This is a genomic window from Methanobacterium alkalithermotolerans (assembly GCF_018141185.1).
Classification (GTDB): Archaea; Methanobacteriota; Methanobacteria; order Methanobacteriales; family Methanobacteriaceae; genus Methanobacterium_F; species Methanobacterium_F alkalithermotolerans.
The window spans coordinates 1,712,672-1,810,000 of record NZ_CP058560.1; the positions used below are offsets into that span (position 1 = coordinate 1,712,672).

107 protein-coding genes (2 of these 107 only partly in view) are annotated in these 97,329 nt (G+C 36.1%); 64 read left to right on the plus strand and 43 right to left on the minus strand.

The genetic code is table 11. The features are described 5' to 3' along the window. Positions 1–336 carry the 3' portion of a PRC-barrel domain-containing protein gene (locus HYG87_RS08415; RefSeq protein ID WP_211532734.1) on the plus strand. 168 nt of this gene lie to the left of the window's left edge, so 336 of the gene's 504 nt are visible here — the last part of the coding sequence; the start codon falls outside the window, past its left edge; it ends in the stop codon at positions 334–336. Between the two features lie 72 nt (positions 337–408). Here HYG87_RS08415 and HYG87_RS08420 read toward each other — a convergent pair whose 3' ends face one another. The 3 genes from HYG87_RS08420 to HYG87_RS08430 all read right to left on the minus strand — a co-directional run bounded on the left by HYG87_RS08420 (position 409) and on the right by HYG87_RS08430 (position 2,603). Then, complete coding sequence (locus tag HYG87_RS08420) at positions 409–1,326, minus strand: SPFH domain-containing protein (protein ID WP_211532735.1); 918 nt, start codon at positions 1,324–1,326, stop codon at positions 409–411. 13 nt (positions 1,327–1,339) lie between these two features. After that, entirely contained in the window at positions 1,340–1,780 is a 441-nt protein-coding gene (locus HYG87_RS08425) for an NfeD family protein (protein WP_211532736.1), read from the minus strand. Between the two features lie 115 nt (positions 1,781–1,895). Then, positions 1,896–2,603, minus strand: a complete 708-nt coding sequence (locus tag HYG87_RS08430) for a DUF169 domain-containing protein (RefSeq protein ID WP_211532737.1) — start codon at positions 2,601–2,603, stop codon at positions 1,896–1,898. Positions 2,604–2,753: 150 nt separating this feature from the next. On the opposite strand from HYG87_RS08430, the gene HYG87_RS08435 reads away from it, so the two are divergent. Both HYG87_RS08435 and tsaA read left to right on the plus strand, forming a co-directional pair. After that, positions 2,754–3,434 carry a cyclase family protein gene (locus HYG87_RS08435; RefSeq protein ID WP_211532738.1) on the plus strand — a complete coding sequence of 227 codons (681 nt, stop codon included), beginning with the start codon at positions 2,754–2,756 and terminating at the stop codon, positions 3,432–3,434. A gap of 13 nt (positions 3,435–3,447) precedes the next feature. Next, positions 3,448–3,846 (plus strand): tRNA (N6-threonylcarbamoyladenosine(37)-N6)-methyltransferase TrmO, encoded by a 399-nt coding sequence (tsaA, locus tag HYG87_RS08440; protein ID WP_211532739.1) that lies wholly within the window; start codon positions 3,448–3,450, stop codon positions 3,844–3,846. 3 nt (positions 3,847–3,849) lie between these two features. Here the strand turns inward: tsaA and HYG87_RS08445 are convergent, their stop codons facing one another. Further along, the gene (locus HYG87_RS08445) at positions 3,850–4,323 is read right to left on the minus strand and encodes a flavodoxin family protein (protein WP_211532740.1); all 474 of its coding nucleotides are present in this window, start codon (positions 4,321–4,323) and stop codon (positions 3,850–3,852) included. Positions 4,324–4,374: 51 nt separating this feature from the next. Between HYG87_RS08445 and HYG87_RS08450 the strand changes: the two genes are divergently transcribed. Continuing rightward, the gene (locus HYG87_RS08450; RefSeq protein WP_211532741.1) at positions 4,375–5,241 is read left to right on the plus strand and encodes an alpha/beta fold hydrolase; all 867 of its coding nucleotides are present in this window, start codon (positions 4,375–4,377) and stop codon (positions 5,239–5,241) included. A gap of 3 nt (positions 5,242–5,244) precedes the next feature. Here the strand turns inward: HYG87_RS08450 and HYG87_RS08455 are convergent, their stop codons facing one another. Then, positions 5,245–6,591, minus strand: a complete 1,347-nt coding sequence (locus HYG87_RS08455; protein WP_211532742.1) for a glutamine synthetase family protein — start codon at positions 6,589–6,591, stop codon at positions 5,245–5,247. 123 nt (positions 6,592–6,714) lie between these two features. Between HYG87_RS08455 and HYG87_RS08460 the strand changes: the two genes are divergently transcribed. Further along, a complete protein-coding gene (locus HYG87_RS08460) occupies positions 6,715–7,332 on the plus strand; it encodes a tetratricopeptide repeat protein (protein WP_211532743.1) in 618 nt (205 codons plus the stop codon). Between the two features lie 36 nt (positions 7,333–7,368). Here the strand turns inward: HYG87_RS08460 and fumC are convergent, their stop codons facing one another. Continuing rightward, positions 7,369–8,775 carry a class II fumarate hydratase gene (gene fumC, locus HYG87_RS08465; RefSeq protein WP_211532744.1) on the minus strand — a complete coding sequence of 469 codons (1,407 nt, stop codon included), beginning with the start codon at positions 8,773–8,775 and terminating at the stop codon, positions 7,369–7,371. Positions 8,776–9,102: 327 nt separating this feature from the next. On the opposite strand from fumC, the gene HYG87_RS08470 reads away from it, so the two are divergent. Both HYG87_RS08470 and HYG87_RS08475 read left to right on the plus strand, forming a co-directional pair. Beyond that, positions 9,103–10,602, plus strand: a complete 1,500-nt coding sequence (locus tag HYG87_RS08470) for a glutamate synthase-related protein (RefSeq protein WP_211532745.1) — start codon at positions 9,103–9,105, stop codon at positions 10,600–10,602. 37 nt (positions 10,603–10,639) lie between these two features. Beyond that, the gene (locus HYG87_RS08475) at positions 10,640–10,951 is read left to right on the plus strand and encodes a DUF2769 domain-containing protein (RefSeq protein ID WP_249164837.1); all 312 of its coding nucleotides are present in this window, start codon (positions 10,640–10,642) and stop codon (positions 10,949–10,951) included. Positions 10,952–10,969: 18 nt separating this feature from the next. On the opposite strand, the gene HYG87_RS08480 is transcribed toward HYG87_RS08475, so the two are convergent. After that, a complete protein-coding gene (locus tag HYG87_RS08480) occupies positions 10,970–11,722 on the minus strand; it encodes a succinate dehydrogenase/fumarate reductase iron-sulfur subunit (protein WP_211532747.1) in 753 nt (250 codons plus the stop codon). Continuing rightward, positions 11,723–13,426 carry an FAD-dependent oxidoreductase gene (locus HYG87_RS08485; protein ID WP_211532748.1) on the minus strand — a complete coding sequence of 568 codons (1,704 nt, stop codon included), beginning with the start codon at positions 13,424–13,426 and terminating at the stop codon, positions 11,723–11,725. A 728-nt stretch (positions 13,427–14,154) separates the two neighbouring features. Here HYG87_RS08485 and HYG87_RS08490 point away from each other — a divergent pair. After that, a complete protein-coding gene (locus HYG87_RS08490; RefSeq protein ID WP_211532749.1) occupies positions 14,155–14,844 on the plus strand; it encodes a class I SAM-dependent methyltransferase in 690 nt (229 codons plus the stop codon). 27 nt (positions 14,845–14,871) lie between these two features. On the opposite strand, the gene HYG87_RS08495 is transcribed toward HYG87_RS08490, so the two are convergent. The 3 genes from HYG87_RS08495 to HYG87_RS08505 all read right to left on the minus strand — a co-directional run bounded on the left by HYG87_RS08495 (position 14,872) and on the right by HYG87_RS08505 (position 19,361). Then, the gene (locus HYG87_RS08495; RefSeq protein WP_211532750.1) at positions 14,872–17,451 is read right to left on the minus strand and encodes an ATP-dependent helicase; all 2,580 of its coding nucleotides are present in this window, start codon (positions 17,449–17,451) and stop codon (positions 14,872–14,874) included. A 50-nt stretch (positions 17,452–17,501) separates the two neighbouring features. Beyond that, positions 17,502–18,275: a metallophosphoesterase gene (locus HYG87_RS08500; RefSeq protein ID WP_211532751.1), complete on the minus strand. Its 774-nt coding sequence runs from the start codon at positions 18,273–18,275 to the stop codon at positions 17,502–17,504. Between the two features lie 159 nt (positions 18,276–18,434). After that, entirely contained in the window at positions 18,435–19,361 is a 927-nt protein-coding gene (locus tag HYG87_RS08505) for a prenyltransferase (protein ID WP_211532752.1), read from the minus strand. A gap of 194 nt (positions 19,362–19,555) precedes the next feature. Between HYG87_RS08505 and HYG87_RS08510 the strand changes: the two genes are divergently transcribed. From HYG87_RS08510 to HYG87_RS08525, 4 genes are all read left to right on the plus strand, one after another. Then, on the plus strand, positions 19,556–20,125 hold the full coding sequence (locus HYG87_RS08510) for a HEAT repeat domain-containing protein (RefSeq protein ID WP_211532753.1): 570 nt from the start codon (positions 19,556–19,558) through the stop codon (positions 20,123–20,125). A gap of 313 nt (positions 20,126–20,438) precedes the next feature. Beyond that, a complete protein-coding gene (locus HYG87_RS08515) occupies positions 20,439–21,926 on the plus strand; it encodes a phytoene desaturase family protein (protein WP_249164838.1) in 1,488 nt (495 codons plus the stop codon). Positions 21,927–21,991: 65 nt separating this feature from the next. Further along, positions 21,992–22,882: a phytoene/squalene synthase family protein gene (locus HYG87_RS08520; protein ID WP_211532754.1), complete on the plus strand. Its 891-nt coding sequence runs from the start codon at positions 21,992–21,994 to the stop codon at positions 22,880–22,882. Between the two features lie 25 nt (positions 22,883–22,907). Next, positions 22,908–23,756 (plus strand): prenyltransferase, encoded by an 849-nt coding sequence (locus tag HYG87_RS08525; RefSeq protein WP_249164839.1) that lies wholly within the window; start codon positions 22,908–22,910, stop codon positions 23,754–23,756. A gap of 39 nt (positions 23,757–23,795) precedes the next feature. Here the strand turns inward: HYG87_RS08525 and cruF are convergent, their stop codons facing one another. Genes cruF through HYG87_RS08540 form a run of 3 tightly spaced genes read right to left on the minus strand, consistent with a single transcriptional unit; the run spans position 23,796 to position 26,008 of the window. Next, positions 23,796–24,557, minus strand: a complete 762-nt coding sequence (gene cruF / locus HYG87_RS08530) for a bisanhydrobacterioruberin hydratase CruF (RefSeq protein WP_249164840.1) — start codon at positions 24,555–24,557, stop codon at positions 23,796–23,798. Between the two features lie 11 nt (positions 24,558–24,568). After that, positions 24,569–25,402 carry a carbon-nitrogen hydrolase family protein gene (locus tag HYG87_RS08535; protein ID WP_211532756.1) on the minus strand — a complete coding sequence of 278 codons (834 nt, stop codon included), beginning with the start codon at positions 25,400–25,402 and terminating at the stop codon, positions 24,569–24,571. A gap of 39 nt (positions 25,403–25,441) precedes the next feature. Beyond that, a complete protein-coding gene (locus tag HYG87_RS08540; protein WP_211532757.1) occupies positions 25,442–26,008 on the minus strand; it encodes a manganese efflux pump MntP in 567 nt (188 codons plus the stop codon). A gap of 283 nt (positions 26,009–26,291) precedes the next feature. Between HYG87_RS08540 and HYG87_RS08545 the strand changes: the two genes are divergently transcribed. Beyond that, complete coding sequence (locus HYG87_RS08545; RefSeq protein WP_211532758.1) at positions 26,292–27,140, plus strand: AAA family ATPase; 849 nt, start codon at positions 26,292–26,294, stop codon at positions 27,138–27,140. A gap of 27 nt (positions 27,141–27,167) precedes the next feature. Next, positions 27,168–28,352, plus strand: coding sequence for a VWA domain-containing protein (locus HYG87_RS08550; RefSeq protein ID WP_249164841.1), 1,185 nt, complete (start codon positions 27,168–27,170; stop codon positions 28,350–28,352). Between the two features lie 13 nt (positions 28,353–28,365). Here HYG87_RS08550 and nucS read toward each other — a convergent pair whose 3' ends face one another. Beyond that, the gene (nucS, locus tag HYG87_RS08555) at positions 28,366–29,115 is read right to left on the minus strand and encodes an endonuclease NucS (protein ID WP_211532759.1); all 750 of its coding nucleotides are present in this window, start codon (positions 29,113–29,115) and stop codon (positions 28,366–28,368) included. 316 nt (positions 29,116–29,431) lie between these two features. On the opposite strand from nucS, the gene HYG87_RS08560 reads away from it, so the two are divergent. Next, positions 29,432–30,856 carry a M48 family metallopeptidase gene (locus HYG87_RS08560; RefSeq protein ID WP_211532760.1) on the plus strand — a complete coding sequence of 475 codons (1,425 nt, stop codon included), beginning with the start codon at positions 29,432–29,434 and terminating at the stop codon, positions 30,854–30,856. 12 nt (positions 30,857–30,868) lie between these two features. Here the strand turns inward: HYG87_RS08560 and HYG87_RS08565 are convergent, their stop codons facing one another. Further along, the gene (locus HYG87_RS08565; RefSeq protein WP_211532761.1) at positions 30,869–31,300 is read right to left on the minus strand and encodes a nuclear transport factor 2 family protein; all 432 of its coding nucleotides are present in this window, start codon (positions 31,298–31,300) and stop codon (positions 30,869–30,871) included. Between the two features lie 103 nt (positions 31,301–31,403). After that, the gene (locus HYG87_RS08570; RefSeq protein ID WP_211532762.1) at positions 31,404–31,772 is read right to left on the minus strand and encodes a hypothetical protein; all 369 of its coding nucleotides are present in this window, start codon (positions 31,770–31,772) and stop codon (positions 31,404–31,406) included. Positions 31,773–31,938: 166 nt separating this feature from the next. On the opposite strand from HYG87_RS08570, the gene HYG87_RS08575 reads away from it, so the two are divergent. From HYG87_RS08575 to HYG87_RS08590, 4 genes are all read left to right on the plus strand, one after another. Further along, on the plus strand, positions 31,939–32,178 hold the full coding sequence (locus HYG87_RS08575) for a ferredoxin (protein ID WP_211532763.1): 240 nt from the start codon (positions 31,939–31,941) through the stop codon (positions 32,176–32,178). Between the two features lie 36 nt (positions 32,179–32,214). Beyond that, positions 32,215–33,189 (plus strand): alpha/beta fold hydrolase, encoded by a 975-nt coding sequence (locus HYG87_RS08580; RefSeq protein WP_211532764.1) that lies wholly within the window; start codon positions 32,215–32,217, stop codon positions 33,187–33,189. Positions 33,190–33,260: 71 nt separating this feature from the next. Continuing rightward, a complete protein-coding gene (locus HYG87_RS08585; protein WP_211532765.1) occupies positions 33,261–33,542 on the plus strand; it encodes a DUF5750 family protein in 282 nt (93 codons plus the stop codon). Positions 33,543–33,563: 21 nt separating this feature from the next. Beyond that, on the plus strand, positions 33,564–33,821 hold the full coding sequence (locus HYG87_RS08590; RefSeq protein ID WP_211532766.1) for a hypothetical protein: 258 nt from the start codon (positions 33,564–33,566) through the stop codon (positions 33,819–33,821). Here the strand turns inward: HYG87_RS08590 and HYG87_RS08595 are convergent. Both HYG87_RS08595 and HYG87_RS08600 read right to left on the minus strand, forming a co-directional pair. Next, entirely contained in the window at positions 33,818–35,209 is a 1,392-nt protein-coding gene (locus HYG87_RS08595) for an MFS transporter (RefSeq protein WP_211532767.1), read from the minus strand. The two genes, HYG87_RS08590 and HYG87_RS08595, sit on opposite strands and share 4 nt — an antisense overlap. Positions 35,210–35,223: 14 nt before the next feature. Further along, positions 35,224–36,009 carry an Fpg/Nei family DNA glycosylase gene (locus tag HYG87_RS08600; protein WP_211532768.1) on the minus strand — a complete coding sequence of 262 codons (786 nt, stop codon included), beginning with the start codon at positions 36,007–36,009 and terminating at the stop codon, positions 35,224–35,226. A 93-nt stretch (positions 36,010–36,102) separates the two neighbouring features. Here HYG87_RS08600 and HYG87_RS08605 point away from each other — a divergent pair, with 93 nt between their 5' ends. Continuing rightward, positions 36,103–36,558, plus strand: a complete 456-nt coding sequence (locus HYG87_RS08605) for an HIT family protein (protein WP_211532769.1) — start codon at positions 36,103–36,105, stop codon at positions 36,556–36,558. Positions 36,559–36,589: 31 nt separating this feature from the next. Here the strand turns inward: HYG87_RS08605 and HYG87_RS08610 are convergent, their stop codons facing one another. Continuing rightward, positions 36,590–38,290, minus strand: a complete 1,701-nt coding sequence (locus HYG87_RS08610) for a histidine kinase dimerization/phosphoacceptor domain -containing protein (RefSeq protein WP_211532770.1) — start codon at positions 38,288–38,290, stop codon at positions 36,590–36,592. A 165-nt stretch (positions 38,291–38,455) separates the two neighbouring features. Here HYG87_RS08610 and HYG87_RS08615 point away from each other — a divergent pair, with 165 nt between their 5' ends. Beyond that, entirely contained in the window at positions 38,456–39,343 is an 888-nt protein-coding gene (locus HYG87_RS08615) for a UbiA family prenyltransferase (protein ID WP_211532771.1), read from the plus strand. Positions 39,344–39,361: 18 nt separating this feature from the next. Here HYG87_RS08615 and HYG87_RS08620 read toward each other — a convergent pair whose 3' ends face one another. The 3 genes from HYG87_RS08620 to HYG87_RS08630 are packed head-to-tail and all read right to left on the minus strand — an operon-like array spanning position 39,362 to position 41,285. Continuing rightward, positions 39,362–39,769: a ferritin-like domain-containing protein gene (locus HYG87_RS08620; protein WP_211532772.1), complete on the minus strand. Its 408-nt coding sequence runs from the start codon at positions 39,767–39,769 to the stop codon at positions 39,362–39,364. A gap of 45 nt (positions 39,770–39,814) precedes the next feature. Further along, positions 39,815–40,486, minus strand: a complete 672-nt coding sequence (locus HYG87_RS08625) for a glycerophosphodiester phosphodiesterase (RefSeq protein WP_211532773.1) — start codon at positions 40,484–40,486, stop codon at positions 39,815–39,817. A gap of 34 nt (positions 40,487–40,520) precedes the next feature. Beyond that, positions 40,521–41,285, minus strand: a complete 765-nt coding sequence (locus HYG87_RS08630) for a hypothetical protein (protein WP_211532774.1) — start codon at positions 41,283–41,285, stop codon at positions 40,521–40,523. A gap of 139 nt (positions 41,286–41,424) precedes the next feature. Between HYG87_RS08630 and HYG87_RS08635 the strand changes: the two genes are divergently transcribed. Both HYG87_RS08635 and HYG87_RS08640 read left to right on the plus strand, forming a co-directional pair. Continuing rightward, a complete protein-coding gene (locus HYG87_RS08635; protein WP_211532775.1) occupies positions 41,425–41,982 on the plus strand; it encodes a M48 metallopeptidase family protein in 558 nt (185 codons plus the stop codon). A gap of 80 nt (positions 41,983–42,062) precedes the next feature. Beyond that, the gene (locus HYG87_RS08640) at positions 42,063–43,193 is read left to right on the plus strand and encodes a DUF362 domain-containing protein (RefSeq protein WP_211532776.1); all 1,131 of its coding nucleotides are present in this window, start codon (positions 42,063–42,065) and stop codon (positions 43,191–43,193) included. 83 nt (positions 43,194–43,276) lie between these two features. Here HYG87_RS08640 and nadA read toward each other — a convergent pair whose 3' ends face one another. The 5 genes from nadA to rnz form a co-directional block, all read right to left on the minus strand. Beyond that, positions 43,277–44,197, minus strand: a complete 921-nt coding sequence (nadA, locus tag HYG87_RS08645) for a quinolinate synthase (protein WP_211532777.1) — start codon at positions 44,195–44,197, stop codon at positions 43,277–43,279. A gap of 182 nt (positions 44,198–44,379) precedes the next feature. Further along, positions 44,380–45,681, minus strand: a complete 1,302-nt coding sequence (locus HYG87_RS08650) for a roadblock/LC7 domain-containing protein (RefSeq protein WP_211532778.1) — start codon at positions 45,679–45,681, stop codon at positions 44,380–44,382. Between the two features lie 138 nt (positions 45,682–45,819). Continuing rightward, on the minus strand, positions 45,820–46,428 hold the full coding sequence (locus HYG87_RS08655; protein ID WP_211532779.1) for a class E sortase: 609 nt from the start codon (positions 46,426–46,428) through the stop codon (positions 45,820–45,822). Then, complete coding sequence (locus HYG87_RS08660; RefSeq protein ID WP_211532780.1) at positions 46,421–47,161, minus strand: mechanosensitive ion channel family protein; 741 nt, start codon at positions 47,159–47,161, stop codon at positions 46,421–46,423. The genes HYG87_RS08655 and HYG87_RS08660 overlap by 8 nt, the downstream gene beginning before the upstream one ends. Further along, the gene (gene rnz, locus HYG87_RS08665; protein ID WP_211532781.1) at positions 47,162–48,058 is read right to left on the minus strand and encodes a ribonuclease Z; all 897 of its coding nucleotides are present in this window, start codon (positions 48,056–48,058) and stop codon (positions 47,162–47,164) included. 159 nt (positions 48,059–48,217) lie between these two features. On the opposite strand from rnz, the gene nadC reads away from it, so the two are divergent. Then, positions 48,218–49,051: a carboxylating nicotinate-nucleotide diphosphorylase gene (gene nadC, locus HYG87_RS08670; RefSeq protein ID WP_211532782.1), complete on the plus strand. Its 834-nt coding sequence runs from the start codon at positions 48,218–48,220 to the stop codon at positions 49,049–49,051. Between the two features lie 153 nt (positions 49,052–49,204). Continuing rightward, the gene (locus HYG87_RS08675; protein ID WP_394357454.1) at positions 49,205–49,705 is read left to right on the plus strand and encodes a hypothetical protein; all 501 of its coding nucleotides are present in this window, start codon (positions 49,205–49,207) and stop codon (positions 49,703–49,705) included. 41 nt (positions 49,706–49,746) lie between these two features. Here the strand turns inward: HYG87_RS08675 and HYG87_RS08680 are convergent, their stop codons facing one another. The 3 genes from HYG87_RS08680 to HYG87_RS08690 form a co-directional block, all read right to left on the minus strand. Next, positions 49,747–50,319 carry a ZPR1 zinc finger domain-containing protein gene (locus HYG87_RS08680; protein WP_211532783.1) on the minus strand — a complete coding sequence of 191 codons (573 nt, stop codon included), beginning with the start codon at positions 50,317–50,319 and terminating at the stop codon, positions 49,747–49,749. Between the two features lie 142 nt (positions 50,320–50,461). Then, positions 50,462–51,427: a 3H domain-containing protein gene (locus tag HYG87_RS08685; protein WP_211532784.1), complete on the minus strand. Its 966-nt coding sequence runs from the start codon at positions 51,425–51,427 to the stop codon at positions 50,462–50,464. A gap of 53 nt (positions 51,428–51,480) precedes the next feature. Beyond that, a complete protein-coding gene (locus tag HYG87_RS08690; RefSeq protein ID WP_211532785.1) occupies positions 51,481–51,828 on the minus strand; it encodes a roadblock/LC7 domain-containing protein in 348 nt (115 codons plus the stop codon). 124 nt (positions 51,829–51,952) lie between these two features. Between HYG87_RS08690 and HYG87_RS08695 the strand changes: the two genes are divergently transcribed. The 6 genes from HYG87_RS08695 (at position 51,953) to HYG87_RS11060 (ending at position 56,384) form a co-directional block, all read left to right on the plus strand. Next, positions 51,953–53,011, plus strand: coding sequence for a DUF1611 domain-containing protein (locus HYG87_RS08695; protein ID WP_211532786.1), 1,059 nt, complete (start codon positions 51,953–51,955; stop codon positions 53,009–53,011). Further along, a complete protein-coding gene (locus tag HYG87_RS08700) occupies positions 53,008–53,367 on the plus strand; it encodes a cell division protein SepF (RefSeq protein WP_211532787.1) in 360 nt (119 codons plus the stop codon). Before HYG87_RS08695 ends, HYG87_RS08700 begins: the two co-directional genes overlap by 4 nt. A gap of 50 nt (positions 53,368–53,417) precedes the next feature. After that, complete coding sequence (locus tag HYG87_RS08705; RefSeq protein ID WP_211532788.1) at positions 53,418–54,632, plus strand: DUF2226 domain-containing protein; 1,215 nt, start codon at positions 53,418–53,420, stop codon at positions 54,630–54,632. 77 nt (positions 54,633–54,709) lie between these two features. Continuing rightward, complete coding sequence (minD, locus tag HYG87_RS08710) at positions 54,710–55,489, plus strand: cell division ATPase MinD (RefSeq protein ID WP_211532789.1); 780 nt, start codon at positions 54,710–54,712, stop codon at positions 55,487–55,489. 53 nt (positions 55,490–55,542) lie between these two features. Continuing rightward, positions 55,543–56,079 (plus strand): PfkB family carbohydrate kinase, encoded by a 537-nt coding sequence (locus HYG87_RS11055; RefSeq protein ID WP_256438702.1) that lies wholly within the window; start codon positions 55,543–55,545, stop codon positions 56,077–56,079. 17 nt (positions 56,080–56,096) lie between these two features. Then, the gene (locus HYG87_RS11060) at positions 56,097–56,384 is read left to right on the plus strand and encodes a carbohydrate kinase family protein (protein WP_256438703.1); all 288 of its coding nucleotides are present in this window, start codon (positions 56,097–56,099) and stop codon (positions 56,382–56,384) included. Here HYG87_RS11060 and HYG87_RS08725 read toward each other — a convergent pair. Continuing rightward, positions 56,381–57,136 (minus strand): TatD family hydrolase, encoded by a 756-nt coding sequence (locus HYG87_RS08725; RefSeq protein ID WP_211532791.1) that lies wholly within the window; start codon positions 57,134–57,136, stop codon positions 56,381–56,383. The two genes, HYG87_RS11060 and HYG87_RS08725, sit on opposite strands and share 4 nt — an antisense overlap. A gap of 102 nt (positions 57,137–57,238) precedes the next feature. On the opposite strand from HYG87_RS08725, the gene HYG87_RS08730 reads away from it, so the two are divergent. Beyond that, a complete protein-coding gene (locus HYG87_RS08730; RefSeq protein ID WP_211532792.1) occupies positions 57,239–58,096 on the plus strand; it encodes a helix-turn-helix transcriptional regulator in 858 nt (285 codons plus the stop codon). A gap of 8 nt (positions 58,097–58,104) precedes the next feature. Then, complete coding sequence (locus tag HYG87_RS08735) at positions 58,105–58,932, plus strand: helix-turn-helix transcriptional regulator (RefSeq protein ID WP_211532793.1); 828 nt, start codon at positions 58,105–58,107, stop codon at positions 58,930–58,932. Here the strand turns inward: HYG87_RS08735 and glyS are convergent. From glyS to tfrB, 5 genes are all read right to left on the minus strand, one after another. Further along, positions 58,927–60,666 (minus strand): glycine--tRNA ligase, encoded by a 1,740-nt coding sequence (glyS, locus tag HYG87_RS08740; protein ID WP_211532794.1) that lies wholly within the window; start codon positions 60,664–60,666, stop codon positions 58,927–58,929. The genes HYG87_RS08735 and glyS overlap by 6 nt on opposite strands. Before the next feature lie 67 nt (positions 60,667–60,733). Next, positions 60,734–61,324 carry a dCTP deaminase gene (gene dcd, locus HYG87_RS08745; protein ID WP_211532795.1) on the minus strand — a complete coding sequence of 197 codons (591 nt, stop codon included), beginning with the start codon at positions 61,322–61,324 and terminating at the stop codon, positions 60,734–60,736. Next, positions 61,311–62,456 (minus strand): DUF1512 family protein, encoded by a 1,146-nt coding sequence (locus HYG87_RS08750; protein WP_211532796.1) that lies wholly within the window; start codon positions 62,454–62,456, stop codon positions 61,311–61,313. Before HYG87_RS08750 ends, dcd begins: the two co-directional genes overlap by 14 nt. A 1-nt stretch (position 62,457) precedes the next feature. Next, positions 62,458–63,183: a TrmJ/YjtD family RNA methyltransferase gene (locus HYG87_RS08755; RefSeq protein WP_211532797.1), complete on the minus strand. Its 726-nt coding sequence runs from the start codon at positions 63,181–63,183 to the stop codon at positions 62,458–62,460. A 37-nt stretch (positions 63,184–63,220) separates the two neighbouring features. Then, complete coding sequence (gene tfrB / locus HYG87_RS08760; protein ID WP_211532798.1) at positions 63,221–64,723, minus strand: fumarate reductase (CoM/CoB) subunit TfrB; 1,503 nt, start codon at positions 64,721–64,723, stop codon at positions 63,221–63,223. A gap of 281 nt (positions 64,724–65,004) precedes the next feature. Between tfrB and HYG87_RS08765 the strand changes: the two genes are divergently transcribed. The 3 genes from HYG87_RS08765 to HYG87_RS08775 all read left to right on the plus strand — a co-directional run bounded on the left by HYG87_RS08765 (position 65,005) and on the right by HYG87_RS08775 (position 68,552). Further along, entirely contained in the window at positions 65,005–65,739 is a 735-nt protein-coding gene (locus tag HYG87_RS08765; protein WP_211532799.1) for a hypothetical protein, read from the plus strand. 325 nt (positions 65,740–66,064) lie between these two features. Then, positions 66,065–67,936, plus strand: coding sequence for an indolepyruvate ferredoxin oxidoreductase subunit alpha (iorA, locus tag HYG87_RS08770; protein WP_211532800.1), 1,872 nt, complete (start codon positions 66,065–66,067; stop codon positions 67,934–67,936). A gap of 4 nt (positions 67,937–67,940) precedes the next feature. Beyond that, positions 67,941–68,552, plus strand: a complete 612-nt coding sequence (locus HYG87_RS08775; protein WP_211532801.1) for an indolepyruvate oxidoreductase subunit beta — start codon at positions 67,941–67,943, stop codon at positions 68,550–68,552. A gap of 87 nt (positions 68,553–68,639) precedes the next feature. Here HYG87_RS08775 and HYG87_RS08780 read toward each other — a convergent pair whose 3' ends face one another. Both HYG87_RS08780 and HYG87_RS08785 read right to left on the minus strand, forming a co-directional pair. After that, entirely contained in the window at positions 68,640–69,071 is a 432-nt protein-coding gene (locus HYG87_RS08780) for an ACT domain-containing protein (protein WP_211532802.1), read from the minus strand. Between the two features lie 25 nt (positions 69,072–69,096). Next, positions 69,097–70,398 (minus strand): phenylacetate--CoA ligase family protein, encoded by a 1,302-nt coding sequence (locus HYG87_RS08785; RefSeq protein WP_211532803.1) that lies wholly within the window; start codon positions 70,396–70,398, stop codon positions 69,097–69,099. A gap of 371 nt (positions 70,399–70,769) precedes the next feature. Here HYG87_RS08785 and HYG87_RS08790 point away from each other — a divergent pair, with 371 nt between their 5' ends. The 6 genes from HYG87_RS08790 to pyrE all read left to right on the plus strand — a co-directional run bounded on the left by HYG87_RS08790 (position 70,770) and on the right by pyrE (position 75,431). Continuing rightward, a complete protein-coding gene (locus HYG87_RS08790; protein ID WP_211532804.1) occupies positions 70,770–72,353 on the plus strand; it encodes a sodium:solute symporter family protein in 1,584 nt (527 codons plus the stop codon). Positions 72,354–72,561: 208 nt separating this feature from the next. Next, positions 72,562–72,756: a symporter small accessory protein gene (locus tag HYG87_RS08795; RefSeq protein ID WP_211532805.1), complete on the plus strand. Its 195-nt coding sequence runs from the start codon at positions 72,562–72,564 to the stop codon at positions 72,754–72,756. Positions 72,757–72,801: 45 nt separating this feature from the next. Next, a complete protein-coding gene (locus tag HYG87_RS08800; protein WP_211532806.1) occupies positions 72,802–74,385 on the plus strand; it encodes a sodium:solute symporter family protein in 1,584 nt (527 codons plus the stop codon). Positions 74,386–74,470: 85 nt separating this feature from the next. Then, on the plus strand, positions 74,471–74,704 hold the full coding sequence (locus tag HYG87_RS08805) for a PRC-barrel domain-containing protein (RefSeq protein ID WP_211532807.1): 234 nt from the start codon (positions 74,471–74,473) through the stop codon (positions 74,702–74,704). Between the two features lie 62 nt (positions 74,705–74,766). Continuing rightward, positions 74,767–74,922, plus strand: coding sequence for an orotate phosphoribosyltransferase (locus HYG87_RS08810; RefSeq protein WP_211532808.1), 156 nt, complete (start codon positions 74,767–74,769; stop codon positions 74,920–74,922). Further along, positions 74,886–75,431, plus strand: a complete 546-nt coding sequence (pyrE, locus tag HYG87_RS08815) for an orotate phosphoribosyltransferase (RefSeq protein WP_211532809.1) — start codon at positions 74,886–74,888, stop codon at positions 75,429–75,431. Before HYG87_RS08810 ends, pyrE begins: the two co-directional genes overlap by 37 nt. A gap of 53 nt (positions 75,432–75,484) precedes the next feature. Here the strand turns inward: pyrE and HYG87_RS08820 are convergent, their stop codons facing one another. Then, entirely contained in the window at positions 75,485–76,009 is a 525-nt protein-coding gene (locus HYG87_RS08820; RefSeq protein ID WP_211532810.1) for a MogA/MoaB family molybdenum cofactor biosynthesis protein, read from the minus strand. Positions 76,010–76,423: 414 nt separating this feature from the next. On the opposite strand from HYG87_RS08820, the gene HYG87_RS08825 reads away from it, so the two are divergent. The 11 genes from HYG87_RS08825 (at position 76,424) to mtnA (ending at position 85,904) form a co-directional block, all read left to right on the plus strand. Next, entirely contained in the window at positions 76,424–76,948 is a 525-nt protein-coding gene (locus HYG87_RS08825) for a PIN domain-containing protein (RefSeq protein WP_211532811.1), read from the plus strand. 113 nt (positions 76,949–77,061) lie between these two features. Next, on the plus strand, positions 77,062–78,189 hold the full coding sequence (locus HYG87_RS08830; RefSeq protein ID WP_211532812.1) for a DUF2117 domain-containing protein: 1,128 nt from the start codon (positions 77,062–77,064) through the stop codon (positions 78,187–78,189). 9 nt (positions 78,190–78,198) lie between these two features. Further along, positions 78,199–79,167: a methanogenesis marker 2 protein gene (locus tag HYG87_RS08835; protein ID WP_211532813.1), complete on the plus strand. Its 969-nt coding sequence runs from the start codon at positions 78,199–78,201 to the stop codon at positions 79,165–79,167. A gap of 29 nt (positions 79,168–79,196) precedes the next feature. Then, a complete protein-coding gene (mmp3, locus tag HYG87_RS08840) occupies positions 79,197–80,738 on the plus strand; it encodes a methyl-coenzyme M reductase-associated protein Mmp3 (RefSeq protein WP_211532814.1) in 1,542 nt (513 codons plus the stop codon). Beyond that, positions 80,713–81,204: a methanogenesis marker 6 protein gene (locus HYG87_RS08845; protein WP_249164843.1), complete on the plus strand. Its 492-nt coding sequence runs from the start codon at positions 80,713–80,715 to the stop codon at positions 81,202–81,204. Before mmp3 ends, HYG87_RS08845 begins: the two co-directional genes overlap by 26 nt. Beyond that, entirely contained in the window at positions 81,201–81,584 is a 384-nt protein-coding gene (locus HYG87_RS08850; protein ID WP_211532815.1) for a DUF2111 domain-containing protein, read from the plus strand. Before HYG87_RS08845 ends, HYG87_RS08850 begins: the two co-directional genes overlap by 4 nt. Further along, positions 81,581–82,027: a methanogenesis marker 5 protein gene (locus tag HYG87_RS08855; RefSeq protein ID WP_211532816.1), complete on the plus strand. Its 447-nt coding sequence runs from the start codon at positions 81,581–81,583 to the stop codon at positions 82,025–82,027. The genes HYG87_RS08850 and HYG87_RS08855 overlap by 4 nt, the downstream gene beginning before the upstream one ends. Further along, a complete protein-coding gene (locus HYG87_RS08860) occupies positions 82,020–83,261 on the plus strand; it encodes a methanogenesis marker 15 protein (protein ID WP_211532817.1) in 1,242 nt (413 codons plus the stop codon). The genes HYG87_RS08855 and HYG87_RS08860 overlap by 8 nt, the downstream gene beginning before the upstream one ends. A 39-nt stretch (positions 83,262–83,300) precedes the next feature. Beyond that, complete coding sequence (locus HYG87_RS08865; protein ID WP_211532818.1) at positions 83,301–83,855, plus strand: methanogenesis marker 17 protein; 555 nt, start codon at positions 83,301–83,303, stop codon at positions 83,853–83,855. A 145-nt stretch (positions 83,856–84,000) separates the two neighbouring features. Continuing rightward, positions 84,001–84,870: a radical SAM protein gene (locus HYG87_RS08870; protein WP_211532819.1), complete on the plus strand. Its 870-nt coding sequence runs from the start codon at positions 84,001–84,003 to the stop codon at positions 84,868–84,870. 104 nt (positions 84,871–84,974) lie between these two features. Continuing rightward, positions 84,975–85,904, plus strand: coding sequence for an S-methyl-5-thioribose-1-phosphate isomerase (gene mtnA / locus HYG87_RS08875; protein ID WP_211532820.1), 930 nt, complete (start codon positions 84,975–84,977; stop codon positions 85,902–85,904). A 51-nt stretch (positions 85,905–85,955) separates the two neighbouring features. On the opposite strand, the gene HYG87_RS08880 is transcribed toward mtnA, so the two are convergent. Continuing rightward, on the minus strand, positions 85,956–86,987 hold the full coding sequence (locus HYG87_RS08880) for a class I SAM-dependent methyltransferase (RefSeq protein WP_211532821.1): 1,032 nt from the start codon (positions 86,985–86,987) through the stop codon (positions 85,956–85,958). Positions 86,988–87,223: 236 nt separating this feature from the next. Here HYG87_RS08880 and dph5 point away from each other — a divergent pair, with 236 nt between their 5' ends. Further along, positions 87,224–88,012 (plus strand): diphthine synthase, encoded by a 789-nt coding sequence (gene dph5, locus HYG87_RS08885; RefSeq protein ID WP_211532822.1) that lies wholly within the window; start codon positions 87,224–87,226, stop codon positions 88,010–88,012. A 136-nt stretch (positions 88,013–88,148) separates the two neighbouring features. Here the strand turns inward: dph5 and HYG87_RS08890 are convergent, their stop codons facing one another. Further along, complete coding sequence (locus HYG87_RS08890; RefSeq protein WP_211532823.1) at positions 88,149–88,379, minus strand: hypothetical protein; 231 nt, start codon at positions 88,377–88,379, stop codon at positions 88,149–88,151. 248 nt (positions 88,380–88,627) lie between these two features. Here HYG87_RS08890 and HYG87_RS08895 point away from each other — a divergent pair, with 248 nt between their 5' ends. The 3 genes from HYG87_RS08895 to HYG87_RS08905 are packed head-to-tail and all read left to right on the plus strand — an operon-like array spanning position 88,628 to position 91,451. Continuing rightward, a complete protein-coding gene (locus HYG87_RS08895) occupies positions 88,628–89,569 on the plus strand; it encodes an ABC transporter ATP-binding protein (protein ID WP_211532824.1) in 942 nt (313 codons plus the stop codon). Beyond that, a complete protein-coding gene (locus HYG87_RS08900; RefSeq protein WP_211532825.1) occupies positions 89,569–90,846 on the plus strand; it encodes an ABC transporter permease in 1,278 nt (425 codons plus the stop codon). Before HYG87_RS08895 ends, HYG87_RS08900 begins: the two co-directional genes overlap by 1 nt. A 26-nt stretch (positions 90,847–90,872) precedes the next feature. After that, positions 90,873–91,451, plus strand: coding sequence for a class I SAM-dependent methyltransferase (locus HYG87_RS08905; protein ID WP_211532826.1), 579 nt, complete (start codon positions 90,873–90,875; stop codon positions 91,449–91,451). A 56-nt stretch (positions 91,452–91,507) separates the two neighbouring features. On the opposite strand, the gene HYG87_RS08910 is transcribed toward HYG87_RS08905, so the two are convergent. Then, positions 91,508–92,260 carry an archaeosine tRNA-ribosyltransferase gene (locus HYG87_RS08910; RefSeq protein WP_249164844.1) on the minus strand — a complete coding sequence of 251 codons (753 nt, stop codon included), beginning with the start codon at positions 92,258–92,260 and terminating at the stop codon, positions 91,508–91,510. Positions 92,261–92,501: 241 nt separating this feature from the next. Here HYG87_RS08910 and hdrC point away from each other — a divergent pair, with 241 nt between their 5' ends. The 7 genes from hdrC to HYG87_RS08945 all read left to right on the plus strand — a co-directional run. Then, complete coding sequence (gene hdrC / locus HYG87_RS11010) at positions 92,502–93,479, plus strand: CoB--CoM heterodisulfide reductase subunit C (RefSeq protein WP_249164845.1); 978 nt, start codon at positions 92,502–92,504, stop codon at positions 93,477–93,479. A gap of 22 nt (positions 93,480–93,501) precedes the next feature. Further along, positions 93,502–94,416, plus strand: coding sequence for a CoB--CoM heterodisulfide reductase subunit B (gene hdrB / locus HYG87_RS08920; protein WP_211532827.1), 915 nt, complete (start codon positions 93,502–93,504; stop codon positions 94,414–94,416). Positions 94,417–94,481: 65 nt separating this feature from the next. Further along, a complete protein-coding gene (locus HYG87_RS08925) occupies positions 94,482–94,748 on the plus strand; it encodes a DUF749 domain-containing protein (RefSeq protein ID WP_211532828.1) in 267 nt (88 codons plus the stop codon). After that, positions 94,745–95,275 carry a DUF2096 domain-containing protein gene (locus tag HYG87_RS08930; RefSeq protein WP_211532829.1) on the plus strand — a complete coding sequence of 177 codons (531 nt, stop codon included), beginning with the start codon at positions 94,745–94,747 and terminating at the stop codon, positions 95,273–95,275. The genes HYG87_RS08925 and HYG87_RS08930 overlap by 4 nt, the downstream gene beginning before the upstream one ends. A 43-nt stretch (positions 95,276–95,318) precedes the next feature. After that, positions 95,319–95,999 (plus strand): metallophosphoesterase, encoded by a 681-nt coding sequence (locus HYG87_RS08935; RefSeq protein ID WP_211532830.1) that lies wholly within the window; start codon positions 95,319–95,321, stop codon positions 95,997–95,999. 120 nt (positions 96,000–96,119) lie between these two features. Continuing rightward, entirely contained in the window at positions 96,120–97,037 is a 918-nt protein-coding gene (locus HYG87_RS08940) for a 2-phosphoglycerate kinase (RefSeq protein ID WP_211532831.1), read from the plus strand. Next, positions 97,015–97,329, plus strand: the 5' portion of a protein-coding gene (locus HYG87_RS08945; protein ID WP_211532832.1) for a CBS domain-containing protein. Its footprint extends 87 nt past the window's final position; 315 of the gene's 402 nt are visible here — the first part of the coding sequence; its start codon is at positions 97,015–97,017; its stop codon lies beyond the right edge, outside the window. The genes HYG87_RS08940 and HYG87_RS08945 overlap by 23 nt, the downstream gene beginning before the upstream one ends.

Consider the following 97,329-nt stretch of genomic DNA (forward strand, 5'->3'; position numbering starts at 1 on the left):
ATTGAAAGCACAGGGGATTATGTTTTACTTAACATGGCTTTAAAAGAGATTGAAGATAAACTGGGCTCGGAAGACCTGGAATACATTAAAAAAGTGGAAACCAACTTTGCAGAAATACAGGGCAAAGTGGTCATAACCCAAAATGGAGTGAAACTGGGTACAGTGGAAGATATGGTTATTAAACCCAGCCAGTGCCTGATAGAAAATATCATAGTTAAATCCAAGTCCGACCTGGGTAAAAAATCATTCATGGTAGGCAAGGAAGAAATAATTGATATTAAAGATTTCATGGTTTTGAATTTGGATCTGGATGATGTTGAGGGCAGGATTATTTGATTAATGGTTCTAAATCCCAAGATGTTTAATTTATTTAAAAAAAAATAGTGGGGAAGATTACTCCCCCTATGTTTATTCTTTAGGAGTGGTGTCCTTATCCTGGAATAACTCCCCAATACCGGCTATGGAACCTAAAACTCCTGATGTTTCCAGGGGCAGGAATATCTTGGTGGCCTGTCCATCAGCTACTTTTTGCAGGGCTTCCAAATATTTAACTGCTAAAAGGTCATTGGTAGGATCACCTTCATGTATGGCCTTGAAAACACTGAGTATGGCCTGTGCTTCTCCCTGGGCAATAGCTATGGTCTGGTATTTATCTGCATCAGCCACTTTTTTAATGGCTTCTGCCTTACCCTCAGCATTTAAAATAGCAGATTGCTTGTCACCTTCTGCTTTTTTAATCTGAGACTGTTTATATCCTTCCGCATCCAGTATGGCGGCCCTTTTCATTCTTTCTGCTTTCATTTGCTTGGACATGGCCTCTACAATATCCTTTGGCGGCTCAATTCGTTGAATTTCAACTCGAACTACCCGGGTACCCCATTTATCAGTGGCCTCATCCAGAACTTCCCTTAACTGGGTGTTTATCATTTCCCGTGAGGTAAGGGTTTGGTCCAATTCCAGATCCCCTATAATATTCCTCAAATTAGTCTGAGCCAGTTTGGTTATGGCCTGATAAAAGTTAACCACATTATAAACTGCATTAAAGGGGTCCACCACCTCATAGAAAATAACCCCATCCACTATTACTCCGGTGTTATCCTTGGTTATAACATCCTGGGGAGGCACATCCACTACCTGCTCTCTTAAATCAACTTTACGCATTGATTCAATAAAGGGTATTATTACTACCAGACCACTATCCACAGTTCTCTGGTATTTACCCAGTCTTTCCACCACAGCTTTTTGATAGGGCCTTACTATCTTTACTCCCTTATAGGCCAGGACAAAAAGTACAACAACTATAAAAAAAACTACAAATAAATCCATAAGCTTATCCTCCTTATTTGTTATCATCCAGGGACTTAAATGGTTCTACTATCAATTTAACTCCCCTTATTTCTTTTATAAAAACATATTCTCCTTCTTTAATAGTTTGGGATGATATTGCTCTCCAGGTGTCTCCTTCTACTTTAACTATTCCTCCCTTTTCAGGGGTTAGTTCTTCAATAACCAGACCTTTTTGACCAATCAGACGTTCTGAAGTTGCTTTTTTAGGGGAATCTTTTGTTATTCTGGCGGCAAATGGTCGAGAAAGTGCCAAAAGAATAACAGAGATTATGATAAAAGCAATAAACTGGGTTAATGGATCAAAGCCCAGGTAACTTAAAACTGCAGAAACAGAAGCACCCACTCCGAACCACAAAAGAAAGAAACTAACCGTAAGCATCTCTCCTAAAAAGCATAATGCTGCTATAAAAATCCATGCTTGTACATCAATCATTTACTAACTACCTGCCCTTAATCTGTTAATCTATACTATCCCTTTTTATGGATTAAGTTTATGTTTTAGTCTAAATTTAAGATTTTTTTTTAAAAGAGATTAATAACTCCTATTTTCATATATCATTTTTAAAATCATCCGGTACTTCCATATCTGCATTTCCTGCAGTTGAAAGGGGAATAGCCTTAAGTAAATTATCTAATCGCTCATAAGGAATGCTCACAAATAATATATCTGCACCATAGTTTTGATGCCGCCGGGCAGTCCAGTCCCCTACAGTGAGATTAGTCTCACCGGTTATCACCGGGTAAGATATGGTACTGTGACACAATGCCCCTGCCAATTCAATTTTTGGTTGAAGGCCATCCCAGTAAGTATCCAGGCTAATCAATCGGCAGGCCTGATGGGCATTACATAAAAACAATACTATATCTGGCCTTAGAGTAGCATCACTTAAAGGGCATATAACCATGTTTTCTCCTAAACCAGTGGGAGGAGGGGAAGATAGTTTTATCAACCTTTCAAAAGCAACAATAGAATGGTATAGTTTTTCACCCCGGGTTAAGAAGTTTTGCAATCTCTTTTTAGGCTCTCCTGTAGGTATCTTACTTAAACCACAGTGCCAGTTTCCACCAGGACAGGCACTACTTTCCAGATTTATTACAAAGGAATTTCCTTCTACTGCTTCTTTTAAGGCCTTACAAATGGATATTTTTCCATTATAATCACTGGAAATCGATTCATTAGTAAAAGTAATGGATAATGGTTCATTTTTAAGTTCTAAAACTTTTTTTAAAAGGGAAGCTTGCTTTTCAAATTTCATTCAAAAACACCATTACTATTCTGTAGGATAAAGAACATATAATTTGATAAACAGGTTTTATGATTAAAAGTTGTAGCTGATATTCACCCCCGGGATATAAGGACATATAATTTAATCAAAACCCTGGTTAATTAGTAGGGAGGTAGAATTTTGCCATATGAGTCATTATCTTATAATCTCCACCAGGAATCCCTGGTACATCCCGCCTTAAAAAAGCCAGAAATAAGACAAAAAAGCTATTTAAATAAAGAGGGCTATGAAACCTACCTTATTACCATTGAAAATCATAGTAGCACCCATGTAGACGCCCCGGCACATTTTTTAAAAGGAGGAAAGACCATTTCCGATTACCAGGCAGAAGATATGGTTTTCCATCATCCCGTGCTGGTAGAATCATTTAAAAAATGTGACGAAGACCTTAAAATCAGGGACTTAAAAAAAATCCCTTTAGAATCATTAGAAAAAGCAGATATATTGCTTTTTAAAACTGCTTTTCATCGTTATAGAAAAAATAACCCGGAAATATATCTAAAACACAATCCGGGTATTTCTCCTGAATTAATTGCATATCTTAGAGAAAATTACCAATCCTTGAAGGCGCTGGGAATTGATTCTGTTTCAATCTCAGGATATCAGAAACCAGAAATTGCACATAAAACACATATGGCAGCCTTCATAACAAAAGAAGAATATGGGGTGCCCTTACTCTTAATAGAAGATCTTAATTTAAAGAGACTGACTTATCAATCCATCATAAAAAGGATAATACTCTCACCCTGGCGCATTAAAGGCATAGACAGTGCTCCCTGTGATGTACTGGCGGAATTATAAAACAGGTGAATATATGGAACTAAAACCTATTGGTATTATACATTCTCCCTATACTAAGAAAGCTCAAGCTCCCCATCAGGGACGATTCAGCTCAAAAAAAAGCCATATAATAATTTTTGATGAATTCCTGGAGGGACTAGACGGAATTGATAAATATAAGCATTTGATTATTATCTACTGGCTGGATAAAGCCAGAAGGGATATTTTAAAGGTGGTGCCCCATGGGAGAACCAAAAAAAGAGGTGTTTTTTCTACCAGGGCTCCGGTTAGACCTAATCCTCTGGCTTACAGTGTGGTGGAACTGCTTGAGCATAAAAAAAATAAATTAGTAGTTAAAGGACTGGAAGCTCTGGATGGAACACCTTTAGTGGATATAAAACCCTACTGGGCAGATTTAGATAGTGTAAAATGATTATTAAAAATCAACCACATCTCTTACAAAGGGTTCCAGCTTACAGTCACAGGTTTTTTGTTTTATTTCGCTTTCTTCAATAACCATGGTTTCTACCGGGGTTTTTCCTGAAAGCTCAGCCATAGCTTGCAGGGCGGATTCAGATCCACTGGCCTTTAAGGTACAAAAGAAAGCCACATTATTCAATTCATCCCTATAGTCTCTTAAAAATGTGCTCACCGGTACTGCTGGTTTACCGGCCCATACCGGGGTCCCGATTATAACCAGATCATAACTAGCAGGATTCTTTTCCAGCTCCTTTATAATGGTATATTTACCCCTATTGGCCTGGTAACCGGATTTTAACCATCCTATGATTCCCGACCTTTTTTGGGTATCATATATCTCTTCCAGATCACAATTCAATTCCCGGGCCACATCCTGGGCCACATCTCGAGTATTACCGGTTCTCGAATAATAAACTACAAGTGCTTTCATGTATAATACTTATCTGTAAAAGCATATAAGTTGTTATACTGGTGAAAAATAATGGCAGAAAAAAATCAGTTTATCCCCCGGGAAGCCCAGGAAGAATACCTCCAGGCGTACCTTAATGTAATGAAACTGTGGAAAGTGGAATATCAGTCCCTGGAAGTTGAAACCAGCTTCGGAACCACCCATATCAATTTTTGCGGATCCAAGGATAATCCTCCCCTCCTTCTTTTACATGCCGCATCGGTAAGCTCAGCAGAATGGTATGCTAATGTAAAAGAACTTAGCAAGGATTTCTATTTAATAGCACCAGATACCATAGGGGACTGTGGCTGGAGCCGTTGCCATGCTGAAATGGAAAACAGGGACCACTACAACCAGTGGCTAATGGAGATCATGGACCATCTCCACCTGGAAAAATCCCATATTATGGGCCACTCCTATGGTGGCTGGCTGGCCCTCAACCTGGCCATTTCCCACCCGGAAAAACTGGATAAAATGGTTCTTCTAGCACCGGCAGCTTCCCTAGCACCTTTTAACTTAATTATTAAAATGGCCTTGAAGATGCCCCGCTTACCCCTAATGCCTTCAGCTGAGAAAACTTTGAAAATGATGGCGGCTAAAGACTTTGAACCTCCAATAGAATTTGTTGAACTTATGGATGTGGTTAACCGCCACTTTAAACCAAAAATGGTTTTCCCCACAGTATACAGTGACCCGGAATTACAAAACATAAAAAACCCCACCTTACTATTAATGGGGGATCAGGAGAAAATATATCCTCCCTTAAAAGCGGTTAAAAGAGCTAGAAAATTAATTCCAAATGTAAAATCAGAAATAATTATAGATGCCGGCCATATTCTTAATATGGAAAAACCAGAAGAAGTTAACTCCCGGGTTATTAAATTTTTAAAATCAGAATAATTTTTAAAACTTATCCCGCAAAATTTCAACTTCTTCCTGGTGACTTAAATCTTTAAAATATTCAAATTCAGCTTTTTTTACAGCTAAATAGGCCTGAGACAATTTACTACCCAGAGCATCCATCAAATACCGGTCTTTTTCCAGATAAGATAAGGCCTGATCTAAGTGGGTAGGCAGGGTTCTTATTCCTTTTATACTCCTTTCATCAGAGCTAAGGGTCCCCGGGTCTTGTTGTACCGGTTCGGGTAAGGTCATTTTATTTTTAATACCATCATATCCTGCAAAAATAACAGCTCCTAAAGCTAGATAAGGATTGGAAGAAGCATCCACTGTTTTTATTTCGAAATGTTTGACAAAATTATCTTTTTCAGATATTACCCTAATTGCAGCTTCCCTATTATCAATTCCCCAGCACCCGAATGCTCCTGACCAGGTATGTGGTTTTATACGGTGATAGGAATTTGTAGTGGGGGTGCTTATGCCCATTAAGGCGGGTAAATGATGCAATACACCGGCAATAAAATACTTTCCTTCAGTTGATAATCCATAAGCATCATCAGAGGACCCGGAAATATTTTTATCATTTTTCCACAGACTTAAATGTAAATGACAGCCACTCCCGGATTCCTGAGGGAATAATTTAGGCAAAAATGATGCAATCATCCCTTTCTGGAGGGCTATGGCTTTTACTGTTTCTCGGAAGGCTATTTGATTATCAGCAGCACCTAAAGCCTCCTGGAATTTAATGGTTATTTCCTGTTGTCCTGGTCCTGATTCAGAATAATACTGTTCTACCATCATGTCCTGTTTATGCAGGGCATAAACCACATCTCTAATGAATTCCTGATTTAAATCCAAAGAATAAGTGGATGCAAAAGGAGTTTTTTCCCGGGGAAGGATATCTTTAGATTCTTCAAGATCCAGAAGGTAAAATTCGTTTTCAAAAGAAGCCTTTATACTTATACCCATTTTAAATAATTTAGCAATCATTCTTTTTAAAAATCCCCGGGGGCAGTATTCCCAATTTTTTCCATTTAAATTCATATCTCCCATGGCCCGGAAATTTCCAGGAGCATAGGGTAGGGGATTCAGGGTCTGCAGGTCTGCTTCTAATTCTATTTCTCCCACCGGTGTTAATAAAGAGCTTTCTATAACCTGATCATACATCACCGGAACTCCCTGCTGGCCGGAACTTATACCAACTTTTAAAGGCATTTTCTGGCTTATATTCTCTTTATTAACATATAATGCTTTTCCCCGGATTATATTGGCGTTATCACACCATAATATGCGTATAAATTCTCCATCTTCCCCTATATTTTTCTCCAATTTGCCTTTTCCCGAATTCATAAGATTATTATTAGAAAGAGATTATTAATATTTTTACTTAAAATCTCATCCCCTCTAAAACAACTGTCTAATGGGATAAAATTAATTAAATTCTTAGGGACATAATTAGATCTGGTGTTAACCATGGTTGATTCTCCTGAGGAAAATGTTCTGGAAAAGGTCCTTTACTGGACCCGGAGGGGTAACGAGTACTTTTTAAAAGAAGAATATCATGAAGCTCTTTTTTCCTATGATCGGGCCCTGGAACTGGATGAAAATACCAGTAAAATCTGGGATAACCGGGGGGTGGTATTATCTTCACTGGGATGGCATACTCAGGCCATAGAATCCTTTGAAATTGCCCTGGAACTTGAAGCTGATAATTCCCGGGCCTGGTCTAATATGGGAGTCTCCCTGGCAGCTACACTTAGATTTGAAGAAGCACTCAATTGCTTTAATAGGGCCCTGGAACTGGATCCGGAGGATGATGAAGTCTGGAATAATAAAGGTTCTGCTCTTTTTTCCATGGCCCGCTACCCGGAGGCCCTGGAAAATTTCAAAAAAGCTCTCCACATAAATCCAGATAATCCTCAAGCCCTGGCTGGTAAAGGCTCTGCTTTAAGGTTTTTAGGAAGATACAAAGAAGCAGCAGAAGTACTAGAAAAGTTCATTGCCAGAGCCCCTCCTGAACTGGCACATATGAAAGAAGAAGCATGGGCCATGTTACTGGAGATAAGGTTAATTATGGAACGGGAAGATTAAGAATAGAATATTTTTTATTCATAATTTCAAAATTAATCATTTTTTTGGGGGAGTGGGATTAACCATAGCCTTTGGATTTACCAAATAATCAAATTCATCTTCAGGTAAATATTCAAGTTCTAAAACAGCTTCTTTTAGAGTTAAATCATTCTTTAATGCATGATGGGCTACTTTAGCTGCTTTATCATATCCTATTACCGGGCTAAGGGCAGTTACTAACATGAGGGACTGATCTAAAAATATATTTATCTGTTTAAGATCCGGCTTAGTATCTTCCAGGAGATACTTCCGGAAATTATTACAACCATCTGATAGTAAATTTATGGACTGTAAGACATTATAAATCATAACTGGCTTGTAAACATTCATCTCCAGATAACCTCCCCCTCCACCAATTGATACTGCCATATCATTAGCCATGACCTGAACAGCAATCATAGATAAAGCTTCACATTGAGAAGGGTTAATTTTCCCCGGCATGATTGAAGAACCAGGTTCATTAGCAGGTATATCCAGTTCATGTATACCGCAGCGGGGACCACAACTTAGAATACGTATATCATTGGCAATTTTATAACAAGATGTGGCCAGAGTTTTTAAAGTTCCACTAACCATCACCAGAGCATCATGTGATCCCTGGACTTTAAATTTGTTGGGAGCAGTTTTAAATGGCAATCCGGTTATTTTTGCAATCTCACTGGCTGCTTTTTTATCAAATCCATCAGGAGCATTTATGCCGGTACCAAGAGCTGTCCCGCCTAAGGCCAAATAATATAACTCATGCATATTTGTTTTTAATCGATTTAAATTATCATCTAACAATCCCGCATATCCTGAAAATTCCTGGCCCAGGGTGAGGGGTACTGCATCCTGCATATGGGTTCTTCCAATTTTAACTATGTCTTTCCATTCTTCTTTTTTTTTATTTAGTGAATCACGTAAATGGGTAATAGAGGGTAGCAGTCTATCCTGCAGGGCCTTAACTGTAGAAATATGCATGGCCGTGGGGAAAGTGTCATTGGAAGATTGGGATAAATTAACATGGTCATTGGGGTGCAGGGGCTTTTTACTTCCCAGGGGATTTCCTGTAAGCTGAGAGCATCTATTGGATATTACTTCATTCACATTCATATTGAAATGGGTCCCACTTCCAGTCATCCACACATGTAAAGGGAACTCTTCCTGGTGGTGACCAGATAGAAGTTCATCACATACTCGAACAACAAGATCCTTTTCAGGCTCATCTAAAAGCCCAAATTTAAAGTTGGTTAAGGCGCAGGATTTTTTAATAATAGCATAAGCTTCAATCATTTCCCGGGGGATTAATTGAGTACCGGTACTAAAATGCTCTAGAGATCTCTGGGTTTGAGGCCCCCATAACCTATGTGAAGGAATACTAACTTCACCTAAACTATCAAATTCCTTACGAAATTTCTCCGCCATTTTAATCCCTGGATATCATGATAAACCCGATTTTCTAAGAAATTATTTTTTTTAAATTTCAGCAACCCTTAAAACACCATAAATAATTGTTATAATATTTGTAACGGATAATTAATGGCTAAAAAAGATGAAAATATTATTAATTTCTCCATTCCTTAAATTCTCCTTTCTTAACCATTATATATTAATAATGCGGGATATAAATATTATTATTTAACCTCATTTACTCCATCTAAATAGGGCTATAATAGACCAAGGTAAAAAAAACCATCTTCCCTAAGGGGAGGCTCAAATTAAGGCTCATTTATCATAAGGAGGAAAAAAATAATGTCAGATGAACCGGGCAATATCCGAGTTAATGTTCCTGATTCTAAAGAAAACCGCCAGAAGTGTATCTGCAGATTATGTCATAGCTATCCCCATGACTGTGAAGGGGAGATATTATTTTGCAGTACTAAGGAGAGTGAATGTGATATTAAAGCTAAATCCTGCCTTTGCAATAAGTGCCCCGTATACATAGAGTATGATTTAAAAGGGTTATATTACTGTGATAAAGTAAGTGTAGGTGATAGCCGCATCCTCATGCGGAAAAAAAATACTGGTGAAGATTTATCTTTTTATCAAAAAGTAGTCAATATTAAAGAACAGAGTAAAGGGGGAAAGAGTGTAATAGGCTCTATGGGATCCTTAAAAAAGCTTCCTTTTTCTCTGGATGATCTTTATCTGGTACCAGCACAGGTAAACAAATTTCCTTTAAATCAGGAAGACCCGGTAAATACCAGCATAATTCTGGGTCCTGAATCAAAAAAACCTTTAAAGATAAGTTCCCCGGTTATGATTTCAGGAATGAGTTTTGGGGCGGTATCCAAAAAAGTTCGACTGGTAATAGCCAAAACAGCTGAAAAATTAAAAATTGCCTTTAATTCAGGTGAAGGCGGTCTCATCCCTGAAGAAAAAAATATAGGTGCAGATTATAGGATAATCCAGTACTCTACTGGTCGGTTTGGAATTGATGAAGATATGCTTAAATCTGCATCCGCCGTGGAAATAAGATTTGGACAGGGAGCCTATCCGGGTAAAGGTAGCTATTTACCAGCAGAAAAGATCACCAAAGAAATAGCAAGAGCCAGAAACTTAAAATCAGGTGAAGCATCTTACTCTCCAGCCCATCATCCCGACATAACCGATCACCAGTCCTTAAAAGAAAAAGTGGACTGGCTTCGTGAAATCACCCGGGGAGCACCTATCGGAGCAAAAATAGCTTGCGGTGATGTAAAAGAAGATGTTAAAATATTATCTCACGCGGGGGTTGATTTTATTGCTCTTGATGGGTTTGGTGGAGCTACAGGAGCCACAAATTATTATATCAGAGAAAACGTAGGCATCCCTGTATTTACGGCACTTCCTCTGGCTTATCATACTCTTAAAAAAATGGGGACTAAAGATAAAATTTCATTAATTGCTGGTGGAGGATTAAAAACCTCAGCAGAATTTACCAAATGCCTATCTTTAGGGGCGGATGCAATCTATATTGGCACTGCTGCTTTAATTGCCATTAACTGCCAGCAATATCGGGTATGTTACACTGGCCTTTGCCCTACCGGGGTTGCCACTCAGGACCCTAAACTCATGGATCAGTTAGATCTGGAGCAGGGAATTTCAAAATTAACCACTTATCTAAAATTATCCGCCGAAGAAATTGCCAATTTAAGTCGTATTGTAGGTGAAAATGATGTTAATAATCTTACCCGGAATAATTTAATATCCTCCAGCCGGGACATGTCCCGGGCTACCAGGGTAAGGTGGATTAATGGTGATTACCTGTAAATAATCTACTTAACTTAACCATAACTATAAAAGGAGTGTGAAAAGCTTGTCTAAAGTAGAATTCAATACTAAAAACCTGGAAAAATGCATCTGTAAAACCTGTCCGGTACAGGCTGAAAGTTCCTGTGTAAAAGAAAAAAATATTAAAGTCCAGGAAATGATGGAAGAGAACATGATGCCTGAACCAGAAATGGTTCCCGGCTTATACTGTGCCAGTGGAAAAGCAGCATGCAGTGACCTGGACACGGCTAAAATGTGCCAGTGCAATGAATGTCCCCTATGGGATGAATATGATTTACCAGAAGGCTTACCCATGGGTTACTACTGCCGGGATGGAGAGGCACAATAATAATCCATATTTTTTATACTATTTTTTTTCATTCAATTCTTCCCGGGCTAGATTAATGGCTTTAATAGGAGGTACTTTTTTGGGACAGACCCTTAAACAGTTCCCAATGGAATCACAGGCCCACCAACCCGGTGGTATATCTGCAATTTTCAGGCGAGAAGTATCCTCCTCCCGGGGGTCAATATGAAAGCGGTAGAGTTTAGCCAAAGCAGCCGGACCCAGATATTCTGGATTTTCTCCTTCAACTGGACAGGCCCCAAAACATGCAGCACATAGAATACAGCTGGTATATTCTTCCAGCTTTTTAACATCCTGTGGATCCATCAACCTCTCTTTTTCAGGATTAATATCTGATGGCTTAAAAACAGGCTGGATAAAGTGGTAATACTCAAAAAATTTATCCATATCAACCATAAGGTCTTTTATTACAGCCATATGAGGCAATGGTTCTATTAAAACTTCTTTTTTAGCATCCCAGGGAACAGTTTCTTCTGCCCCTGGATAAGGAAATAGGGAAACTTGCAAATCTCCCTTTAAAAGTGGTTCAATTTGAGTTCGACAGGCCAAAGCAGGAACTTTGTTGATTAACATGGCACAGGTACCGCAAACTGCACCCCGACAGGAATAGCGAAATGAAAGTGAATCATCTAATTGCTCTTGAATCTGTAATAAAGCTCCCAATACAGTTAATCCGGGTTCTCTTTCTACTTCAAAGCTATCATATTCAGGGTATTCCATTCCTTCCTGGTAGCGGTAAACTTTTAGTTTCATTTAGTACACACGCTCCTCAGGTTCAAACATTCCTAATTGCACCGGGGAGTAGGAAACAACCATATTTCCCGCCTCCCCTTTAACCAGAGTGTGCTTGAGGAAATTTTCATCATTACGTTCGGGGAAATCAGTTCGTTTATGGGATCCCCGACTTTCTCTTCTTTCAATTGCACTAATTGCAACTGATTCTGCCACATGAAGCATTCCCTGCAGCTCTAATAATCTTATAAGGGCATGGTTAAGTTCAAGTTCCTTGTTTTTAATGGAAACTGTAGAAACAATTTCCTGCATCTTGTGGATATCACCTAAACCTTTAAGCATACCATCTTCTTTTCTAAAAATTCCAAATTTGGTGCTCATGGTTTTATTAAGCATATTTTTAATATTAAACTGATTTTCTAATCCTTTACTCTGGATAATCTTTTCTAAATGATTTTTTGAAGTTTTAATACCTTTTTCGACCTGTTTTTTTGGGGGAGTTGCCAAGTCATTTATATCTTCTATTATTTTATCTGCTACCAGGCGCCCAAAAACCACGGTTTCCAGAATTGAATTTCCACCCAGGCGGTTAGCCCCGTGTACACTAATACATGCACATTCTCCGGCAGCATAGAGCCCTGGAAGAATGGTTTGTCCATTAATATCCACATCTATCCCTCCCATGGAATAGTGCTGACCGGGTTGGACTGGAATAGGGTCATTTACAGGATCAATACCTGCAAAGTCCATAGAAATTTGCCTTATCCCGGGTAAACGCTCTTTTATACGTTCTGCACCAATGTGGCGAAGATCAAGCTGCACATAATCCCCTTCAAATCCTCTTTTTTGGGCAATTTCCTCTTCTATGGATCGGGCCACCACATCCCGGGGTGCTAGATCCAGGGAACCAGGAGCATATTTTTCCATAAAACGTTCACCCCTCTTATTCAGTAGCATACCTCCCTCTCCACGGGCCCCTTCGGTGATTAAAATATTAGTACCATAAAGGGTGGTAGGATGAAACTGCACAAACTCCATATCTTTTAAGGGCACCCCGGCACGTAAAGCCAGAGCCTGACCGTCACCAGTATTAATCAGGGCATTAGTAGATTTATTAAATATTCTACCAAAGCCTCCGGTGGCCATCAGTACTGCTTTAGCTATAAATCCATGAATTTCACCCTTTAAAAATTCCAGAGCAGTACACCCGGTACACCTTTCCTGGTTCCTAATCAGGGAGGTAACAAAAAATTCCTCATAAATAGGAATTTTCCGATGATTAACCTGTTCATAAAGAGTATGAAGTGCGTTATGCCCGGTACGATCTGCGGCATAACATGTACGTGGAAACCCGGCCCCTCCAAAAGGTCGTTGTGCTATTTTTCCATTTTCCAAACGGGACCACACGGTTCCCAGGTGTTCCAATTCAATAACCGATAGTGGGGCTTCACGGCACATTATTTCCACGGCATCCTGATCTGCCAGATAATCAGATCCTTTCACCGTATCATAGGCATGGTTTTTCCAGGTATCAACACTACCTTCAGGTCCCCTCACATTGCCTAAAGAAGCATTCATTCCACCCTGAGCAGCCACGGAGTGAGATCTTAAAGGATTAACTTTACTAATAACTGCCACATCAACACCGGCATCAAAAACCTGAAGGGCCGCTCTTAGTCCGGCTAAACCACCTCCTATAATTACTACCTCGTATTCATGAATCACTACTAATATCCCCCATGTTATTCTTTGTTAAATATTATAGGGGATTTATAGGTATTATTTTTTGGCATATTTTTACCATAACGCCTGTAAAATTACTTAATAGGGGTTTTATTTCCTCGGGAGATTTAAAATTAAGAAGGAGGGAGGGCTATCTACTTTTATTAAAAAATATAAAATTAGAGTATCTACTACCTTCTGATTTTCAAAAATCTTATTTTTCATTGAAAAATCTAAATCCGGTCCTTTAACTAAAATCCAAGTCTCTTAAATTAATTAAATTTATAAATTTTTAAAAATAATATATTACTATCCCTTTTTTAAATCCATAAAAGCAAGGTCTTTTAAAAAAATCAGTAATCATATTAAAAAAATAATTAAAATTATATTAAAACCTCATTAATAAAAATAAGCTCCCAGAGAATAATTTAGGGGTTGTTAGGAGTGAAAAGGGAGGTGTGTTTCTCTGGAAGCTTATATGTTTCTAGTTTTCAACAAAATAAATAGATATTTCGCGTCGAAAACTACAATTGGGGGTGATGTGTGTATACTACACACAACATTATATGACTATATTATCCTATATAAAGTTATCGCCTCTATCATAAATATGCAAGGGGCAGGGGCTTAAAACCATGCAGAATTAATTTCAATCTATTTAATCAATGCTAATTTAAATATTGAAATTAATAAATAGTTGGGAATCTATAAAACAATAAAAGGGTCTTTAAATGGAAAAGAAAACTAAAATCACCGGGCCTATATTTATTGGGCGCAGCTGGATGGAATATATTAAAATGTTTGATCTGGACCTTAAAAATTTAAAAAATCAAAAAATTTTGGACTGTGCAGCAGGGGCCAGTTCATTTACATCATATATGCATAAACAGGACTTTGAAGTTACTGCTGTTGATTTAATTTATGATAAAAGCCCGGAATTCTTACAACTTCGCTGCCAAAAACACCTGCAAGCTCTAATTGATGCTCTGGAAAAAATGAAACAGGAATTTGTTTGGACTTTCTTCCATAATCTGGATGAACTAAAAAAACACAGAATAAAGTCCTGCCAGGATTTTTACCAGGATTACAAGAGTGGAAAGGGTAAAAGATATCTGAAAGGGGATCTAACAAACCTTCCCTTTGAGGATAACAGCTTTGATCTGCTACTCTGTGCCCATTTACTATTTATTTATGATCACCGCCTCAGTGAAGAGTTCCACCACAAAGCGGTGGAGGAAATGATGAGGGTTACTAGAAAAGAACTGAGATTATATCCTCTGGTAAAACATAAGGGATTAAAGTCAACCATGGTGGAAAAGGTAACTAATTCTCTTTCAGATAACTATGAATTTAAATTGGTGAAGGTGGATTACCAGTTCCGCCCCGGGGGAAACCAGATGCTGGTTATTTCTAAAAAATAAAAAAAGAATCATAAAATCTTACATAGTTCATCCATTAATTTCCCTTACAATGGCCTCATGCATCCTTTTTATAAACTCTATCCTTTCTTCATACTTTAAAACATCCAGATATCCCTGAGCTACTAGATTAAATGCAAAAGGAGATGGAATTTTAGTATTGAACTGTTTTATTTCCATTTGATTACTTTCTATCCATTCTAAAACTCTCTGGGCATTTTTAACATCCATGTAATCTTCAATTACTTCCCTTCGGGCTTCTTTCAGGATAGAAAAATTCTCATCAAGTTCCTGTACAAATTTAAGCAATATTTTCCCTTTAACCTGCTGGCGTCCCACTGATTTTTCCTGGCCCTTATAACGACGCAGTATCATTAAAGACCTTCCGGCGCAGTGACGAAACCGGCTGGCCAGAGTTTCTGTTTTATCTATGGCTTTAATTAGAATATCCACCAGGTTCTCAGAATTTAAATCTTTGAAAGCTTCCAAACCACCAATTTTCCCATCAGAACTTAAATAGAATCCATTATCTGATACAGAAATCATCACATCTCTTTTAAATTTTTTAGCAATAATATAGGCCAGGGCCCGGGATAGGGCATCATTAACCCTTCTTCCAAATAAGGTGTGGAAAACCACAAACTTTCTACCACCAAAACCAGTATAGTATTCTACCAGAAGACGCCGGTTACTGGGAATATGGCTAAAGAGGTACTGTTCCTGGAAATACTGGAAGATAGAGTGGGCGGCATTGTAATCCACATATAAATAATCGTGTATAAATTCCAGAATTTCTTCTTTACTCCGGCCATAACTTAGTTTACTATCCATTATATCCCTGAAACGTTGAATATCAACGGCCAGATCAAAGGATAGGGGTAACTGCTCAGAAAACCAGGAAGGAATGGTAGGGGGCCCGGAAGCATGACTTACATTTACACTCATCCCCCGGGCATAATTGAACCGGTAAATATTTCCTCCTAAAACGAAGCTATCTCCTTTACGGAGTTTTTCCATAAAATCTTCCTCTATCCGTCCCACCACTTTACCGGCACATTTTACCACGGCTCCACTGCGGTCCGGTATAGTACCAATATTGGTGGAATAAAGCATTCGGGCCAATCTTCCCCTTTTTCCAAACATGTTCTTTTTATAATCCACCCATATTTTGGCATAAACATACCTATCCTCTAAACTGGTATATTCTCCAGCCATATAACTTAAAACACTTAAATAATCTGTTTTAGAAAGTTGATGGTAGCAGAAACTCTTTTTTATAACTTCATAGGCATAATCAATATCCCATTTATTTTCTATGGCCATACCATAGATATGCTGGGATAAGACATCCAGACAATTAGTAGGTATGTTTATGGAGTCAATCTTTCCTTCCAGTGCATTTTTTAAAATCACCGAACACTCCACCAGATCATCCCGATCCACCACCAGCATCCGACCTTTAGATTTTTCATGCAACTGATGGCCACTGCGGCCAATACGTTGCAGGGCCCGGGAAACAGATTTAGGGGAACTCACCAGTATCACCAGGTCAATATATCCTATATCAATACCCAGTTCCAGTGAAGTGGAAGAAACCACCACTTTCAACTTCCCTTCTTTCAAATTATTTTCTGTTTCTAAGCGTATTTCTTTAGAAAGGGAAGAATGATGGGCCATGATGTTTTCCTGGTTATAATTCTCCTTAAAACGTTTTTTAAGATTATAAACAATACTTTCAGTCCCACTACGGGTGTTGGTGAATATTAGTGTGGTCTTATGCTGGTTAATTAAATCATCCAGCAGGTGGTACATGGCGGTATTGGTTTTGTCCGGATCAGCAGCAACAATATCATCCACCGGACAGATAACTTCCATATCCAGTTGTTTAAGATAGTTAATATCCACTATCAAACAGTCTCTTACCTGGCCGTATTCATATCCTACCAGAAACCGGGCTACTTTATCCAGGGGGTGAACGGTGGCTGATAAACCAATACGGGTGAAATTACCAATGAGATGCTGTAATCTTTCCAAACTTAAAGAAAGATGTACTCCTCTTTTATTTTCTGCAAGGGAGTGTATTTCATCCACAATTACATATTTAACATGTGATAATTTTTCTCTAAATTTAGGTGCCACCAGAAGGATGGATAGTGTTTCAGGGGTGGTTATAAGGATGTGGGGTGGTTTTTTGAGCATGGCGGCACGTTTAGATTGAGGGGTGTCCCCGGTACGAACTGCTTTTCGTATTCCCAGATCTTTTCCTGCTATTTGCTCTATTTCCCTTAAGGGTTCCTCTAAATTTTTTTCTATATCATTATCCAGGGCCTTTAAAGGTGAAATGTAAATACAGTAAACTTTATCCTCTAATTCTTCTTTTTGGGCTAAAGAGGTTAATTCACTTATAATGGATAAAAAGGCTGTTAGAGTTTTTCCTGAACCAGTGGGGGATGAAATCAGCACATTCTTGTTCTGATGAATATCCATGATGGCGTATTTCTGGGCAGGGGTAAATGTTTCAAACTTTCCTTTAAACCATTTACTAACCCAGGGATGTAAATTAGTAAAAATCTCCTTAGAAGTGTATATCCGGTCCTGTTTTTGTATCATGTTATCTCTGAAAATCATTTTTTTATTTTTACCCGGGACTTACTTTAGTATTATACAAATCGGGCACTGGCCTTTAGTATATTCTTCACCCTACCAAATGGAAATACTTCAAAGTTTTCCACACCATAAACTTCAAAATTATCCAGGGAACCCTTATTTAGAAATGGTGATAAAAGTTTTTCATGGAGAATATCTGATCCTTCGGAAATAAAATTGAAAGAAGGCATTACAATCAATTCCCTATCCTCAAACTGCCCTTTAAGGAAGCATTTTATTTTTTCTACCCTTTCTCCATTTCTAAGCCCTATGCAGGGATGTTCATGTCCAATTACCAGGGTTTTTTCTTGATACTTATGCAAGTCAGGTATTTTATGTCCATGCAGAATCAGGCAGTTATTAATGGAAATGATATCTCTCATTTCAATATCCATTTTTTTGCTGATATAGGGAGTGAAATTATCATGGTTGCCTTTAATTAGCACTATTTCACTAAAATAATCCTGTAAATATTCTAAAAAGCTTTTAACTTCCTTTTGCTCCTGCCAAGAAATTTTCCCAAATTCGTGTTTGAGATCCCCATTTATAATTATTTTATCCAGGGTGCAGCACTCTTTTATCTTTTCTAAACGTTCTAAAATTTTTTCAAATTGGAATTTAGGTATCATCAATCCTTCTTTATTCAATGACTGCTCATAACCTAAATGTAAATCAGAAAGTATTAGATAATCTCCTATCTTCAGGGATAAATCTATTATTTCTCCATTTTCTAAAATGGGAATAGCATTAAATGAATTCAAATCAACATAGTCTCCTTTTATTTTCATATTTTCCGGGTAGGAATTTTAGGCCAGGGTGCCATAATACATTTTCACTAAAATAACCGGGAATGATTATATAATTTTTTTAGATATATAATCATATTCGTTATATATTTTTTGATAGTAAAATGGTATCATTTTTTTTATTTCTAAATATGAAATTAATCATAAGAAGAAGAGTAGATAAGCAAAATAAGATGCATTGGCCAAAGCAAGGATTACCAGAGAATTTAAAATTAAAAAAGATAATCTGGTGGCTTCCGGTCTTTCTACCGGCCTTTTTATGAATCCGTATACACCGGGTACCATGAGTATCATACACAGGGCCAATATAACCCTGAAATTGATAACCTCCGGGTAGATACCACTAAAAAATAATAATCCCAGTAGTATAGAACCAGAAACTGCACAAAATCCCATTATTCTAAATCCTGTTTTTCTACCATATCTTACAATTAAATTATTTTTACCTCCCCGGATATCTGCTTCTCTATCTGGAATTTCAACACTGCAAATGAATAGTAACTGGAAAATCATAAGGGGCAGGGAAAATAATAATATTTTAAGGTCGATATATCCAGTTAAAGCCAGATAACCAAAACCTGGAATTATTAAACCGGTTAAAACAGTGGATATTTCCCCTAAACCCCTATAGGATAATTTAAGAGGAGGGGCGGAATAATAGTACCCTAAAAGGTTCCCGAATAAGGCCCATATAAAAAAGGCCAGAGAGGAATAATACCATGAAAATAACAGGGCCAGGGATAGTGAAAGGCCAATTAAAAAAAGGGAAAAATAATGGGAGAAGGGAATAAGATGAGGGTTTTCCAATAGTATACCACTGCCTCCAGTAAATCCATGGGTGGTATTGAAACTATCTGCTTCCTGATCAAAATAGTCGTTACTATAGGAAACTGATAAATGGGCGGGCATTAAAATGGCATAGCCAAATAAAAATCTAAAAACAGAAAAATCTTCCATAATTAATCCGGCTAAGAGCCCTCCCAATGAATAGAGTATAAAACCTGCAATTAAAAATTGCATCCGGCCTAATTTAATTATCTTAAGCAGATTGTTCCGGGTTATTTCCATATATCTATTTTATGAATTAAATGATATTTATAGAGATGAGAAAAATAATTACTTAATCTGTCTATAATTATTTTTAGGCATTCCGGAACTAAATCATCTCCTAATGAATTATAATAGCCATTACCACAATACTTATTTTATCTATAAATGAATTCTTTATTAAAATTAATAAATATTATAAAAGGTGAAATGTAATGACCAGTTCTCATGATAATTTAACAGAAGCAATTAATAATTTAAAAAGTGATGATCCCGAAATTAGAAAAAAAGCCGCGGATGAATTAGGTGAATTATGCAGTGATGAATCATTAAACCCCTTAATAGGTGCACTTAAAGATGAAAATCCTCAGGTTCGTTTTAAAGCTGCACAGGCTTTATCCAAATTCGGCAATTCTGCAGTTGATCCTCTGATTGAAATTTTAAATAAGGAAGAAGGGGAAACACTCCGATATGCTACTTTTGCCCTTAAAAAAATTGGAGATCCCTCCACGGTGGACTATTTTATTTCTGCATTGGATGATGAAGACTGGGGGGTTAGAAAAGTAGCAGCCCGTTCATTAGGAGAATTAGGAGATAAAAAAGCAGTAGAACCCTTGATTAAAGTCATGGAAGATGAAGACTTTGGTGTTAGGCTGGCTGCCGTGAGGTCTTTAGGTGACCTTAAAGACGAAAAAGCCATAGATCCTATTAAAAAAGCCCGCCGAAAAGGGGATAAAGAATTTAAAAAGGCAGCTAATAAATCATTAAAAAAAATAAATTCATAAAATTTCTTTAAAATATAAAAAACTTCATTTAAATCTTTTTTTTAATTAACTGACATTTTTTATTTTTCCTCCTATCCTGCTACCGGCGGATTTGTAAATTTGAATTTTTTAAAGAAATATTTATATAAAACCTGAGACAATAGTTAGTTATTATACAAATAATAACTTAACTTATTATAAATTATCATTTTTTTAGTGCTTTATTATTCTTAATAAGCAGTAATAGTCCTTTTTAAGTTGAAATGGATATAATTAAAACTTTTATATATTATGAAAGTAAATATTTAACATATAAATTTTATTAAGGGAGTAAATGAGGGATAAAATGAAGGTAGTCGTGGTAGGTTCTGGATTTGGAGGTCTCTCTGCAGCAGCATTACTAGCTAAAGAGGGGCATGATGTAACTGTTTTAGAAAAAAATGAATTTGCAGGCGGAAGGGCCAGTGTATATAGTGAAGATGGGTTCAATTTTGATATGGGACCTTCCTGGTATTTAATGCCTGATGTTTATGAAAACTTCTTTGCAGAATTTGGAAAAAAACCAGAGGATTTATTTGACTTAAAAAGACTTGATCCCTCTTATCGTATTTTCTTTGGGGATACCAAGGTAGTGGATATTGCATCTGACCTGGAAGAAAATTATAAACTCTTTGATGCGTTTGAAGAGAATGGTGGGGAAAAATTAAAGGAATATCTGGAATCTGCAGGAAAATTATATGATTCTTCTGTAAAAGAGATGCTTTATAAGGACTTCACCTCCATATTTGATTTTTTAAATGGAAAACTTCTCCTGCAGGGCATCAGACTCAATATTTTAGAAAGCCTGGACCACTTTGTAAATAAACGCTTTGAAAGTGATGAGGCCCGTAAAGTGGTGGAATATTCCATTGGATTTTTAGGAGGATCCCCGCAAAACACCCCCTCCATGTACCATATCATGTCTCACATTGACCTTAGTATGGGAGTATTTTATCCGGAAGGTGGAATGAGAAAAGTAGTCAGATCCATATATGACCTGGCCCTTTCCTATGGAGCGGAATTTAAATTTAATGAACCAGTAATCTCCATCGACGTGGAAGATAAGCAGGCCAAACAGGTAGTTACTGATAAAGGAATATATGACGCCGACCTGGTACTGGTAAATGCAGACTATGCCCACAGTGAAATAGATTTGATTCCGGAAGAATATCAGACTTATTCTGAGAAATACTGGGATAAAAGAGTTATGGCCCCCTCGGCCATGGTGGCCTATTTAGGGGTGGATAAAGTGGTGGAGTCCCTGGACCACCATAACCTGTTTTTGGATGATGATTGGTCCAATAAATTTGATCAATTATTTGATCCAGAAAAAGCAGCCTGGCCGGATTCACCATCTTACTATGTGAACATTCCCTCCAGAACTGATTCAACAGCAGCCCCTCCTAATTCTGATACTTTATTTGTGCTGATACCTCTGGCCCCGGGACTGGAAGATACCCCTGAAAACAGGGAATCTCTTTATAATAAGATCATGGATGACCTGGAAGAAAAAACCCATGAAGAAATAAGGGACCATATAGTGGTAAAAAGGATATTCGCCCTGGATGATTTTAAAGACAGATACAATGCCTATAAAGGCACTGCTCTGGGTATTTCCCATACTCTCCGGCAGACTGCCCTTTGGAGACCCGCCCATAAAAGTAAAAAGGTGGATAACCTGTATTATTCAGGACAGTACACCCATCCCGGTATAGGAGTACCCATGACTCTAATTTCTTCCCAAATAGTAGCCCGGGAAATAAATCATGAATTAAATAAGTAATTTAGATGTAATGTCTTAATTTAAAAAAAATTCATATATAAAATAATAATGGTGATGAATAAAATATGATTGATAAGACCATTTCCTCCATCTTCAAAGGGGGAAGTACCACTTACTATTATAGTACTATTTTCTTTCCAGAAAAGGTAAAAAAAGATGTTTTTATTTTGTACAGTTTTTTGAGAAAAGCAGATGACTATGTGGATGATATACCCCAGGATATAGATGGATTTTATGCCTTTAAAGAAAGATACGAAAGTGCACTTCAGGGTGAAGTTACAGGGGATGTGGTGGTTGATTCCTTTGCCCAATTAAGCCAGAGAAAACAATTCGATAAAAGATGGGTGGATTCTTTTTTAAAATCCATGGAGATGGATATTACCATCAACGAGTACGAAACTTTAAAAGACCTTAAAAACTATCTTAATGGGTCTGCAGAAGTGGTAGGACTTTTCATGGCCAGTATAATGGGTCTTTCTAAAGAGTCATATGAAAGTGCCCGCTACCTGGGTAGGGCCATGCAGTACATGAACTTCATCCGGGATATTGATGAGGACGTTGATCTGGGTCGGACTTACTTTCCCCAGAGGGAATTAAGAAAACACGATCTGGAAGGACTAAGTTATGACCAAATCAAAGATAAAAAAGAGAACTTCCAGGCATTCATCCAGGATCAAATAAAGATATACCATAAATGGCAGGCCCGGGCCGAGGAAGGATATAAATACATCCCTTATCGCTATTTAATACCCATTAAAACCGCAGCAGACATGTACACCTGGACCGGATCACAGATTAAAAAAGACCCTCTGGTGGTATACAAAAGAAAGATTAAACCCAGTAAACTCCGCATCGTCACCAAAGTATTTTATAATTCCTTTAAAAGCTTTCAAATTGCTAAAAGTGATGCCTGCCCCTTTAAAAAGAAATGTGGTTTTAAAAATTCTTCAAAATAATCTAAATTTTTTAAGATAGATTTCTATGCTTCCCTTTATCCTTAAAATTTCCAGGTTCAGATTCTGGATATACACCGGTGGAACCTATGTGGTGGGCTATGCCCTGGGGGCAACTTTATTTTCAGATTTTTTACGCCCGGAATATTATATTTATTTAATTTACTTCTTCTTACCAGCTAATATTTTCATCTATGGGGTTAATGACTACTGGGATCAAGACACGGATCTCTTGAACCCTAAAAAGGATGAAAAAGAGCACCGACTTCAAAAGAAAGAAAGAAAAAAATTACTTCTACTTATCTATTTTGTAACTGGAATCAGCTTAATATTAATGTTTTTCCAGAACTGGGGTGAACGTTTAATCTTCGCTGGATTTTTAGCCCTATCATATTTTTACAGTGCACCGCCTCTAAGATTTAAGGAAAAACCATTCCTGGATTTTTCATCCAACTACCTTTATGTTATGCCGGGTTTATTTGCCTATTATTTAGTAAGCGGAGCTCTACCCTCCTGGCTAATATTAATAGGGGCATACTGCCATGTATCGGCTATGCACATCTTTTCAGCAATTCCTGATATCGAATACGACTTAAAAAGTGGTATTAGAACCACTCCAGTGGCCATTGGTAAAAAAGCAGCTCTAATACTGACTTCATTTTTCTGGGTAATGCTGTCGGGTATTGTAATTTATCTTGCAGGGTTCAATATCTTAAGTTTTTTAGTACTTCTCTATCCATTATTCCCTATCAGTTTACTCCTAATTCCGTCATTAAAAATAGAAAGGCTTTACTGGTATTTACCCTATGTTAATACTGCCCTGGGAGGGCTTTTGTTCTTATTATTAATAAATTACCATATTTTTAACTGGTTCTAAATTAATAAGCTTATTGGCAAATAAGTTCTATTAAACCCATTAAATTTCAAAATTACCTATCCGACCTTTAGTGGAGTAAATAATAAAGATTATTAAACCGATTCCAATTAAGGCAGGTATAATCAGATTAAGATAAATACAAATCCCGCTCCAGAAAAACATAATTAGCAGCAGGCTGGATGCCAGGGCTTCTGGCTTTTTTTCCCTTACCCGGGATCCCAGAAGACCCACAGCTATTAGAGATGCTAAAAATCCAGTTAAAACCCATCCTATGAAGTTCATTAAAGGAACATCATAAAATATGCCCTGGTCTTTCCATACCCAGAATTGCAGGGCAACTGCTCCGGGATCCAAAACCAGATCAGTTATAACCACTAAAATGGTGGATAATACTATTATGGATCCTAAACCCAATTTTTTATTTTTTATTTTTAATTCACTGGCCAGGTATAGACTACCAATAAAGAGAGGTAGCCAGGCAAAAGGCACGGTAAAAGGGGTGGTTCCAAATATTTTAGTCCCTATCAACTCATTATAATAAAATTCAGAATAGGGAATTCCGGTGAGAATGGCCAGGGTCTCCAAAACCAGGGCATAGGCACTCAATGCTGCAATCAAAGCTAAACCTTTCCTCCAACCTAACCACATCACCACTGCGGTAAAAGAGGGAATGGCCAGGGATATAATGAATATAACTGATATTATTGAAGTTTCCGGGCCAATTTCCACATTGGCCACAAAAAAAGCCGCAATTAAAAGGGCTATGGCCCAGATATATATTATTTTACTGTAGTCTTTCAAATTAATCACATTTACAATTTTTCGGATAAAGAGTACACATCATCTCTACGATTACTTAAAACCGGTAGCTCTTTTCTGATTTTAGAGTTATCCTCTAAATTAATGGTGGAATATAAAATTTCTTCTTTCGACCCGGCTTCTTTTATTACTTCCCCCCAGGGATTACAAATCAGGGAATGACCATAGGCTACATAAGATGCATTCTCATTTCTAGCAGGTGATGCTGCCGCAATGAAAATTTGATTATCCAGGGCCCGGCTTCGAAGTAATGTTTTCCAATGGGCTGGCCCGGTGGTCAGATTAAATGCTCCAGGGTATATCAGTATATCTGCCCCTTTCAAGGCCATTAGTCGGGATAACTCTGGAAAACGAATATCATAACATATGCCAATTCCCACTTTGCCTAAATCACTTTCTATAACAGTTATCTTTTCACCGGCAGTGAGGGTGTCGGATTCTTTAAAGAAAATTTTTCCAGGAACATCAATATCAAAAAGGTGCATTTTCCGATGAAAGCCCAGGATAGCCCCCTTAGCATTGAAAAAAAAGCTGGTATTATATATATTCCCCTGGGATAACTCCGGGATAGATCCGGCCACCAGATGTATTTGCTTATCACGGGAAATTTTTGCCATAGCATCTAAGGTGGGACTTTTAGAGGGGTTTTCTGCATAATCTCTGAAACGGGAATTATCATAGGGGCAGTTGAACATTTCAGGCAAAATAATTAGCTTTGCACCCTCTTTACTGGCAGATGATATCATTTTTTTTGCTTTTTTTATATTGGCGGATTTATCATCCACCACTTCCATCTGCAAAAGTGCTAATTTAATTTCTTGAACCATAGAAAGGGCCTCAAATATTTATTATCAACTTCAAGTTCTTTATAAAGATAAAAGATGTTCTATTAGTATTTTAAAGCCAAGTAATATTAAAATTATACCACCCAGTATTTCTATTTTACTTTCAAATAGATGTCCTATTTTTTTACCAGTATAAACTCCCAATAAAGACAATAAAAATGTAATAAGACCTATCATAACTATAGGAAACCATATGGACATACTTAAAAGGGCAAAGGTAACTCCCACGGCAAAAGCATCTATACTGGTGGCTATGGCCAGTACAAACAATTTTTTAAAAGAAAAGATGTTGCATTTTGGTTCTGCTTCTTCTTCCATTTTTAAACTTTCATAAATCATTTTAAATCCTATGGCCAAAAGCAATAAAAAAGCAACCCAGGGTGCTAGCTGGGAAATAATTAATTGGAGACGTATACCTGCTATCCACCCTAAAACAGGCATAATGGCCTGAAATCCTCCAAAAAAAAGCGCAATCCATAGGGCCTGTTTGATTTTACAGACCTTCAAAGTTAATCCCCAGGTAATAGAAATACTAAAAGCATCCAGGGCTAAAGCAAATGATAAAATTATGATTGAAATCAAGTCCATAAGTCACATAGTATTTTTATTCCATATAAATTAGTTTGGTGCTAACATTTCAACTAAAAGACAATGGGAGAAAAGTTTTTTTACCACTTGAACTCTTAAATCTCAAAAATATTTTATAAAAACCATAACTCCTAATCCGGAGTAATTAAATGGATTTATTAGTTTATCAGTCTCTTTCTAAAAAAAATATTTAATAAACCTGAAAATAAATATTAAAAATGTAGTTGAATTTTTTTTAAATTAAAAAAATGAAACTTATTAAATTTTTAATGGAAAAGATTATATGAAATCTCCTGAAGAGGAAATAAAATCAATAGGATGTTTATTATCTGAAAATGGGTATCTAACTGACCATAATATTACTGTAACCGTTTTTTTATCTTTAAAACTTAAAAAACCCATACTGGTAGAAGGGCCCCCTGGGACGGGGAAAACTGAACTCTCCAAGGCAGTGGCACGCGCATTAAAAAGGGATTTTTTTAGAATTCAATGCTATGAAGGCATAACTTTTGAACAGATTGTTGGTGAATGGAATTACCAAAAACAACTTCTTCATCTGGAGATTTCTAGATTGAAAGAAGATAGTGAGGATGTTTTTCAAGACGAATTTTTTATTAAAAGACCCTTACTTTCGGCTTTTGTTAATGCAAAACCTTCGGTTATATTAATTGATGAAATAGATAAGGCCGATGAAGAAGTGGAAAGCTTTCTTTTACAGGCCCTGGGAGAAAGACAGATAACGGTAAATGATCTGGGAACCTTTGAAATGGAAAATGAATTAATAGTATTTTTAACTTCCAACTCTCAGAGAAACTTACTGGATGAAACCAAAGACCGTTGTTTATATTTATATATTGACTATCCCTCCCTGGAAAGAGAAATAGAAATTGTAACGGCACTTATGCCTGAAGCACCCCCTGCTCTTGTGGAAGCGGTGGTAAAAGCGGTTCAGAGAATAAGAAATTTCCCTCTGATTAAAAAACCATCGATACGTGCTACTGTGGACTGGGTTAAAACCATGGTGGCCCTGGGGCATGATGAACTACAAGAAGAATCATTCCAGGAAACGGTGGGAGTGGTGCTTAAAAACCAGGACGACAAAAAAAAGGTGGAAGATCATTTTTTCAAATAGAACCAGGAATAATGGGGTTGGATTTTTTTGAAGGTTCAAATGGAGGATGTGGCCCGCTTATCATCAAACCTGCGTAAAAAAGGGATCCTGGTCAGTATCAGAAGCACCCATAATGCCTTTTTAGCATCGCAGTTTTTCAGTGATATAAAAACTGCTGAAACGTATAACTATTTAAAAGAAGCCTTATCGGCGGTTTATGTGAAAAACAAAGACCAGCTAAAAGAATTTAATCAGGCTTTTGATGCTACATTCAAAGCTAAAGATGATTCTAAGATTATTAAATTAAAAAATTCAACCTCTAAACCAAAAAAAAATAATGCCGGGGAAAAATTCAGCAATTATAAAATGGAACAGGATTCTTCAAACTTTAAAATGGATAGCAAAATTAAGCTTTCCTCAATAAATGAGGATAAAATTAATTACAATCCCCCTTTAGCTGATTATGAAGGCATAGATTTAAGAGAAAATTCCCTCATGGAAAGGGATATTAATGAACTGGACTTTTTTGAAGCAGAATTATTTGAACTATGCCAGAAATTGGGCCGTAAAATAGCTAATAAGAGGGCCAGGAGAAATAAACGCTCTAAAACTAACCGGATAGATATAAGGAGGAGCATTCGAAAAAATTTGAAATATGGAGGGGTTTTAATTGAGCTGGAGAAGCGAAAACCCTACTTAAAAAAGAACCAGCACTTCTTTTTAAGTGATGTTAGCGGGTCCTGCGACTGGATAAGTAACTGGTTTTTCTGCATGGTTTATGCTGCTCAGAAATCATTTAACCAGTCCCGGTTTTTTGATTTTGATAATAAGTCCGTGGAAACTACCAGGGCTCTTTCTGAAAAAAACCTCATGGAGGGTTTCACCAGGGTACGAGAAATACGCCAGAAAAATATAATGATGCATGGTACTTCCAATATGTACACTGCCTTTAATAGTTTTATTAAACAGGCCAATCTTAATCATAAATCCATAGTATTAATATTGACGGACTGTCGTGATTGGGCTGGACCAAAAAAATTTAAAAAACCTTTAAGTGCAGATTTAATGGAACATATGTGCCGTATTTCTAAAAAAGTTATAATTTTAAACCCTGAACCAAAAATTAAATGGAATGTGGTGGATAGTTGTGTTTCAGATTATGAGGATGCGGGAGCACAAATAATGGAGGTTAGAAACCTCAAACAACTGGCCCGATTGGTGGAACACATTTAGTTTAATTTATTGTTTAGAAAAAATCAAGGGTTACTTTTTTTTCTTCTTTTAATTCCTTGGGTGGTTCTAACGATTTAAATTCCAGCCCATCTTCTTCTAATAGTTCCAGAGCATCTTCAGTTATAGATGGAGCCACTATAATACCCCTGACCTGACCCTTATTATCTTCAAAATCTTTAAGATACCTTTTTAATTGTTTTACCGCATTAGTGCCGGCTTTTCTACTTTTTAATTCAAGTATCATCAGCTGACCATTCTCATCCTTTCCCAGAATATCAATGAATCCCTTGGAGGTGGAGTATTCCTTATCAGTGGGCCGGAAACCCTTTTCAATTAATTCTGGATGTTTCCAGATCATTTCTCCCATGTCCTTTTCATGCCCGCATACTTCCAGTTCCTGAGAATCCCGACCCAGATAGTAAGATACCAGGTGCACATTTTTTATTTCTACTTCCAGATGTTCTGGAGGGGTTCTACGCACACTCTCTAAAATAACAATTCCATTCTCCATCCTTACTTTAGAACGGGACTTAGGTGGCTGCCAGTTCACAGGATCCAGTTTACGGTCCTGGTGTATTAAAAAGGAACCATCTGGTTTAATAATTATCATCCTTTCTCCTAATCCTAATTTACTCCGTGCTCGACCTTCATAAGTGGCCTGACAGCAGGCAAATAAGGTTATAACGGCCCTTTTTCTGAGTCCTTCATCGATAATCCTGAAACAATCAGATGGGGAAGGATTTTCCCGGGATATAAATTTCATAGAACTAAGTTGATTTTTTAGTATACATAACCATTTCGAATACCCCTGGACTTATAAAAATTCAAGAAAAAATTATATACAAAAATTTCAATTTTCTTCCCTTCCTGCCTCCCGGTGGATGCAATCAAGGGGAGGATGAATATCCTTAAGATGGATTTATGTACCACCTGCATCTAAATATGTTAGTACTTAATAGAACTCTAAAAATAATGAATACATGGAATATAATTTTCATTAATAATTCTTCTAAGAAAACCCCTTAAAAATCATGGCAATTAATTAATCTTTATATTTAATCTTAAGAGCAGTTGATTAAATGATAGATCCCCACGAATTTGATATCCAAACTGAGGTTGCCCCTGCATACTATAATCACATTTTAGATTTTATCTACAAATATTATCTTTTTCCCCAGCCTGATGCCTTTTGTGAAATAAAAAAAACTAAAAAGCAGGGAAAAAATTATCTTCATTTCATTTTCACCACCCCTGATAAAATGGGCCAAATAAAAGGAACGGTGAAGTCCGGAGAAAAAATCAAGGTTAAATTAGTTAAGGAAGGTGAAATTTCTCCTGAAATTTTAGATAAACTGGCAGAAGATATCTTTATAGCAGTGCAAATATATGAAGAAAGTGTTCGCCAATCCACCATTTACCTGGCCTGGGTGGAAGGACAAAAAATTATTCCAGAAAAACCACCCACCCTGGGTAAAAAGACTTCAAAAAAGCTTTTTGGAAGTAATTTGCTGGTAGTCTACCTTATTTTTTTCGGAATAAACATAACCCTATTCCTTTTATTTGATTTATATCTGGCCGTTATTTTTATTATAGGCATACAACTGGCAATTGTGCTTTTATCTGATAAAATATTCATGAAAATGGCTGATTGGGAAATAACTCCTGAAAATCCAAATATTCATATAATCCAGTACCAGCTTCCAGAAGATGAATATAAATTTTTTAAAAAAGCACTGGGAAAAAATGCACTTTTCCAAATAAAAAAGGAAATATATGAAAATACCCTGGCCCAGGGAATTCCTCCTAACTGTAAATTAGGGGAAGAAGTATTTTCTAAATATGGATTTCACTGTAAGCCTCTACAATCCAGCTACAAAGCAATAAATGTTTATGATATTGTAAAAGAAGCAGCAGAAAAATTTGATTTAAATGTGCCCCGGATTATTATAAACAATAATCTACTTCCTAATGCCGCTGCCACCGGACCCAGTCCTAAAAGAGGTCTGGTATTAATCACCACCGGACTTTTGGTACAGCTGAATGAAGAAGAAGTTTTAAGTGTTGTGGGGCATGAAATGGGGCACCTGGTAGGCAGAGATCCTATAATATTATTTAGCTTAATATCTGGCGAATTTATTCTACGATTGACTGTTTTACTCCCTATCGTGATTATTAATCCTATAATATACCTTATTGTGGCACTGGGAAGTATTTTCTTTGTGGCTAAATTCTTTGAAGCCCGGGCAGATCTTTTATCTGCCATGAAAATAGGTAAACCCCAGGTACTGGCAGAGGCACTAAGAAAAATTGGCTACCAGAAACTACAATTTGAAAGAATGACTTCTCAACGTATTTCCAGCTGGGCAATATGGGATCCTCATCCTCCTATTTATTTCCGTATAAAAAGATTGGAAAATATGAAAAAACCAGATAAGATACAAAGTCCACTTATACAATCAGCCCGGGATGTTTTCAGTGGATTTAAGGATGTCTTTAAAAAATAAAAAAAATTATTTTTAAACCGGATAACTCTGACCTGCTTTTTGATTACTGGATGGTATTGAAAAGTGCAGATGAACAATTAACCACTTATCTTCTCTTTTTTCCAGAATCATGCTTAAGCGACCCTTTAATATAACCTTTTCATCATCCACCACCACCTCCATATGCATGGTACTACTACTCCAGGCCACGGGACCGGATGCTGAAATATTAAGGGACCCATAATCTATTTTTATTTCATCAGCCTGTTCTAAATCTCTTTTAAATCCTTTTTTTATTTCATCCCAACCCTGTACCCACTCATCTTCTCCAGCACCAATAAAAATTAAATCTTGATCTGGAGCACAAAGATTAAGAAGAGAATCCAGGTCTTTCTCCTGGTAAAATTTGGCATACAGATTTAAAACTTCTTTAACTTCTTTTTCAGTTACGGCATCTACTTTCATGGTCACACCCCCTATTAATTATTATTATATTGCCCATTAATTAATAAGTACATTTAGGATATTCAATCACTTTTTTTTAAAAAAAAATAATTAACCCGGGGATCTAAATTGCATTTATAAGCTTTGATAAATCCAATTTTTCTATTTCCCGGCAGTCTTTAAGGCCATATCTCCGGCACAGGTAATCTAGATTTTCTTGATTTATTATATTTTCAAAATCAGTTGCTTTTTCTGATATATTGAATCGGGCTTTAATTTCTTCTAAAGCCAGTATAGACTCTTTTAATATTTCAGGGGCATCTTCTTTTTGAATTAATTTTTTTACCAGCAGATTACTATCCATCTTAGGGGAGGTAAGGCTATCTTCTAAACCATCTAAATAAAACTTCTTCATTAACCTTTCCTGGGAGATGTATTTGTAAATGATAATTAACTTTTCCTGCAATTCTAAAGCTTCTTTACCGGTAAGCATTTAAATGGCTCCTTTAATATAAATTTTAAATTCTTGAGTTTCATTATGTTAGTTATGATTTAAATGGAGATATTTATAAATTTTTCAAAAAAAACAGAGGGAATAAATTTAATTTTAATTAAATCCATAGATAAAAAAGAATTAGAATTATACCTGGTGAATATTCATGACAAACTATAGAATAGAAATGGACCGAGCAATGTGCATATCCTGTGGCAGCTGTGTTGATTCCTGTCCAGATATATGGGAAATGGCTGCCGATGGACTATCCTCGATTAAAGATTCTGAAAATGAGGGAGATATTCAAAAAAAAGAAATACCAGAGCTGGGATGTAGTGTTGAAGCTGCTGAAAAATGTCCGGTAACATGTATTCACGTTTTTGAAGATGAAGTGGAACTTATTTAAATAAATTTTAATTTATATAGAATTTTAAGGGATAAAATGATAGAAAATTTAGAAGCAAAGTACTATGAACTTAATAATTTCAGATTTGAATCAGGAGAAATACTTTCCTCACTTAGAGTGGAATACTGTACTTTAGGAACCCCTATTAAAGATGAAGAGGGCCACATAACCAATGCCATAGTATATCTGCATGGCTGGAGCGGGGATTATTCGTCAATTAAACGCTTAAAAGATATAATTGGTCCGGGCAAAGCTTTAGATACCAATAAATATTATTTAATCTCTCCCAGTGCTTTAGGTTCACCAAAATCAGCTGCCCCTTCTAATAGTAGCCGGGGTTTTGAATTTCCCCGGTACAGTGTAAATGATATGGTTAATTTTCTATATTCATTCTTAAAAGAAAATTTCTCTATAAAACACCTTAAAGGAGTTATTGGAAACTCCATGGGTGGCTTTCAGGCCTTAACCTGGGGAGTTCTTTACCCGGATTTCATGGACTTCATTATCCCTTTGGTATCATCCTATCAATCTAAAGGATGGAATTTTGCCATATTCCATTACATGAATTCTCTTATAGAACAGGACCCGGACTATAACCAGGGAAATTATGTAAAAAATCCCCGCATTACCTCTGCTGCATCTCAATTCATGTACCTTTTTGGTTTATCCAGGGATTATTATGAATCACAGGTATCCAATCAAGATATAATTAATTCCATGGCAGAAATGGGACAGGAAGGACTGTTAAGTGATGCTAATGATATCTACTGGAGGAATAAGGCGGCCATGGCCTATAACTTAAAAGGGGAACTTGATAAAATTAAGGCCAAAACCATGGTAATTGCCATAAATCAGGACCAATACTTCCCTCCTGAATACGATGCCATACCTCTTTCTCGAGAAATCAAAGATTCCCAATTAGTAATTTATGATTCTCCATTGGGCCATGTAGGTAGTCATGAAATAGTAAAGATAGAAAAAGAAATAGGGGATTTTTTAACTCAATTTTAGATTCAATTGGCTAAATAAAGGGTTTTATAGAAAAATAGATGTACTATCAAACGGCAAGGAGGATATTTAAATTGAAGGTAAAAATAATTGACTCTGGATTTAATGAGGATAAAAAACTTAATTATGTTCAATACAGGGTATCTGAATTAGATAAATCTTCACTAGAAAAATTATTATCAGAACTAGAAGAAGAGATTAAAAAAGATTCAGATGACTTATTAATTACCATCTATCATCCTCCTGAATATTTCCCTCTGGGATCTGATGAAGCACAAATAAGAATGGAAGATTTTATCTCCCGGGAAGAAATAGAAATGAATATATTCTTATCCAGCTTTCTCCAGGAAGACTAAAATGATTTTAGAGGCATTATTTTGAAGATAATCCAGGAAGATCTCCAAAAAATTTCAAAAGGATGGATGGTTACCTTTTTTATTGACTTAAATTTAAAGGAACTCAAGCTCCTCCAGGATAAATATTCCCCCTATCTGAGAGATTATGAACTAATAATCCAAGATAATAAGGTTTATCTTAAGCGTTATTTTGAAAAATTGGAACCCTGGGAAGATGAAACTCCAGAAGCAGTGGTAAAAAGTATTGAGTTAGAATTAAATTCCTTATTAAATCCTTAATTTTTTTTAGATTTTAATTTTAATACCATTAAGAAGATCAATATGGTTCCCAGGATGCATATAATGGTAAAAATGCTGAAGGTAATTTTTAAAGATAACATAAATTGAGCATACTCAGAAGGATCAATTTCCATACCACCTAACAAACTGGAAAAGACTAAAAGGACAATGGCCATGCTCAATAACTGTCCCGAGAATATCATGGTGGAGAAAGTGGCCGAGGCAGAACCAAAATACCTGTTTTCTACTGACCCCATGAAGGTGTTGGTATTGGGGGAAGCAAAAAGTGCATTGGATACTCCTAAAATCACACCCAGAATTATAATAAAAATTATAGAGGTGTCTACTTTCAGAAAAGTGGCCATATAAAGACCCAGAACAGTTAAAATTATTCCTATTAATGATAAAGGGGCTCCACCAATTTTATCTGATAATCTGCCTGCAAAGGGTGAGATAATAGCCACCAATAGTGGTTGTATGGCTAATATTATACCGGCGGTAAGGGGAGAAATGGACTGGATTAGTTGCAAGTAAAGACTTATTAGAACCCAAACTGCGGAAGTGGAGGTATTTAATAGAAGGCTCGCCCCACTGGATAAAAGAGGAACTGCTTTTTTAAAAATCTGAGGATGGAGTATAGGATATTCTGCAGATGATTCTAATTTTAAGAATAATAGAATCCCGGAAACCCCGGAAATAATTAAAATTTTCCCCAACACCGTAAAAACCGTGGTAAATCCATATAATATAAAAATTACAGAAGGAATATAAATTAATGTCCCTTTAATATCAAAATTTTCTCCCCGGGATCCTATCCAATCGGTTTTTATCCGGGCATATATCAAAAATATTATAATTAATCCCAGGGGTATGTTAAAGAGAAATATACTTCTCCAACCAAAATTTTGAGTTAAAAAACCCCCTAAAATCGGACCTGAAAAGAGCCCAATAAAAACCGATGTAACATATATGCCAAAAAATTCTCCCCGGGACCCTAAGGGGAACACCGAACTGAGTATGGCCACTCCTGTGGCAAAAATCATGGAACAACCCAGTCCCTGCATGAAACTAAAAAATATCAGAAAATATGCTGAAGGGGTGACGGCGGCTAAAAATGAAAATAAGGTGAAAATAGAAATCCCTATAGTGAATATTTTTTTACGACCAAATATATCCCCTGATCTACCAAAAGGAAGTATTAAAGCTGCATTGGCCAGTATGAATACCGTAGGTATCCAGTTCAGGATAACCAGATCCAGGCCGAAATCTCTACCAATACTGGGCAGGGAAACATTTAAGGAAGAACCAGTATAGGGAATCAGAAAAGCCCCTAAAATAACCACTGTTAAGATATACAAAGAACTTTTTTTATCCAGTATAGGGCTCATCTAATCACATAAAATTATTTAAATAGTTTCTGCCTATGAGGACAATAATAAGTTGTTCTACCACCCACTTTAATGATTTCCAGCTTTTCTCCATGGGGACATTCCCCCTGGGGGTAACGGTGTGCCAATAGATATTCCTGAGGAAAATTAGAGAGGCTATCTTTACAATCTATGGCTTTTTTTAATACTTTAACCATATTTTCATGGAGATTCTTTAGATTATTTTCCTGCAGATGGTTTGCTTTTTCTAGAGGGTGCAACTTGCTTTGATAAAGTATTTCATCGGCATATAAATTACCAATTCCTGCAATAAATTTTTGATTAAGGAGCAATGGTTTAAGTGCCCCTTTTCTATTGTGGAATAATTTTTTAAATAAAGGATAATCCAGGTGCAGGGCGTCAGGGCCTAATTTTTTTTCTCTAATTAAATCCCTTGGGGAAGCTATTCCCACCTTACCAAATTTTCGAGGATCATTAAAAGACATAATTCTTCCATTATCAAAAATAAAAGAGATACGGTCGTGTTTATGGTGATTATCCTCTTTAGAGTAATATCTTAAAAAACCAGTCATTCCAAAATGGATTACCAGGTCCTGGTTTCCTTTAAAGGAGGAAAATAAATATTTGCCATAGCGATAACTTGAATCAAATTTTTCTCCAATTAAAGCTTCCTGGAATGCGTCTTTTTTAATATTAAATAGTATTTCTGGACTGGATACCTGCACATCTATTATGGTTTGATAAAGGCCATTATCCTCAAAAAACCTTTTGAATAGTTCTACACTAGGTAATTCTGGCATTGATTAGCTCCTGCCTCTTTTTAATATAATGTTACTATTTATGATGATGGTCTTATAACTAAATTTTTATGCCGGGTAGGATAATCTAATAGCATGGGATGTGACTATTGTTCTAAACTGGAAGAGTATAACTTCGGTGATTTTCTATGGGAGAGTCCCTTCTGGATTGTTTTTTTAGCCCCTAATCAAAGCAATTTAGGGACCTGTGTTATTGCTCTTAAAAGAAAAGAAAAATTTTTAAGTGATGTAACTCCTGAAGAATGGTTAGATTTCGTAGAGCTGGTAAATAAGCTGGAGTGTGCTTTAAAAAATTCATTTAATGCCACCATGTTCAACTGGGGAACTTTGATGAACTCTTTTTATCTGGAAGATACCCTGGAACCGCATCTGCACTGGCATTTTATTCCACGCTATAACCATGAAGTAGAACTGGAGGGCGTGATTTTCCAGGATCCCTTTTTTGGATATATGCGTCCCCGACCCCCAAAAAATATATCCTCAGATATCCGCCATAAGATTCAAGAAAAGATTTTGAGGGAACTTAAATAATTTAATTACTCCTAAATTATATTCTATTTAATTAAAATCTATCTTTATATTCTATTTCAAAAAAATTAATCTCATATTTAGTGCCTGAATCATCTATAAGCTTTATATTTCCATTTATTTGGCTGGTGAGGCTTAATACTAATCTTAATCCTAAACTTTTTGATTTTTTAAAATCAAGATTTTCAGGTAAACCCACACCATCATCAGCCACCTCCAGAAGAAACTGATCATTTTTAGATTGGAGCTTTATACTTACCTTTCCTTCCCTGCCTGGTGGAAAGGCATATTTCAAGGAGTTACTTACCAGTTCATTGATAATTAAACCACAGGGAATGGCCGTATCCATACTCAGCATTAGATTGTCCACTTCCACTTCTAACTTAATTATATCCGGGTCTATGGAGTAATAATGGAATAGGTAAGCCGTAAGACTAGATATGTACTCTTTAAAGTCTACGTGGGCAAAATCATTGGATTTATATAGTTTTTCATGTATAATTGCCATTGATTTAACCCTGCTTTGACTATCCCGGAACAATTCCAGGTCTCCCTCATCCTGAATGTACCTACTTTGTAAATTAAGCAAACTGGAAATTATTTGCAGATTGTTTTTAACCCGGTGATGAACTTCCTGGAGAAGCACTTCTTTTTCTTCCAGAGAGGTTCTTATTTTATCTTCAGCTTTTTTTAAGTCTTTAATATCACTACCAATACATACTATGCCCATTAAACCAGAATTTTCGTCAACTATGGGAGATAATGATAGTATAACTGGTATAATTTCGCCTTTTTTTGTTTTAAGTTGACTTTCCTTATTAATCAGGGAATTTAGGGAGGATAAATCACTATCTATTGTTGATTTTAGTAAAGATGCAAGGCCATTTTTCTGAGCAAAGATTATATCGCCTTGTTTTCCCACCAGTTCCTGTTCTTCATACTCTAAAATATCTGCTGCTGCCTGGTTAAGCGTTAAAATATTACGGTTTTGATCCAGAATCAATAAAAAATTGGACATGGTGGAAACTATTTTATCTGCTACTACCGCCGAGGTAAGGGCCGGAAATTTATGCTTCCAGATTCCATAACTGATAAAAGTAATGCCCACCGTGGACATGGCCATGGTCATTTCTGGCACCCGCAGGGAGGTGGCCGGCAAAACCAGGTCACTGATTAAACTTACTATTAAAGGCAAATAAAGTCCCGTAAAGATATATTTGGCCTGTAATCTTTTTAAATGGTATGATTTCAGGTAGTAGATAAAACATAGAGTTCCGGCTGTAAATCCTGCAAAAAGAGTCCATATGCTCATTAAATTAAATAATAATGGATTCTGAGGGAATTCATAAGTCCAGCCCCAGTATTGTTGTGAGGCACCGCCAATAAGTAAATCAGTATTAAATCCTAGCAAGAATATTATTAATGCGGGCAAGTAAATAATGATATAGATAATTTTATTTTTTAATATTTTATTTTTGGTAAAAATTAGAGATATGTGCAAAAGAAGAGAAGGCACAAATGGCCATAACGTGCTTAAATTCAACCAAAAATATGCTTTTTCTAAGGTAGGTGCTTGCCTATATTCAAATTCAATAAAAGCTAAAAATCCTACTAAAATACATAAAACAGCTACCCAACGATTTAATTGATTTTCAGTATTTTTATGATAAATAAAATTACCTAAGAAAAAGCATAATATGAATGCTAAAAACGAAATTAAAGCATAAGGATTCATTATTGCTCTCCATAAAGCGGTCTTGTAGAAAAATTATTTATAATCATTGAATTTTACCTTTTATAAGTAAGTATCTTATTATTTAATTAATTTTCTTAAAGCCCATTATTCCTATAAAATTAAAATATATTAATAACTATAATAATAAGTATTAATGGTGTTATTATGATACTTGCCAAAAATACACAAAATCCTGCTGCAAAATATTTGAAAACTATACAAAACGAAATAATTTATGGAGGATATTTAGCAGCACTAGTTGCTCCTTCTTTTGTTTTAACAGTCTCTTTAATTACAAATTCTAATATTACTCTCCAGTTATTGGCTATATCTTATTTTATACCTCTTATTGTATATAGTTATGATTATTATCAAGATCTAGAAGAAGATTCTAAAACAAATATAGAAAGAACTCTACATTTGAGCAATAAAGCCAGATTATACCCTTTTATACTTTTAATATATGCCATTATACTGGTATTTCTTTTAATATTATATGCAAACATATATCTTATTGGTTTTATTTTGGCATTAATATTGTTGGGAATGGCTTATAACTATTTTTTAAAGAGTTTAACCAGTAAAATATTAGCTTTTAAGAATTTTTATACAGCTTTTATATGGGCTGCCGCCGGTTCTTTTTTTCCTTTAATCTATAACTTGGGCGAAATTAAAATAAGCTATTTTTTATTAATGGCGTTTATTTTTTTAAAATGTTTGGTGAATGTTATTTTTTTTGATTTAAAGGATATAAATTCAGATAAAAAGCAGGGATTGAGAACTTTACCCGTATTATGTGGGAAGGATAAAACGATTTCTTTTCTGAACTTTTTAAATATTTTAGCGTTCTTTCCTCTATTTTTAGGCATCTATATGGGCTTTATACATCCTTATGCTATCATTATGCTAGTATTTTATTTTTATACTGCCTATTATCTAAAAAAGTCTAGAAAAGCAGAAGATGGTAACTTAATATTTTTATCTTCTACCCTGGCTGATTTTGAATTTATTCTATGGCCATTAGTAATTTTAATGGCTCAAATAATGCTTTAATTTATGCAATGGATTAAATTATCCCAATTTATCCAAACGCTCTCTAAATTCTTTCCGATGCCTTTTTTCCTCATCAATTATATGTTTAAGAACTCCCACAACTTCGGGATCATCTATTATTTCTACCTGACGAGAATATTCCTCAATTCCCTCGGTTTCTTTTTGAATTTGTATTTCTAACTGGGTTTTTAAATCATCTTCCTCAAAATTAAGTTCTTTATGTTGCATGGTGGGTTTGCCTCCTCTTTTTACAATTAAGTCTGCAAGCCACCACATATGCCTCATTTCATCTACTGATATGGCCTCGGTAACCCGGCTGGCATCGCAGTCCTGGATAATAAATGCATTGTAAGCATAAATCATGGTAGCTTCCAGTTCATGCACAAAATCAATATTCAATAACCGGATTATTTCTTCATTTTCCATATTAAAACCTCCACATAATTATCTGAAACTTAATTAAATCTTATTTCAGTATCCTTTAGCCCATTTCTCAATTCTATTAGTTACAATACCATCCACTCCCCTCTCCCCTAATACTTTTAGTTCGTTAGAATGGTCCACCACCCAGGGATATAACTTTATCTGATTTTCATGGCATTCATTCACCATTGAAACATCTACAAAATCTTTGTGAGGAAAAATATATTCACACTTACAATTTAAGGCAATTTCATGTGATTTAACTGGACCAGCAAAAAAAATAGCCCCTGTTTTTATTTCAGATCCAATTTTTTTAATTTCTAAAAGTTGCTTATGATAAAAAGAGGCAAACATTATCTTCTCTAAATCATAATCTTTTAAATATTTGGAGATAATTGGAAATGAATCAGGAACTTTTAATTCGAGTATTAAAGGTATTTTTTCATTAACCAGTTCCAGAACCTCTTCTAAGTGAGGCGGAGCTTCCCCACCACCAGTATCCAGCTTTTTAATTTCAGATATATTCATCTCCTTTACTATCCCCTGCCCATTGGTGGTTCTATCCACCACAGGGTCATGAATTATCACTGGATTTCGATCTTTAGTAATTCTAATATCTATTTCTATCCAGTCTGCATTTAGTTCTATGGCTTTTTTAATAGCTGCCAGAGTATTTTCTGGTTTTAAATTAGAAGCGCCTCTATGGGCAATTATTTTCATATTTACCTCTAATCCTTAAAAGGACAATGCCTCTTTATATTTTATATTTTTTTAGAAAATCATCTAAATCTTCTACCTGGATATACTGGAGATCATCTGGCAGGGTTTTCTGCATTTTATTGATTTTTTCCAGATCTTGATCATTTAAAATCTTTTTTTCAGTTAATATTTCAATAAGGGCAGCTATACTTCCTTGATTGAAAGATGCCACTTTTTTCAGATTTTCTATTTCTACTTTGGATCCTAGCATCTGCCGATAATGGTTAACCTTATCCTCAACCAGGGATAAAGCACATTTAATCTCATTATTACTTTTTTGAGACCATATTAACCTATTAAATATCATTTTTTTAGGTTTAAGAGAAATTCCTTCTCTTTTAATGGTGACTGGTCCTTTTTTATATAAATCACTCAGATATTCCCATTGCTGGTTATCTAAAATCAATCCGGCTTTAATAAGTAATATGTCTGCGGACTCATCAATTTCTTCTTGATAATAATCTGGTTTAATCTGGAGTTCACCAAGGTGTAGAACACGGATATTCAATTCTTCTATTTCCTCAATTTCAAAAATATATCGAACCACCGGATTACCTTCAGTATAATAACGATAGGAATCAATGACATTCCATTTTTTTTTATCATCGATGGAAGTGACCGTTTTTGGTATTTTAAGAGGATTATAGACCTGGAAGTGAATTTTAAATTTTTTAAGTTTCCTTTCGGAGTGTTTTGATAGAAAAACTTTCTTTTTCTCTACTTCAACTTTAACTTCGTGTCCTGATACATTGAAAAACATTAAATAACCCCTTTTTCATAATTAAGTTTATAGGATATTATTTTATTTTTGATACAAATAAACTTATTTATTAATCTATTTGATTTAAAGATAGTAATACGCAATAGATGAACCAGAAAACCCTGATTTATTGATTTAAATGAAAAACAAAGTAGAAATTGCAGATATTGAGGTTGATTACCAGGTAGTTTATCGTAAGATTAAATACCCTCGTCTGGAAATAAAAACAGGAAATTTGATTCTAATTTTGCCCCATGGTTATAATAATCACCAGGAATTAATTGAAAAGCACCAAAAATGGATTTATAATAAAATATCCATTATTAACTCTTCCCATACTAAAAAACTTCATGATCGGACAGAAGAAGAACTTAAAATTTTAGTTGAATCTGAGATAAGTGCTATAGCTTATCAAATGGGTGTGATCCCTGGAAAAATAGGCTTTAGAAAAATGAAAGTTCGCTGGGGAAGCTGTGATAGGGATGGAAATCTAAAATTCAATAAGATGATGAAATATTTGCCTGAAAATCTTATAAAATACATAATATATCATGAAATGGCACATTTACTTGAATTTGGACATAATACGATTTTCTGGAATATAATAAAAAGTAAATATCCTCACTATTCCCACCTGGAGGATGAACTTTCCAGATACTACTTTGCCATAGAAAATTACCATAAAGCCTATCCCTAACAATTTTTTTAATAATAAATACATAAGAATCTACAAAGTAGTCATCTTAAATACTAATAAGGGGTGCAGGGGGTATATTTATGGAAAAAGTTTATTTTGCTGATTTTAGATCAGGCAGCATTGAGGATAATAAGGGCCATAAAATAATAAATTTATTTAAAAAAGCAGGCTTTAAATCAATATTTGAAAAGGATGAACTGGTATCTGTTAAACTTCACTTTGGTGAGCGGGGTAATGATGCCTACATAAATCCCGTTTTTATACGATATATTGTGGACATGATTAAAGAAAATGGTTCAAAACCATTTTTAACAGATACTAATACTTTATATTATGGGAATAGGCATAATTCCTGTGATCATATTGAAAATGCCGTCTTAAATGGTTTTGATTATGCAGTAGCCGGTGCACCGCTTATAATTGCAGACGGACTTACCAGTAAAAATGAAAGAATGGTTGAAATTAATCAGAAACATTTCAAGAAAGTTAGAATTGCAGGAGATATTTTTGATGCAGATGCCATGATGGTTGTTTCTCATTTCAAGGGCCATGATCTTTGTGGTTTTGGAGGAGCCCTAAAAAATCTGGCCATGGGCTGTGCTACCATTGAAGGTAAAAAAGAACAGCATAAAATGACCCGACCTATTATAGGGGATGAATGTGTGGCCTGCGGTGATTGTACGGAGGCATGTCCTGAAAATTGTATTCAGATTATTAATAATAGCAAAAAAAATTCAACATCAAATTCCAGGGCATTTATTGATTATCCCTCCTGTATTTATTGTTTAAATTGTTTGGGATCCTGCCAATATGGAGCTATAGATCTGGACTGGGAAAATAAGGTTCCTTTATTCATGGAAAAAATGGTGGAATATGCCCTAGGCGCCCTTCAAAATAAAAATGGAAAAACAGTATATTTCAATTTTCTTCTTAATATAACGCCTCACTGTGATTGTGTGCCCTGGAGTGACGCATATCTTGTTCCCGATATTGGAATTTTAGCTTCTAAAGACCCGGTGGCCATCGATTCTGCTTCTTATGATCTGGTGAACCAGGAGATTGGTATTAAAAATTCTCTTCTAAAAAAGAACTTTCTAGAAGGTGAAGATAAATTTAAAGGTACCTGGGATAAAGTGGATGGGAAAATACAGCTGGAATATGCTGAAAAAATTGGCATGGGAACCAAAAAATATGAATTAATAAAATTATAGGACTGACTTCTTAAAAAAATTAGATTCAGGGGATTTTTAGAATAATTGAATCAATTTAACCCCTATTATTCTCCTATACAATTTCAACGCAGGGATATATCCAGCATCCTTTGCACGGCTTTTAATGCTTTTTGTGCAATTTCTTCAGGAACAGTCACCACAAATTCTTCATTGATAAGTGAATTTTTAACTTTTTCCAGGGTGTGTAGTTTCATATTCTCACATATGGCTTCCTCAAAGGCAGGCATGGGATTTTTCTCAGGATGTTCTCTTTTTATGCGGGTTACCATATCCACTTCGGTGCCAATAATGAAATCCTTTTTAGAGGATTTTTTCACGTGTTTTAACATTCCCCCGGTACTTAGAACATTCTCTGTTAATTCTTGAACCTCTTTATTACATTCAGGGTGCACTAAAACATCGGCTTCAGGATACTTTTCTTTCTGGAATAATATATCTGCCGGGGTGAACATTTTATGAACATAACAGTGGCCCTCTTCCGGAATGGGAATTATTTCTTTATCTGTTTGCTGGGCCACATACCAGGCCAGGTTCTGGTCTGGTCCAAATAAAATGGTATCTTCTTCCAGGCTTTCCACCACTTTAAGTGCATTAGCAGAAGTACAAAGGACATCTGCTTCTGCCTTGGCTTCTGCCAGGGTATTAACATACAAAACTACTGCTGCAGAGGGATATCTTTTTTTGTATTTGCGAACTTCTGCTGCCGGAAGCATATGGGCCATGGGACACTCTGCATTTTTATCAGGAATCACTATTTTTTTTAATGGATTTAAAATGGCCGCTGTTTCTGCCATAAAATCCACGCCACAGAAAACCACCAGGTCTTTGTCTTTAATTTCTGAAGCTTTAATACATAATTCCAGTGAATCACCTATAAAATCAGCAATTTCCTGTATTTCCTGTGGTTGATAGTTGTGAGCAAGTATTATGCCATTTTTTTCTTCTTTAAGATAACGTATTTCTTTTTGTAAATCAGTCAGCATTTTATCCCTACCTAAAATATTCCGACAAAAAAGATCGAATATGGGAAACAATATCCAAGAATGTATGATTGATAATTATTAAAAAATATTTAATTAATATTTGAGGGGAATACTATAAAAATATTTCAATAAAAATAGTACTCTGAAGAATTATTTGTTCTTAATTGATATCAAAATAACTCTTATTTAATTAGCAGTTCTTTTAATTCTGGATGGATTTTAGATTTTATATCCAATTCTTCCATAGCCACTCCATAGGATTCATAAATTCTTTTAAATTCCACCCGTATCATACCCCGGAATGCATCATATCCCATTACCCGGCCATAGTTATCGGTAATGGCAGAAATCAAGATGGATAAATCATTGATCGAGTTTTCCACCCGGTTTTCAAGAGGATATTTTTCTAAATTTTTTCTTATTTTATCAAATTCTAAAACAGAATTACTTTTAACATCCACATCCTCAAGAAGTTCAGGACATTGATCCAGAGGTAATGATTTTTTTAACATCCCCCGGGCAGGGGAAACTCCCATAATTTTACTAGCACCAATGGACATGGCCAGCAAAATTGATTCATATATATCTATAATTAACTCTGATTTTTCTTCCAAATCTAAAGGTATTACTACCTCATCAGGCATTTCTGGAAATGATATCGGTGGTTTTATTACCGGTATATCCATAACTACTTCTTTTTCTTCAATTTCAATCGAGGCATCTTCTGTAATTTCTGGTTCTTTAAACTTAGATTCGGCCTCTATAGTTTTATCTTCTGTAGTTTGGATAGGTGTATCAGTTATACTTGTTTTTTCAACAGGCACCTTATGTGAAGTTTCTACAAGGTTGGAATATTCCTCAATAGATTTATCTTCTACCATTTCCTTTTCCATTAATTCTTCATCAGAAACAGGGGATTCTATTTTAGATTGAGAAGCAGTAAAATCATCTCCCCCGGGAACTGCTGTTTTTTCTTTAATATCGGACTCTTTAACACTAACCGGCGGCGAAGAAATTAATTCTTTTTCATCCACAGAAGAAATCGCATCTTCAGATTTTACCGGAGCTGTGCTGATTTCTTCAACTTTAGGGGTGGTTGTTAATTTCAATGATTTAATCTCAGGCATTTCCTGTATTTTCAAGGCCAATTTTTTGGAAGTTAACATCACCCTTCCTATACTGGCCTTTTTATTGGTTAAAATTAGTAAATGTGCTTTTTTTAAACTCAAAAAAAGTGCTTTTCCCTGGGAGGATTCTACCAGTATTCTCTCCCCAGTACCCTGCCGGGTGTATTGAAGTAATTTAAGAGAGGAATTACTTATAATATTAGCCATTGATCCAAAAAGGGAATCATCCTGGGCATGCAGGTCACTGTATAATGTATCTCCCTGATTATCCACAACTAAAGTACCTTCCACACCCTCAATTTTTTTAAGAACACTCAATTTTTTTTCTAATTTATTTTTAAGAGCGGAGTAATCCATTTCAATACCTGCCGGGCATTATAATATTCCGTGATAAATAGGCCATAATTATCATATGATATATTATTTTTATTTACAGTATATGGAGTGGACTACTTATAAATATAATATAGTGGAGTTGATGGCCCCCTATTTTTTTTAGAGCTCTGAAGTAGATACTAATTTACAGTGAGTTATCCATGCCGCGTTACTGGTTCCTGCCGGGTGGCAGGTTATTAACATTAAACGGGGTTCTCCGTCTTGGGAAAACTTAACAGGATTGGTGCGGTAATCCCAGCGTATATCATCACCGGTGGATACCACCTGGTAAACATATTTTTTGGAGAGAATTTCATCCTGTATAATAACCGTATCTCCCACTTTCAAACTTGTTATATGTCTGAAAGGGCCAGAATAAGTAGTTCTATGTCCTAAAAGCCCACAATCTCCATTACTTCCAGGCATAACACTTTCGGTGTAGTGGTAAACAGAGTTATAAGCATTCACGGTATCGGTTCGGATCATGACATTCAAATCTAAGCGGGGTATAATGAGCCTGCCCAGGATGGTGGAACCCCCTGCTCGAGATTCTGCCTGGGGACTAATATCTGGATCTAAAAGATCCCGCGGTGCATTTTTATAATGTTCCAGGCGGGCCTGTGAACTTTTTAATTTATTAAAATCACTATAGGCAACCATAATGATACTGCAGCATACTAACAGACATATCAGGATTATGACTACAGAAATCAAGCGGGAGTTACGCATTTTCTTCTCCTAAAATTTTCTTTATCTCTTCAGCCATTAAAGAACGATATTTAGATGTTTTCCATGGATCATTAGTCCAGGCAGTGATTAATATTTTTACACCTACATCTGAAAGTTCTTTTATCATCATCTGTGGTTTTTCTTCAGTTAAAACCCAGGGAAAGGCAGATATTCTCTTTTCAATGGCACTGGCCAATTTTTCCAGATTAGTATTATAGGAAACTGTTACATTCAAATCCACTCTTCGGCGATCCATTGAAGTGTAGTTAGAGTAGGGATTTTTGGAAAAAGAGGAGTTAGGTATGGTTATAACGCTGTTATTGGGATTAGTTATGGTGGTGGTTCTAAATCCTACTTTTGTTACTTTACCCTTTTGATTTGATATTTCAATGGTATCCCCTACTTTAAAACTTTTATCCATCAGGATTAAAACCCCGGATATAAAGTTAGATATAATATCCCGTGATGCAAAACCTACTGCCACACCAACTATTCCTAAACTTACTGCAATGGCAGTAATATCAATTCCTATCTCTTTTAAAATAACACTTAAAGCCAGAATACCTATCCCATATTTTACGATATCCTGCAAGACCTGAATAACCGTTAAATCCCATTCAAATTTCTTACCAAATCTCTTTATAAAAAAATAAAACCATCTGACTATTAGAATGGAAACTAAAACGATTATAACAATAACAGCAATGTCTCGAATAAGGCCATTTACCTCCATTTACTTCACCTTCACTACCATGAGATCCTCGGCCACCATAGAATTTTTAAAGATTTCTTTAGCAGACTTCTCCAGTATTTTAGATTTTTTATAACGGGTACTGATATGAGTCAGGATTAATTTCTTTGCCCTGGCCTGGAGGGCAACATTTGCAGCTTCCTGGGCAGTGGAATGGCAGGTCTCTTCTGCTTTATCCGGGCTATCTGCTTGAAAAGTTGATTCATGAATCAATATGTCCGCATCCATCGCTAAATCGATTAAAGCATCGCATGGTCTAGTATCTCCAGAATAAACGATTTTTATTCCCTTTCGGGGTTCTCCCAGGACATCTTCCGGTTTAATAATTTTACCATTAACCTCGACACTGGTGCCAGCATGCAATTTACCAAAGTCAGGCCCAGGTTCTATACCCAGCTCCAGAGCCTTTTTTCTCAAAAAGCGCGGCTTTTTCTTTTCAATAATTGAATAAGAAAAATTGGGAATACTGTGCTCTGTTTTAGCACACTCAATAGCGTATTCCTTTTCATCGATTAATATACCTCCATCAATTTCATGAACTTCAATATTAAAATTAAGGGTGAAATAACCCAGATTCATTATAGAATCAATAACCATTGCTATGCCCGGGGGACCATAAATATTAAGTTTCTCTTTTCTTCCTCTAAATCCCATAGACTGGATAATTCCAGGAATACCCAGGATGTGGTCTCCATGTAGATGGGTGATAAAGATGTTATTCACCTTCATGGGGCTGAGTTTTAGTTGAACCATTTGTCGTTGGGTCCCTTCTCCACAGTCAAATAATATTATCTCCCCAAATGCCTTTAAAGCAATAGCTGAATGATTCCTATATTTAGAGGGAACTGCAGAGGATGTACCTAAAAATATTAATTCCATAATCTTGACCTGTATTTAATTATTTTAAATTTGCTTTTTATTATAATTCCGTTTAAGAGATTTAATAAACTTCTTACTCTAATTTAGATAAGTTCTATAAATTCTTTTTACCATAAAAGTTTATATCTTCTGCATAATATAATCTTTAAGGCGATGGTTATGAAAAATACGCTAAGACAGATGATTAATGATGATATTGGCTTCGAAGATTTAACTACTAATGCACTTATATCTCCAGGAATTAAGGCCAGAAGTGAAATAATATCTCGCCAAAGTGGAATTATTGCTGGTGTTGATGTTGCAAAAGTAATTTTCAAGGATTTTAATTTAAAATGTTCCTCTAATAAAGAGGATGGGGATATAATATCTAAAGGAGAATCAATATTAAATATAAGTGGTAGTGCACGCTCTATTCTAACATTAGAACGCACTGTACTGAATCTAATGATGAAAATGAGTGGAATTGCTACACTAACCTCTAAAATGGTTGAAAAAGCAAGATCAGTTAATGAAAATGTAAAAATTGCAGGTACTCGAAAAACAACTCCCGGACTTCAATTTTTTGAAAAATCAGCCATAAAATTCGGTGGGGGAGATACCCATAGATTCAGATTGGATGATTGTATTTTGATTAAAGATAATCACATTGCACTTTTAGGAGATTTGTCCCTGGCCATAAAAAAGGCCCGAAAAAATGTGAGCTTTACTAAAAAAATTGAAGTGGAGGTTGAAAATTTAGAAGATGCATTATTAGCAGCTAATATGGGAGTAGATATTGTAATGTTAGATAACATGCCTCCTAATAAAGTAAAATTAGTTATAACTGCATTAAAGGAAAATAATTTAAGAGATAAAATTATTATTGAAGTTTCAGGAGGTATAACTCCCGATAACCTGTTGGATTATGCAGCCACCGGTGTTGATGTTATCTCCATGGGATTTATTACCCACTCGGCCCCCAGTATGGATTTAAGTTTGGAAATTCTGCATTGATTTTAATGCATGTTCCACCTTTTTTACTAATACTTCTCTCCATTACCTGCAAAAAGATTTATAGTTATTTACTTAATTTAGAATATATTTATATAGATTCGTATTCATAACCTATATAATCACCAGAAAAATCTAATTTGGAGGAATACTATGATGGAAATTAATGATGAAAGGCAGGATCAAGAATTTAATAATGAAGAAATAGAAGATAGGGAACAATCTTCTGAAGAGTTAAATGAAGACAAAATAGATGATTCTGAAGAAGAGATTGAAATTGTAGAAGAAGTAGAAGATTTGCCTTTTGCTAAAGCAGAAGTAGTAAGACTCATGAAACAACACTTAGACCGGGATAAAATGATCCGGGAACGGGTTAAAGTGGAAATGAACAAATTCCTGGGTGAAGTTCTGGAAAATGTTTGTGCACAGTTAAATGAGTATCCCTATACCACAGTGGAATATGAAATGCTCAAAGAATCCATATATCCTTATAAAAATATAAAAAGAATCAATCAGGAAAAAGAAAGGATTTTAATGCACTTAGAAGCTATTAAAGCAGATTGCAATGCCTTGAGTATGGATGTAAAACGGACTTTAAAATTAAAAGAAGTTGATGACGAAGGTGAAGACGACGACTTTTATGAGATTCCAGAATAAAATCTCATATTTTTCTTTTTAAAAAATTATTTCACTTACCATTAACTGCTATCTATTTCATCAGGGGATAAAGTAAAAAAACCTGTTTTTAAATTCTTTATTTCATCTTCTTCAAGCTTTCTATGACTTGCTTCCTGATGCATTATGCTACTTTGGCCAAAAGGATCTTCTAGTATTAATTCTACTTTTTTTTCTCCTTTTCGTACTTTTTGGAGTTCTTCTAAAATTATTTTAGCATTTTTTTGGGATTCATCATCTTCAAAAAGATTCATGGCAGTTTTCACTGCTTTCTGGAACCTATCAATTACTCCTTCTACATTGGAGACATATCCCAATGATTTAGGGCCTGGTTCAACCTTAAGTCCTAATTCAGGGATGCTAAGGGTTGCTGATTGGGATTTAACTAATCTAGCACTTAATTTAGAGGAATCAATTTCTATTGAATATCTAACCGGGTCTTTTTGATCCAGACAAATTACATCAGAGTGTTTATATCCACAGGAACTACATAGTAAAGTGGACTCCATAATTTCCCCAAAATAAGGTACTTCTTCGGTGCGGGTAATGGCATCCATACATTTTTGCCCCTGGCAAATTGGACAATCCATTTTCATTTTATTCAATCTTCTCCTCTCCTTAAATAAATATCCTCTTTAGGTATAATAATCTGCTTAAAATGTGTAAATAAATCATAAACTATCAAAATAAAATATAAAAGATTAAAAGTAAGTAATTTAAGGATGGGGCTTTTTTAAACTATCTTTTACTTAAATCTCCCTCGTAGATGAAACCTTTTTTGCGTAGCTCATTTATCATTTTATCCAGAGATTGTTTATCTGGAGCACAGATTTTATGACTATGGATATTATCAGAAAGGTTGTATAACCTTTCCAGATCATTTTTTCTTTTGGGGTTACTATTGAGCATATCAATGAATCTCTGGGCATCTTTAGGGTCGTAAATATTTACTTTTCTTTTTAAAGGTTCAGAGAATCCGGGTAAGAAATAAGATACATCAACAATTCTTCCATTGTATTTGGTTAGTATGATATTGATTACTTCTTCTAGAAAATCTACAGAGTGCTTGAAAATAATAACCTTACAATTTTCTTTAATTATAGATAACATTCTTTTAATGGTGCAACCGATTTCAGTATTATTTATTACTGGAACATTATTTTTGTGGGCTTGAGAAGCCAGGAAATTATGAATACTTCGATTTTCTTTGAAATATTCCAGATGTTTCCCACCACGCTTTATCTTCATGGCTCTTTTAACGAACCTTTCTTTGTGGATATCCTCATCTGCTGATAAAATAAAAAAATGTATGGATGCTTTATCCTTGAATTTATCAATATTTATGAGTCCGGGTACCAGGTGCACCCCTTCGATAACCACATCATCAAAGTCATCCACGGCACGCTTGATAACTTTTTCAATAGCTGGAATAACAAAAGAAGCATGTTCTTCAAATCCAGCATTTATCAATCCTTCGTCATTCTCCTCAAATTTTTCTTTCTGCCTTAGAGTAGTGTAAGCATCATAAGATGATTTATGGAGAGCAGGAGCATAATCTGGTCCAATTATCCCCCTGACAATTTCTCGGATGAAATCAGTTTCTATCAGATGTTTTATTCCTAATTCTTTTGCCAATTCCGACGCAATTGTGGATTTTCCAATACCAGAAGCACTACCTATCAAGATTACATATGGCTTTTTCAAGCTTTTACTTCCTTTAGATTTTCTAAAAACTATTCAGGTATATTAATTTAATTTTAAGTTAATAAATCTTTTACTCTTTCTGAACTTCTCCTCATTTCAATACGAATGAGTCCCAGATTTATATCTATATCTGTTATCACCACTAATATTCCTTCACCAGCATCTATCATCAGAGTCTTACCTCTATTCCCCTCTATCATTACTTGTTCTAAAGGTTCATGCTTCATTTCTTCTGCAGATCTCTCAGCTGTACCAAAAACAGCTGAAGACATAGCTGCAACCAGTTCCGAATCTATATCAGAAGGCACTTCGCTTTCTATAATCAAACCGTCTTTTCCAACAACCAAAGATCCATTTACTCCATTGATCCTACCTAAATCTTTAAGTATTCTTCCTATCATAATCTGCCTCCATCTACAACTTGATTATTTTACCTAAAGTATATATGCTTTAATCATTTATTAAATAAATAAGTAATTAAAGTTTCTATTTAATCTCACCAAATACTTAATAAGGAGTGATTCTTTGTACGTTGTATCTTCTGTTGAAGAACTTCAAAAGCTTAACCCATTTATTGTTATTGGTTGTGGAGGTGGAGGAGAAAAGTTCTCTAATTTTGAAGGAGTGGAAACGGTAGGATTTGTCGACGATGATCCTAAAAAACATGGGAAATCTTTTTGCGGATTCCAGGTAGCTTCTAATTTACCAGATTTATTCAATGAAACTTCAGCTAAGAGTGTAGCTATAATGCTTCCTATTGGTGCAGAAGGTTCTGCATTGAAATATGCGGTGGAGGCTATAAATAGTGGAAAGAATGTGGTAACTTCATTTAGATCACTTCCTCTTATGGAAAACACCTCTCTTTTGAAATTCGCCAACCAGAAAAAAGTAATTGTAAAGGAGATCAGCCCCCGACTGGATGTAATTGAAAAAATTTTCGGTATGGCTCCTTCTAAATGCACTGAAATTTTACCAAAAATTAATTATCAACATAAATCTCCGGTTATTTATATTGGAGGTACTTCTCAGGAATGTGGAAAAAGGACCACTACTCGTTTATTGGGTAAAGAAGCTCATGAAAGAGGGTTAGAAGTTGGAGTAATCTCCACAGATGAAATGGGCTTAGAAAAACCGGCAGACTTGAACTTCCGGGCAGGAAGCCTTTCGGTTATGGATGTGGCTTCTTCTTTAATGGGTTCAATTAAATATCTGGAAGAAAAAAAAGACCCGGATATTATCTTTGTGGAAAGCCAGGCCAGCTTAACTGAACTGGGAAATCCCCATCCTAGGGGACTATCAGCAGCCATATTAATCGGATCCATACCAGATGCTTCTATTTTATGCCATCGTCCTAACCACCCCTATCGTAAGCCCCGGGGCATTATGGAGGAAATAAAGGCCATAGAATCTGTTGAGCCCACCAGTGTTTTAGGGATTTCTTTAAATTTAAGAGATTCTGATGAAGAGGGGATTTTAAAGAGATATGAGTCGAAATATTCTCTCCCAACAGTGGATGTTAAAAATGGAGGATGCACAAGATTACTGGATGTAATTATGAATTATCTAGGGGAGATTAAAAAATGAAGGACGTAATGGATTTTGTTAAAAAAAACCTGGGCCTAGAAGAAGAAAATGAAGAAAAAAAGGAACAAGATTCTATTATAGTTCCTGAACATTCATTTTATGAAATTATTCTGATGAAAGCACGTACTATTGATGACATTGATTATGTGACAAGCCAGATACTCGAGGAAAAAAATCCAATAATACTGGATTTGAGCCATTTGGAAAAGGAAAGTCCGGAAGATTTTCAAGTAGCAGGCGAAAAACTAAAAGCACTTCGAGTAGAATCAGGGGTGGAAGCAATACTTCTTTGTAAAAATGGTAAAAATATAATTGTGGTGACTCCTCCTGAGATTAAATTAATCCGGAAAGACTAATATTTTTCAGGACTTAACTAATCAAATATACTTACTCTGAGGCATAAAAAATGGAATTACCAATTACCAAGCCATCTCAAGTATCTTATGCTGATGAACTTGAATTATCCAAATTATTAGAAAAATTAACCGAAAAAGAGCATAACGGTTTTATTAGGGTTACCCATGGATCTGAAGAAGGGTATATGCTTTTTAAAGATGGAAAACAAGTTGCAGCTTCTTATGATCGCCATTTGAAATATGATGCCTTAGAGAAGATTAATTATGCTATGGAAAAAACAGATACTTTGATAGAAGTATTTGATTTAAAAAAAACCCAAATAGATTATTTGATTGATTTAAACAAGGTATATATGTTCGATATTGGAAAAAAATCCATTCCTGAGAAACCACCTGAAATGACGAGTAATCCTTCACAAGAAGAATATTTTAATCCCAAAACGGCAAGCTACCGGGAACCAGTATCTGATGAAGAGAAAGATGATGATTCCACTGAAGTTATAACTAATCCTGAAACTAACTCTGTGGAGGATATAAATCAGGAAATAGAGGAAAATAATTCCATTAAAACTGATAATGATGCCACTGAAACATTTGAAAATCATTCCTCCCCCATAGAAAGTAATTCAAAAGCAGGGGCTTCAAATAATGATGAAGTGGATATGGATTCCAAAACCTCTTCTGATTTAAAAAATGAAACTTTAAAAGCCACCCCTCAAGAAAAATTAACTCCGGTAGAAAATATAAAAAACCCCCTAAAATCTGAGGATGATTCTTCTCAAATTTCTCCCAGGGAAGAAATTACATCTGAAGAAGAATTAATCTTAGAAGAAGAACCTCCAGAACCTCAAATACCCATAGATCGTGCTGAACTTATGAAAAAATATGGTTTAAAGGATGTGGAAGAGGAGGAAGTTGATAAAGTTCTTGAAACCTATAAAGGTGGAGAAGTAAGTATTGAAGATCTGGAAAAAATTGAATTAACCCTGATGAATAAAATCAAAAAATCAGTTATGGGCATTCCTAAAATTGGAGGGACAGAAGTAATGGTTTTTTTGGATAATACTAATGAAATATCTGGGAAAATTAATATTATCTGTGAATATGCATCTAAAGGCATATTTTCCCGGTTCATGGGCGATTCTAAGGATATTAAAAATTTAAAGTTTCATATCTCGGAAATAGTCGAAATGGAAATAAGAAAAAGCTTCCGGGAATATCCTCAAATTGTGGAGAATTTTGAGATAAACATAGACATTAATTAAATTAAAAATAACTATAATTAAATATGATAATGATGAATTAATTTTATTAGTATGATTATTTATTAGGAGGAGTAGTATTGACCCGGGTTATAACCATTGCATCAGGAAAAGGTGGTGTAGGAAAGACAACCATTACTGCAAATTTAGGTGTAGCATTATCTACCTATGGTGAGAGAACTGTGGTTCTGGATGCAGATATTGCCATGGCTAATTTAGAACTTATATTAGGGATGGAAGGAAAATCAGTAACATTACACGAAGTATTGGCTGGGGAAGCATCTATAGAAGATGCAATTTATGAGGGCCCCAGCGGTGTTAGAATTGTTCCAGCAGGTATTTCTCTGGAAGGCCTAAGAAACGTTAAATTAGACCGGTTAGAAGAAACATTATCCCGACTAATAGAAGATACGGACATTCTTTTAATTGACGCTCCTGCGGGACTGGAAAAGGATGCTCTGGCTGCTCTGGCTGCTGCTGATGAATTAATTCTGGTCACCACACCGGAAGTTCCCTCCATAAGTGATGCATTAAAAACCAAAATAATTGCAACCAAATTAGGAGTAAATATTCTGGGTGTGGTAATTAACCGTGAACAACATGATAAAACTTTTTTAACTGTTGATGAAATCGAAACCATACTCGAAGTTCCAGTTATAAGTGTCATACCTGATGATCCAGAGGTAAGCCGTTCTGCTGCTTTTGGAGAGCCAATAGTTATTAAAAATCCTAAATCACAGGTAACCAATTCTATAATGAAACTTGCAGCAGACCTGGTGGGTGAACAATATCATCCTATTGAACCAGATAAGAAAGGAGTTATTACCAAGCTTATCGACGGACTTATGGGAAGAAGATAGGTTTTTTATTTTTCATTATATTTTTTTTAGTTATTCAGGTGACTTATTTGTCTGTGGAAGTTATAAGCATAGGAACCTGTAATATGGATTTTATTTTGAAGGTACCTCGCTTTGTTGAAATAGACAGTGAAATGTATATTGAAACAATTAATACTTCGCCTGGTGGATCTGCTCTTAATTTTGCTGTTAATCTATCTAGAAATGGCATTAAAACGGGATTAATAGCTCGTCTGGGAAATGATGATTATGGGAAAATAATTCTAAGCAAAGTTAGCAGGGAAAACATGGACATTTCCCGTTGCCTGACCATGAATGATCAAACCGGAATGGCATTTATAAGTGTAGATAAAGGTGGGAAAAGATCTATCTATTCCTTCATGGGAGCCAATGCAAAATTAAATCTTTTAAAAGAAGATATTGATTATATTAAATCCTCTCCCTTTACCCATTTAACTGGTGTTTACTGGGAGGTGGCTTATGATGTGGCCCAGTACGCCCCAAAACTATCCTTTTCTCCTGGATCACTTTTATCCTCCTATGGGGTGGATAAATTAAAAAGAGTGCTAAAAAAACTGAATTATTATTTTTAAATGAGAAAGAGGTTAATATTTTAACCGGGGAAAAAACTTATGAAGGTTCTCAGTTACTTCTAGAAGAAGGGGTTAGTAATGTGATTGTAACCCGGGGAAAAGAGGGAGCCATAATTTACTCCAGGGATAATACCATCTCTGCCAGTACAAAAAAAGTAAAAGCCTTAGATACAACTGGAGCGGGGGATGCTTTTGCAGCAGGATTTGTTTTTAAATGGTTAAAAGGAGAAAAAGAAGAAAAATGCCTGGAATTTGCAAACCAGTCTGCATTTAGATGTCTTAACATATTAGGGGGGATAAATTAAATTGAGAAAAAATTAGCTGCATTTTCATATGAAACCTGATTGATCTCTTTTTCATCAAAATTTTTTAATTTCATCAAGTGCACAGTTTTAGCTACTGCTAAGGGATCTGATGGTGAAGAACTGATATCACTATTTAATAGGAATTTTTCAGATCCATAATCCTCTAAAATTTTTAAAGCTTCGGGAGGGGTCATTTTTTCAGGTTGAACTGTAAGGCCCAACATAAATTCCTCTTCAATCACATCATCCACCAAACTAAAATCAACATGATCTAAAATTACTTGGCCCGGATTTATGGTTTCCTGTATAATGGATATGGTTTTAAGAGAAACTTCCTTTTTATTGCTTCGCGGTGTGTGCACAATCACCCTGGCTTTTAAATCCTCTGCTATTTTTAACTGTTTTTTAAATATATTTATTTCTTCATTTGAAGCCCTTTCAAGTCCTATTTCTCCCAAGGCCACCACCGAATCTTCTTTCAATATTTGGGGTAACTTTTTTAAAATTTTTTCATAGTCAGATGAAATACTGCGAGGGTGTATTCCCAGCGCAAGGTACAATTTTAAACCATTTTCTGCAGCCCTTTTAATGTCATTATTCATTAAACGATAAAAATGGTCGAAAACTACCTCTGAACTTGTCATTCTAAGAGGATCATGGGCACAACTTATGGCAGTGTCCACCCCGGAAATAACCATACTTTCAAAGTCTTCATAAGGCCGGGTATCGGCATGTATGTGGGCATCAATCATATCATCACCTCATAACATATAGATGGATAAAAGGATAATAATATCCTAATAGTTTTTAAGTAAGTTATGTAAAATATATTTATTCTATGTAAGGTGAATCAAATGACTGATCTGGAAAATCTTTTCAACTATTATGACTTTGTTCAGGATGATTTGAAATTTATGATTAAATCCAGGATACGATTAAATATTTTAAGCAGCATCACTGAATATCCCAAGGCCATGAAGGAAATAAAAGAAGAAAATGACCTGAGCTTTGCTGCAATTTCCAATAATATGAAAAGACTCTTAGAAGAAAACATGGTAATTAAAATCGAGGACAAGTACCTTATTTCCCAAATCGGGCTTTTGAAATTGTATTCACTAATGGACTTTCTGAAATTAATGTCCTCCACTAAAAAATTTGAAGAATTATGGCTCAATCATGACATGGGAGGGGTACCTGATTTTCTTTTGGAGGATCTGGGGGCTTTGAAAGATTCAGAGTTGATAAAAGCTAATTATAAAGATGTTTTTAAGCCATATACTGAATATTCTAAATTATTAGAAAATGCAAAAGAAATTAAAGGGGTAAGTCCATTCTTTAATCCATCAGATGTAGATCTATTTGATCAATTATCTGAAAAAGGAATAAAAATAGAATTAATACTTACCGCGGAAGTTCTGGAACAAATAGTCAAAACTTCAAAGCTAAGGGATATTTTTAAAGACCTTAAAAGGGTCATGGATAAAAATCTCAGTATGTGGGTTTATAATGATAAAATTTCAGTTGCTTTTACTGTAAGTGATAATTTCCTTTCTCTAGGCTTAATGAATGATGATGGGAGCTATGATCAAAATCGAGATTTAGTTAGTAGTTCCAATGATGCTGTAAATTGGGGTGAAAATCTATTTAATTATTACTTATCCAAATCAGAAAAACTATCGACTCGAAAAATTGCTAACTATTTATTGAAATAGGTGATTAAGTGGAATCCAATCAATTCAATAGTCTAATGGAAGAACTGCATGATGAAATTAACTTTTTATTATCTTCACATGTTAAAATAAAAATCATTTTAAGTTTGAGAGAGAACCCAAAAAAATTAAGGGAACTCAGAGAAGAAACCTCCATATCCTCTTCTACAATTATCCATAGCATAAATCAACTCGAGAAGCGTAAATTTGTAACCAAGATTTTAGATACTTATTCCTTGACATCTAAAGGTAAATTAATCTCATCAAAAATCGTTACAATGCTAAAAAATTGCGCGGTTATAAAAAAACATAAAAATTTTTTTGAATCTCATAATATTGAAGATTTTCCTAAAAACTTTTTATTAAAAATTGGACAACTAAATAATTCTATTTTGATAGAATCTACTAAGTCAAACATATCAAAACCATTTACTACTTATTCAGAACTTTTAAAGGATTCTAAAGATATTAGTGTAGTTTTACCAGTATTTTTCAGTCGCCATATGGATTTTATTAAACAAGTATTGGATAATGGAGGGGATGTAAGTTTAATCCTAAGATATGATATCTTAAAACCTCTTTTAGAGCGTACTAATATAGAAAAGACCACGGAATTTATAAAAAATGGTAAACTAAAAATTAGAACCATTAATGATAATATTCCTGTTGCATTTTTAATTAATGATCACGTATTAACTCTAGGCCTTTTTTCCCATGATGGATCCTATGATGTTTCAAAACTACTCTTAAGCCACGATAAAGAAGCCATAACTTGGGGTAAAGATCTATTTAAATACTACAAAGAAAAATCAGAAAAAATAGATATTAAAAATTTATAAATCACCATATAATGATTTTAAACTTTCAAATTCTATTTTAGATTCCTTTAAATCAGATACTATGGTGGGTATATCTTCTATAGGTATTCTTATTTGTTGGGAATCATCTCTATTACGTATGGTGAGAGTATCTGAACTTAAAGATTCATGGTCAACAGTTAAGGCAAAAGGAACACCTATCTCATCAGAACGTGCATACCTGCGCCCTATGGTTCCTGAAGAATCATATTCGGCAATGAATCCCAGCTCTCTTAAGCTATCCTTTATATCCTGAGCAAGATTTGTTAAATCTTCCTGGTTCAAAAGGGGAAAAACACTAAGTTCCACCGGGGCAATATCCGATGCAAACTGGAAATAATTTTTATCTTCCTCTTCTTTAAAACAATGGAGAAGTACGGAATAGACAATACGATCTATTCCAAAGGAAGGTTCTATTACATGAGGGAATATTTTTTCACCTCTGATGGTTTCATCCACTTCCTCAAATTGCAGGTGTTCTGGCAGAATCTGATACTTTTCTTCTAATTCCACTTCAAAAAACCCATTTTTCTGGAATGATTTTTTTATTTGTTCTGAATCAGCTTCTTCCAAAAATTTCATCAGGGCAGGGGCCTGGTTTTTAAAAGCAGGGCCAAACTTCTGCATGTTTGGTTTAGCTATAATTTTCTTAATTTTCACTGGTTCCGGATACTCTATAAAAACCTTCAGATCTTCACTGCTGTAATCACTATGGGACCTTAAATCGTAATCGGATCGGTCTGCTATTCCAATAATTTCTATCCAACCGTACCTATCAGTTTCTACTTCAACATCCCAGCAGTCTATGGCATAATGGGCCATCTCTGTGGGAAGATGTTGTCTGAATCTAAGTGCGCTATCAGGTATTCCTAATTCTCTTAAAAACTTTTGAGCAAGATATAACTGATATATAAGCATTTCACTGGATACTATTTCCTTTTCATGGGCTTCCTGGGCGGTGATGGTAATACTTTTTTTATCACCCATCTGGCTGGTAGCAGGATATAAGTTAAGCTCTTGTTCTTTTATTTTTGAAAAACGGGGATGAGACTTGTCCTGGGGGTTTATGAATATTTCTGCTTCGGCTTGAGTGAATTCACGAAGGCGAATAACACCCTGACGGGGAGATATTTCATTCCGGTAGGCCTTACCCAGCTGTACCACTCCAAAGGGCAACTTGTTACGGAAAAATCTCAAAAGGCGCTTAAATGGTATAAATATCCCCTGAGCAGTTTCAGGCCTCATATATCCTATCTTTTTACCTTTAGCTCCAATTAAGGTTTGGAACATTAAATTGTAATTCCATACCTTGTTGAGGTGACCTCCACAACGGGGACATCTTATCTTATTTTCAGATATTTTCTCGGTGAGGATTTGATTTTCTAAACCCTCCACATCCTCCCCGGTATGCTCTTCAATTACATGGTCCGCCCGGTAAACATCCATACAATCTTTACATTCGGTCATAGGATCTGTAAAGTGATCTACATGTCCTGAAGCTTTTAATGCTTCTTCGGGCATGATAGTTGGGGATTCGATTTCATAAAATCCCTCCCCTACGATGTAATAATTTCTCCACTTATTCATTATCTTATTTTTGAGAATAGCTCCCAGTGGACCATAATCTACAAATCCAGCTACTCCTGAGTAAATTTCAAATGAAGACCATATAAATCCTCTTTTTTTAGCAACATTCATGACCTGGTCATGCTTCATTAAATCATCTCCCTTAAACTATAAAATTAGAAAATTGATGGATAAACATAATAAATTAATAAATACTTCAGGGGCTTTTCAGCTCATAATCATGCTTTATCTTACTTGTTTCAGGCCTTTGTTGCCCCATATATTTACTATCTCTATCGGGATGCCCGTAAGGCTTTTGAGACGGAGAAGTCATGGTTTCAAAAACTATCTGACATACTCTCTGCCCGGGATACAGCGCCACTGGCATTTTACCAATATTGGAAATTTCAAGGGTTATTTTACCCCAAAAACCAGGATCAATGTAACCAGCAGTAACATGCATGGTAATTCCCAGCCTGCCCATGGAAGACCTACCTTCAACTCTTGCCACCAGATTTGAAGGGATTTTAACTGTTTCGTAGGTGGTAGCCAAAGCAAATTCTCCAGGATGAATAATAAAAGAACCTCCTTCTTCTATATGTATGGATTCCATGTAAGACTCAATATCGGACTTATCCATAGGATCAATACAGGGCTTTCTTATTATTCTAAAACCTTTAAATTCACTACCTATTCTTAGATCTACTGAAGAAGGCTGTATTTGTCTTTCTGGATCTTTTAAAGGATCAATAATTATTAATTCTTCTTCTAAATATTTTTTGATATCTATGTCACTAAGAATCGCCATTTATTACCATCTCTTCTTTTTTTATTTCTATCTGGGAAAGGTGACTGACATGGTGAGGTATACCACAACTGTTCCCCACCCCGATTATTAAGATACGAGAACCTTCAGGAGATCTTTTAATGGAATTTTCTAAAGTTTTTAAGGCTTTTGCTGCACTATCTCTGATTTTTTTGGTCATAGGACTTATGGCCTCTTCTGGGCTCATTTTAACGATAATAGCATCCATTTTAAGCCCTCTGGAAATAGATTTTTCTTCAATAAACCACTTATCTGTGCCAGGTCCTCCTATTACCACTCCTATACCTTCCGCAACTGTACCTGTTTTTTCGCCTTCCATTTTTATAGCAGCATCAATAGATATGATTCTATCAATTTTGTTTTTATCTATTATCCTGGATGAAATTTTTCCCACTTTACCAATCCGGGCACCAGGCCCTCTAGCCCTTATTATAGTTAAATTCCTGCCTTGAAAATCTCCTTGAAACATTATCATGTCGTCAATTTCTTTTAAATTTTTATTTTCATGGCCTTGCATCATTAAACTGGCCACTAAAGGCCCTAATCCATCTCCAATAGGTTTACCTTCTGAAAAACTTTTCACACTTTCATACTGTGATTTAACCAGCCTTAAAATTATAGGAAGGTTCATTTGAAGGCTTAAAAGTAGTTGCAAATTACCTGTTTTACGGGATAGTTCTAAATTATGGCGCACCAACTTAAAAACGCTATTAAGACCAATAGTAGCTTTTAAAGCCATTATAATATTGGATTTTATTTCCAAATCAGCTTCAGGAGCTATTATGTTGACCATTTCATGAAAACGTTCTTCTCCCAATTCTAAAATCTGGTCAAATTTTTTCACTATACCTGCCGGATCCATACCTGCGGGGGGGATTATGAAGAATTGTATAAAATTTTCCACTGATTCTTGAGGATCTAGAGGGGGATTACCTTCTTTCTGGGAGGTATTTATTAAAATTTTTTTAGATTGAGTAACCATTTCCTCCAGTTCCCGGACTATTTTGCTAACTGAAGAAATCATACGTATTCTCATTAACCAGGGAAAAATTAGAATTAGTAGAACCAAACCCATGATGGCCAGTATATTTAAGGTGGTATCTCCGAAAATCATTTTATCTCTGACCCATCTTAATTTTTATTCTTCTTAAAAGCCCGGTTAAGGTGTGTGCTTCCCTTGCGGTAATGAAGGACCTACCTATAATATTTTTAAATGCCCTATTCGCGGTTTTTATTTTATGGGGAGGTAAATCAACGTTTTTAACAATTTTATCCATTTCACCCAGGAGGTAATTTTTTTCCACTAGGGAAGCTTCCTCCAATCCTTCCACATCAAATTCATAGAGGTTTTTAAATAACTCATAAAAAATTATGGCAGCAGCATGGGATATATTCATCACCGGATAGGAGGGATGGGCAGGTATGCTCACTGTAATATCACATAGTTCCAGCTCCTCATTGGATAAACCATTACCTTCTCTTCCAAATAAAAATGCAATTTTGCCTTTGGAATTAATACTCTGCACCATTTTTTCAGGTTTAAGAGGTATTCTGGATAACCGGTAACTTCCACCAGGCATTCCAGTGGTGCCGACCACAAAATCAATGGGAACTTCCTCTAAAAATTCCCCTAATGAATCAAATTTAAGGGAATTATTTACAATATCACGGCCGTGGCTGGCCTGGAAGTAGGCTTCATTGGCTAATTTGCAGGGATTTATTAATATAAGATTTTGCAAGGCAAAATTTTTCATGGCTCTGGCTAAAAATCCAATATTTCCCGGGGTTTCTGCTTCCACAAATACCACATAGATATTATCTAAAAATGTCTGGTATTCCATTTTATCTAAAATTAATTTTTTTTTAAAATATTAATTTTCAGTCATCCTGGGGGCCATTATAAGCCATATCCAATAATTCCAGGATATTCATAACTTTTATATGTCCTAAACCCTCTTTTTGAAGGGTATCCTGAATATGATACTGGCAGAACGGACAGATACTTATCACTGCATCCACATTTAATTTTTTAATCATTTCTGCCTTTTTTTTACCTAATTTATAGGCAAGTTCCGGACGGCCGGATTTAACTCCTCCCCCAGCACCGCAGCACTGATTTGGCTCTTCCATTTCAACAAATTCTAATCCTTTAATTTTTTTCAAAATTTCCCGTGGTTCTCTGGTTATTCCCTGGCTACGTGAAAGGTGGCAAGGGTCGTGATAGGTAACACGCATCGCCACGGGATGCATCTTCTCAGTATCCAGATTTTCAATGAGAAATTCACTGATATCCACCACATTAAAGTTTACCCCATATCGAGGATAATCCTTTTTGAGGGTGGCACCACAGCCGGCACAAACAGTTATAATAGTGTCGTAGTCCAGGAAAACTTCCTGGTTATGCTTTACCAGCTTTTCCACCACATCTAATTGTCCAGTTCTAATTAATGGAGATCCACAGCACACCTGCTCTTCTGGAACAATTATATCAATATTATTCTCTTTTAGAACATTTAATAATGCAAAACCAACTTCCGGAATCCGGTAATCCACCATGCAACCGGTGAAAAATGCTACTTTAGATTCAGATTCATCATCTTCTTTAAATTTATTCACAGCTTCTATAAAGCCTTCCACAGGAGGATCAATTGATCGTCCGGTTTCATCCACTAGTTTTTTAACTGCCTGGTGAGCATCCAGAGGTCCAATTTTTTTCTGGTAGGCCAGTGCCCTCAATTTTTCAATAGCATCTCCGGGTATGCTGACTTCCTTGGGACAAACTTCGGCACACTTACCACAAGTGGTACAATCATACAATCCTTCCATTAAGGCTATATTTTCCCTATTATCATAATCACGAGGGTCTAAGGCAAATTTAGATAGATAACGCATGAAATAAGGCCCGGCATATTCTTCACTCTCCTTTATAATGGGACAGGCAGATAAGCAGGAAAAGCATTCAATACAACCTCTTAACTTTTTACTATCGGCTGAATCTGCAGGGGAAATTAATTCCGGACAAGAAGTTCCATCACAACCTCGATCTAAGAACAAACTCATTTTATGAACTTTTTCTTCTACTTCACTTCGATCTATAATCAGATCTTTAATAACTGGAAAATCCAATGGTTCCAGCAAGGCATCATCTTCAATTTCGGCTTTACAGGCCAGCACCACATTTTTATTCATTTTTATTGCACAAGAACCACATTGACCTGCCCTACAAGAACTCCTGAATGCGATATTCGCCTCATATTTTTCATTAATTTGATTTAAAGCATCCAGGACCTTCATTTTTTCTTTTTTATCAATTTCATATGTTTCAATATAGGGGTCCTGGTCATCTCCAGAGTCAAATCTCAAAACCTTGATTTTAATCATTTTTATCTCCATCTGGCAAGTTTCCTAAAAAAAATTAATATTCTCTACAAATCAATTAATTATATTCTTAATATTTTAATTATACGGAAATTTAATTTTAATTATTCATTAATTATTTAAATCAATGATTACTTATTTTACGGATTTATTTTAAGCTCTAAAGGTATTAGTTTGAGTATTAAAATAATTTAGAATAAGTTTAAATTTAATTATTATTAGGGGCTGATATAATATAAAGATTAACCCCTTCTCTGGATTTTCAAATTTTTAGACTGGTGAAAATGTCAGCTTATGATTCATATGGACGCCTGGAATCCTACTTAAAAAAAGTAGAAGATGAAACATCAAAAGAGGTAAAAATCGTTGAAAGTAGAGACCTTGGAATAGAAGGCATGCTATCTGCTTTTAGATATAATCCTGATTCTATCATAATAATTATTAAAGCAGGGGTAGATAGATCCAAAAAAGACCTGATTAGATCTATTGCTCATGAAGCTACCCACGGGGTTTTAATTTTCAAAATGGGGTACTGTCGCCTGGATTTTAAACAGGAAGTTCCTGACCAAATCATAAAAAATGCCCGGCTACTTTTTACCATGCTGGATGATATTGTGGTTAATAAGATTATTCAGGATAATGGATTTTCTCCCTTTGGTTCAGAATACATTCCCTCGGTTAAAAGAGAAATAAAAGCAGCACTTAATGGTGAGAACATATATCTTAATTATTCCCGGGATGTGGTTTTTGACCAGATTTTAATGATTTCACGCTATGTTATTGCCTGGGCATTTTTAGAGTATTATAATAAGCTGGAAAATCACCACCAGGAAATATTGGATGAATTTTTAAGGGCATTCCAGAAAAGCTTTGCCCATGATTATAAATTAGCCAATAAAATTACCAGAATTATTTCAAAACATGATATTTTTAATCCAGAAGGACATAAACGGATTATATTTGAAATATTAAGCCTGTGGGGATGGCAGGAAACTTTAAATATTAAATGCCCTCTGTAAATACATAAATTCTAATCTAAATTTTCTTACTTTTTTTCAAAATAGTAATATTTATAATAATTAATAAATACAAATAACAAAAAGATTTAATTAGGCTAAAACTAAATCCTAAAAAAGAATAAAATCAGTTGATATTTTAGAATTTATTCAGGCCAGGTTATGGGGAGTATGGAGTCAGAATGGAATTCAAATATTTCAATTAAGGAATATGAAGTGTGTACTAGAATTCAAATATTTTAATTAACTGAAATAACTACGAATCTAGAAATATGAGGCAGTTATGGTGAACATGTCTATTTTAATTTATTATAGTTGGTGAACTCAAATGGACCCTAAACAACTTGTCAATGGAAAAAATGGAGAAAAACTTTTTCTACTGGGTAATGAAGCCGCAGTTAGAGGTGCACTGGAATCTGGTGTTTCAATTGCTGCTACTTATCCGGGAACCCCATCTTCAGAAATTGGGAATGAATTATCAAAAATAGCTAAAGAAGCAGGTTTGTATTTTGAATTTTCTATAAATGAAAAAGTAGCTTTAGAAGTTGCTGCTGCTGCTGCTGCATCCGGAGTACGATCCTTCACTTTCATGAAACATGTGGGAGTTAATGTAGCATCGGATTCACTGATGAGTGCAGTTTATACGGGAGTAAGGGGAGGGATGGTAATTTTAGTGGCAGATGAACCATCCATGTTCTCTTCCCAGAATGAACAGGATACTCGTCATTATAATCGACTGGCTAATTTCCCATTACTGGAACCTTCCAATCCCCATGAAATTAAAGAATTCATTAAATATGGTTTTGAATTATCAGAAAAATTCCAGATACCTGTTCTAATTCGTACCACTACCCGAACTTCTCATATGAGGGGAATTGTGGAACTGGGGCATTTATCCAAACCTTCTAAAAAAGGATATTTTATTAAAAACCCTTCTCAATTTGTACCAGTACCTTCCACCGCCAGGGTAATGCACCAAAAACTGGTTGAAAAAATGGATACCATAAAAGATGAGGTAAATTCCTCTGACCTTAATAGAATTTACAACAATAAAAAAACCTCCCCTATGGGGATAATCTCCAGTGGGAGTGCTTTTAATTATGTCATGGATGTCATAAATGGCAACAATCTTGATATCCCGGTTTTAAAACTGGGATTCAGTTATCCCTTCCCTGAAGAAAAGGTTCTGGAATTTATGGAAAATCTGGATGCTATTCTGGTGGTGGAAGAAGTTGATCCCATTATGGAAAAAGAAATACTTTCCATCCTGGGCCAAAGAGGAATCAAAAAAACGGTTCATGGTAAACTGGACAAAACATTGCCTCTTATTTATGAATTCAATCCAGATATTGTGGCGGGATCCTTAAAAAAACTGGGGGACTATCCTCTTAAATCCGAAAACAAGGATAATTTATCCTCAACTATGCAGCTACCTAATCGCCCACCTACTTTATGTGCCGGCTGCCCCCATCGTGCAGCATATTATGCCATTATAAAAGCCCGGGAAAATCTGGGCATAGAGGAAGATGATATGATATTCCCTACTGATATCGGATGTTATACCCTGGGAATAGAGTCACCCTATAATGCGGGGGACTATTTACTGTCTATGGGTTCGGGCATAGGGGCCAGCTGCGGTTTTTCCCGGGCAACTGATCAAAAAATAGTGAGCTTTATTGGTGATTCTACTTTCTTCCATGCCGGAATCCCTCCTCTTGTAAACGCAGTTCATAATAAGCATAACTTTGTTTTAACAGTACTGGACAATCGTACCACGGCCATGACCGGCGGACAACCCCACCCGGGACTTCCAGTTGATGGTATGGGAGAAGTGGCCCCGGAAATTTCTATAGAAAAAATAGCTGCTGCTGCCGGTGCCGACCTGGTGGAAACTATTAATCCTCTAAATCTTAAAAATAGTATTCCTATTTTTGAAAAAGCTATTCAAAATCAGGGTGTTAGTGTAGTAATTTCTAAGTATCCCTGCATGTTAATTAAAGGCATTAAAAAGCCTAAAAAACTATTTTTAACCATTGATACAGAAAAGTGCGATGATTGTCTGGAATGTGTTAGTCAGCTAAGCTGCCCAGCCATATTCAAGACGGAAGATGGTTCTATAAAAATAGATAATTTTCAGTGTAGAGGGTGTACCATATGTTTACAAATGTGTCCTCAAAAAGCAATCCGGGGAAAGAGGTGATTTGGTGAGGTTAAACAGTCAGGATTCTTATAAAATTTATATATCCGGGGTGGGTGGACAGGGAATTATAAAGTCCTCCATTATCCTGGGCGAAGCAGCCATAGAGAGTGGTTTAAATGTGGTGATGAGTGAAATACATGGAATGGCACAAAGGGGAGGTGTAGTTTTCACCGAACTAAAACTGGGGAATGCCCAAAGTTCCATAATAGAAGAAGGACAGGCAGACCTTTTAATATCATTTGAACCAATGGAAGCAGTTAGGGTAATGAACAAGTCCAGTAAAGAAACTAATTTTGTTGTAAACACTGCCCCCATCATGCCTTTTAATATATCTAACAGTGAATTTCCTTATCCTAAGCTGGAAGATATCTTAACAGAATTGAAATCTAATTCAAATTCTTTATTTGCCTTTAATGCTGAAAAGATTGCAGAAGAATCCGGGAATATTCTGGCCATGAACATGGTAATGCTGGGAGCAGCAGCTGCCATTGAAGGGTTTCCTATAAAAAAAGAAAGCTTAATAAAAGCTATGGATGAAAATTTACCTCCTAATTCTCTGGACATTAACCATAAAGCCTTTGAAATGGGATATAAGCAGGTTAAATCCCGGAAATAAAAGAAAACATATTATTTTTTTTCATCCTGAACTTTAGTCCAGGACGAAAATATTTTTTTTAATTAAAAAATTCTATTTTTTTCACAATTAAAGATTATAGACTTCTTCTGGAGATAAAACAGTTGCATTAGCTTTTTTAAGCGTTTTTAACCCTTCCTCAATATTTTCAGTTCTAATAACTACGATTGCATTGTCTGTTTTTTTTTCAACAAAAGCGTAGATGTATTCCACATTAATATCTGCCTGATGAAGAATATCCAGAATACCATCCAAACCTCCTGGTTTATCCGGTACTTCCACGGCAATTACATCATTCACTTTCACTACAAACTGATTTTTTACCAGAATAGTACGAGCTTTATCTACTTCTGGAACTATTAATCTTAAAATCCCAAATTCAGAAGTATCAGCAATGGAAAGTGCTCTGATATTTATCTTCGATTGGGATAGAACATTTATAGCTTTTTTTAATCTTCCTTTTTTGTTTTCCAGAAATATGGATATTTGCTTCAATTTCATAGTATCCTCTCCACAATCATACAACTCAATCAAAATTACGTTTGTCTATAACTCTCACTGCTTTTCCTTCACTTCGAGGAAGGCTTTCTGGTTCTACCAGAGTAACATTAACCCTCAACCCTATTTCGCTGTGTATACGTTTTTCAATCATTTTTTTAACTTCTTCCACATGCTTTACTTCATCAGAAAACAAAATAGGAGAAGCTTCTACCTGCACTTCTAATTCATCCAGGTGATGGGGGCGGGTTACAATTATCTGGTAGTGGGGATCCAGGCCTTCAATTTTTAATAGAGCTCTTTCAATCTGGGAGGGGAATACAATAACCCCTCGTATTTTTAACATATCATCGGTACGGCCGGTTATCCTATCCATTCTAACCATGGTTCTTCCACAGCCACATTTTTCATAGCGCAGTGCAGTAATATCTTTGGTTCTAAAACGAATTATGGGCATTCCCTCCCGGGTAAGGGTGGTTAAAACCAACTCTCCTTTTTTTCCTTCCCCTAAAACTTCCCGGGTTTTGGGGTCGATAATCTCCGGGTAGAAATGGTCTTCAAAGATATGAAGCCCGCTTTTTTCAGGACACTCCTGGGCTACTCCCGGACCAATGATTTCGGTAAGCCCATAAATATTCAGGGCAATTAGACCCAGTCTTTTTTCTATTTCATCCCTCATCTCTTCAGTCCACATTTCCGCACCAAAAACGCCGGATTTCAGATTCAAATCCTTAATATCCACACCTTGCTTTTCCAGCACCTCTCCCAGGTATAGGGCATAAGATGGGGTGCAGGTTATTACACTGGTTTTAAAGTCCTGCAGGATTTCAACCTGTCTCTGGGTATTGCCGGCTGAAATAGGAATTACTGTTGCACCTACCTGCTGGGCACCATAGTGTACTCCTAAACCTCCCGTGAAAAGTCCGTAACCATAGCAATTTTGTATGCGGTCTGATTTTTCAGCTAGTGCCATATTTAAAGCTCTGGCCATCACTTCTCCCCATATTTCAAGATCTTTTTTGGTATAACCAGAAACAGTAGGCTTTCCAGTTGTACCAGAGGAGGTATGCACTTCCACTATATCTTCCTCAGGCACAGCAAACATGCCAAAGGGATAAGCATCTCTTAAATCTGTTTTGGTAGTAAATGGCAATTTTTCCAGATCACCTAAACTTTGAATATCTTCTGGTCTTATACCTGCCTTTTTGAATCTTTCCTGGTAGAAGGGCACCTTTTCATAGGCAGTGCTGACAATTTCTTTTAGTCGCTCTAGCTGTAACCTTTCTTTGTCTTCTTTAGACATGCATTCGGCTTCTTTATTCCAAATCATGTTATCTTCCTTTTAGTGGTACACATATAGTATTCCAAATCATTTTTGATATTTTCTTATTTATCTTTGAACAATAAAAAGTAGCATGTGCCTGATAAAAAAAATTTGCTAAGCGATTCATCTAAATGTATAAATTTCCCAGGGATTTAGATGGATTAAATCTTTTTATCTTCAATCTTATAATCCTACCTTCTGGCAGGATACTGGTTTATATTATTAATAGGTTGTGGTTGGGCTTCATACCACAATTTATAATATAAGGGGATAATTACTTAAATTTAATAATTATAATGAGGTCTCTGTTCCTGCTAATAGGATTTATTAATAAATCAGGGATTTTTTAAAGTTAAATTATAATTGGGTGGTATGAAATGGATATATTGATTCTCAGTATTGTGATATTATTATATTTTTTAATTATAGGCTATGTGGGCTATGTGGCTTGGAGAGGAACTAAAACTTCGGAAGACTATATGGTAGCTGGACGTAAAACACATCCTTATATTATGGCTTTAAGTTACGGAGCTACTTTTATAAGTACGGCTGCCATTGTAGGATTTGGTGGAATTGCAGGCCAGTTTGGTATGGGGATTTTATGGCTGGTATTTTTAAATATCATCGTGGGTATTTTCATCGCTTTTGTTCTTTTTGGTAAAAGAACCAGAAAAATGGGGCATAATATGGGTTCTCTTACATTTCCTGAGTTTCTGGGACGTAGATTTAATTGTAAATTTATTCAGTACTTTGCCGGGTTGATAATATTTTTTGCCATGCCCTTATATGCGTCGGTGGTTCTGATTGGGGCGGCTAGATTCATTGAAACAACTATAAAGATAGATTTTAATCTTGCTCTTTTAATCATGGCCATTATAGTTGCTGCCTATGTGGTTTTAGGAGGAATTAAAGGAGTAATGTATACCGATGCCCTGCAGGGTTCCATAATGTTTTTAGGCATGTTATTTTTGCTGGTGACTACTTATTATCTATTAGGGGGAGTAAACACTGCCAACCAGTCTTTAACTAATCTGGCACCATTGGTACCGGCCCAGGTAAGTGCAGTGGGGGGAACCGGGTGGACGTCTTTTCCAGTGCTGGGAAGTCCCTGGTGGTGGACCCTGGTATCCACCATCATACTGGGGGTGGGAATAGGGGTCCTGGCCCAACCACAACTGGCTGTAAGATTCATGACGGTTAAATCGAATCGGGAATTAAACCGGGCTGTTCTGGTAGGTGGTTTATTTATATTTATCATGACCGGCACGGCTTATATTGTAGGATCCCTATCTAATGTCTATTTCTTCCAGCAAACAGGACAAATAGCTGTCCAGGTGGTAGAAGGCAATATCGACCGTATAATTCCAATATTTATTAATCAGGCCATGCCGGAATGGTTCACCTATATTTTCATGCTGACCCTGCTTTCTGCAGCCATGTCCACTTTGAGTTCTCAGTTTCATGTCCAGGGAACTTCCATCGGCCGTGATGTTTATGAGACAATATTAAGCAAAACCGGAGATAGATCCATATTAATAACCAGAATAGGAATTCTATTTTCAGTAATAATTGCCCTGGTTTTGGGATACCTGCTCCCGGGAAGTATTATAGCATTGGGAACCTCCCTATTTTTTGGCATATGTGCTGCCGCATTTTTATCAGTCTTTGTATGTGGATTGTTCTGGAAAAGAACCACCCGGGCAGGAGCCATTGCGGGAATGTTGGCAGGAACCATAACCAGCCTTTTCTGGCTATTTTTTATTTACAAAAAAACAGCTGCTTCTCTGGGAATATCCCAAGCCCTTACTGGACAGGACATACTCTTAACTAACATGCCCTGGCCGGTGGTTGATCCTATTGTGGTTGCAGTGCCCCTGGCATTTGTGGTAACCATAGTGGTTAGCCTACTTAGCAAACCACCTGAACCAAAATATCTGGATAAATGTTTTGAGGGGGTTTAATTCCCTCGGGGATTAAACTTCAAATTTTTCAGGAATCTATTTTTACAAACTTACCACCAGGACCCCCTATACATAAAACCGGTTTTGGTAAAAAAATTAGTTAACTAAATATATTATTAATGATTAAATATTAAAAATACTTACAAAAAAATCCTTTTTATCCTTATAGGGTTAAGATGGCTTTCTGAGAAATATGGAGGTGTTTTAAGTGGAAGTTTTAGGAATACCGGATCCCTGGGTGTGGGGTGCTTATATTTTATGCATTCTGGCCGTAATTTTATGTGTAATCTATGGAATTTTAAACTGGAATAAAGGCGGAGAAGATGAAGAAGAACAAATAAAAGAAGAATTAGAATGGGAAAAAAAAGAAAGAGAAATGGAAGAAGAGGAACTTGGATTCTAATTTGTTACTAAATAATTAATCCCTGAAGGTGTTGGTTGTGATTATATGAATGTAATGCTTTTAACGATAATTACATTGATTTATCTTATTTTAGTGGCTTATACTGGTTATGTTGCCTGGAAACGTACTAAGTCCGCAGAAGACTATATGGTGGCTGGTCGAACCACCCATCCCTATATAATGGCCATGAGTTATGGGGCTACTTTTATCAGTACCGCCGCTATTGTTGGTTTTGGAGGAGTAGCTGGAATTTACGGAATGGGCCTTTTATGGCTAACGGTTTTGAATATACTGGTAGGAATTTTCATCGCCTTTGTTTTATTTGGTAAAAGGACCCGGAAAATGGGACATAATTTAAGTGCCCTTACCTTCCCTGAGTTCCTTTCCCGACGTTATAATAGTAAATTTATTCAGTATTTTTCCGGGCTGGTGGTCTTCCTGGGGATGCCTCTTTATGCCTCGGTGGTACTTATCGGAATGGCCCGTTTTGTAGAAACTACATTAAATATTGATTATACTATTGCTTTACTGGCAATGGCTCTAATAGTGGCTGTATATGTTATATTTGGAGGAATTAAGGGGGTAATGTATACGGATGCCCTGCAGGGAACCATCATGTTTTTTGGTATGATCTTCCTTCTATTTGGAATATATTATTTGCTGGGAGGAGTTACAGAGGCCCATCAGGCCCTAACCAATATGGCACCTTTAATGCCTGCTGAAGCAGTTCAAACCGGGGCCACTGGATGGACCAGCATGCCTTCTTTAGGAAGCCCTTTCTGGTGGACACTGGTATCAACCTTGATACTGGGAGTTGGTATTGGAGTATTATCCCAACCACAACTGGCAGTGCGGTTCATGACAGTTAAATCCAACCGGGAATTAAATCGAGCAGTGCTTGTGGGAGGTTTGTTCATATTTTTAATGACCGGAACTGCTTTTATTGTTGGGGCACTTTCCAATGTTTATTTCCTCCAAAGCACGGGGCAAATTGCTATTCAAGCTGCGGGTGGAAATGCTGATAAAATAATTCCATTATTTATTACCACGGCCATGCCTTTGTGGTTTGCATATATCTTCATGGTAACCCTGCTGTCTGCGGCCATGTCCACTTTGAGTTCTCAGTTTCATGTGCAGGGAACTGCAATTGGAAGAGATGTCTATGAAACGATCTTCAGGGTTAAAGGTGGCTCTACAGTACTTATTGCCCGGGGAGCCATTGCTCTAGCAGTTATAATTGCAGTTATTTTAGGTTTCATACTTCCGGGCAATATAATTGCGGTGGGCACTGCTTTATGGTTCAGTTTAACTGCAGCAGCATTTCTATCCATGTATGTGGTGGCTCTCTTTTGGAAACGTTCCACCCGCTGGGGTGCTATTGCCGGTATGGTGGTGGGAACACTGGTTAGTTCCTTCTGGTTATTATTTGTTTTCAAAAAAACATCTGAGGCGTTAGGGATTTCCCAATTACTTTTTGGAACCCCTACATTAATTAGTTCAGCTCCATGGCCTGCGGTGGATCCTATTGTTATAGGATTACCTGTAGCTGCAATTTTAACTATTGTGGTGAGCTTAATTACTCAACCACCAAGCGAAGAACATCTGGAAAAGTGTTTTGAAGGCACCTGATCTTCAAAATATCTATTTATTTTTTTTTTGGATTTTAATAAAAAATATAAATATTTTGCAGTACAAAATAAATTTAGGTGATAAAATGAGGATTGTGGAAGAAATCGTAGGTAAAGAAGTTCTGGATAATTCAGCTACCATTATAGGGAAAGTTAAGGATGTGGAAATGGACCTGGAAACAAAAACCATAGAAGCGTTAGTATTAGGTAAAGGGGGAATATCTGAAGGTTTAGGTCTTTCAAAAGGTGAAACCATTGTCCCTTATGATATGGTAAAAAAAATAGGGGATAAAATTTTACTAAAAAGCGGTGGGGAATAATCAATTAATGCAAAAAATATCATTATTCGTATTCAAAAAAACAAGTATAGATGGGGTTTTTTATGGAGCTAACAGGAATATGTAATATTTGCGGCAAAGCCGCAAAAATGCATACCTGTTCTATCTGTGGAACTTCTGTTTGCTCTCAATGTTACTACTTAGATCCCGGAGTATGTGTTATATGCAAAAAACGATTGAAACTAAAAAAAAAATTTTGATTGATTTACTAAAAAAAAATGAAGTAGTAAAATCTGGTAAATTTGTTTTAGCTTCTGGAAAAGAAAGTGATTACTACGTGGATATGAAAAAGGCCATCACCGAACCAGAAATCCTGAAAACTATTGCTGAAATCATCTCTGAAACAATTCATAAGGATAATATAAATAAAATTGCCGGTCCAGCTTTAGGTGCTGTTCCTATTGCAACTGCTTTAGCCCTGGAATCTAAAAAACCATTATTAATGATACGTAAAGAAAAAAAAGGTTACGGCACATCAAAATTAATTGAAGGGGAATTAAAAAAAGGGGATCAGGTGGTGGTAGTGGAAGATGTTACCACTACTGGCAATTCATTATTAAAGGCCATAAACGCCATCCATGAAAATGGAGGAATCGTCAAAAGAGCATTTGTGGTTGTTGATAGGTTAGAGGGTGCTAAAAATAATTTAAAAAATCATGATATTGAATTGGAGCCATTACTGCTGGTTAGTGAATTTTTAGATAAATGATTTCCTTTTTAGTATTACTGATAATAGTTTTATTTTCCGCATCTAAAGATTCTTCATTCCTTCAGATGTTTAACCAGATGCCCTAATTCATTACCAATGATTTTCATTCCCATTTTAACTGCATTTGGAGAACCAGGCAATGCTATAATTAAACAACGTTTATAGATACCTGCAGTGGCCCGGCTAAGAATTGCGCCGGCACCTAACTCCTTATAGGTTTCATAACGGAAAATTTCCCCAAAACCAGTAAGTTCTTTTTCAAATAAACCCTGCAGGGTTTCAACAGTTATATCCCTACTTCCAATACCTGTACCTCCAGTGGTGATAATTATCCTGGTATTGAAATCTGATATCATAACTTCCAGTGTTTCTAAAAGTATTTTAGAGTCATCGGGTATTATTTCATAGGCAACAACCTTATACTTTTCATTCAATTTATCCACCAGAAACTCACCAGAAATATCATGATTTTTCTTTTGTAAGGATTCCTGGTAGCGGGAATCACTTAAAGTTATAACTCCACATTTAATATTGGAGGGACTACTTTGCCTGTGTTCTTCCATACTTCTACTCTTCATATCCTGACCTCAAAAAAATACTTATACTAACCGGCCCTTAACCCCTTCGAAGTTAAGGGGTGTTTTATTTTAAGTTATAAATATATATTTAATAGGGCTATAAAAAAATATCCAATTAATTTTAATATATGGATTTACAAAAACGAATCTTAATAATCATGAAAACCCACAAGGTAGGGAGCAAAATTGGATGGGAGGCGGTTCCTTTTCCAATTTAAGCCAAAGCTATAATTATAATAATTTAGCACCCTACCTCATTTAAATTATATGTAATTTAATCCTTAAATAGTTTTTCAAATTTTTATATGATGATTAAGGAGCTTTAAAAATGCGAAAAAAACCTTATAAATTATCTTTAATAAAATCAAGCTGATAATATTACTGAAAAACCAGGGATACAAAAGAAGTGATGTGATGTTTAAAAAAAATCTGGTACTTGATGCCTCTGCATTTATTGGAGGATATGTTCCTGAAAAAGAATGCAATTTTACTGTATCTGAAATTACAGATGAAGTTAAAGACCTGAAATCTTTAATGATAATGGAAAGAGCAATTAAGGAAGGTAATCTCATTATCGATCAACCGGATGAGGAAGATGTACTAAAGGTAGAATCTTCTATAAAAAACTCAGGAGATAATTTAAGACTCTCTAATCCAGATAAAAAAATTTTAGCTCTGGCATTATCCATTAAAAAAAGAAAAGGTAATGTGAATGTCATAACTGATGACTACTCCATTCAAAATGCACTCAAAATTTTAGGAATACCCTTTAGAAGCATATTAACTCCGGGAATTAGCGAGGTTTATAACTGGAAAAAAATTTGCAGAGGATGTAAAAAGAAATTCTCTGAGAATTATCTTGAAGATGAATGTGATATATGTGGCTCACCCATCCATAAAAAAAGATTCAAATCCTCTAAAATGAAAAAAAAGTCATGATTTTTTACATCTTTTTTAAAATGGAATTTTCCCATCCTTAATTATTAAATCATAAAAAAGGGCCTTCAGGATAACAACAAATTATAAACTATTAATCCATCTAACGATTATTTATGAGAATTGGTGTTGTGGTTCATGGCCCTCATATTGTAGACTCCGGGTATGCATTGAAAATCATCAAGTTACTGCAGGGCTATGGTGAGGTGAAAGCCAGGTTGGGAGGTACCATGGGAAGGACTGCTGTACATGACGCCCATCTGGAAAATATAATTGATATATCTTCTAAGAGGCTTCCCAGCGCATCGGTGGATAAATTTCATGATGAGGGTTATGATGTTCTGTTTTTGATTAATTATGGGAAATCCAGCATAACCGGCCATGGATTCGGATATAAAGTTTTTAAAAGGTCCCGGACAAAAACTGCTTTAATTCAGATAGAAAGACCAGGTGAAGCTGACGGTAGTGTTATTCCCTGGAGAAAATCATTAAGGCCTCTGGCCAGAGAAATTGCCTCTAAAATGGAACTAAAACTGGTCCTTCCCTCCCGGATAATAAAAGAAATATTTCATGAGGGAACTGATTGCGGGCATCAACAGGGATCTAAAACATATCGAAAGCTGGTGGGTGTTGCTCCTGATGAAAATATATTTTTAAATGGTATTGTGGTGGGTAAATCAACCTCAGATGAGGTTATCCTGGTTAGTGAAAATGGAACGCTAACTGGAATAATTGGAGGTGAAATAAAGCCCCATGGAGTAGAAAAATTGGGAAATATTGATCTTAATGAAGCAGTAGTTAAAACTGGACTGTTAAGGAGATCCAATGTAATTCCCCGGATTATTGAATCATCTTCTAATAACTCTAAAATGAATATTTCTTTTTTAAACCATGCAGCAGAAGATGTTTATCTATTAAAAAATGCAGATTATGTGGTAACGGTAGGGGATGATACCACCCTGGTAGCGGCCGATATACTTTACCGATTTAATGTACCTATTATTGGTATTACTGATGGGGATCTTGACCAGGTAGTTGAAAATGGATTTAAAACTTCGGGATCAATGATTATTGAGCTTGAAAGTGGTTGGGATGATATAGTAGGAGAAAAAATATTTTTTGAGCTTTTTAAAGGTAAGCAGACGCTGGAAATCGATGATATCGAAAATTTTAAAAGGGAAATATTACACATTATTAATAATACAGCAGCTAAATATTATATAAAACAAACTTTAGACAGTTGAGGTGTAGAATTGGATTTAGACCATCTTGTTAATTCTATTATAAATTACGAAGGGGTAACACGCAAAAAACCGATAAAGGAACTTACCACTATCCTTCATGATGTATACAATGTAGCAGGGAATACTTTACTTGGTTTTGGGGATGATGCTTCTGCCATAGACATTGGCAATGAAAATTTACTTCTTTTAGCTGCCGATGGGATGTGGGGGAAACTTATGGCTGCTGATCCTTACTGGGCGGGTTATTGTTCTGTACTGGTAAATGTAAATGATATTGCGGCCATGGGTGGTAAACCGGTGGGAATGGTCAATATTCTCTCCATTGCAAATAAGGATACCTGTAATGAAATTATGAGAGGCATAAAAGACGGTGCAGAAAAATTTGGAGTTCCCATGGTAGGGGGGCATGTTCACCCTGATACTCCCTATGATGCCCTTGACGTTTCTATAGCCGGGATTACCACCAGGGATGCACTAATTAATAGCTTTGATGCTCAGGTAGGGGATAAGGTGATAGTAGCCATTGATTTAGATGGAAAACAACACCCTAAATTCACCCTTAATTGGGATACCACTACTCATAAAGATAAAAAACTGGTCCAATCTCAGATAGAAGTAATGCATAAAATTGCCCTGGAAAATCTGGTTACTTCAGGAAAAGATATCAGTAATCCTGGAATACTGGGCACTTTAGGAATGTTACTGGAATCATCACAAAAGGGCGCCCGGGTGGAACTGGAAAAAATCCCTCGCAACCCTTCAGTAAATTGGGAAGAATGGCTAAAATCATATCCTGGATCTGGCTTTGTTCTTACAGCTCCTGATTCCAGGGTAAATAGATGTATTGAACTTTTAGAAGAGGTCAATATAACTGCAAAGGTGGTGGGGGATATAATTAAGGATAAAAAACTTATTTTAACCTACAAAAACCAGGAAAAAATTGTTTTTGATCAGGATAAAAACCTTATAATGGGCTAAAATTTCTTTCCAGGATGTGAGGAGATTAAATGTGGGTAAATGTCAATGGCAAAAAAGTGGAGCTCCCTGAAGGGTCAACTATCAGGGACGCAATAAAAATTTCCAATGCTCCTTATAGAGAGGGTAGTGTTTTAGGGGTAATAAAGGGCAAGGAAGAATTTGAAAAAAATATTAATAAATACAAAATTCGGACTGATAAAGGAAGTATAATCTTGGAAATGCTCCCTGATGAAAATGCAGCAGAACTGGTTAAAACCTGGAAAGAAAACTACAAAAAATTCGAAAATCTCCATATAAGGTGGGAAACTTCCAGTGAAGTGGCCATAGGTCCCATTAAAACTAATTTAAAACCTATCAAATCAGAATTTGATTACAAAGAGGGAGATGTAATATTAAGTCTGTCTGGTTTTAGTGCCGATTCTACCCATATTATTTTAAGTAAAGAAGATCATTCAGCTGTGTATGGCGTTCCAGATATTAATAAAGGGGTTTTTGCCAGGATATCCGGAGGTAGACGTACCCTGTTTAATCTGGTGGATAGGGACACCATAAAGTCAGTGGAACCATTAATTGAGCGAAAAAGTATAATTAATAGTGCTGCTGTTACCAATCTGGATACTGAAATTGAAGAGGGTAATCAAATTTTCAGCTATGTTAAGGTTTCACCTTCCGAAAAATCTCCAAAATCAGTAGAACACTTTTTTTCACTTATAGAAAATGAACTGGTCCTTGACTATGATTCTAATTCTTTTGCAGGTTTTTTTGGCCTGCAGGGTATTAAAAAAGATGCAGAACATATTGATCAACGGAAAAGAGGCACGGTGACTTTAAGAAATTCTGGAAAGGGAACTGGTAAGGTATATATCTACCGGGAAGATAGAGTCTCAAACCCGGCACATAATGTGGTGGGCCATGTTCAGCAGGGAATGGAACTGTTAGATATTGCTAAAAAAGGCAATTCAATAACCGTAATTAGTGAACCGGGCCGTATTATGACTTTATCAAAATCTCAAAAAGAAGTAGAGTCTGCCCTGAAAAAATACGGCATCAAACAAATCAGGGAAGGATTAACTGATGATGATGCTATTGTGGTTAAACAGGAACCCCTCTATACCATTGAAATTTTAAAAGAAAAAGAAGTAAAAACCTTCGGGATAAGTAAAGACAATCTCATAGGAATTGAATTTTCTAAAAATTCTCCCCGATCTTCCTGGTATTTCAAAAAGATCACCGGACTTATAGATGCTCCTATAGGATCTATTAAAATTCACTTTGCATTTCAGGGAATGAAGGTTATGATGTTTGAAGGGGACTCCCGGGAAGCAAAAGGACTAATCCCGGAAAATACTCCTGAGAAATGTGTAAAAGCCGGTGAACTGGGAATAACCAACATGTCACGCCGGCATATTGGAATGATAGGTATAAGGTTTGAAGATAATGATGAGTATGGGCCTACAGGAGAACCATTTAATGGTACCAATATTATTGGCCACATAGTGGAAGGATTATCTAATCTGGAGAAATTTAAAGAAGGGGATGTAGTCTATGTCAAAGAAGCAAAATCAGAATAAAATTCAGGAAGAACCTCAATGTGAAATAGAAGATGACATAGTAACCCGGATGATTATTCTTAGCCCTTCAGCCAACATTTCTCAAAGTGAACTGGTGCAGAAACTTCACATGCTGGAGCTTCCCCTTACCATAAAATCCACCTGCTATGGGGCCATGGTGCATGGCTCTAAAGAAGCTGTGGATCAGGCTATAGAAAAATCTCGTAAATGGGACCCCTTCCATATATTTACTAAAGACCGGGGATTTCCTCCAGGCGATCCTAGAAGATGCAGAGGCCATAGGGGAGCTGCTAGAGAGGGTTATCATCAGTTAGAAAAAGAATTCAATTTATTATGTTATGTTGGAGAGGCCTTAAAAAAGCCAGAAAAAGTTAAAATTGAAAAACCAGAGAAGGTTAGTGTTGATGAATTTAAAAAAATTGTCAATGAAAATTCTTCAAAAATTATAGATGAGGGTGAAAAATGAATATTACTCTATCTTCTACAGGTAAGGAATTAGCTGAAATAGGGCTGGCTATTCATCAGCTTGTAGATAAGCTGCCATTAACCATGAGAAGTAAAGAAGCTAAGGGCGTAAGAATTGAGGATGGAAAAGTACTGGATTATAATTATACCGGGCCAGCATTGGAAGAAGTTCTCAGCACCGGTGAAATTTTTAAAGGAACTCCTGATGTGGGCCCATATGCCGGCACACCTGTGGTGGTGGTTCCCCTTAAAGATGAAGGTCAGATAATCTGTGCCATAGGTTTGGTAGATGTAACTAAAGGATTATTTTCGGATATGGTTGAAATCTCAAGACGCCCGGAAGATGTTAAAAAAGATGATACCCGGGGGGAATTTTATTGAAAGTGGCTATTTTTCCTCCTAATTCTTTAATTTTAGCTGATTTGATTGAAAGAAGAGGACATGAACCCCTGGCTATAATGAAAGAAATCAGAAAAAAGGTAAAAGATGCGGAGATTGATTCACCCCCCATGAATATCACCGAAGAAGACCCTATAAAAGGACTTAAATATGCTGCTATTGAAGTTCCCTCTGGTGTTAGGGGTAGGATGTCTATTTTCGGGCCTTTAATTGATGAAGCCGAGGCAGCCATAATTATGGATGAAGCACCCTTTGGTTTTGGATGCATAGGTTGTGCCCGAACCAATGAACTTTCGGTTTATTATTTGAGAAAAAGAGGAATACCCACCCTGGAGTTAACTTATCCCACCACCCGTGAAGAGACCATGGAACTGGTAAATAAAATTAACACATTCTTAGATCAACTGGAGGAGAAAAATGGTTAAAATAGCCCAAATATCCTGTGGAACTGAGTACAGCGGTATTCAAAAAGAGATTGAAAAAGCTGCTGCTACTTTTGGTGCAGAGATAGTAATCCCTGAAACAGAAATCGATTACATTGACGAAGCTTATAAAAAATTTGGATTCAACTGTGCTAGTTCGGGAATTAGACTAATGATCGCCCGGGCCATGTCTATTGTAGAAGGTAAAAGTGATGCAGACGCTATATTCATTGCTACCTGTTTTAGATGTGCTGAAGGGGCACTGGTAAGAAATGAAATAAGAAGGTTTATCCAGGATAATACTCGCTTACCGGTAGTAACTTACTCTTTTACAGAGAGAACTAAAGCAGATGAATTATTTATCCGTATGGAGGCTTTATCTACTATTGTGGCACGTAAAAGTATTCTGGCCCGTGAAAAACAGGATGGTTTAACTTTAGGCATAGACTCTGGATCTACCACCACCAAGGTGGTTTTAATGGAGAATAATAAAATTTTAGGCACAGGATGGGTTCCCACCACTGATGTCATAGCTTCTGCCCAGGAAGGGACTGACCAGGCCATGGCCGATAGTGGGTACAAATTTGAAGATCTGGATGGAATTGGAGTAACTGGTTATGGTCGTATCACCATTGGTAAACATTTAAAAGCAGATTTAATACAGGAAGAATTAAGTGTTAATTCTAAAGGGGCAGTCTATCTGGCTGATCGCCAAAAAGGCGAGGCCACTGTTCTGGATATTGGGGGAATGGATAATAAGGTAATCACTGTTAATGATGGTATACCGGATAACTTCACCATGGGAGGTATCTGTGCCGGGGCATCGGGACGTTTCTTAGAAATAACTTCCCGCCGTTTAGGCATAGATGTTAGTGAACTTGGTCCTATGGCTCTTAAAGGTGATTATAAAAAAGGACTTCTAAATAGTTACTGTATAGTATTTGGTATACAGGATCTGGTGACTTCACTGGCTGCCGGGGGTAAACCGGAAGATGTAGCTGCTGCAGCATGTCATTCTGTTGCAGAACAGGTCTATGAACAACAACTACAGGAAATTGATGTGCGTGAACCAGTTATACAGGTTGGAGGAACTTCCCTTATTGAAGGGTTGGTGGCAGCCGTTAGTGATATACTGGGGGGTATGGATGTAATTGTCCCTGAAAATTCCCAGCACATCGGTGCAGTGGGGTCTGCTCTTCTGGTTTCTGGAATGGGCAGTCGACAGGAAAAACTATAGGCTTAAATATTTTAATGCAATGATATCAGGGGACAGGAAATGTTAGTAGATTGTTATGATTCTAAAGGTGCAGAAGTTTATGAAATGATTGTAAAACAGGTTTTTCAGGACCTCCAGCTATCCCGATCAGTTAAAGATATGCGTATTTATGTGGATCCTAGAGACCCCGTATTCATAATTGCCATAAAAGCCGATAGAACTACCAATCCTGTTTTAATTGAAGATTTAGCCACTTTTGAATATGATCCTGAGCTTGATAAAACTTCTATTCGAATAAAAGATGAGACCTATCTTCCAGATTTAATGGAGAAATTATGGGAATTGAAAGGAAGGGAAAAAATCCAACAACCCAGCAGATTTGAATTAATCATTGATGGACCTTCAGTGGAATTAGATGGCTTGATGGTTTATAATCCGGCGGAAAAATTAAAACGTAAGATATATGATGCTATATTTCGCATACTTCCGGAGGGGTTCCGGGTAATACGGGATTTGTCTGAAGGTCAAATTATTGCTATGGTTTGCACTGATGAATTGCTTAAAGAAGAATGGATTGATAAATGCAAGGCCATGATAAAAGAGCTGGAAAATTAATTAATAAACAACTTATTATTAGTTTTTATAGATACTAACTATATTAACTATCAGGAATATATTATAAATGGAACTTATCTGGTGGATTTAAATCTAATTAATACAATCACTAACTGGCAGGATAAATATTTTATGAGGTCATCATATGGATGAAAAAACTAAAGAATCAAAATTTGCCCATATTACCCGGGCACACCCCTGTTTTAATGAAAAAATGCATGATAAAGTGGGAAGGGTTCATTTACCCCTGGCCCCCCGTTGTAATATTTACTGTAACTTCTGTACCAGAGATATAAATAAATGTGAACAAAGACCGGGAGTAGCTTCTCGGATAATGGATGTGGATCAAGCAGTAGACCATGTGGAAAAAGTAACCGAAGATATGCCTATTTCTGTTGTAGGAGTAGCTGGACCAGGTGATGCCCTGGCCAATGAAGAGACTTTTGAATTTTTCAAAAAAATCCATGAAAAATTTCCGGATCTAATTAAATGTATGAGTACCAATGGTCTTCTTTTAAAAGATAAAGCTGAAGAATTAGCCCGGCTGAATATAAGTACCATAACCGTTACGGTAAATGCTATTGACCCTGAAATTGGTAAAGAAATTTATTCCCACGTGGTTTATAAAGACCAGCTATATAAAGGGGAAGAAGGATTTAAAATTTTATCTAAAAACCAGCTGGATGGTATTGAAAAAATTTCCAATCTGGGAGTAATTGTGAAGGTGAACAGTGTGCTCATACCAGGATTAAATGACAAGCACATTGTGGATATTGCCCGGGAGGTAAAAAAAAGAGGAGCCTCCTTAATGAATATAATACCACTAATTCCCTTAAACAAAATGAAAGACTATCCCAAACCGGATTGTGCCCAAATAAGTGAAGTTAGGGATGCGGTAGAAGAGATAATTCCAGTATTCAGGGCCTGTACTCAGTGCCGTGCCGATGCATATGGAATTCCCGGTAAACACGGTGAAGACAAGCACCTGGACATGACTCCCGCCAGCCACTACTAAATTAACGGTTTTTTAATTAAAGGAATTTTAATTGCTAATTTACAGTATTTCAATTTTTTATTTTTTAATTTTTTTTAGTATATTTACCATAAAGGAATGATTCTATGAAAACCATGCTCTGGGAAGATAACCAACTATTACTGATTGATCAGACTAAATTACCAGATGAAATAGTATATTTTACCTGTAAAACATATCAAGATGTTATTAAGGCCATTAAAACCATGGTTGTAAGGGGAGCTCCTGCAATTGGAGTTTCAGCTGCTTTTGGAATGGTTTTAGCTGATTTAGCTGGCGAAGATTTAGAAAAAGCAGCATCAGAAATTAAAAATTCCCGCCCCACAGCGGTTAATTTATTCTGGGCAGTGGATAGAATTTTAGCATCACCCTCCCCCCGGGATGAAGCACTAAAAATGTATCAGGAAGATATTAAAACCAATCAAATGATTGGAAAACATGGTTCCCCAGTCATTGATGATGGGGACACCATCCTCACCCATTGCAATGCCGGTGCATTAGCCTGTGTGGATTATGGTACTGCTTTAGGTGTTATAAGGGCAGCATTTGCCCAGGGTAAAAAAATTAATGTTATATGTGATGAGACCCGTCCTTTGGGCCAGGGAGCCCGTCTCAGTGTATGGGAAATGCAGCAGGAAAACATACCGGTAAAATTAATAGTGGATAGTGCAGCGGGATATCTCATGCAACAGGGCAAAATAGATAAAGTGCTAATTGGCGCCGACCGGGTTTTTAAAGGAGGTGTAGCAAATAAAATAGGATCTTTAATGGTAGCACTATCGGCTAAAAGATATGGAGTGCCTTTTTATGTGGCTGCACCTTTGAGCACCTTTGACTATGATAAATCCATTGGGGAAATAGAGATTGAAGAGCGAGGACCTGAAGAAGTACTGCTATATGGTAACTGCCGCATAGCTCCGGAAAATACCGAAGTACTAAATCCAGCATTTGATATAGTTCCTGATGATTTAATAAGTGGGATAATTACAGAAAAAGGCATTCTTGATCCCATTTAGTTTTCTTTTTTAAGTAAGTCTTCAGGGGAAGGATATACTATTTAGCCTTTCTTAAGAAATTCGGGCATCCACTACCACTTGCCATTCACCGGGACTGCTGGATTTGACCTTCTTTAATCCTAAAATTTCCACATCACGGGGATAAGCTGCCTTTTTTATCCGTGAAATAGCCCTTTTATAATCTGCTGCGAACTCATAATAGTGCAACACTCCTCCTTCTACCAGGGAATCCACAGCAGTATCTAAAAACTCCCAGGCAAACCCGGGAAGATTCATAATGGTCCGGTCTACTTTTATTTTTTTTACAGATACAATTTCCCTTACATCTCCCTCTAAGGGCACTATCTTTCCTTTAAGCTTATTTAACTGGATATTTTTTTTCATGAAGCCTACTGCATCAGGATTGATATCCACGGCATAGATGTTCACAGTTTTTTTTCGGGCAATTAAAATCGAAAAGGGCCCTACTCCCGCAAACATATCCAGTATTTTTTCTCCCGTCTGTACCTGTGATGCAATTCTATTTCTCTCCGTAGCCAAACGAGGACTGAAGTATACTTTTTTAATATCCAGTGCCAATCTTGATCCATATTCTTGATGGATGGTGAGTGAATCATCTTCACCAGCTAAATGTTCCAATTGCCTGGTTCTAATAACTCCTTTAATTTCACTGCTTTTGCGATATACTGCTTTTCTACGGGTGAATTTTAAGGCAGCTTCCCCAATAGAATATTTATCATCTTCCAACTCAGCAGGAATCTCCAGGATAACCACATCCCCTATTATATCAAAAGATTTTTTGAGATCTTCTATTTTCTCATCATCCAGTTTTCCCTGCAGATATTCTTTAATACTTTTAGGGGATCTCTTTAAGGATTCAAATTCCATATTTACGATTTCAATATTACCCCACTTGCTAAGGGGCAGATTTTCTAAAATATAATCCTCTAACCTTCTATTTAAAGGAATAAAAACAGATTTATCATCGGTCTTAATTTTAAAATCCAGGTCAATCCATTCTTTTATTAATAAGAATTTACGTAAATCATTGGCTGATTGTTTAGGTACCTTAAAAGCAAGCATAAACTTCCTCAATTAATTTATTTTTTATTTAATTCCCTGATTATAATTCAATCTTTTAAAATTAAATATTTACTGAGTAAATTAATTTATTCTGGAATTCTTTTTTTTAGCAATTCCATTTTCACGTTAGGAGTATATATTATTATTAGTGCAGGGACTATTATATGATAGCAGATGCTTACTCCTCTTTGAGGAATATTTTTAAATTTAAGTTTTATTATTAAAATGGTGATGAAATGCTTTATTTTATTGGTTTAGGACTTTATGATGAAAAAGATGTGTCTTTGAAAGGATTGGAGGCATTGAGAAATTCAGATAAGATATATGTGGAATTTTACACTGCCCGCCTATTTGGAACCACCATATCTTCTTTGGAGGAAATAATGGATCGTAAGGTGGAAATATTAAGTAGAGAACAGGTAGAAGAAGAGGAAATCCCCTTAAAAAATGCTGAAACTAATAAAGTTGCTTTTTTAAGTGCGGGTGATCCTCTCATTGCTACTACTCATGCCGACATGATGATTGAAGCTAAAAAAAGAGGGATAAAAACCCGGGTAATTCATTCTTCTTCTATTCTATCTGCAGCTCCCGGAATATCCGGGTTACAGGCCTATAAATTTGGAAAAGTAACTACTATTCCCTTCCCGGAGAAAAATTTCTTCCCTCATTCTCCCTACTTACTTATAAAAAATAATCTGGAACAAAATGCCCATACCCTGGTTTTACTGGACATAAGGGCCCATGAAGACCGGTACATGACGGTAAATCAAGGCTTAGACTATCTTTTGAAGGTGGAAGATACTCTAAATGAAGGTGTAATTACAAAAAATACTCTGGCGATTGGTTTAGCAAGAGCGGGATCAGATGAACCAGTAATAAGGGCAGATATTATAAAAAAACTGATTAAAGAAGATTTTGGAGGTCCCCTACACTCCCTGATCATTCCGGCCCCACTGCATATTGTAGAGGCAGAATACCTGGTGGCAGTAGCAGGAGCCCCTGAAGATATAATTAACCGAATTTAAGGGGCTTAAATATCAAATAATTATTATTTTAATATTTTTCTATAAAAGAATAGGGTTAAAATGAGTACGTTTTAGATAAAAATATCCCGGGTTTTAAAAAAAGACATTGATTTAGAATAAATTATCCTGAATTTACTCATTTTTCTTCTATATCAATGTCTTTTGGAGAATTTTTAACCAGATAATCACATTTTTCAACATTTTGCAATGGTAACAGGACATAACGGGTTCCTATTTCATGGTGGCTATATACCACTTCAATAAATCCCCGGGATTCATCAATATTTATACTTTCCACCCCGAATTCCCCTTTTTTGAAATTGTGGATATTTTCATTGGTCATACTAACTTCAATTTTTTCAATCATAAACTCAACTCCCTGTTAAAATATTGTTTTTACTAATTCAAATATTATACGAATTTTAAAGAAAAACTAATTGATTCCGGGATGATATTACAAATCCTTATTGGGGTTTAATAAAAATTAATATTAATATAGTAAATAAAATATATTTAGAACTTAAAATAACTGACATTTATTTACTATTCTTATTTAGAATAGCCAGAATTAGATTATTTTTTAAAATTAGTGATTATGGTACAAGAGGATATAAAATGGAAGAATACGTTATAGAAGCCCAAAATCTGAGTAAAAATTACAATGGATTTAAGGCGGTAGACGGCCTTAATCTTAAAATCAAAAAAGGAGAGGTTTTTGGTTTTTTAGGGCCTAATGGTGCTGGTAAAACCACATCCATTAGTATGATGGTAGGACTACTGCAACCCAGCCAGGGAAAAGTCCTGATAAATGGAGTAAATGTGGAAAAGGTAGATAAAATAGTTATAGGTATCTGTCCCCAGGAACTGGTTCTATGGGAAAATTTAACCTGTATGGAGAGCCTTAAACTGATGGGAGATATGTACGAGGTTCCAGGAGACGTTTTAAAAAAAAGAGCTGAAAAATTACTCCAGGATCTTTTCCTGATGGATAAAGCAGATACAATAGCTTCTAAATTATCTGGAGGGATGAAAAGACGTTTAAATCTTGCTTTAGCATTAATACACGCTCCAAATATAGTTGTTTTAGATGAACCTTCTGAGGGCCTTGACCCCCAATCAAGAAGGGTTTTATGGAACTTCATCAAATCATTACGGGACAATGAAGGCAAAACTGTAATTCTTACCACCCATCTAATGGATGAAGCCGATAGATTGAGTGACAGAATAGCCATAATGGATCATGGCAAATTACTTCTTCTGGATACTCCTGCTAATTTGAAAAAACAGATTGGAGAGGGTGATGTGGTGGAAATGAAGTTAAATGATCCTGAAAAAAATAAAGAGATAATTGAATATCTGGAAAATATGCATTTAATTGAATCTGCCCATGTAATTGATAACCATATCAATATAAGGGCCCTCAATGCAGTGGCTTTACTTCCTCAAATAATGAGATATATGGAAGACAATAAAATTTCTGTTGCAGATTTATCCATCAGGCAAAATACATTAGAAGACGTTTTTATTGAATTAACTGGCACAGGATTGAGAGAATAATGAAATTTATCAGCATCGCTATTAAAGATTTTAAGGAACTTATAAGAGACCAGAGAGGTCTTTTCATGATTTTAGGGTTTCCACTATTTTTCATGCTTGTTTTTGGATTCGCATTTGGTGGAATGGGCCAGGAAAATGAACCACATTTACTGGCAGTGGTAAATTATGACCAGGGGGCCATTTTTCCCTTAACTAATGAAGAAGTAAATTTTGGAAATAATTTTACAGAAGTTCTACAGGATTCAAAATATGAGGATAGTGACGTTAATCTATTCAATGTTACCGTGACCACGGAATTTGAAGCAGATAGACTCATAAAGAGCCGGGAGGTTGATGCGGCCATCATTATTCCCGAAGACTTCTCCCAATCCATGGTACAACTTATTAACTCTAATTTAAACCAGCAAAATATCATGGTAATCCCGGAGGGGACAACTAACTCCTCTAATAATTTCACCTCTGTAATAATTAAGGGAGATACCAGTTTTTCCAACTTTGGGGTTTCTCAGGCTATACTGGTAGGCACCCTCCAACAATTTCAGGAGGAAACGGTTAGTGCCATATCAGAAACCATTTCCCCTTCCACAGCCCCATCTGCAGAATCCATAACCACTTCTGTTGAATCAGTGCCCGGTACAGAATCGTTTTCCATGTTTGATTTTCTGGCCCCGGGAATGATGGTATTTGCCATACTGCTTTTAGCCACCACGGTAGCTGCAGCTTTAAGCAGGGAAGTGGAAACTGGAACCCTGGCCCGCTTAAAAATGTCCCGGATGCGGTCTTTTGACCTATTATTCGGGGGTTTAATTCCCTGGTCACTGGTTGCTGCAGCTCAAATAGTTATTTTGCTGGTGGTGGCCATTATAATGGGCTTCAAATGGCAGGGAGGCTTAAATTCTCTAATACTGGCTATTTTTATTGCAGTAATTGGAGGAATAGCTTCTGTGGCATTGGGAATGATCATAGCTGCTTTTGCTAAAAATGATCGTCAGGCGGCCAACTTAGGGACCCTGGTTACAGTACCGGTTAGTTTTTTATCAGGAGCTTTTTTTGCATTGCCTCCCGTAGTAATTGGAGACTTCCTGGGCCAACAGGTGCAAATATATGATCTGCTTCCATGGACACACACCCTTACTGCTTTAAGGGCAGTATTAACATTTGGAGAAGGTTTAAATGATATTACATATTCCTTAGGCTGGATGATAGTCCTTACTTTAATCCTGTTTGTTATAGGTGTGGGAATATTTTCCAGAACCCGATTAAGTGCAGAAAATTAAATCAAATCTCCCTTGGTGATGAGATAATGAAAAAAGAAAAAAATAAACATGTACACCATGGTAAATCCACCCGGGATATACTTGACCCGGGTCAGGTTCTTTTAAATGTGGGAATAAAACCCGGAGATATTTTTGTAGATGCCGGTTGTGGGGATGGTTTCATCTCTTTAGAGGCATCTAAAATGGTGGGTGAAAAGGGAATGGTTTATGCAGTGGATATTCATGATAAGTCCCTTGAATCCCTGGAAAAAGAAATCCAAAACAAAAAGTCAGGTAATATTTCCCTGCTTTTGGCAGATATAACCCGTAAGTTACCTCTAGAAGATGATAGTGTGGATATCTATTTCATGGCCAATGTGTTCCATGGGCTGGTGTCCAATAATGAAGTAACAAATACCATGAAAGAATCATTGAGAATATTAAAACCAGGTGGTATGCTGGCCATAGTTGATTTTAAAAAAGTTAAAAACACACCAGGCCCACCTTTAGAGGTACGTTTAGAACCAGAGGAAATAGTGGAAACCCTCCTCTCCTGCCAACTACAAGAACCAAAAATAATTGACACCGGACCCTATCATTATCTGGTTTTAGCATCAAGCAGATAATTAGTCAGGGCACGCGCCATTCAATTTATTTAGCCTAATTTAATTTTAAACATAGGTCAATGAATAGGAGTGTATTTTTCTAAAAATGATATATACTCCTTATCTAAAATTCTAAGGGTGGACATAATAGCCGGGGATGAACAGGATCGCTGCTCCACCAAATTACGCAGGGTACCATTTTTAATATTTTCATAAATTTCTTTTATAACCAGGTCCAGGCTTTTTTTATTATATTCTATCAATTCTTCAGTATTTAATTCCATTAAGGGATACTTTTCAAGATTGTAAGAGGCACTGGGAGTCATTATGATATTTAAATAACCATAAAATTCACATACCGAATCTGAAAACAGGTCTAAACCCATATATGCCAGTAATGGTAAAAAGGAAGTATCTGCAAATGGCAGGCATAATGCGGTGTTAGGGCTAACAGCTTCCCTTAAACTGGTCACCATTTTTACCAGATCCCGGGGTCTTTGCAATAATTCATCAGAATTGGCTATTAAAAGTGCATTAAACCCCATTTCTTCCAGTTTTTTTGCACATTCTATCCTCAAATCAACATATTTTGATCCATGGACCACTGCAAATTCTTCTTCGCAATTACCGGCCTTTTTTAATGTTTCTTCCACAGACCACTTTGCCAGATCCCGGGGAACCTCATAAGGCATGGCTTCGTCTTCACAAAGTGAGATGGATTCCAGGGGTAAAACAGCAGGGGTGGTTAGTTCACCATAGATACCTGCTCTACCTGGCCCGTCATGAATCTTTATTTCTAACATACTTTTTTTCATAAGTTCTACTTCCATGGTAAATTATGGGCATTGGTAGTTATATAATAAATCTTATAAATTCTTAATTTATCTAATTTTTAGTTTGAATATATATGGGGAGAACGATATCTATATTTTTGATTAAAACCACAAGGTGTAACCTAAAACCTTACACTACGCGAAATTTTCACAACCTTTATATACCTACTTAAAGTACAGTCTAATAAGAGAATCTGAGGTTTATGTAAACCAGTGATGTTTCAAGGTGTGAACAATAATGTCTGTATTAAAACGCCTTAAAAACTTCTTAAGTGGGGAAAAAGAAGAGTCAACCGAGGAGAAAAAAACAGAATCTCCTGAATCTAAAGTTTCTAATACTTCCCAGGTTGCTAAGGATAAAACTCCTGAAGCTGCTGAAGTTTCCACTAAAAAGGATGAAGTTCCTGATAAGGTGGAGGAAGTAAAAGTTGCTGAAGTTTCCACTAAAAAGGATGAAGTTCCTGATAAGGTGGAGGAAGTAAAAGCTGAAACTACTGAAACTGAAACTGCAGAGGATAGTTCTTCTTTAAAAGAGGAACCAACTGAAAAACCTGCAGATGAAGTGGAAAGTGTGGAAGAAACTGAAGAAACCTCTGAAGATGAACTCGAACCCCAAAATGTAACTGATGAAAAACCAAAACTGGAAAGGAGTGAGAAGATGACTCTACTTGACCGAGATGAAAACTTATTAAAAAGAGAAGATATCGATAAAGAATTTTCCCAGGAAATCAAAGAAGCTGGAGGAGACAGTTTAGAATACTGTTTCCAGTGTGGTACCTGTACTGGTTCCTGTCCTTCCGGAAGGAGAACTCCTTACCGTGTCAGGCAAATTATTAGAAAAACCAACATGGGATTAAAAGACGAAGTAATGGCTGACCCTAACTTGTGGATGTGTACCACCTGCTATGCCTGTCAGGAAAGATGCCCCCGGAAAATTAAAATTGTGGATGTAGTTAAGCTGGCCCGTAACCATGCGGCCCAGGCTGGATTTATGGCACCTGCTCACAAAATGACCGGATCATTTGTAATAAAAACCGGACACGGTGTACCTATCAACGATGCCACCATGGAATTAAGAAAAAGAGTAGGTCTGGGAGAATTACCACCAACCACTCACCAGTTCCCGGGAGCATTAGAAGAAGTTCAAACCATCTTAAAAGCAACTGGCTTCGATTCCTTAATTGGATACAATTGGGAAACCGGAGAACTAGAATAAATAACCTTAAGGAGGATCAAAAATGGAAATCGCATACTTCTTAGGATGTATCATGAATAACCGATACCCTGGTATTGAAAAAGCTACTCGAATTTTATTTGATAAATTGGATATTGATTTAAAGGACATGGAAGGCGCATCTTGCTGCCCTGCTCCTGGTGTATTTGGTTCCTTTGATAAAACTACCTGGGCTGCTATTGCAGCTAGAAACATAACCATTGCAGAAGACATGGGTGCAGACATCATGACTGAATGTAATGGTTGTTTTGGTTCACTCTTTGAAACCAACCACATGTTAAAAGAAGACGAGGAAATGAAAGAAAAGATTAACACCATCCTGGCTGAAACCGATAGGGAATTCAAAGGTGATGTTAATGTAAGACACTTTGCAGAAGTGCTCTACAATGATGTGGGATTGGAAAAACTCTCAGAATTAGTTGACCAGCCTTTAAACTTAAATGTAGCAGTACACTATGGTTGCCACTTCCTCAAGCCAAGCGATGAAATCAAAATCGACAACCCGGAAAAACCTACCATTCTGGATGAAATAGTAGAAGCAACCGGTGCCAAATCAGTTCCCTACAAGGACAAAATGATGTGCTGCGGTGCTGGTGGGGGAGTAAGATCCCGGGATCTGGATGTTGCTCTGGATTTCACCCGAGAAAAACTAACCAACATGAAAGAAGCAGGTGTAGATGCAATAGTAAATGTTTGTCCTTTCTGCCACTTACAATTTGACGTGGGACAAATGGAGATTAAAAATAAAATAGGTGATGATTTCGACATACCTGTTTTCCATTTAGCTCAACTACTAGGTCTGGCCATGGGATTAGCTGGTGACGAATTAACTCTGGACTCACATCAGATATGTACTGACGATGCAGTCAAAAAATGTCTGGACTTCTCAGAGTTAGATGTAATCACTGGAGGAGAATAATTCTCCTACCTTTTATTTTTTTAAATAATTTTTTCTAAAAAAACCAACATATAAGGGGTGTTTCTTTGTTTATAGCAACTCTTGCAGGCATATTTAATTTAAAAGATTTACCTGAAGAATACAGCTCTTTTGTGCAATATAAAGCTTCTCTTGAGAAAAGAGATATTGAAGATAATGATGAAATTGCTATCCTGGCCATTCAGGGTACAGAAAGCTATCATGTATTATTTTTAAAAGCATACAATAATATCCGGGAAATTGAAGATGAATTAAAATTAGCTGATGCTAAAATTAACCATACTAGTTTAAATATACTGGAAGGACATTTATGAGCAGCTTAGTGGTAGAACAAACCTGGCTGGTTTTGGTTGATCTTTTAACTGATCTTAAAAATAAGGGTATTGATGTTCCCACCTCTATAAATGAGGACATAAGACTTTTAAGGACCTCTATTAATTTTTATAAAGCAGATACAACCCATCCGGATATGATGAAGGAATTAAAGAGGATAAATGATTCTATAAATTCCATTCAGGACCAATTATTAAATCTGGCCCAGGATGTTTCTGAAAAATACTATAATGAATGGCTGGAAAAACTCAAAAAAGTTTCCCTGGGGGAAGAAATCTATAAAACCAGCAAAACAAAATCTCGATTTATGGTAGGAGCCCCACCTGGTTTTAATGCAGCTCGAGTTACCTTAAAAGAACCTCTTGCTGAAGAAAGAGTCCAGGATATTGCAGAAGATAATAATCTCATCATAGAATTTGTGGAAGATAATGTTATCGCCATTTATGGGCACGGGGATAATGTTAAAAACGGACTTAAAAAAATAGGCTCTTTTTTTAAGGATTATTAATTAACTTAACTTTTATTATTTTAAGCTAAATTTTGGTGTTATTATGAAAATACTGGCTATTAGTGACCTTCATGGCAAGATCCATCCTGGATTGGATAACTATCTAAAAAATAATAAAATTGATTTGATTGTTATTTCCGGGGATATAACTCATTTCGGGCCACCTGAACTGGCCCAGGATTTGCTGGATCAAATGGGGTCCTATAACATACCCATTATAGCTATTCCTGGAAACTGTGATCCTCAGGGAATCCATGTTTGTTTGGAAAATTGTAAGGCATTAAATGTTCATGCTAAAAGCTTATCCCTAAAAAATATTGCTATTTGCGGATTTGGAGGTTCTAATCCCACTCCTTTTGATACACCTATTGAATTCGGGGAAGTGGAAATATATGAAGAACTGGATAAACTCCTCCTGGAGATGAAAGACCAGGATGTTAAAATCCTCATCACCCATGCCCCACCCTACAACACCCAGGCAGATAAACTATTCACCGGTGAACATGTAGGGAGCAAAAGCATTAGAGAAATTATAGAAAAATATAAACCCGATTTAAATATATGTGGTCATATCCATGAAGCACAGTCAGTGGATACCATTCTTAAAACCATAGTGGTTAATCCCGGTCAGTTATCTGATGGTTCAGCATGCCTCATTAATATTGGGGATGAAGAACTTGAAAATGGAACTTATGCCATAGATTCTAAATTCATTAAGCTATAATTTCAAACGGTAGGTTTATCCCGGGGTGAGGATTTAATATAATTCTTATATTTTATGAAAACTATATTATGCTGTATATACTATCTTTAATCTGCAGTTAATGTCTTTCAGGTGAAAGCTATGATAATGGTTCAAGGAGAAGTAAGTGGAAAAAAATATACCGAACCTTTTTCTAAGGGTGTTCTGGCCAGATCTTTAACTAGGGCTGAAATGGATCCAAACAAAGCCCATACTTTTGCTTCTCAAATCGAGGCTCACCTTAAAGCAGAAAAAGTTGAAGTCATCACCATTGATGAAATGGTACGCATAGTCTGTGAAAAATTAAGAGAAGAAAATGAAGAAATTGCAGAAAAATATGTGGCCTGGAGAAGAATAAGAAAATGCAAAGAACCATTAATTATTCTTATTGGAGGAGCATCCGGGGTAGGTACTTCTTCTATAGCATTTGAAGTTGCCAACCGCCTGGGTATCAGGAATATGATTAGTACGGATATGATACGGGAAGTAATGCGTAAAATAGTAGGTAAAGAGCTAGTACCCACCATATATGAGTCAAGTTATACTGCCTACCGGTCTTTACGAATACCTCCTCCTCCTGAATTTGATGAAGTTCTCATTGGATTTAGAGATCACGTGGATACGGTTAGTATCGGTGTAGAAGCAGTAATTGAAAGAGCCCTCAAAGAAGGTATCAGCATTGTAATCGAAGGGGTTCATATTGTACCGGGTTTTATTAGAGAAGACCTGGTTAATAAGGAAAACGTGGCCATGTTTGTACTCACCGTTTCTGATGAAAATGTGCATAAGGGAAGATTCTACTCTCGATGCAGACAAATGTGGGCTAGAAGGCCATTAAAAAGATATATGAGTTATTATTGGGCCATAAGGAGAACCCACAAATACTTTGAAAGTCAAGCTAATAAGTTCAATGTACCGGTGATTGAAAATATTGATGTGGTCACCACCATTGATTCAATTATTAAATCTCTTACAAAAACTAACGGGGGTGTAAAAAATGCTGAAAAACCTAAAAGTTAAAGAAATAATGACCAATGATGTTATTACTGTTTCACCAGAAGAAGACGTGGTATTCGCCTTTGAAAAATTAATGAAATACAAAATTAGTGCCTTACCAGTGGTTCAGGATAAAAAACTACAGGGTATTGTCACTGCTTCAGATTTAGGTCATAACCTGATTCTGGATAACTACGAACTGGGAACCACGGTAGAAAAAGCAATGGTACTGGATGTGGCCTGTGTCCTCCCTGATGATGATCTTTCTTCAGCAGTAAATAAAATGAAGGAACATGGCTCAGAAGGCGGCATAGTA

What these genes read in the sequence shown, in the direction of transcription:
- HYG87_RS08420 (WP_211532735.1), bottom strand. Translation starts at nt 1,326, where the DNA reads ATGGATTTATTTGTAGTTTTTTTTATAGTTGTTGTACTTTTTGTCCTG.
- HYG87_RS08425 (WP_211532736.1), bottom strand. Translation starts at nt 1,780, where the DNA reads ATGATTGATGTACAAGCATGGATTTTTATAGCAGCATTATGCTTTTTA.
- HYG87_RS08430 (WP_211532737.1), bottom strand. Translation starts at nt 2,603, where the DNA reads ATGAAATTTGAAAAGCAAGCTTCCCTTTTAAAAAAAGTTTTAGAACTT.
- tsaA (WP_211532739.1), top strand. Translation starts at nt 3,448, where the DNA reads ATGGAACTAAAACCTATTGGTATTATACATTCTCCCTATACTAAGAAA.
- HYG87_RS08445 (WP_211532740.1), bottom strand. Translation starts at nt 4,323, where the DNA reads ATGAAAGCACTTGTAGTTTATTATTCGAGAACCGGTAATACTCGAGAT.
- HYG87_RS08450 (WP_211532741.1), top strand. Translation starts at nt 4,375, where the DNA reads ATGGCAGAAAAAAATCAGTTTATCCCCCGGGAAGCCCAGGAAGAATAC.
- HYG87_RS08455 (WP_211532742.1), bottom strand. Translation starts at nt 6,591, where the DNA reads ATGAATTCGGGAAAAGGCAAATTGGAGAAAAATATAGGGGAAGATGGA.
- HYG87_RS08460 (WP_211532743.1), top strand. Translation starts at nt 6,715, where the DNA reads ATGGTTGATTCTCCTGAGGAAAATGTTCTGGAAAAGGTCCTTTACTGG.
- fumC (WP_211532744.1), bottom strand. Translation starts at nt 8,775, where the DNA reads ATGGCGGAGAAATTTCGTAAGGAATTTGATAGTTTAGGTGAAGTTAGT.
- HYG87_RS08470 (WP_211532745.1), top strand. Translation starts at nt 9,103, where the DNA reads ATGTCAGATGAACCGGGCAATATCCGAGTTAATGTTCCTGATTCTAAA.
- HYG87_RS08480 (WP_211532747.1), bottom strand. Translation starts at nt 11,722, where the DNA reads ATGAAACTAAAAGTTTACCGCTACCAGGAAGGAATGGAATACCCTGAA.
- HYG87_RS08490 (WP_211532749.1), top strand. Translation starts at nt 14,155, where the DNA reads ATGGAAAAGAAAACTAAAATCACCGGGCCTATATTTATTGGGCGCAGC.
- HYG87_RS08495 (WP_211532750.1), bottom strand. Translation starts at nt 17,451, where the DNA reads ATGATACAAAAACAGGACCGGATATACACTTCTAAGGAGATTTTTACT.
- HYG87_RS08500 (WP_211532751.1), bottom strand. Translation starts at nt 18,275, where the DNA reads ATGAAAATAAAAGGAGACTATGTTGATTTGAATTCATTTAATGCTATT.
- HYG87_RS08505 (WP_211532752.1), bottom strand. Translation starts at nt 19,361, where the DNA reads ATGGAAATAACCCGGAACAATCTGCTTAAGATAATTAAATTAGGCCGG.
- HYG87_RS08510 (WP_211532753.1), top strand. Translation starts at nt 19,556, where the DNA reads ATGACCAGTTCTCATGATAATTTAACAGAAGCAATTAATAATTTAAAA.
- HYG87_RS08515 (WP_249164838.1), top strand. Translation starts at nt 20,439, where the DNA reads ATGAGGGATAAAATGAAGGTAGTCGTGGTAGGTTCTGGATTTGGAGGT.
- HYG87_RS08520 (WP_211532754.1), top strand. Translation starts at nt 21,992, where the DNA reads ATGATTGATAAGACCATTTCCTCCATCTTCAAAGGGGGAAGTACCACT.
- HYG87_RS08525 (WP_249164839.1), top strand. Translation starts at nt 22,908, where the DNA reads ATGCTTCCCTTTATCCTTAAAATTTCCAGGTTCAGATTCTGGATATAC.
- HYG87_RS08535 (WP_211532756.1), bottom strand. Translation starts at nt 25,402, where the DNA reads ATGGTTCAAGAAATTAAATTAGCACTTTTGCAGATGGAAGTGGTGGAT.
- HYG87_RS08540 (WP_211532757.1), bottom strand. Translation starts at nt 26,008, where the DNA reads ATGGACTTGATTTCAATCATAATTTTATCATTTGCTTTAGCCCTGGAT.
- HYG87_RS08545 (WP_211532758.1), top strand. Translation starts at nt 26,292, where the DNA reads ATGAAATCTCCTGAAGAGGAAATAAAATCAATAGGATGTTTATTATCT.
- nucS (WP_211532759.1), bottom strand. Translation starts at nt 29,115, where the DNA reads ATGAAATTTATATCCCGGGAAAATCCTTCCCCATCTGATTGTTTCAGG.
- HYG87_RS08560 (WP_211532760.1), top strand. Translation starts at nt 29,432, where the DNA reads ATGATAGATCCCCACGAATTTGATATCCAAACTGAGGTTGCCCCTGCA.
- HYG87_RS08565 (WP_211532761.1), bottom strand. Translation starts at nt 31,300, where the DNA reads ATGAAAGTAGATGCCGTAACTGAAAAAGAAGTTAAAGAAGTTTTAAAT.
- HYG87_RS08570 (WP_211532762.1), bottom strand. Translation starts at nt 31,772, where the DNA reads ATGCTTACCGGTAAAGAAGCTTTAGAATTGCAGGAAAAGTTAATTATC.
- HYG87_RS08575 (WP_211532763.1), top strand. Translation starts at nt 31,939, where the DNA reads ATGACAAACTATAGAATAGAAATGGACCGAGCAATGTGCATATCCTGT.
- HYG87_RS08580 (WP_211532764.1), top strand. Translation starts at nt 32,215, where the DNA reads ATGATAGAAAATTTAGAAGCAAAGTACTATGAACTTAATAATTTCAGA.
- HYG87_RS08595 (WP_211532767.1), bottom strand. Translation starts at nt 35,209, where the DNA reads ATGAGCCCTATACTGGATAAAAAAAGTTCTTTGTATATCTTAACAGTG.
- HYG87_RS08600 (WP_211532768.1), bottom strand. Translation starts at nt 36,009, where the DNA reads ATGCCAGAATTACCTAGTGTAGAACTATTCAAAAGGTTTTTTGAGGAT.
- HYG87_RS08605 (WP_211532769.1), top strand. Translation starts at nt 36,103, where the DNA reads ATGGGATGTGACTATTGTTCTAAACTGGAAGAGTATAACTTCGGTGAT.
- HYG87_RS08610 (WP_211532770.1), bottom strand. Translation starts at nt 38,290, where the DNA reads ATGAATCCTTATGCTTTAATTTCGTTTTTAGCATTCATATTATGCTTT.
- HYG87_RS08615 (WP_211532771.1), top strand. Translation starts at nt 38,456, where the DNA reads ATGATACTTGCCAAAAATACACAAAATCCTGCTGCAAAATATTTGAAA.
- HYG87_RS08620 (WP_211532772.1), bottom strand. Translation starts at nt 39,769, where the DNA reads ATGGAAAATGAAGAAATAATCCGGTTATTGAATATTGATTTTGTGCAT.
- HYG87_RS08625 (WP_211532773.1), bottom strand. Translation starts at nt 40,486, where the DNA reads ATGAAAATAATTGCCCATAGAGGCGCTTCTAATTTAAAACCAGAAAAT.
- HYG87_RS08630 (WP_211532774.1), bottom strand. Translation starts at nt 41,285, where the DNA reads ATGTTTTTCAATGTATCAGGACACGAAGTTAAAGTTGAAGTAGAGAAA.
- HYG87_RS08635 (WP_211532775.1), top strand. Translation starts at nt 41,425, where the DNA reads ATGAAAAACAAAGTAGAAATTGCAGATATTGAGGTTGATTACCAGGTA.
- HYG87_RS08640 (WP_211532776.1), top strand. Translation starts at nt 42,063, where the DNA reads ATGGAAAAAGTTTATTTTGCTGATTTTAGATCAGGCAGCATTGAGGAT.
- nadA (WP_211532777.1), bottom strand. Translation starts at nt 44,197, where the DNA reads ATGCTGACTGATTTACAAAAAGAAATACGTTATCTTAAAGAAGAAAAA.
- HYG87_RS08650 (WP_211532778.1), bottom strand. Translation starts at nt 45,681, where the DNA reads ATGGATTACTCCGCTCTTAAAAATAAATTAGAAAAAAAATTGAGTGTT.
- HYG87_RS08655 (WP_211532779.1), bottom strand. Translation starts at nt 46,428, where the DNA reads ATGCGTAACTCCCGCTTGATTTCTGTAGTCATAATCCTGATATGTCTG.
- HYG87_RS08660 (WP_211532780.1), bottom strand. Translation starts at nt 47,161, where the DNA reads ATGGAGGTAAATGGCCTTATTCGAGACATTGCTGTTATTGTTATAATC.
- rnz (WP_211532781.1), bottom strand. Translation starts at nt 48,058, where the DNA reads ATGGAATTAATATTTTTAGGTACATCCTCTGCAGTTCCCTCTAAATAT.
- nadC (WP_211532782.1), top strand. Translation starts at nt 48,218, where the DNA reads ATGAAAAATACGCTAAGACAGATGATTAATGATGATATTGGCTTCGAA.
- HYG87_RS08675 (WP_394357454.1), top strand. Translation starts at nt 49,205, where the DNA reads ATGGAAATTAATGATGAAAGGCAGGATCAAGAATTTAATAATGAAGAA.
- HYG87_RS08680 (WP_211532783.1), bottom strand. Translation starts at nt 50,319, where the DNA reads ATGAAAATGGATTGTCCAATTTGCCAGGGGCAAAAATGTATGGATGCC.
- HYG87_RS08690 (WP_211532785.1), bottom strand. Translation starts at nt 51,828, where the DNA reads ATGATAGGAAGAATACTTAAAGATTTAGGTAGGATCAATGGAGTAAAT.
- HYG87_RS08700 (WP_211532787.1), top strand. Translation starts at nt 53,008, where the DNA reads ATGAAGGACGTAATGGATTTTGTTAAAAAAAACCTGGGCCTAGAAGAA.
- HYG87_RS08705 (WP_211532788.1), top strand. Translation starts at nt 53,418, where the DNA reads ATGGAATTACCAATTACCAAGCCATCTCAAGTATCTTATGCTGATGAA.
- HYG87_RS08725 (WP_211532791.1), bottom strand. Translation starts at nt 57,136, where the DNA reads ATGATTGATGCCCACATACATGCCGATACCCGGCCTTATGAAGACTTT.
- HYG87_RS08730 (WP_211532792.1), top strand. Translation starts at nt 57,239, where the DNA reads ATGACTGATCTGGAAAATCTTTTCAACTATTATGACTTTGTTCAGGAT.
- glyS (WP_211532794.1), bottom strand. Translation starts at nt 60,666, where the DNA reads ATGAAGCATGACCAGGTCATGAATGTTGCTAAAAAAAGAGGATTTATA.
- dcd (WP_211532795.1), bottom strand. Translation starts at nt 61,324, where the DNA reads ATGGCGATTCTTAGTGACATAGATATCAAAAAATATTTAGAAGAAGAA.
- HYG87_RS08750 (WP_211532796.1), bottom strand. Translation starts at nt 62,456, where the DNA reads ATGATTTTCGGAGATACCACCTTAAATATACTGGCCATCATGGGTTTG.
- HYG87_RS08755 (WP_211532797.1), bottom strand. Translation starts at nt 63,183, where the DNA reads ATGGAATACCAGACATTTTTAGATAATATCTATGTGGTATTTGTGGAA.
- tfrB (WP_211532798.1), bottom strand. Translation starts at nt 64,723, where the DNA reads ATGATTAAAATCAAGGTTTTGAGATTTGACTCTGGAGATGACCAGGAC.
- HYG87_RS08765 (WP_211532799.1), top strand. Translation starts at nt 65,005, where the DNA reads ATGTCAGCTTATGATTCATATGGACGCCTGGAATCCTACTTAAAAAAA.
- iorA (WP_211532800.1), top strand. Translation starts at nt 66,065, where the DNA reads ATGGACCCTAAACAACTTGTCAATGGAAAAAATGGAGAAAAACTTTTT.
- HYG87_RS08780 (WP_211532802.1), bottom strand. Translation starts at nt 69,071, where the DNA reads ATGAAATTGAAGCAAATATCCATATTTCTGGAAAACAAAAAAGGAAGA.
- HYG87_RS08785 (WP_211532803.1), bottom strand. Translation starts at nt 70,398, where the DNA reads ATGATTTGGAATAAAGAAGCCGAATGCATGTCTAAAGAAGACAAAGAA.
- HYG87_RS08790 (WP_211532804.1), top strand. Translation starts at nt 70,770, where the DNA reads ATGGATATATTGATTCTCAGTATTGTGATATTATTATATTTTTTAATT.
- HYG87_RS08800 (WP_211532806.1), top strand. Translation starts at nt 72,802, where the DNA reads ATGAATGTAATGCTTTTAACGATAATTACATTGATTTATCTTATTTTA.
- HYG87_RS08805 (WP_211532807.1), top strand. Translation starts at nt 74,471, where the DNA reads ATGAGGATTGTGGAAGAAATCGTAGGTAAAGAAGTTCTGGATAATTCA.
- HYG87_RS08810 (WP_211532808.1), top strand. Translation starts at nt 74,767, where the DNA reads ATGGAGCTAACAGGAATATGTAATATTTGCGGCAAAGCCGCAAAAATG.
- pyrE (WP_211532809.1), top strand. Translation starts at nt 74,886, where the DNA reads ATGCAAAAAACGATTGAAACTAAAAAAAAAATTTTGATTGATTTACTA.
- HYG87_RS08820 (WP_211532810.1), bottom strand. Translation starts at nt 76,009, where the DNA reads ATGAAGAGTAGAAGTATGGAAGAACACAGGCAAAGTAGTCCCTCCAAT.
- HYG87_RS08825 (WP_211532811.1), top strand. Translation starts at nt 76,424, where the DNA reads ATGTTTAAAAAAAATCTGGTACTTGATGCCTCTGCATTTATTGGAGGA.
- HYG87_RS08830 (WP_211532812.1), top strand. Translation starts at nt 77,062, where the DNA reads ATGAGAATTGGTGTTGTGGTTCATGGCCCTCATATTGTAGACTCCGGG.
- mmp3 (WP_211532814.1), top strand. Translation starts at nt 79,197, where the DNA reads ATGTGGGTAAATGTCAATGGCAAAAAAGTGGAGCTCCCTGAAGGGTCA.
- HYG87_RS08845 (WP_249164843.1), top strand. Translation starts at nt 80,713, where the DNA reads ATGTCAAAGAAGCAAAATCAGAATAAAATTCAGGAAGAACCTCAATGT.
- HYG87_RS08850 (WP_211532815.1), top strand. Translation starts at nt 81,201, where the DNA reads ATGAATATTACTCTATCTTCTACAGGTAAGGAATTAGCTGAAATAGGG.
- HYG87_RS08860 (WP_211532817.1), top strand. Translation starts at nt 82,020, where the DNA reads ATGGTTAAAATAGCCCAAATATCCTGTGGAACTGAGTACAGCGGTATT.
- HYG87_RS08865 (WP_211532818.1), top strand. Translation starts at nt 83,301, where the DNA reads ATGTTAGTAGATTGTTATGATTCTAAAGGTGCAGAAGTTTATGAAATG.
- HYG87_RS08870 (WP_211532819.1), top strand. Translation starts at nt 84,001, where the DNA reads ATGGATGAAAAAACTAAAGAATCAAAATTTGCCCATATTACCCGGGCA.
- mtnA (WP_211532820.1), top strand. Translation starts at nt 84,975, where the DNA reads ATGAAAACCATGCTCTGGGAAGATAACCAACTATTACTGATTGATCAG.
- HYG87_RS08880 (WP_211532821.1), bottom strand. Translation starts at nt 86,987, where the DNA reads ATGCTTGCTTTTAAGGTACCTAAACAATCAGCCAATGATTTACGTAAA.
- dph5 (WP_211532822.1), top strand. Translation starts at nt 87,224, where the DNA reads ATGCTTTATTTTATTGGTTTAGGACTTTATGATGAAAAAGATGTGTCT.
- HYG87_RS08890 (WP_211532823.1), bottom strand. Translation starts at nt 88,379, where the DNA reads ATGATTGAAAAAATTGAAGTTAGTATGACCAATGAAAATATCCACAAT.
- HYG87_RS08895 (WP_211532824.1), top strand. Translation starts at nt 88,628, where the DNA reads ATGGAAGAATACGTTATAGAAGCCCAAAATCTGAGTAAAAATTACAAT.
- HYG87_RS08900 (WP_211532825.1), top strand. Translation starts at nt 89,569, where the DNA reads ATGAAATTTATCAGCATCGCTATTAAAGATTTTAAGGAACTTATAAGA.
- HYG87_RS08905 (WP_211532826.1), top strand. Translation starts at nt 90,873, where the DNA reads ATGAAAAAAGAAAAAAATAAACATGTACACCATGGTAAATCCACCCGG.
- HYG87_RS08910 (WP_249164844.1), bottom strand. Translation starts at nt 92,260, where the DNA reads ATGGAAGTAGAACTTATGAAAAAAAGTATGTTAGAAATAAAGATTCAT.
- hdrC (WP_249164845.1), top strand. Translation starts at nt 92,502, where the DNA reads ATGTCTGTATTAAAACGCCTTAAAAACTTCTTAAGTGGGGAAAAAGAA.
- hdrB (WP_211532827.1), top strand. Translation starts at nt 93,502, where the DNA reads ATGGAAATCGCATACTTCTTAGGATGTATCATGAATAACCGATACCCT.
- HYG87_RS08930 (WP_211532829.1), top strand. Translation starts at nt 94,745, where the DNA reads ATGAGCAGCTTAGTGGTAGAACAAACCTGGCTGGTTTTGGTTGATCTT.
- HYG87_RS08935 (WP_211532830.1), top strand. Translation starts at nt 95,319, where the DNA reads ATGAAAATACTGGCTATTAGTGACCTTCATGGCAAGATCCATCCTGGA.
- HYG87_RS08940 (WP_211532831.1), top strand. Translation starts at nt 96,120, where the DNA reads ATGATAATGGTTCAAGGAGAAGTAAGTGGAAAAAAATATACCGAACCT.